This is a genomic window from Kitasatospora sp. NPDC088783, assembly GCF_044750705.1.
GTDB classification, from domain to species: Bacteria; Actinomycetota; Actinomycetes; order Streptomycetales; family Streptomycetaceae; genus Kitasatospora; species Kitasatospora fiedleri.
The window spans coordinates 1-115343 of sequence record NZ_JBIVKJ010000002.1 but is presented as its reverse complement, the minus strand read 5'-3'; the positions used below and the strand labels follow the sequence as shown (position 1 = coordinate 115343).

The 115343-nt window shown below is 74.1% G+C and carries 94 protein-coding genes, 5 tRNA genes, 1 rRNA gene and 2 pseudogenes (1 of these 102 running past the window's edge); 51 read left to right on the top strand and 51 right to left on the bottom strand.

Going from position 1 to position 115343, the window contains the following annotated elements:
- On the top strand, positions 1-611 hold the final stretch of the coding sequence (locus tag ACIP60_RS04995; protein WP_400680152.1) for a glycosyl hydrolase family 18 protein. Its footprint begins 1732 nt before the window's first position; 611 of the gene's 2343 nt are visible here — the last part of the coding sequence; its start codon lies off the left edge, out of view; its stop codon occupies positions 609-611.
- 290 nt (positions 612-901) lie between these two features.
- Positions 902-3319 (top strand): chitinase C-terminal domain-containing protein, encoded by a 2418-nt coding sequence (locus ACIP60_RS04990; protein ID WP_400681518.1) that lies wholly within the window; start codon positions 902-904, stop codon positions 3317-3319.
- 80 nt (positions 3320-3399) lie between these two features.
- On the opposite strand, the gene bcp is transcribed toward ACIP60_RS04990, so the two are convergent.
- A complete protein-coding gene (bcp, locus tag ACIP60_RS04985; protein WP_400680149.1) occupies positions 3400-3873 on the bottom strand; it encodes a thioredoxin-dependent thiol peroxidase in 474 nt (157 codons plus the stop codon).
- Between the two features lie 142 nt (positions 3874-4015).
- Here bcp and ACIP60_RS04980 point away from each other — a divergent pair, with 142 nt between their 5' ends.
- The 10 genes from ACIP60_RS04980 (at position 4016) to ACIP60_RS04935 (ending at position 15641) form a co-directional block, all read left to right on the top strand.
- A complete protein-coding gene (locus tag ACIP60_RS04980) occupies positions 4016-4366 on the top strand; it encodes a DUF3618 domain-containing protein (RefSeq protein ID WP_370447587.1) in 351 nt (116 codons plus the stop codon).
- A 174-nt stretch (positions 4367-4540) separates the two neighbouring features.
- Positions 4541-4843, top strand: a complete 303-nt coding sequence (locus ACIP60_RS04975) for a co-chaperone GroES (RefSeq protein WP_051732111.1) — start codon at positions 4541-4543, stop codon at positions 4841-4843.
- 109 nt (positions 4844-4952) lie between these two features.
- The gene (locus ACIP60_RS04970; RefSeq protein WP_400680146.1) at positions 4953-5759 is read left to right on the top strand and encodes an ABC transporter permease; all 807 of its coding nucleotides are present in this window, start codon (positions 4953-4955) and stop codon (positions 5757-5759) included.
- Entirely contained in the window at positions 5752-6585 is an 834-nt protein-coding gene (locus ACIP60_RS04965; protein WP_400680143.1) for an ABC transporter permease, read from the top strand. The genes ACIP60_RS04970 and ACIP60_RS04965 overlap by 8 nt, the downstream gene beginning before the upstream one ends.
- Before the next feature lie 19 nt (positions 6586-6604).
- Complete coding sequence (locus ACIP60_RS04960) at positions 6605-7567, top strand: ATP-binding cassette domain-containing protein (protein ID WP_400680142.1); 963 nt, start codon at positions 6605-6607, stop codon at positions 7565-7567.
- A gap of 62 nt (positions 7568-7629) precedes the next feature.
- Entirely contained in the window at positions 7630-8847 is a 1218-nt protein-coding gene (locus ACIP60_RS04955; protein ID WP_400680139.1) for a glycosyltransferase family 2 protein, read from the top strand.
- 143 nt (positions 8848-8990) lie between these two features.
- Positions 8991-10280: a nucleotide sugar dehydrogenase gene (locus ACIP60_RS04950; protein WP_400681515.1), complete on the top strand. Its 1290-nt coding sequence runs from the start codon at positions 8991-8993 to the stop codon at positions 10278-10280.
- 63 nt (positions 10281-10343) lie between these two features.
- A complete protein-coding gene (locus ACIP60_RS04945; protein ID WP_400680137.1) occupies positions 10344-11648 on the top strand; it encodes a DUF445 domain-containing protein in 1305 nt (434 codons plus the stop codon).
- 74 nt (positions 11649-11722) lie between these two features.
- Positions 11723-12763, top strand: a complete 1041-nt coding sequence (locus tag ACIP60_RS04940; RefSeq protein WP_400680134.1) for an adenosine deaminase — start codon at positions 11723-11725, stop codon at positions 12761-12763.
- 94 nt (positions 12764-12857) lie between these two features.
- Positions 12858-15641, top strand: a complete 2784-nt coding sequence (locus ACIP60_RS04935) for a right-handed parallel beta-helix repeat-containing protein (RefSeq protein ID WP_400680132.1) — start codon at positions 12858-12860, stop codon at positions 15639-15641.
- 69 nt (positions 15642-15710) lie between these two features.
- On the opposite strand, the gene yidC is transcribed toward ACIP60_RS04935, so the two are convergent.
- The 5 genes from yidC to ACIP60_RS04910 form a co-directional block, all read right to left on the bottom strand.
- Entirely contained in the window at positions 15711-16349 is a 639-nt protein-coding gene (gene yidC, locus ACIP60_RS04930) for a membrane protein insertase YidC (RefSeq protein WP_400680130.1), read from the bottom strand.
- A 199-nt stretch (positions 16350-16548) separates the two neighbouring features.
- A complete protein-coding gene (locus tag ACIP60_RS04925; RefSeq protein WP_400680127.1) occupies positions 16549-16836 on the bottom strand; it encodes a DUF6412 domain-containing protein in 288 nt (95 codons plus the stop codon).
- Between the two features lie 112 nt (positions 16837-16948).
- A complete protein-coding gene (locus ACIP60_RS04920) occupies positions 16949-18022 on the bottom strand; it encodes a Gfo/Idh/MocA family oxidoreductase (protein WP_400680125.1) in 1074 nt (357 codons plus the stop codon).
- Between the two features lie 75 nt (positions 18023-18097).
- A complete protein-coding gene (locus ACIP60_RS04915) occupies positions 18098-18316 on the bottom strand; it encodes a hypothetical protein (RefSeq protein WP_400680122.1) in 219 nt (72 codons plus the stop codon).
- A 219-nt stretch (positions 18317-18535) separates the two neighbouring features.
- A complete protein-coding gene (locus ACIP60_RS04910; protein ID WP_400680121.1) occupies positions 18536-19315 on the bottom strand; it encodes an HAD-IIA family hydrolase in 780 nt (259 codons plus the stop codon).
- A 315-nt stretch (positions 19316-19630) separates the two neighbouring features.
- Here ACIP60_RS04910 and ACIP60_RS04905 point away from each other — a divergent pair, with 315 nt between their 5' ends.
- Entirely contained in the window at positions 19631-20341 is a 711-nt protein-coding gene (locus ACIP60_RS04905) for a uracil-DNA glycosylase (RefSeq protein ID WP_400680119.1), read from the top strand.
- A gap of 59 nt (positions 20342-20400) precedes the next feature.
- On the opposite strand, the gene ACIP60_RS04900 is transcribed toward ACIP60_RS04905, so the two are convergent.
- Complete coding sequence (locus ACIP60_RS04900) at positions 20401-21045, bottom strand: 3-oxoacid CoA-transferase subunit B (protein WP_400680117.1); 645 nt, start codon at positions 21043-21045, stop codon at positions 20401-20403.
- A complete protein-coding gene (locus ACIP60_RS04895) occupies positions 21042-21815 on the bottom strand; it encodes a CoA transferase subunit A (protein ID WP_100838134.1) in 774 nt (257 codons plus the stop codon). The genes ACIP60_RS04900 and ACIP60_RS04895 overlap by 4 nt, the downstream gene beginning before the upstream one ends.
- Positions 21816-22116: 301 nt before the next feature.
- Between ACIP60_RS04895 and ACIP60_RS04890 the strand changes: the two genes are divergently transcribed.
- Genes ACIP60_RS04890 through ACIP60_RS04865 form a run of 6 tightly spaced genes read left to right on the top strand, consistent with a single transcriptional unit; the run spans position 22117 to position 27628 of the window.
- Positions 22117-23358: a substrate-binding domain-containing protein gene (locus tag ACIP60_RS04890; protein WP_400680115.1), complete on the top strand. Its 1242-nt coding sequence runs from the start codon at positions 22117-22119 to the stop codon at positions 23356-23358.
- A 5-nt stretch (positions 23359-23363) separates the two neighbouring features.
- Positions 23364-24122, top strand: a complete 759-nt coding sequence (locus tag ACIP60_RS04885; protein ID WP_111553388.1) for an ABC transporter ATP-binding protein — start codon at positions 23364-23366, stop codon at positions 24120-24122.
- On the top strand, positions 24119-24847 hold the full coding sequence (locus ACIP60_RS04880; protein WP_400680112.1) for an ABC transporter ATP-binding protein: 729 nt from the start codon (positions 24119-24121) through the stop codon (positions 24845-24847). The genes ACIP60_RS04885 and ACIP60_RS04880 overlap by 4 nt, the downstream gene beginning before the upstream one ends.
- Positions 24844-25710, top strand: a complete 867-nt coding sequence (locus tag ACIP60_RS04875; protein WP_400680109.1) for a branched-chain amino acid ABC transporter permease — start codon at positions 24844-24846, stop codon at positions 25708-25710. Before ACIP60_RS04880 ends, ACIP60_RS04875 begins: the two co-directional genes overlap by 4 nt.
- Positions 25707-26777, top strand: coding sequence for a branched-chain amino acid ABC transporter permease (locus ACIP60_RS04870; RefSeq protein WP_400680107.1), 1071 nt, complete (start codon positions 25707-25709; stop codon positions 26775-26777). Before ACIP60_RS04875 ends, ACIP60_RS04870 begins: the two co-directional genes overlap by 4 nt.
- The gene (locus tag ACIP60_RS04865) at positions 26774-27628 is read left to right on the top strand and encodes an alpha/beta fold hydrolase (RefSeq protein ID WP_400680105.1); all 855 of its coding nucleotides are present in this window, start codon (positions 26774-26776) and stop codon (positions 27626-27628) included. The genes ACIP60_RS04870 and ACIP60_RS04865 overlap by 4 nt, the downstream gene beginning before the upstream one ends.
- A gap of 69 nt (positions 27629-27697) precedes the next feature.
- Here the strand turns inward: ACIP60_RS04865 and ACIP60_RS04860 are convergent, their stop codons facing one another.
- Complete coding sequence (locus tag ACIP60_RS04860) at positions 27698-28957, bottom strand: hypothetical protein (protein WP_400680102.1); 1260 nt, start codon at positions 28955-28957, stop codon at positions 27698-27700.
- A gap of 266 nt (positions 28958-29223) precedes the next feature.
- Positions 29224-29835: a hypothetical protein gene (locus ACIP60_RS04855; protein WP_100838141.1), complete on the bottom strand. Its 612-nt coding sequence runs from the start codon at positions 29833-29835 to the stop codon at positions 29224-29226.
- A gap of 505 nt (positions 29836-30340) precedes the next feature.
- Here ACIP60_RS04855 and ACIP60_RS04850 point away from each other — a divergent pair.
- The gene (locus ACIP60_RS04850) at positions 30341-31471 is read left to right on the top strand and encodes an LLM class flavin-dependent oxidoreductase (RefSeq protein ID WP_400680099.1); all 1131 of its coding nucleotides are present in this window, start codon (positions 30341-30343) and stop codon (positions 31469-31471) included.
- 79 nt (positions 31472-31550) lie between these two features.
- On the opposite strand, the gene ACIP60_RS04845 is transcribed toward ACIP60_RS04850, so the two are convergent.
- Entirely contained in the window at positions 31551-33407 is a 1857-nt protein-coding gene (locus ACIP60_RS04845) for a putative bifunctional diguanylate cyclase/phosphodiesterase (RefSeq protein ID WP_400680096.1), read from the bottom strand.
- Between the two features lie 364 nt (positions 33408-33771).
- On the bottom strand, positions 33772-34197 hold the full coding sequence (locus tag ACIP60_RS04840; RefSeq protein ID WP_400680094.1) for an OsmC family protein: 426 nt from the start codon (positions 34195-34197) through the stop codon (positions 33772-33774).
- 298 nt (positions 34198-34495) lie between these two features.
- Between ACIP60_RS04840 and ACIP60_RS04835 the strand changes: the two genes are divergently transcribed.
- From ACIP60_RS04835 to ACIP60_RS04825, 3 genes are all read left to right on the top strand, one after another.
- Positions 34496-34822, top strand: a complete 327-nt coding sequence (locus tag ACIP60_RS04835; protein ID WP_400680092.1) for a chorismate mutase — start codon at positions 34496-34498, stop codon at positions 34820-34822.
- Between the two features lie 104 nt (positions 34823-34926).
- The gene (gene lepB / locus ACIP60_RS04830) at positions 34927-35613 is read left to right on the top strand and encodes a signal peptidase I (RefSeq protein ID WP_400680089.1); all 687 of its coding nucleotides are present in this window, start codon (positions 34927-34929) and stop codon (positions 35611-35613) included.
- 107 nt (positions 35614-35720) lie between these two features.
- On the top strand, positions 35721-36020 hold the full coding sequence (locus ACIP60_RS04825; protein ID WP_100838147.1) for a YciI family protein: 300 nt from the start codon (positions 35721-35723) through the stop codon (positions 36018-36020).
- Positions 36021-36070: 50 nt separating this feature from the next.
- Here the strand turns inward: ACIP60_RS04825 and ACIP60_RS04820 are convergent, their stop codons facing one another.
- The 6 genes from ACIP60_RS04820 to ACIP60_RS04795 form a co-directional block, all read right to left on the bottom strand.
- Positions 36071-36979 carry an EamA family transporter gene (locus ACIP60_RS04820; protein ID WP_400681513.1) on the bottom strand — a complete coding sequence of 303 codons (909 nt, stop codon included), beginning with the start codon at positions 36977-36979 and terminating at the stop codon, positions 36071-36073.
- Between the two features lie 127 nt (positions 36980-37106).
- Positions 37107-39389, bottom strand: coding sequence for a transglycosylase domain-containing protein (locus ACIP60_RS04815; protein ID WP_400680085.1), 2283 nt, complete (start codon positions 39387-39389; stop codon positions 37107-37109).
- Between the two features lie 255 nt (positions 39390-39644).
- Positions 39645-39718, bottom strand: a tRNA-Lys gene (locus ACIP60_RS04810).
- A gap of 151 nt (positions 39719-39869) precedes the next feature.
- Positions 39870-39943: transfer RNA gene (locus ACIP60_RS04805), tRNA-Lys, on the bottom strand.
- A gap of 73 nt (positions 39944-40016) precedes the next feature.
- Positions 40017-40775: a hypothetical protein gene (locus ACIP60_RS04800; RefSeq protein WP_400680082.1), complete on the bottom strand. Its 759-nt coding sequence runs from the start codon at positions 40773-40775 to the stop codon at positions 40017-40019.
- Positions 40776-40922: 147 nt separating this feature from the next.
- Complete coding sequence (locus ACIP60_RS04795) at positions 40923-41279, bottom strand: nitrite reductase (NAD(P)H) small subunit (RefSeq protein WP_400680079.1); 357 nt, start codon at positions 41277-41279, stop codon at positions 40923-40925.
- 529 nt (positions 41280-41808) lie between these two features.
- Between ACIP60_RS04795 and ACIP60_RS04790 the strand changes: the two genes are divergently transcribed.
- From ACIP60_RS04790 to ACIP60_RS04780, 3 genes are all read left to right on the top strand, one after another.
- On the top strand, positions 41809-42975 hold the full coding sequence (locus ACIP60_RS04790; RefSeq protein WP_400681510.1) for a low temperature requirement protein A: 1167 nt from the start codon (positions 41809-41811) through the stop codon (positions 42973-42975).
- 3 nt (positions 42976-42978) lie between these two features.
- On the top strand, positions 42979-43614 hold the full coding sequence (locus ACIP60_RS04785; protein ID WP_400680077.1) for a pentapeptide repeat-containing protein: 636 nt from the start codon (positions 42979-42981) through the stop codon (positions 43612-43614).
- A gap of 178 nt (positions 43615-43792) precedes the next feature.
- Positions 43793-45844, top strand: a complete 2052-nt coding sequence (locus tag ACIP60_RS04780; RefSeq protein ID WP_400680075.1) for a phosphocholine-specific phospholipase C — start codon at positions 43793-43795, stop codon at positions 45842-45844.
- A 49-nt stretch (positions 45845-45893) separates the two neighbouring features.
- Here the strand turns inward: ACIP60_RS04780 and pflA are convergent, their stop codons facing one another.
- From pflA to adhE, 3 genes are all read right to left on the bottom strand, one after another.
- Positions 45894-46664: a pyruvate formate-lyase-activating protein gene (gene pflA, locus ACIP60_RS04775; protein WP_400680073.1), complete on the bottom strand. Its 771-nt coding sequence runs from the start codon at positions 46662-46664 to the stop codon at positions 45894-45896.
- 35 nt (positions 46665-46699) lie between these two features.
- Positions 46700-48967, bottom strand: coding sequence for a formate C-acetyltransferase (pflB, locus tag ACIP60_RS04770; RefSeq protein ID WP_400680070.1), 2268 nt, complete (start codon positions 48965-48967; stop codon positions 46700-46702).
- Between the two features lie 107 nt (positions 48968-49074).
- A complete protein-coding gene (gene adhE / locus ACIP60_RS04765) occupies positions 49075-51771 on the bottom strand; it encodes a bifunctional acetaldehyde-CoA/alcohol dehydrogenase (RefSeq protein ID WP_400680069.1) in 2697 nt (898 codons plus the stop codon).
- Between the two features lie 294 nt (positions 51772-52065).
- On the opposite strand from adhE, the gene ACIP60_RS04760 reads away from it, so the two are divergent.
- From ACIP60_RS04760 to ACIP60_RS04750, 3 genes are all read left to right on the top strand, one after another.
- Positions 52066-52254 carry a hypothetical protein gene (locus tag ACIP60_RS04760; protein WP_111553407.1) on the top strand — a complete coding sequence of 63 codons (189 nt, stop codon included), beginning with the start codon at positions 52066-52068 and terminating at the stop codon, positions 52252-52254.
- An 86-nt stretch (positions 52255-52340) separates the two neighbouring features.
- On the top strand, positions 52341-52553 hold the full coding sequence (locus ACIP60_RS04755) for a hypothetical protein (RefSeq protein ID WP_100838156.1): 213 nt from the start codon (positions 52341-52343) through the stop codon (positions 52551-52553).
- Between the two features lie 209 nt (positions 52554-52762).
- Entirely contained in the window at positions 52763-53668 is a 906-nt protein-coding gene (locus ACIP60_RS04750; protein ID WP_400680066.1) for an LPXTG cell wall anchor domain-containing protein, read from the top strand.
- A gap of 31 nt (positions 53669-53699) precedes the next feature.
- On the opposite strand, the gene ACIP60_RS04745 is transcribed toward ACIP60_RS04750, so the two are convergent.
- Both ACIP60_RS04745 and ACIP60_RS04740 read right to left on the bottom strand, forming a co-directional pair.
- Positions 53700-54140, bottom strand: a complete 441-nt coding sequence (locus tag ACIP60_RS04745) for a nucleoside deaminase (protein ID WP_400680064.1) — start codon at positions 54138-54140, stop codon at positions 53700-53702.
- Complete coding sequence (locus ACIP60_RS04740) at positions 54137-54961, bottom strand: LLM class flavin-dependent oxidoreductase (RefSeq protein ID WP_400680062.1); 825 nt, start codon at positions 54959-54961, stop codon at positions 54137-54139. Before ACIP60_RS04740 ends, ACIP60_RS04745 begins: the two co-directional genes overlap by 4 nt.
- Before the next feature lie 93 nt (positions 54962-55054).
- Here ACIP60_RS04740 and ACIP60_RS04735 point away from each other — a divergent pair, with 93 nt between their 5' ends.
- Positions 55055-55501: an Lrp/AsnC family transcriptional regulator gene (locus ACIP60_RS04735; RefSeq protein WP_400680060.1), complete on the top strand. Its 447-nt coding sequence runs from the start codon at positions 55055-55057 to the stop codon at positions 55499-55501.
- 37 nt (positions 55502-55538) lie between these two features.
- Here the strand turns inward: ACIP60_RS04735 and ACIP60_RS04730 are convergent, their stop codons facing one another.
- Positions 55539-58760, bottom strand: a complete 3222-nt coding sequence (locus tag ACIP60_RS04730) for a S41 family peptidase (protein WP_400680057.1) — start codon at positions 58758-58760, stop codon at positions 55539-55541.
- 271 nt (positions 58761-59031) lie between these two features.
- Between ACIP60_RS04730 and ACIP60_RS04725 the strand changes: the two genes are divergently transcribed.
- Positions 59032-60702: a chitinase gene (locus ACIP60_RS04725; protein ID WP_400680055.1), complete on the top strand. Its 1671-nt coding sequence runs from the start codon at positions 59032-59034 to the stop codon at positions 60700-60702.
- Between the two features lie 505 nt (positions 60703-61207).
- Complete coding sequence (locus tag ACIP60_RS04720) at positions 61208-61588, top strand: VOC family protein (protein WP_400680053.1); 381 nt, start codon at positions 61208-61210, stop codon at positions 61586-61588.
- Positions 61589-61641: 53 nt separating this feature from the next.
- Here ACIP60_RS04720 and ACIP60_RS04715 read toward each other — a convergent pair.
- Positions 61642-61715: transfer RNA gene (locus tag ACIP60_RS04715), tRNA-Lys, on the bottom strand.
- A 113-nt stretch (positions 61716-61828) separates the two neighbouring features.
- On the opposite strand from ACIP60_RS04715, the gene ACIP60_RS04710 reads away from it, so the two are divergent.
- Positions 61829-63409 (top strand): Na+/H+ antiporter, encoded by a 1581-nt coding sequence (locus tag ACIP60_RS04710; RefSeq protein WP_400680052.1) that lies wholly within the window; start codon positions 61829-61831, stop codon positions 63407-63409.
- A 167-nt stretch (positions 63410-63576) separates the two neighbouring features.
- Positions 63577-65241, top strand: a complete 1665-nt coding sequence (pgi, locus tag ACIP60_RS04705) for a glucose-6-phosphate isomerase (protein WP_400680049.1) — start codon at positions 63577-63579, stop codon at positions 65239-65241.
- A 144-nt stretch (positions 65242-65385) separates the two neighbouring features.
- Here the strand turns inward: pgi and ACIP60_RS04700 are convergent, their stop codons facing one another.
- Complete coding sequence (locus ACIP60_RS04700; protein ID WP_400680046.1) at positions 65386-66024, bottom strand: GntR family transcriptional regulator; 639 nt, start codon at positions 66022-66024, stop codon at positions 65386-65388.
- Positions 66025-66081: 57 nt separating this feature from the next.
- Here ACIP60_RS04700 and ACIP60_RS04695 point away from each other — a divergent pair, with 57 nt between their 5' ends.
- From ACIP60_RS04695 to ACIP60_RS04685, 3 genes are read left to right on the top strand one after another with little or no spacing between them, the layout of a single operon-like run.
- Complete coding sequence (locus ACIP60_RS04695; protein WP_400680043.1) at positions 66082-66870, top strand: (Fe-S)-binding protein; 789 nt, start codon at positions 66082-66084, stop codon at positions 66868-66870.
- Positions 66867-68435 carry a LutB/LldF family L-lactate oxidation iron-sulfur protein gene (locus ACIP60_RS04690; RefSeq protein WP_400680040.1) on the top strand — a complete coding sequence of 523 codons (1569 nt, stop codon included), beginning with the start codon at positions 66867-66869 and terminating at the stop codon, positions 68433-68435. The genes ACIP60_RS04695 and ACIP60_RS04690 overlap by 4 nt, the downstream gene beginning before the upstream one ends.
- Complete coding sequence (locus tag ACIP60_RS04685) at positions 68432-69106, top strand: lactate utilization protein C (RefSeq protein ID WP_400680037.1); 675 nt, start codon at positions 68432-68434, stop codon at positions 69104-69106. The genes ACIP60_RS04690 and ACIP60_RS04685 overlap by 4 nt, the downstream gene beginning before the upstream one ends.
- A 15-nt stretch (positions 69107-69121) precedes the next feature.
- Here ACIP60_RS04685 and ACIP60_RS04680 read toward each other — a convergent pair whose 3' ends face one another.
- The 7 genes and pseudogenes from ACIP60_RS04680 to ACIP60_RS04650 all read right to left on the bottom strand — a co-directional run bounded on the left by ACIP60_RS04680 (position 69122) and on the right by ACIP60_RS04650 (position 75060).
- A complete protein-coding gene (locus ACIP60_RS04680) occupies positions 69122-69364 on the bottom strand; it encodes a hypothetical protein (RefSeq protein ID WP_400680034.1) in 243 nt (80 codons plus the stop codon).
- 90 nt (positions 69365-69454) lie between these two features.
- A tRNA-Lys gene (locus ACIP60_RS04675) sits at positions 69455-69528 on the bottom strand.
- Positions 69529-69603: 75 nt separating this feature from the next.
- Positions 69604-70167: pseudogene (locus ACIP60_RS04670) on the bottom strand (bifunctional DNA primase/polymerase); the annotation flags it as partial.
- 116 nt (positions 70168-70283) lie between these two features.
- Positions 70284-70682 (bottom strand): hypothetical protein, encoded by a 399-nt coding sequence (locus ACIP60_RS04665; protein ID WP_400680031.1) that lies wholly within the window; start codon positions 70680-70682, stop codon positions 70284-70286.
- Positions 70683-70842: 160 nt separating this feature from the next.
- The gene (locus ACIP60_RS04660; protein WP_400680028.1) at positions 70843-72237 is read right to left on the bottom strand and encodes an AAA family ATPase; all 1395 of its coding nucleotides are present in this window, start codon (positions 72235-72237) and stop codon (positions 70843-70845) included.
- A 7-nt stretch (positions 72238-72244) separates the two neighbouring features.
- On the bottom strand, positions 72245-73843 hold the full coding sequence (locus ACIP60_RS04655) for a hypothetical protein (RefSeq protein ID WP_400680026.1): 1599 nt from the start codon (positions 73841-73843) through the stop codon (positions 72245-72247).
- Positions 73840-75060 carry a hypothetical protein gene (locus tag ACIP60_RS04650; protein ID WP_400680023.1) on the bottom strand — a complete coding sequence of 407 codons (1221 nt, stop codon included), beginning with the start codon at positions 75058-75060 and terminating at the stop codon, positions 73840-73842. Before ACIP60_RS04650 ends, ACIP60_RS04655 begins: the two co-directional genes overlap by 4 nt.
- Before the next feature lie 138 nt (positions 75061-75198).
- On the opposite strand from ACIP60_RS04650, the gene ACIP60_RS04645 reads away from it, so the two are divergent.
- Positions 75199-75849: a histidine phosphatase family protein gene (locus ACIP60_RS04645; RefSeq protein WP_400680021.1), complete on the top strand. Its 651-nt coding sequence runs from the start codon at positions 75199-75201 to the stop codon at positions 75847-75849.
- Positions 75850-75982: 133 nt separating this feature from the next.
- Here the strand turns inward: ACIP60_RS04645 and ACIP60_RS04640 are convergent, their stop codons facing one another.
- Entirely contained in the window at positions 75983-77365 is a 1383-nt protein-coding gene (locus ACIP60_RS04640) for a tetratricopeptide repeat protein (RefSeq protein ID WP_400680018.1), read from the bottom strand.
- 336 nt (positions 77366-77701) lie between these two features.
- Here ACIP60_RS04640 and ACIP60_RS04635 point away from each other — a divergent pair, with 336 nt between their 5' ends.
- Both ACIP60_RS04635 and ACIP60_RS04630 read left to right on the top strand, forming a co-directional pair.
- The gene (locus tag ACIP60_RS04635; protein ID WP_400680015.1) at positions 77702-78133 is read left to right on the top strand and encodes a hypothetical protein; all 432 of its coding nucleotides are present in this window, start codon (positions 77702-77704) and stop codon (positions 78131-78133) included.
- A gap of 226 nt (positions 78134-78359) precedes the next feature.
- On the top strand, positions 78360-79238 hold the full coding sequence (locus ACIP60_RS04630) for a spermidine synthase (protein WP_400680012.1): 879 nt from the start codon (positions 78360-78362) through the stop codon (positions 79236-79238).
- A gap of 20 nt (positions 79239-79258) precedes the next feature.
- Here ACIP60_RS04630 and ACIP60_RS04625 read toward each other — a convergent pair whose 3' ends face one another.
- The 6 genes from ACIP60_RS04625 to ACIP60_RS04600 form a co-directional block, all read right to left on the bottom strand.
- Positions 79259-79822, bottom strand: coding sequence for a Uma2 family endonuclease (locus tag ACIP60_RS04625; RefSeq protein WP_400680009.1), 564 nt, complete (start codon positions 79820-79822; stop codon positions 79259-79261).
- An 89-nt stretch (positions 79823-79911) separates the two neighbouring features.
- Entirely contained in the window at positions 79912-80709 is a 798-nt protein-coding gene (locus ACIP60_RS04620) for a hypothetical protein (protein WP_400680006.1), read from the bottom strand.
- A gap of 166 nt (positions 80710-80875) precedes the next feature.
- Entirely contained in the window at positions 80876-82333 is a 1458-nt protein-coding gene (locus ACIP60_RS04615) for a glycoside hydrolase family 1 protein (protein WP_400680004.1), read from the bottom strand.
- Between the two features lie 59 nt (positions 82334-82392).
- Positions 82393-83307 (bottom strand): carbohydrate ABC transporter permease, encoded by a 915-nt coding sequence (locus ACIP60_RS04610; RefSeq protein WP_400680002.1) that lies wholly within the window; start codon positions 83305-83307, stop codon positions 82393-82395.
- A 1-nt stretch (position 83308) separates the two neighbouring features.
- Positions 83309-84265: a carbohydrate ABC transporter permease gene (locus tag ACIP60_RS04605; RefSeq protein ID WP_400680000.1), complete on the bottom strand. Its 957-nt coding sequence runs from the start codon at positions 84263-84265 to the stop codon at positions 83309-83311.
- A gap of 109 nt (positions 84266-84374) precedes the next feature.
- Positions 84375-85691 (bottom strand): ABC transporter substrate-binding protein, encoded by a 1317-nt coding sequence (locus tag ACIP60_RS04600; protein ID WP_400679997.1) that lies wholly within the window; start codon positions 85689-85691, stop codon positions 84375-84377.
- 401 nt (positions 85692-86092) lie between these two features.
- Here ACIP60_RS04600 and ACIP60_RS04595 point away from each other — a divergent pair, with 401 nt between their 5' ends.
- Complete coding sequence (locus ACIP60_RS04595) at positions 86093-87157, top strand: LacI family DNA-binding transcriptional regulator (RefSeq protein ID WP_100838181.1); 1065 nt, start codon at positions 86093-86095, stop codon at positions 87155-87157.
- Positions 87158-87265: 108 nt separating this feature from the next.
- On the opposite strand, the gene ACIP60_RS04590 is transcribed toward ACIP60_RS04595, so the two are convergent.
- From ACIP60_RS04590 to ACIP60_RS04570, 5 genes and pseudogenes are all read right to left on the bottom strand, one after another.
- The gene (locus ACIP60_RS04590) at positions 87266-87712 is read right to left on the bottom strand and encodes a DUF4442 domain-containing protein (RefSeq protein ID WP_111553431.1); all 447 of its coding nucleotides are present in this window, start codon (positions 87710-87712) and stop codon (positions 87266-87268) included.
- 238 nt (positions 87713-87950) lie between these two features.
- A tRNA-His gene (locus ACIP60_RS04585) sits at positions 87951-88026 on the bottom strand.
- A 114-nt stretch (positions 88027-88140) separates the two neighbouring features.
- A complete protein-coding gene (gene orn, locus ACIP60_RS04580) occupies positions 88141-88743 on the bottom strand; it encodes an oligoribonuclease (protein WP_100838183.1) in 603 nt (200 codons plus the stop codon).
- A gap of 759 nt (positions 88744-89502) precedes the next feature.
- Positions 89503-90520: pseudogene (locus tag ACIP60_RS04575) on the bottom strand (helix-turn-helix domain-containing protein); the annotation flags it as partial.
- A gap of 1366 nt (positions 90521-91886) precedes the next feature.
- Complete coding sequence (locus ACIP60_RS04570) at positions 91887-92876, bottom strand: HAD family hydrolase (protein WP_400679994.1); 990 nt, start codon at positions 92874-92876, stop codon at positions 91887-91889.
- Between the two features lie 1177 nt (positions 92877-94053).
- Between ACIP60_RS04570 and ACIP60_RS04565 the strand changes: the two genes are divergently transcribed.
- From ACIP60_RS04565 to ACIP60_RS04555, 3 genes are all read left to right on the top strand, one after another.
- A complete protein-coding gene (locus ACIP60_RS04565; protein WP_400679991.1) occupies positions 94054-94563 on the top strand; it encodes a universal stress protein in 510 nt (169 codons plus the stop codon).
- Positions 94564-94938: 375 nt separating this feature from the next.
- A complete protein-coding gene (locus ACIP60_RS04560) occupies positions 94939-96765 on the top strand; it encodes a hypothetical protein (protein ID WP_400679989.1) in 1827 nt (608 codons plus the stop codon).
- 172 nt (positions 96766-96937) lie between these two features.
- On the top strand, positions 96938-97732 hold the full coding sequence (locus ACIP60_RS04555; protein ID WP_400679987.1) for a hypothetical protein: 795 nt from the start codon (positions 96938-96940) through the stop codon (positions 97730-97732).
- A gap of 10 nt (positions 97733-97742) precedes the next feature.
- Here ACIP60_RS04555 and ACIP60_RS04550 read toward each other — a convergent pair whose 3' ends face one another.
- The 4 genes from ACIP60_RS04550 to ACIP60_RS04535 all read right to left on the bottom strand — a co-directional run bounded on the left by ACIP60_RS04550 (position 97743) and on the right by ACIP60_RS04535 (position 104123).
- Positions 97743-98933 (bottom strand): acyl-CoA dehydrogenase family protein, encoded by a 1191-nt coding sequence (locus tag ACIP60_RS04550; RefSeq protein WP_400679986.1) that lies wholly within the window; start codon positions 98931-98933, stop codon positions 97743-97745.
- A gap of 67 nt (positions 98934-99000) precedes the next feature.
- Positions 99001-100041, bottom strand: a complete 1041-nt coding sequence (locus ACIP60_RS04545; protein ID WP_400679983.1) for a hydroxymethylglutaryl-CoA lyase — start codon at positions 100039-100041, stop codon at positions 99001-99003.
- Positions 100038-102218 carry a biotin carboxylase N-terminal domain-containing protein gene (locus ACIP60_RS04540; protein ID WP_400679980.1) on the bottom strand — a complete coding sequence of 727 codons (2181 nt, stop codon included), beginning with the start codon at positions 102216-102218 and terminating at the stop codon, positions 100038-100040. Before ACIP60_RS04540 ends, ACIP60_RS04545 begins: the two co-directional genes overlap by 4 nt.
- 198 nt (positions 102219-102416) lie before the next feature.
- On the bottom strand, positions 102417-104123 hold the full coding sequence (locus tag ACIP60_RS04535; protein ID WP_400679979.1) for a carboxyl transferase domain-containing protein: 1707 nt from the start codon (positions 104121-104123) through the stop codon (positions 102417-102419).
- A 130-nt stretch (positions 104124-104253) separates the two neighbouring features.
- Here ACIP60_RS04535 and ACIP60_RS04530 point away from each other — a divergent pair, with 130 nt between their 5' ends.
- Positions 104254-104934: a TetR/AcrR family transcriptional regulator gene (locus ACIP60_RS04530; RefSeq protein WP_400679976.1), complete on the top strand. Its 681-nt coding sequence runs from the start codon at positions 104254-104256 to the stop codon at positions 104932-104934.
- A gap of 225 nt (positions 104935-105159) precedes the next feature.
- Entirely contained in the window at positions 105160-108924 is a 3765-nt protein-coding gene (locus ACIP60_RS04525; RefSeq protein WP_400679974.1) for an ABC transporter ATP-binding protein, read from the top strand.
- Between the two features lie 272 nt (positions 108925-109196).
- Here ACIP60_RS04525 and ACIP60_RS04520 read toward each other — a convergent pair whose 3' ends face one another.
- Entirely contained in the window at positions 109197-110093 is an 897-nt protein-coding gene (locus tag ACIP60_RS04520) for an ATP-grasp domain-containing protein (RefSeq protein WP_400679972.1), read from the bottom strand.
- 116 nt (positions 110094-110209) lie between these two features.
- Here ACIP60_RS04520 and ACIP60_RS04515 point away from each other — a divergent pair, with 116 nt between their 5' ends.
- Complete coding sequence (locus ACIP60_RS04515; protein WP_400679969.1) at positions 110210-110749, top strand: NUDIX hydrolase; 540 nt, start codon at positions 110210-110212, stop codon at positions 110747-110749.
- Positions 110750-110801: 52 nt separating this feature from the next.
- Here the strand turns inward: ACIP60_RS04515 and ACIP60_RS04510 are convergent, their stop codons facing one another.
- Positions 110802-111062, bottom strand: a complete 261-nt coding sequence (locus ACIP60_RS04510; RefSeq protein WP_400679967.1) for a hypothetical protein — start codon at positions 111060-111062, stop codon at positions 110802-110804.
- Positions 111063-111865: 803 nt separating this feature from the next.
- Between ACIP60_RS04510 and trpS the strand changes: the two genes are divergently transcribed.
- The 4 genes from trpS to ACIP60_RS04490 all read left to right on the top strand — a co-directional run.
- Positions 111866-112924, top strand: coding sequence for a tryptophan--tRNA ligase (gene trpS, locus ACIP60_RS04505; RefSeq protein ID WP_400679964.1), 1059 nt, complete (start codon positions 111866-111868; stop codon positions 112922-112924).
- A gap of 177 nt (positions 112925-113101) precedes the next feature.
- Positions 113102-114031, top strand: a complete 930-nt coding sequence (locus ACIP60_RS04500) for an LD-carboxypeptidase (RefSeq protein WP_400679961.1) — start codon at positions 113102-113104, stop codon at positions 114029-114031.
- Positions 114032-114041: 10 nt separating this feature from the next.
- Positions 114042-114767, top strand: coding sequence for a nucleoside/nucleotide kinase family protein (locus ACIP60_RS04495; RefSeq protein WP_400679959.1), 726 nt, complete (start codon positions 114042-114044; stop codon positions 114765-114767).
- A 506-nt stretch (positions 114768-115273) separates the two neighbouring features.
- Positions 115274-115343, top strand: a 16S ribosomal RNA gene (locus ACIP60_RS04490); the annotation flags it as partial.

Here is a 115343-nt window from a genome sequence, read left to right as displayed (position 1 = left end):
TGCAGACCGACCAGATCGGGAAGTACCTGGACTACGGCAACGTGATGTCCTACGACATGCACGGCGGCTGGGACGCGACCGGCCCGACCAACCTCCAGGACCCGCTGTACGACAGCCCGAACGACCCGAGCAACCCGGTCGCCCCGGGCACCCAGAAGTACACCGTGGACAACGCGGTGAACGCCTACCTGAACGGCGCCCCGGCGTACGGCATCAAGGGCGGCTTCCCGGCGAAGAGGCTGGTGCTGGGCGTGCCGTTCTACTTCCGCGGCTGGACCGGCGTCCAGGCCGGCTCGAACTACGGCCTGTACCAGGGCGCGACCGGCCCGTCGGCGGCGCAGGGCACCAGCCAGACCGCGGGCGTGGCGTTCTGGAAGGAGCTGGCGGCGGCCGGCAAGACCGGCGGTTCGGCGGTGCACTGGGACCCGACCACGCAGAGCTCGTGGATCTACGACGGCACCAGCCTGTGGACCGGTGACACCCCGCAGGCGATCGCGGCGCGCGGCTCGTACGCCGCGTCCAAGGGCCTCGGCGGCATCTTCGCCTACTCGCTGGAGGCCGACGACAGCGCCGGAACCCTCGTCAACGCGATGACCGGAAGCATGAAGTAGCGTCAGTTCCCCCTGGTGAGGGCCGGATCGTCCGAGTGCGGACGGTCCGGCCCTTCATATCAAGTTGGTACAGACCTGTTGACGGGGATGGTCCAGACCTTTTAGGTTCGGCGGAACTTCCCCCACAGGTGTGCGGCTTCCCTCGGCCGCGCGCACGACACTCTCTCCAGGAGGACCGAGTGTTGATCCGAAACAAGGTGGAGCAGCGTCCCACCGCTGCCGGCCGCCACTCCAAGGGCCGCAGGACGGCCTTCGCCACCACCGCGGCCGCCGGCCTGGCGGGCCTGCTGATGAGCACGCTCGGCGTGGCCCCGTCCGCCGCCGCCGTCGACAACCAGGCGTGTCGTCCCGACGGCATGTACACCACGCCCGGTGTCGACGTCCCCTACTGCAACGTCTACGACACCAGCGGGCGCGAGCAGATGGGCGCCGACCACCAGCGCCGCGTCATCGGCTACTTCACCAGCTGGCGCACCGGCAAGGACGGCACGCCCGCCTACCTGGTGAACAACATCCCCTGGGACAAGGTCACCCACCTCAACTACGCGTTCGCGCACGTGGCGTCCGACAACACGCTGTCGGTCGGCACGGACAACGCGAACAACGCCTCCACCGGGATCACCTTCCCCGGCGTGGCGGGCGCGGAGATGGACCCGGCGTACGCGTACAAGGGCCACTTCAACCTGCTCAGCAAGTTCAAGAAGCAGTACCCGAACGTCAAGACCATGATCTCGGTGGGCGGTTGGGCCGAGACCGGCGGCTACTTCGACGACTCGGGCCAGCGGGTCAACTCCGGCGGCTTCTACTCGATGACCACCAACGCGGACGGGTCGGTCAACCAGGCCGGCATCAACACCTTCGCGGACTCGGCCGTCAGCTTCATCAAGAAGTACGGCTTCAACGGCGTCGACCTCGACTACGAGTACCCGACCTCGATGAAGGACGCGGGCAACCCGCTCGACTACTCGCTCTCCAACGCCAAGCGCGCCTCCCTGATGAAGGGCTACGCGGCGCTGCTGAAGACCGTGCGCGAGAAGCTCGACCGGGCCTCCGCCGCCGACGGCAAGTACTACCTGCTGTCGGTCGCCGCCCCGTCCTCGGGCTACCTGCTGCGCGGCATGGAGACCTTCCAGGTCACCCAGTACCTGGACTACGTCAACATCATGTCGTACGACCTGCACGGCGCCTGGAACAAGTACGTCGGCCCGAACGCCGCGCTGTACGACGACGGCAAGGACGCCGAGCTGGCGGCCGCCAACGTGTACGGCACCTCGCAGTACGGCGGCATCGGCTACCTGAACACCGACTGGGCCGTGCACTACTTCCGCGGCGCGATGCCGGCCGGCCGGATCAACCTCGGCGTGCCGTACTACACCCGCGGCTTCCAGAACGTGCAGGGCGGCACCAACGGCCTGTGGGGCACCTCCTCCACCACCACCTGCCCGGCCGGCTCCGGCCTGACCACCTGCGGTGACGGCGCCGTCGGCGTCGACAACATCTGGCACGACCTGGACGACAACGGCAAGGAGTCGCCCGCCGGCTCCAACCCGATGTGGCACGCCAAGAACCTGGAGGCCGGCGTCCTGCCGGACTACCTCGCCAAGTACGGCGTGAGCGACACCTCGCTCAAGGGCACCTACGCCCGCAACTACAGCTCGTCGCTGGTCGCCCCCTGGCTGTGGAACGCCGACAAGAAGGTCTTCCTCTCCACCGAGGACGACCAGTCGATCGGCGCCAAGGCCGACTACGTGGTCAACCAGGGCGTCGGCGGCGCGATGATCTGGGAGCTGGCCGGCGACTACAAGTGGGACGCCACCGCCAACGGCGGCAAGGGCGAGTACGTCCAGGGCAGCACCATGACCTCGCTGCTGTACGACAAGTTCAAGTCGGCCTCGGCGTACGGCGCGACCCGCTCCACCATCGCGCTGCCGCAGCAGACCCTGCCGATCGACGTGTCCTTCACCGACTTCGCGCTGGGCGACAACAACTACCCGATCAACCCGAAGATCCACATCGTCAACAACTCGACCACCACCCTGCCGGGCGGCACCGAGTTCCAGTTCGACTACTCGGTCTCCGCGCCCGCCAACGCCGCCGACCAGTCCGGCTTCGGCTCCAAGGTGATCCGGGCCGACCACACCGGCAGCAACGTCGGCGGCCTGAAGGGCACCTACAACCGGGTCTCGCTGAAGCTGCCGACCTGGCAGACCCTGGCGCCCGGCGCCTCGGTGGACGTCGCCTTCGTCTACTACCTGCCGGTCTCCACCCCCGCCAACTGGACCGTGAACGTCGGCGGCACGCTGTACGGCATCACCGGCGACTTCACCCGCGGCACCACCGCGGGCACCGCCTCGCCGTCCCCGTCCACCTCCGCGTCCGCGTCGCCCTCGAAGTCGGCCTCGCCGTCCGCGTCGGCCAGCGCCTCGCAGTCGGCGTCCCCGTCGGCCAGCGCCTCGCAGTCGGCGTCCCCGTCGGCCAGCGCCTCCGCCTCGCCCTCCAAGTCGGCCTCGCCGTCGGCCAGCGCCTCCGCGTCGGCCAGCACCGGGACCTGCTCGGGCGCGCCGAGCTGGAGCGCGGGCGCCGTCTACGCCACCGTCACCAAGGTGTCGTGGAAGGGCCACTACTACCAGAACAAGTGGTGGACCACGAACGAGGACCCCTCGCTGAGCGGCGCCTGGGGCGCCTGGACGGACCTCGGGGCCTGCTGAGCCCGGCCCCGGGCCCATGAACGGCGGTGGCGGTCGACCCGGTCGGGGGGTCGGCCGCCACCGCTGCGCCGTTCAGGAGCTCACCGGCCGACCTTCAGGTCCTTGAGCAGCTTGGCGACGTGGCCGGCGGCCCGGACGTTGTACAGCGCCCGCTCCACCCTGCCCTCCTCGTCCACCACGACCGTGGAGCGGATCACGCCCTGGTAGGTGCGGCCGTAGTTCACCTTCTCGCCGTACGCGCCGTACGCCTCCAGCACCCGGTGCTCCGGGTCGGACAGCAGGGTCACCTTCAGCTGCTCGGTCTCGCGGAACTTCCCGAGCTTCTCCGGCCTGTCCGGCGAGACGCCGATCACGTCGTAGCCGGCCCCCGCGAACACCTCCAGGTTGTCGGTGAAGTCGCAGGCCTGCTTGGTGCACCCCGGGGTAAGCGCCTGGGGGTAGAAGTAGACGATCACCTTCCGGCCCAGGTGGTCGGCCAGCGACACCTCCTTCCCGTCGGCGTCGGGCAGGGTGAAGGCGGGGGCGGTGTCGCCGGGCTGCAGGCGCTCGCTCACGATCGGGGCTCTCCTCGGGAGTGGACGGGTGGTCGTGCTGCGGGATCAACCTACTCCCGTTGGTGGGTGGCGCTGCGCGCGTGCGGCGGTGAGCTGACAGACTGTCGACGGAGAAGAAGTGCCTAGCGGTAACAGAGATGGGGTGGCCCCAGTGGCAGCGAGCGGCAAGGACACGTCGGCACCGCGTACGACGGCCCAGATCGAGGCGGACATCGCCGGGACGAGGGACCGGCTCGCCGTGACCCTCGACGAACTCGCCATGCGCGTCCACCCGGCCACCGTCGCCGCGCAGGCCAAGGCCAAGGTCCGGGCCTCGGTCGAGCAGAAGGCCGGGCAGGCGTACGTGGCCGCGAGCGGCGCCGTCGAGCAGGTGAAGTCGAAGTTCGTCGACGAGGACGGGCGGCTGCGGACGGAGCGGGTGGTGCCGGCCGCGCTGGTCGGCGTCGGCGTGGTGCTGCTGATCGCCTCGGCGCGGCGGCGGCGCAAGGGCTGACCGCAGCCCGCCGCGGGGCCCCGGGCCGGTGCCCGGGGCCCCGCCGTTTCCCCGGTCCGGTACGGTCGGGGCGTGAGCGAGAACGACACGCAGAACACGGCCGCGGCCGACCGGGACGAACCGCACGACCGGCACGGGCGGCACGACCGGCTCGGCGAGAAGCTGCCGATCCGGATGCTGCACGACCGGGTGCTGGTGCGGACCGAGACCGGCGAGGGCGAGCGCCGCTCCACCGGCGGCATCCTGATCCCGGCGACCGCCGAGCTGTCGCGCCGCTGCGCGTGGGCCGAGGCGGTGGCCGTCGGCCAGAGCGTCCGGTCCGTCGAGCCCGGCGACCGGGTGCTGTACGACCCGGAGGACAAGCTGGAGGTCGAGGTCCGCGGGGCGACGTACGTGCTGCTGCGCGAGCGCGACCTGCACGCGGTGGCGGCCGGGCGGTTCGGCGACCTGGAGGGCTCGACCGGGCTGTACCTGTAGCAGCCGTGCCGACAGGGCCGGACCCGGAACAAACGGGGTGCGGGACGGCCGGTGCCGGGCGTAGCGTGGTGGGCCGTCCGGGTACCGGAATAGTCGGCGAGGGGGCATCGTGGTCGGCGCGCTCTACTGGTCGGTGGCCCGGGGCGCGTTCCGGCGCTACTCCACGTACCGGGCGGCGACGGTCGCGGGGACGGTCACCAACAGCGTGTTCGGGATCATCCTGGCGTACACCATGCTCGCGCTCTGGCGGGCCCGGCCCGGGCTGGGCGGCTACGACGCCGCGCAGGCGGTCACCTACATCTGGATCAGCCAGGCCCTGCTGGCGACGGTCGCGGTCTGGGGCGGCGGCTTCCAGGACGACCTCCAGGCGCGCTTCCGCAGCGGCGACATCGCGGTGGACCTCTACCGGCCGGTGGACTTCCAGGGCTGGTGGCTGGCCACCGACCTGGGGCGGGCCGCGTTCCAACTGGTCACCAGGGGCGCGCTGCCGGTGCTGGTGGGCGCCGCGCTGTTCGACCTGGCGCTGCCGCGCAGCCCGCTGGTGTGGGCCGAGTTCCTGCTGGCGGTGGCGCTGGCGGTGCTGGTCAGCTTCGGGCTGCGCTTCCTGGCCTCGCTGACCGGGTTCTGGCTGCACGAGTCCGAGGGGGTGCGGGCCGCGATGACCGTGGTGTCGATGTTCTTCTCCGGGATGCTGCTCCCGCTGGCCCTCTTCCCGGGCCTGCTGGGCGAGTTGGCCCGGGCGCTGCCGTTCTCGGCGATGGTGCAGCTGCCCGCCGACGTGCTGCTGCGGCGGCGCACCGGCACCGGCCTGCTGAGCCTGTACGGGTTCCAACTGGCCTGGGCCGCCGCGCTGCTGGCCCTCGGCCGGGCCGGGCAGGCGCTGGCGGTGCGCCGGGTGGTGGTGCAGGGTGGTTGAGCCGGAGGGCCTGGCGGCCCGGGCCGGCTGGGCGGTGCGCTCCTGGTGGCTGATCGCCGGGATGTGGATCCGCTCCACCATGGCCTACCGGGCCTCGTTCGTGCTCAGCCTGGTCGCCAACACCCTGATCACCTTCCTGGACTTCACCGTCCTGCTGCTGATGTTCGGCCACACCCGGCAGCTGGCCGGGTGGACGCTGCCGGAGACCGCCTTCCTGTACGCCACCTCCTCGATCGCGCTCGGCGCGGCCAACGTCCTGGTCGGCTCGGTCAGCGGGCTGGGCGAGCGGGTGCGGGCCGGCAGCCTGGACACCATGCTGATCCGGCCCGCCCCCGCGCTGGCCCAGCTCGCCGCCGAGCGCTTCTCGCTGCGCCGCCTGGGCCGGCTGCTCCAGGCCCTCGCCGTGCTCGGCTGGTCGCTCGCCGCGCTGGACGTGCACTGGACCTGGGACCGGGTGCTGATGGTGCCCGCGCTGCTGCTCTGCGGCACGCTGATCTTCTGCGCGCTGTTCGTCGGCTGCTCCTGCGTGCAGTTCTGGTGGGGCGAGGCCGCCGAACTGCAGAACTCGGTGACGTACGGCGGGGCCACCCTGCTCCAGTACCCGCCCACCGTGTTCGCCCGGGAGGTCGTCGCGGGCACCGTGTTCGGCGTCCCGCTGGCCTTCGTCAACTGGCTGCCCGCCCTGCACGTCCTGGGCCGGCCCGACCCGCTCGGCCTGCCGGTCGGCTTCCGGTTCGCCGCGCCGCTGGCCGCCGCGCTCTGCCTGCTGGCGGCCGGCCTGGCCTGGCGGGCCGGGCTGCGCGCCTACCGCTCCACCGGAAGCTGACGGAAGGGGAACCACGGCGATGATCGAGGTCGAGGACGTCCGGCGGAGCTTCACCGTCCGCACCGGCGAAGGGCGCTGGCGCCGCGGCAGGCGCGAGGTGCGGGCCGTCGACGGGCTGACGTTCAGCGTCGCCGAGGGCGAGTGCGTCGGCTACATCGGCCCGAACGGCGCCGGGAAGTCCACCACCGTCAAGATGCTCACCGGCATCCTGGTGCCCACCGGCGGACGGCTGCGGGTGGCCGGCGTCGACCCGGCCGCCCGCCGCTCCGAACTCGCCCGCCGGATCGGCGTGGTGTTCGGCCAGCGCACCACCCTGTGGTGGGACCTGCCGCTGCGCGACAGCTACGAACTGGCCCGGCGGATCTACCGGATCCCCGACGCCAGGTACCGGGCCAACCTCGACCGCTGCGTCGAACTGCTCGACCTGGCCGCCCTGCTGGACACCCCCGTCCGGCAGCTCTCGCTCGGCCAGCGGATGCGCGGCGACCTCGCCGCCGCCCTGCTGCACGACCCCGGCGTGCTCTACCTCGACGAGCCCACCATCGGGCTCGACGTGGTCAGCAAGGCCAAGGTCCGCGAGTTCCTGCGCGAGACCAACCGGGAGCGGCGCACCACCGTGCTGCTCACCACCCACGACCTGACCGACATCGAGCAGCTGTGCGGCCGGGTGATGGTGATCGACCACGGCCGCCTCGTCCTGGACGGCCCGCTGGAGCGGCTGCACGAGATCGGCGGCAGCGAACGCACCCTGGTGGTCGACCTGGCCGGGGCGCACCCGCCGATCGAGCTGCCCGGCGTCCGGGTGGTCAAGACCGAGGGCCCGCGCCAGTGGCTGGCCTTCCCGGCCCGGCAGAGCGCCGCGCCGATCGTCGCCGCCGTCGCCGAGCGCTACCCGCTGGTCGACCTGTCGCTGCGGGAGCCCGCGATCGAGGACGTGATCGCCCGGATCTACGCCGGGAGCGCCGCCGCGCCGGTGGCCTGAGCCCCCCTCACCCGTTCGGGTGGCGAAGGTGACCAGTCGGCCGGTACGGGAGTTGACACCTCGTGACCGAGCAAGGACCGGACGTCAGCGTGGTGATCGCCGTCCACGACACCATGCCCTACCTGACCGCCTGCCTGGACTCGCTGGTGGGCCAGAGCATCGAGCCGCACCGGATGGAGGTGGTCGCCGTCGACGACGGCTCCGGCGACGGCAGCACCGAGGAGCTCGCCCGCTACGCGGCCGCCCACCCCGGACTGTTCCGCACCGTCCGGCAGCCCGCCTCCGGCGGCCCCGCCGGACCCACCAACCGCGGCACCGAACTCGCCCGCGGCCGCTACCTGCTGTACCTCGGCGCCGACGACTGGCTCGGCCCCGAGGCGCTGGAGCGGATGGTCGAGGCCGCCGACCGCTGGCAGTCCGACGTGCTGATCCCCAAGCAGGTCGGCGAACACGGCCGGGTCGTCCCGCAGGGCATCTTCGACCGCACCGCCGAACAGGTCGGCTTCACCGACTCCGCGCTCGCCTGGGCGCTCGGCGACACCAAGCTGTTCCGCCGCGAACTCGTCACCGCCCACGGACTGCGCCGCCGCGAGGACCTGGTCATCCACTCCGACCAGCCCTTCACCCTCGGCGCGCTGCTGCACGCCCGCAAGGTCTCCGTCCTCGCCGACTACGACTACTACCACCTGGTGCTGCGCCGGGACCGCTCCAACGTCACCCACCGGGCCGGGCCGATGGACCGGCTGCGCGGCTTCGCCGCCGCCCACGAGGTGCTCGACCGCAGCGCCCTGCCCGGGCCCGACCGGGACGCCGTGCGGGCCCGCTACTTCAGCTGGGACGTCCCGCAGCTGCTCCAGGCGCCGTTCCTGGCCGAACCGCCCGCCGTGCAGCGCCGGATCGTCCAGGAGATCGGCCGGTTCACCGACCGGCACTGCTCGCCCGCCGTGTTCCGCACCCTGCCCGTCCCCGCCCGGCTCCGGCTGGCCCTGGCCCGGCGCGGCGAACTGCTCGCCCTGTGCGACCTGATCACCTGGGAGCAGGACCACGGCGAGCCGCCCGCCGTCCGGCGCGGCTCCCGGCTCTACGCCGACCACCCGATGTTCCGCGACAAGCGCCTCGGCCTGCCCGACGCCCTGTTCGAACTCGGCCGCGCCCCCGGGCCGGCCGGCTGGCGCCGCCTCGTCCCCGCGCCGCTGCGCCGCGCCCGGTGGGCGGTCAAGCGCGTGCTGCGCAGGGCCCGCCGGGACGGCCTGACCGGGCTGCTGCGGGGTGCCCGGTGAACGGGGTGCCGGAGCGGGACGCGGTGCACGGCACTCCGGTGCGGGACGCGCTCCTGGAGCAGGACGCGGGGCCCGCCGGGGACCCGGCGGGCCAGGCCCCGGAGCCGGGCGCGGCGGGCGCGGCCCCGCAGCAGAACGCGGTGCTGGACGTCTGCGTGGTCGGCCTGGGCAAGATCGGCCTGCCGCTGGCCGTCCAGTACGCCGGCAAGGGCCACCTGGTGACCGGCGCCGACATCGCCCCCGAGGTGGTCGCCGCCGTCACCGCCGGCCGCCCCCCCTTCCCGCGCGAGGCGCACCTCGACGAGCGGCTCGCCGAGGCCGTCGCGGCCGGCCGGCTGCGCGCCACCACCGACACCGCCGCCGCCACCGCCGGGGCCGACGCCGTGGTGATCGTCGTCCCGCTGGTCACCGACCCCGACGGCAACCCCGACTTCGCGCTGCTGGACGCCGCCACCGACGCCGTCGCCGCCGGACTGCGCCCCGGCACCCTGGTCAGCTACGAGACCACCCTGCCGGTGGGCACCGTCCGCGGCCGCTTCGCCCGGCGGCTGGAGGCCGGCTCCGGGCTGGCCGCCGGACGGGACTTCGCGCTGGTGTTCAGCCCCGAACGGGTCCGCACCGGGCGGGTCTTCGCCGACCTGCGGCGCTACCCCAAACTGGTCGGCGGCATCGACGCGGAGTCCACCCGGCGCGGCGTCGCCTTCTACCGGGCGGTGCTCGACTTCGACCCGCGCCCCGACCTGCCGCGCGGCAACGGCGTCTGGGCGCTGTCCGGAACGGAGGCCGCCGAGTTCGCCAAGCTCGCCGAGACCACCTACCGGGACGTCAACATCGCGCTGGTCAACCAGTTCGCCCGGTACGCGGACCGGGTCGGCGTCGACCTCGCCGAGGTCATCGACGCCTGCAACTCGCAGCCCTACAGCCACCTGCACCGCCCCGGCATCGCGGTCGGCGGCCACTGCATCCCGGTCTACCCCCGGCTGTACCTGTGGAACGACCCGGGGGCCGGCGTGGTGCGGGCCGCCCGCGAGGCCAACGAGCAGGTCCCGGCGTACGCGGTCGGCCTGCTGGAGGGCGCGATCGGCCCGCTGGCGGGCGTCGCGGTGACGGTGCTCGGCGCGTCCTACCGGGGCGGGGTCAAGGAGACCGCGTACTCCGGGGTCTTCCCGCTGGTCGCCGCGCTCCGGGCGGCCGGGGCGGAGGTCGGCGTCAGCGACCCGCTCTACCAGCCGGAGGAGCTGGCCGCGCTCGGCCTGCCGCCCGACCAGGGCAAGCCCGCCGCCGCGCTGGTCGTGCAGGCCGACCACCCCGAGTACCGGGACCTCGGCGCGATCGACTTCCCGGGCGTGCGGGTGCTGCTCGACGGCCGCCGGGTCACCGACCCCGAACGGTGGGAGGGCGTGCGGCGGATCGTGCTCGGCGGGGGCGGCTGAGGACGCCGCCGCCGCGGCACCGGGCAGGCGGATTTGCGGGGCGGCTGCCGTTTCGGGCGCGCGGTGTGCCAGGCTGGCGGGGTGAGCACGGACCAGACGGCCCCAGGAGTCAGCTTCACCGCCGCCGACGAGGAGAAGCGGCGCGGTGTGCGGAAGATGAAGACCGTCGCGACCGGGCTGCTCGCCCTGGCCACGCTGGTGTTCGCCCTCGCCACCTGGGCGAAGGCGTCCGGCGCGGGCACCTGGGCCGGGTACGTCGCGGCCGCCGCCGAGGCGGGCATGGTCGGTGCGCTCGCCGACTGGTTCGCCGTCACCGCGCTGTTCCGCCGGCCGTTCGGGCTGCCGATCCCGCACACCGCGATCATCCCGACCAAGAAGGACGCCTTCGGGCGCTCGCTCGGCGACTTCGTCGGCGACAACTTCCTCTCCGGGCCGGTGGTCCGGGCCCGGCTCGGCCGGATCGGGGTGTCCCGGCTGCTCGGCGAGTGGCTCCGCGCGCCCGGCAACCCGGAGCGCGTCACCCACGAGGCGGCCGCCGCGCTGCGCGGCCTGCTGGAAGTGCTCCGCGACGAGGACGTGCAGGCCGTGGTCGCCGAGGCGGTCACCCGGCGGGCCGCCGCCACCTCGGTCGCCGAACCCGCCGGGCGGCTGCTCGGCCGGATCGTCGCCGACGACGGCCACAAGGGCGTGGTCGACCTGGTGGTGGCGCGCGCCCACGACTGGCTGGTCGCGCACCACGGCGAGGTGGTCGCCCGGGTCACCGCCAAGACCCCGGGCTGGACGCCGAAGTTCCTCGACCAGCAGGTGGGGGAGCGGGTCTACAAGGAACTGCTGCGCTTCGTCGGCGACGTCCGCGACGACCCGGTCCACCCCGCGCGCGGCGCGCTCGACAACTTCCTCGCCGACTTCGCGCGCGAGCTCCAGCACGACCCCGCCACCATCGAGCGGGTGGAACGCGCCAAGTCCGACCTGCTGGCCCGCCCCGAGGTGCAGGACCTGATCGCCTCCTCGTGGGCGGCCGTCCGCGCCCTGGTGCTGAACGCCGCCGAGGACGAGGACAGCGAGCTGCGCCGCCGCCTCACCGAGGCGCTGCGCACGCTGGGCCGCCGGCTGGCCACCGACGGCCGGCTCCAGGCGAAGACCGACAGCTGGCTGCTGAACGCCGTCGACTACGTGGTCACCAACTACCGGGAGCAGATCACTTCGTTGATCTCCGAGACGGTGGCCGGCTGGGACGCCGCCGACGCCTCCCGCAAGATCGAGGCCAACGTCGGCCGCGACCTCCAGTTCATCCGGATCAACGGCACCGTGGTCGGCGCGCTGGCCGGCCTGCTCATCCACACCGTCAGCACCGCCCTGGGGGGCTGACGGTGCGGCGGGCCGCCGCGGGTTAGCATGCGAGGTCTGTCCGGGTCCGGGTGAGAGCAGAACGGGAGCGTGCCGTGGCCGAGGGTGTCCAGGGGATCGAGGCGTTCATCGCCGGAATGCCGAAGGCGGAGCTGCACGTCCACCACGTGGGCTCGGCCTCGCCGCGGGTGGTGGCCGAGCTGGCCGCCCGGCACGCCGGACGCAGCCGGGTGCCGGCCGACCCGCAGGCGCTCGCCGAGTACTTCACCTTCACCGACTTCGCGCACTTCATCGAGGTGTACCTGAGCGTCGTCGACCTGATCCGGGACGCCGAGGACGTCCGGGCGCTGACGTACGGCGTCGCCCAGGACATGGCCCGGCAGAACATCCGGTACGCCGAACTGACCGTCACCCCCTACTCGTCGGTCAACCGCGGCATCCCCGACACCGCCTTCATGGAGGCGATCGAGGACGCCCGGCGGTCCGCCGAGAAGGACCTCGGCATCGTGCTGCGCTGGTGCTTCGACATCCCCGGCGAGGCCGGGCTGGCCTCCGCCGAGGAGACCGCCCGCCTCGCCCTCGACCTGGCCCCCGACGGGCTGGTCTCGTTCGGGCTCGGCGGCCCCGAGATCGGCGTGCCGCGCCCGCAGTTCAAGCCGTACTTCGACCGGGCCCGGGCGGCCGGCCTGCACAGCGTGCCGCACGCGGGCGAGTCGACCGGCCCCGAGACGGTGTGGGACGCGATCCGGCTGCTCGGCGCGGAGCGGATCGGGCACGGCACCCAGTCGGTGAAGGACCCGGCGCTGGTCGACTACCTGGGCGAGCACCGCATCCCGCTGGAGGTCTGCCCGACCTCCAACCTGGCGACCCGGGTGGTCGAGCGGATCGAGGACCACCCCGTCCGGCAGATGGTCGACGCCGGCCTGCTGGTCACCATCAACAGCGACGACCCGCCGATGTTCGGCACCGACCTGAACACCGAGTACGCGGTCGCCGCGAAGCTCCTCGGCCTGGACGAGTCCGGCGTCGCGGCGCTCGCCCGCAACGCGGTCGAGGCGTCCTTCCTCGACCAGGCCGCGAAGCGCCGGCTGACCGGCGAGATCGACACCTACCTGGCGGCCTGGCCCACCGCCTGAGCGTTCCGGAAAGGGAGTTGTTCGGCCTCGTACGGGTCGGTAGTCTGGCGCCGCCATCAGGCGATCTTCAGACTTTTCCAGACCTGGGGGGTCGGTGCTCCACCGCCGTCTCATCGCGTCCGCCGCGGCTCTCGCTGCCTCGGTCGCCTTCCTGCCGGGAGCGGCGCACGCCGCCGACCCGGCCCCGAACGCCGGCCAGGCCGCCACCCCCCGGGGGTGGGAGCCGGAGCCGGCCGGCGCCAAGACGTTCACCAGCCCGGCCGACAAGTCGTTCCGGCTCCAGGAGGAGTCACCCGGTACCGCCACCGCGAAGCCGGCCGCCGCGGGCGCCCGGGCCGCCGCCGTGCCGTCCACCGGCCGGACCGTCTACGTCCTCACCCGGGCCGGCTGCACCACGGACCGGGGCACGGGCACCCAGGCCGCGCCGTTCTGCACCGTACAGCGGGCGGTGGACGCCGCCGTGCCCGGCGACGCGATCCGGGTCGACGGCAAGGACGAGGGGGCGCTCCCGCCCAGCGACACGGAGACCGTGGTCGTCCGCACCTCCGGCCTGACCATCACCGGCGGCACCAACGCCCCGCGGATCATGGCGCAGGACTACACGGTCGGAAAGCCCGGCCTGACCCTGGACGGGGTCAGCGACGTGACGGTCAGCGGCCTCACCTTCTTCGGCGGCGGCGGACCGGGCGTGGCCGTCAAGGGCTCCGCACGGGTCACCCTCGACTCCCTCCACCTCTACGGGGGCGCCGCCGGCGCCTTGACCGTCGACGGCGCGTCCAGCGCGGTCACCGTGGCCAGGACGTACACCACGATGTCCGGCACGGCCCCCGGCACCGCGGCGATCGCGGTGGCCGAGGGGGCGAAGGACGTCACCCTGGCCGGCAACCTGGTCAACGCCGTCGCCCTCGACAATTCCTGGAACTACCAGCCGTCCGTCGGCATCTCCGCCACCGGCGTGCAGGGGCTGAACGTCACCAACAACACCGTCCAGCGCGGCTGCCTGCCCGCCGTCGCCGTGGACGGCGCCTCGACCGCCGTGTCGGTCCAGAACAACCTGGTGGTCGAGACGGCCGCCGCGGCCGCCTGCGACTCCGGCCAGCCCGCCGTGGCGGTCGCGGCCGAGTCGGCCCCGGCGACCACCGCCGACTACAACGACTTCTACGCCGAGACGTCCACCGGCGCCGGACCTTACCGCTGGGCCGGCACCGGGTACCCGACCGTCGCCGCCTTCCGGGCCGCCGTGCCCGCCCAGGGCGCGCACGACACCGTCGAGACGGTCGCGCCGCAGTACGTCAACACCGGCTGGGAGGGCGGCGTCGCCTACGCCCTGCAGACCGGCTCCGCCGCGATCGGCACCGCCAACCCGTCCGCGCCCGGCGTCCCGGCCACCGACTACTTCGGCCACGGCCCGCTGGCCGACCGCGGCGCGGTCAGGTACCAGAGCAACAACCCCGGCTTCGCGATGGCGCTCGACGCGAGGAGCACCAGCGCGTTCGGCATCACGATGGACATCGACGTGACCACCCTGCCGGTCGCCCAGGACATCTACCTGCAGTGGGGCGACGGCACCACCGACGTCCTCAACTTCTACGGCAACAAGCCGGTGAAGACCACGGCGCAGCACATCTACCAGAAGCTCGGCGACTACACCGTCACCGTCACCGACTACGAGAAGACCGGCAACACCATCCGCAACACGGTGAAGGTCTCCACGCTCGGCTCGCAGTACACCGCGTACGGCCCGAAGCGGCTGCTCGACAGCCGGGACGGCACCGGTGTCCCGGCCAAGGGCCGGATCGCCCCGTACGGGACGGTCAGGCTCAAGGTCGGCGGCGCGAACGGCATCCCGGCGGACGCGACCGCCGCGGTGCTGAACGTGACGGTGACCAACCCGGCCGCCGACGGCCACGTCACGGCGTACCCGGAGGGCGGCCAGCGGCCGAACACCTCGAACGTCAACTACCGGACCGGGCAGAGCGTGCCGAACCTGGTGATGGTGCCGATCGGCGTCGACGGCTACGTCGACCTGTACAACGGCGGCTGGGGCGCGACCGACCTGGTCGCCGACATCACCGGCTACTTCACCCCGTCCCCGGCCGCCGGCTACGCGGCCGTCGGCCCGACCCGCCTGGTCGACACCCGGGACGGCACCGGTGCTCCGCGCGCCCAGATCGCCGGACGCAACTCCGTCCCGGTGCAGGTCGCCGGTGCGGCCCCGGGCCTGCCCGGCGGCGGCATCACCGCCGTCGCGCTGAACGTCACCGTCACCAACCCGCGCGAGGACGGCCACCTGATCGTCTACCCGAGCGGGCAGGCCGTGCCCACCGCGTCGAACCTCAACTTCACCGCCGGACAGACCGTCGCCAACTCGGTGGTCGTGCCGGTCGGCGCGGACGGCAGGATCCGGGTGTTCAACGGCGCCTGGGCCGGCACCGACGTGATCGTCGACGTGGTCGGCTACTACGGCGCCAACGAGAAGGGCGCGTTCATGCCGGTCGACCCGGAGCGGCTGCTCGACACCCGCGACCCCGCGCTGTGGAAGGGCGCGCTGCCGCTGCACGGCCGCTACTACGCCTACCTGCCGATGACCACGCGCAGCGACATCCCGGCGTTCGTCTTCAACGCCACCGTCACCGACACCCGGGACAACGGCCACCTGTCCGTCGCCTCGGACCCGAACACCCTGGACAACTACAAGAACAACAACACCTCCCCGGTCTACCCGCCGACCACTTCCTCGCTGAACTGGAAGCGGGGCGACACCGTGCCGAACCTGGTGCAGGTCGCGTCGGGAGGGGGCGTCATCGACTTCTTCAACGAGAGCGACGGCGACATCAACCTGATCGTCGACATCTTCGGCTACTACCAGAACGCCTGACACCCGCTCGGCCCACGCCGCGTCCCCGGAGCGCCCGCCGCCCCGGGGACGCGGCGTTCCCGGCCGCGCTCAGCGGTGCAGGTACCGGCGCTCGGCCGTCGTCCAGGCGGTGCTGGTCAGTAGGTAGAGCGCGCCCGCCGCGGGCAGCAGCAGGGCGAACAGCGGGGTGCCGAAGGCCAGCCAGCGGGTCGGGCCGGCCGTCGTGGGGGAGTGCGCGGCGCGGCGGGCGCTGTACCAGGCCAGGGCGAGCAGGGCCGCCTCCAGGGCGGCGAACAGCGCGAACTGGGCCGGGGTGTGGGCGGTCGTGGGGCGGGTGCCGAGCGGGACGCCCGCGAGTGTCGCGTCCAGCAGGTGGCCCGGGGCGGTGGTGAACAGGCGGTACATCACCGAGAAGAACGGGGCCTGCAGCAGTGCCGGGAGCAGGCCCGCGAGCGGGCCGGTGCCCTCGGCGCGGTGCAGGGCGAGCAGTTCGCGGTTCAGCCGGGCGGGGTCCTTGGCGTGCCGTTCGCGCAGCCGGGCGACCCGGGGCGCGATCCGGGTGCGGGCCCGTTCGGCGCGGGCCGCGGAACGGGCCAGCGGGTGCAGGGCGGCGCGGACCGCCAGGGTGAACAGGACGATCGCGGCCGCGGTGGGGACGGCGGTGGCGAGGGCCGCGACGGCGGCGTGGGCGAGGTGGACGGCGGGGTCGAGGACGCTCAGGACGGACACGGTGGCTCTCCGGGAGTCGGCGGGACTGGCGACGGTGCTCGGAGGGCGGACGCGCGGAGGGGACCGACGGCGCCGGGCGCGCGGGCGCGCGCGGCGGGGGTCGGGGAGGGTGCGTGGTCGTTCGCGCGCGTCCCCGGGTGCACTCCCGGCCCCGGTGGGGTGCGGGAGTTGGGGGAGGCGCGGAGGAGGAACGGGCCCCTCAGGCGGCCGCGGGCGGCCGTCCCGGGGCGCGGGGGCGGGCGCGGCCCGGGGCGTCCGGATCGCGCGGGGCGAGGTAGGCGGTGCGGTAGGCCCGGCGGCGCAGGGCGCCCGCGTGGACGGCGGCCGGGGTGCGGGCGCCGGGGACGCGGGCCGCGGCGAGGGCGGTGCCGGTGGCGACGGCGGCGAGCAGGAGCAGCGCGGCGGCCGCGGTCAGCGCGCCCGGACCGGTGGGCAGGTCGCCGGTGAGGACCCGGAGCAGCGCGAGCAGCAGCGGCGTGGCCGACACGGTGCGCACCTCCTGGGGCCGGGGCCGGGGCCGGGGCCCGGGTTCGGGTCCGACGGTACGTCAACGGCGGGGTGGTGGTCCGTGGTTCCCGCCCCCGCCGTCGACGCGGGGGTCAGGGCAGGCGGACCACCGAGGCCGTCGCGGCGGAGGCGCGGGCGGCCTCCAGGACGGCGAGGGTGGCGACGGCGTCGCGCGGGTCGACGGGCGGCGGGGTGCGGTCGGCGAGCGAGGCGGCGATGCCCGCGTAGTACGCCGGGTAGTCGCCGGGGTCGGTGGTGACGGACTCGGCGTCGCCGTCGCTGCCGAGCAGGCCGTACGCGGCCGGGTCGTCCTCGCCCCAGGGCCCGTCCGGCGCGCCCGGGCGGCGGCCGGCCCGCAGGGCGGCCTCCTGCGGGTCCATGCCGAACTTGACGTAGCCGGCGCTGTCGCCGAGGACGCGCAGCCGGGGCCCGGCGAGCGGGGCGAGGGCGCTGGTCCACAGCTGGGAGCGGACGCCGCCGGTGTGGGTGAGGGCCAGGAAGGCGTCGTCGTCGACCACCGCGCCGTCGCGGCGCACGTCGATCTCCGCGTACACCGTCTCGACCGGACCGAACAGGGTGAGCGCCTGGTCGACCAGGTGGCTGCCCAGGTCGTACAGGGTGCCGCCGACCTCGGCCGGGTCGGCCAGCTCGCGCCAGCCCGCCTTGGGCTTGGGACGGAAGCGCTCGAAGCGGGACTCGAAGCGGTGCACCCGGCCGAGGCGCCCCTCCGCGATCAGGCGGGCCGCGGTCAGGAAGTCGCCGTCCCAGCGGCGGTTCTGGAACACCGACAGCAGCAGGCCGGACTTCTCGGCGAACTCGCACAGGTCGCGGGCCTGGTCGCTGGTCGCGGCCAGCGGCTTGTCGACCACGGTGGCCAGGCCCGCGAGCAGGGCGGTGCGGGCGAGCGGGACGTGGGTGCGGTTGGGGGAGGCGATCACCACCAGGTCGAACCGGTCGGCGTCCTCGAACAGCTGCTCGGGGGTGTCGAGGGCGCGGGCGTCCGGGTGGTCGCGGTGCAGCCGGGCGCGGCGGTCGGGGTCGGCGGTGACCACCGCGTCCAGCCGGAGTCCGGGGGTGCTGGCGATCAGCGGGGCGTGGAAGGCGGAACCGGCCAGGCCGTAGCCGATCAGGCCGACGCGGAACGGGGCGGAGGGCGTGCTGCTCATGGCCTCAACTCAACCACCCCGGCCCGCCGCGGCGGCGGAGGCCGCCCGGTCCGGCCCGCCCCGCCGGGGAACCGGTCAGCGCTCGGACGGGGGGCGGCACCGGTGCCGCACGGCGAACGCGGCGCCGGTCAGCAGCAGCACCGAGCCCACCGACAGCAGCACGCCGTTGAGCACCGCGGCGCCCTCCCCGGACCCGGCGAGCCGCACGGCCGGCCCGGCCAGCAGGGCAGCGACGGCCAGCAGTACGGCGGCGCGGGCGGTGGCGGCGCGGGCGGTGCGGTGGACGGAGGCCATCGGGGGCTCCCTTGCGTCGGGCGGAGCGGGCGTGTCCGGGACGCTAACCGTTCTCAGTACGGTAACTGACGGTACGTCAGGGTAGTTACGGGCGGCTTAAGGCGGTGTTGAGACGCCCCGCACCGGGGTCGACGGTCCGGGGCCGGCCGGTCACCCGCCGTTCCCGGACCGGGCCCCCGGCCGTGCGCCGGGGCCCGGTCCGAGCGGGGCGCGGGGGCGTCAGATCAGCTCGACCAGGTCGGCGATCGACTGGACCACCTCGGTCGGCCGGTACGGGAAGCGCTCGACCTCGGACGCCTGGGTCAGGCCGGTGAGGACCAGGAAGGTCGACATGCCCGCCTCCATGCCGGAGACGATGTCGGTGTCCATCCGGTCGCCGATCATCGCGCTGTGCTCCGAGTGCGCGCCGATCGCGTTCAGGCCGGCCCGCATCATCAGCGGGTTCGGCTTGCCGACGAAGTACGGCTCCACGCCGGTCGCCTTGGTGATCAGCGCGGCCACCGCGCCGGTCGCGGGCAGCGCGCCCTCGGCGGACGGGCCGGTCTCGTCCGGGTTGGTGGCGATGAACCGGGCGCCGTCGTTGATCAGCCGGACGGCCTTGGTCATCGCCTCGAAGGAGTACGTCCGGGTCTCGCCCAGCACGACGAAGTCCGGGGCGGTGTCGGTCAGCACGTAGCCGATGTCGTGCAGCGCGGTGGTCAGGCCCGCCTCGCCGATCACGTACGCGGTGCCGCCCGGGCGCTGGTCGTCCAGGAACTTGGCGGTGGCCAGGGCGGAGGTCCAGATGTGCTCGGCGGGCACGTCCAGGCCCATCCGGGCGAGCCGGGCGTGCAGGTCGCGCTGGGTGTAGATCGAGTTGTTGGTGAGCACCAGGAAGGGCTTTCCGGACTCACGCAGCCGCTGGAGGAAGGCGTCGGCCCCCGGGATCGGCACGCCCTCGTGGATGAGGACTCCGTCCATGTCGGTCAGCCAGGTCTCGATGGGCTTGCGGTCTGCCACGTGGGTGTCTCCTTGGTCTTGCACAGGTCGAACGATCTTCGTGATCGCTCCGACCGGACTCCACTGGCCGGTCGGGCGCCACAGGCTGCCCCAACGCCGGTCAGCCTAGTCGTCCCGGTCGGCCGGCCACAGGGGCGTCCGCGCCCGCCGACGTCCGCCGACGTCCGCGAGAACACCCCCGGCCCCCGGGCCGCGGCGGGCGCAGCGGGCTGTCGGCGCGACTGTGTAGCGTTCACCGCGGCGGGTCCGGGACGGGCCCGCGGAACGCACGAGTGAGAGCGGCCGCCGTGCGGCGCGGCCGGTGGGAGGTACAACGTGACGGAGCTGGCCCAGACGTCCGCGAACGGCGCGCCGGAACTGCCCGAGTCCTGGCGGGGGGTGCTCGCCGAGGAGACCGGCAAGCCCTACTACGCGCAGCTGACCGAGTTCCTGGCCGCCGAGCGCGCCGAGCACGAGGTGTTCCCGCCCGCCGGGCAGGAGTTCTCGGCGCTCGCCGCGACCGCGTACCAGGACGTCCGGGTGCTGATCCTCGGTCAGGACCCTTACCACGACAACGGCCAGGCGCACGGCATGAGCTTCTCCGTGCTGCCGGGCGTCCGGACCCCGCCGTCGCTGCGCAACATCTACAAGGAGCTGCACACCGACCTCGGCCTGGCGGTGCCCGACAACGGGTACCTGATGCCGTGGGCCGAGCAGGGCGTGCTGCTGCTCAACGCGGTGCTCACCGTGCGGGCGCACGAGGCCAACTCGCACAAGAACAAGGGCTGGGAGAAGTTCACCGACGCGGTGATCAAGGCGGTCAGCGCCCGCGAGGAGCCCTGCGTGTTCGTGCTCTGGGGCGGCTACGCGAAGAAGAAGCTCCCGCTGATCGACACCAGCCGCCACGTGGTCGTCCAGGGCGCGCACCCGTCGCCGCTGTCCGCGAAGCTGTTCCTCGGCAGCAAGCCGTTCTCGCAGATCAACGAGGCACTGGAGGGCTTCGGCCAGAAGCCGGTCGACTGGCAGATCCCGAACCTGAACCAGTAGCGGCACGAGCGGGGGCGGGGCCCGGGGGAGCGCCTCCCCGGGCCCCGGCCCCGCTCGCCTCAGGCGAGGACCGGCGGTTCGGTGGCGTCGCGCAGCCGGTCGAGGGTGACGCCGTCCGCGAGTTCGACCAGCCGCAGCCCCTCGGGGGTGACGTCGAGGGTGGCCAGGTCGGTGACGATCCGGTGGACGACGGCGCGGCCGGTGGCGGGCAGGGAGAGCTCGTCCACGATCTTGGGGGTGCCGTCCTTCGCGGTGTGCTCCGTCACCACGATCAGCCGGCGGGCCCCGTGCACCAGGTCCATCGCGCCGCCCATGCCCTTGACCATCCGGCCGGGGATCATCCAGTTGGCGAGGTCGCCGCGCGCGGAGACCTGCATCGCGCCGAGCACCGAGACGTCGATCCGCCCGGCGCGCACCATGCCGAAGGAGAACGCCGAATCGAAGTACGCCGCACCGGGGTTGACGGTGACCGTCTCCTTGCCGGCGTTGATCAGGTCGGGGTGGACGTCGGCGTCCGCCGGGTAGGGGCCGGTGCCGAGGATGCCGTTCTCGGAGTGCAGGACGACGTGCACGCCCGGCGGCAGGTGGTCCGGGATCAGCGTGGGCAGACCGATGCCGAGGTTGACGTACTGGCCGTCGCGCAGTTCGCGGGCGGCCCGGGCGGCGAGCGCCGCGCGCGGGTCCGAGGGGGCGGCGGTGGTCATCGGGACTCCTCCGGGGCGGCGGGGCGGCGGACGGTGCGCCGCTCGACGCGGCGGTCGGCGGGGTCGGCGGCGACGATCCGGTCGACGTACACGCCGGGCAGGTGGACGGCGTCCGGCGGGATCTCGCCGGGCTCGACGATCCGGTCGGCCTCGACCACGGTGACCCGGCCGGCGGTGGCGCACAGCGGGTTGAAGTTGCGGGCGGCGGCGTGGAAGACGCAGTTGCCGTGCCGGTCGGCGACCTCGGCGCGCACCAGCGCGAAGTCGGCGTGGATCGCCTCCTCCAGCAGGTGGCGGCGGCCGCCGAACTCGCGGACCTCCTTGGGCGGGGAGGCCAGCGCGACCGCGCCGCCGCCGGGGGCGTAGCGCCAGGGCAGGCCGCCCTCCTCGACCTGGGTGCCGGCCCCGGCCGGGGTGTAGAAGGCGGGGATGCCCGCGCCGCCGGCCCGCAGGCGCTCGGCCAGGGTGCCCTGCGGGGTGAGCTCGACCTCCAGCTCGCCGTTCAGGTACCGGCGGGCGAACTCCTTGTTCTCGCCGACGTAGGAGGAGGTCATCCGGGCGATCCGGCCGGCCCGCAGCAGCAGGCCCAGGCCCCAGTCGTCCACCCCGCAGTTGTTGGAGACGACCCGCAGGCCGGTGGTGCCGGCGTCGACCAGGGCGCCGATCAGGGTGGACGGGATGCCGCACAGGCCGAAGCCGCCGACCGCGAGCAGGGCGCCGTCGGGAATGTCCCCGACCGCGCGGGCCGGGGAGTCCAGGACCTTGTCCAAGGGGGGCCGCCTTTACCAGGAGAGGGCAGGAGAGGGCAGGGGGTGCAGGGGAGTGCAGGGGAGGGACCGACTGGCGCACCACCCTCCCCGCAGGCCCCGGGGCTTTCCATGGCGGACGGCGCCACGGCGCGGGCGCCCGCCATGTGCCCGCCGCACACCTCCGGCCGCCCGCCGCCGCGACATGGCGGCGGGCCACGCAGTGCGGGCGGCTGATGTGTGGGTCCGTCACATGTCGTCCCACCGGGCGCGCCCCTACGGTTCCGGCATCCCACCAGCACCGGTACGTCAGGAGCCCCCCACCATGCCAGTCACGGACGCCACCCACAGACGCCCCGTCCGGAAGCTCGCCGCACTGGCCGCCTGCGTGCTGCTCGCCGCGGGCTGCGCGAAGGCCGGCACCGCGGGCACCTCGACCGGGGCCGGGAGCGGCGGGGGCGACAGGAGCCCGGTCAAGGTCGGCCTGGTGTACTCGAAGACCGGCCCGCTGGCCGCCTACGGCAAGCAGTACCTGGAGGGCTTCAAGGCGGGCCTGGCGTACGCCACCAAGGGCACCGGCGCCGTGGACGGCCACCCGGTGGAGGTCGCCGAGCAGGACGACGCGGGCGACCCGGCGAAGGCGGTCTCCGCCGCCAAGGACCTGATCGGCAAGAACTACAAGATCCTGGCGGGCTCCACCGCCTCCGGCGTGGCGCTCCAGGTCGGCCCGATCGCCGCGCAGAACAAGGTGCTGTTCATCTCCGGCCCGGCCGCCGCCGACAAGGTCACCGGCCTGAACAAGTACACCTTCCGCTCCGGCCGGCAGTCGTACCAGGACACCCGGGCCGCCGCCTCGTTCATCGGCGACGCCAAGGGGAAGAAGGTCACCGTGCTGGCCCAGGACAACGCCTTCGGCCAGGCCAACGTGGCCGCCGTCAAGGACGTCCTGGGCGCCGGGGGGGCCGTTGTGGACGCCGTGCTGGCCCCGCCGTCCGCCACCGACCTGACCCCGTTCGCCACCCAGGCCAAGGACGCCAGGCCCGACCTGCTGTACGTCGCCTGGGCCGGCGACACCGCGTCCGCGCTGTGGACCTCGCTCAACCAGCAGGACGTGTTCTCCGCGACCAAGGTCGTCACCGGCCTCGACGTGGCCGCCTCGTACCCGCTGTTCGGCCCGGCCGCCGAGAAGATCGACTTCCTGAACCACTACTTCGGCGGCGCCGCCGGCACCGAGGCCGAGAAGGCGATGACCGACGCGGTCACCAAGGCCGGCTCCAAGCCCGACCTGTTCACCCCCGACGGCTTCACCGCCGCCCAGATGGTGGTGCACGCGCTGGAGGCCGCCCAGGGCTCCGACGCCGACACCGACGCGCTGGTCAAGGCGCTGGAGGGCTGGAGCTTCGACGGCGTCAAGGGCAGGCTGACCGTCCGGGCCGAGGACCACGCGCTGCTCCAGCCGATGTTCCAGGTCAAGCTGGTCGGCAGCGGCGCCGACGCCAGGCCCACCGCCGTCAAGACCCTGGACGCCGACCAGGTCGCCCCGCCGGTCGCTCCGACGGCGGGCTGAGCCCGATGAGCACCCCCGCCCCGGTCCTGCGGCTGGACGGACTCGGCTGGTCCGTGCGCGGCGTCCCGATCGTGCAGGACGTCAGCCTCGACGTCGCCGAGGGCGAGTTCGTCGCCTTCATCGGCCCGAACGGGGCGGGCAAGACCTCCCTGTTCAACCTGATCACCGGCATCCACCCCGCCACCCGCGGCACCCTCCACCTGGACGGCGCCGACATCACCGCCCTGCCGGTGCCCGCCCGGGCCCGGCGGGGCCTGGGCCGGACCTTCCAGACCTCCTCGCTCTGGCCCGGCCTCACCGTCGCCGAGCACCTGCGCCTCGCCGCCCAGGCCGCCGCCGGGCCCGCCGCCTCCTACCGGATCTGGCGGCGGGCCGGACGCCACCGGCAGCAGGTCGAGGAGACCCTGGAGCGCACCGGCCTGGCCGACCGCGCCGACGACCCGGCCGGCTCGCTCTCGCACGGCGGCAAGCGCAAGCTCGAACTCGCGGTGCTGCTGGTCGGCGAGCCGCGGCTGATCCTGCTGGACGAGCCGATGGCCGGCGTCAGCGCCGAGGAGGTGCCCGCGCTGGTCGAGCTGATCCGCTCCGTCCACCAGGAGCAGGGCCGCACCGTCCTGATGGTCGAGCACCACATGGACGTGCTGCTGGGCCTGGCCGACCGGCTCGCCGTGATGCACCACGGCACCCTGCTCGCGCTCGACACCCCCGACGCCGTGATGGCCGACGCCACCGTCCAGGGGGCCTACCTCGGGGAGGCGCTGTGAGCCTGCTGACGGTCCGCGACCTGAGAGTGGTGATCGACGGCCTGCACATCCTGCACGGGGTGGACCTGGACGTCGCCGCCACCGGCGTCACCGCCCTGCTCGGGCGCAACGGCGCCGGCAAGACCACCACCGTCAAGGCGGTCATGGGCCTCGTCCCGCGCACCGGCGCCCTCACCTTCGACGGCGCCGACATCGGCCGGCTCCCCACCCACCTGGTGGTCCGCCGCGGCATCGGCTACGCCCCCGAGGACCGCGGGATCTTCGCCGGCCTCAGCGTCGCCGAGAACCTCCGGCTCGCCGAACGCGACACCGCCCCCGCCTACGACCTGGTCTTCGAGCTGTTCCCCGAGCTCAAGCAGCGCCACCGGCAGCCCGCCGGGACGCTCTCCGGCGGGCAGCAGCAGATGGTCGCCATCGCCCGCACCCTGCTGGGCGGCAACCGGCTGATCATCGCCGACGAGCCCACCAAGGGACTCGCCCCGAAGATCGTCACCGAGGTCGCCGACGTGCTCGCCCGGGTCGCCGAGACCGTCCCCGTCCTGCTGGTCGAACAGAACCTCGCCCTGGTCCGCCGGGTGGCCGGCCACTGCGCCGTCCTCGCCGACGGCCGCACCGCCCACCAGGGCGACGCCCGCGCCCTGCTCGCCGACGAGGACGCCGCCCGCCGCCTGCTCGGCGTCGGCGGCCACCGCCCCGCCCCCGCACCCGAGGTGACGCCCCGATGAACACCGTCGTCCTGCTCGCCTGCACCGGCCTCGGGCTCGGCGCGCTGTACTTCCTGGTCGCCTCCGGCCTCTCGCTGATCTTCGGCCTGATGGACGTGCTCAACTTCGCCCACGGCGCGCTGCTCTCGGTCGGCGCCTACGCCGCCTGGTGGGCCGCCACCGACGGCGGGATGGGCTTCTGGCTGGCTGTCCCGTTCGGCACCCTGGTCGGCACCGCCGCCTCGGTGCTGCTCGAACTCGCCCTGATCCGCCCGCTGTACACCCGCCCCCGGGACCAGATCCTGGCCACCGTCGGCGTCGGACTCGCCCTGCCCGCCCTGCTGATGGGCGTCTGGGGCCCGGACGCCCGGCCCTTCCCGCAGCCCGCCGCGCTCTCCGGCACGGTCGGCCTGCTCGGCGCGACCGTCCCGGTCAACCGCTTCGTGCTGATGGCCGCCGCGCTGGTGGTGCTGCTCCTGCTCCGGCTGTTCCTGGCCCGGACCCGCTACGGGCTGATCGTCCGGGCCGGCGTCGAGGACCGCGCGATGGTCACCGCCCTGGGCATCGACGTCCGCAAGGCGTTCACCCTGGTCTTCGCGATCGGCGGCGCCGCCGCCTCGCTCGGCGGGGCGCTGGCCGGCCTCTACTTCGGCTCGATCAACCCCGCCCAGGGCACCGGGCTGCTGATCTTCGCCTTCGTCGTGGTGGTGATGGGCGGCACGGGCTCGGTCACCGGCGCCGCCGTCGCCTCGGTCGGCGTCGGCCTCGTCCAGCAGTTCGCCAACTACTACACCGCGGCGGGCCTCGGCGACCTCTCGGTGGTCGTCCTGCTCGCCGTCCTCCTGCTCGTCAAGCCCCGCGGACTCACCGGGAGACTCGCGTGACCACCCACCTCAAGCGCTGGTGGCCGCTGGCCCTGCTGCTCGTCCTGTTCGCCGCGCCCTACAGCACCCTGCCGCTGCCCGGCCTGCTCGACGGGCCGCTCGGCAGCCCCGGCAGCCTGCAACTGATCGCGCTCTGCCTGCTGTACGGGGGCCTGGCCACCGGCTACGACCTGCTGCTGGGCCGGACCGGGCTGCTCTCCTTCGGGCACGCGCTGTACTTCGCCACCGGCCTGTACGCCACCGACCTGGCCATGCTCGAACTCGGCCTCGGCTTCTGGCCCGCCGCGCTCTTCGGCGTGGCCTGCTCGGTGGCCCTCGCGCTGGCGCTCGGCGCGGTCTCGCTCCGGGCCACCGGCATCGGCTTCTCCATGGTCACCCTGGCCTTCGCCCAGGCCGGCTCGATCCTGGTGCAGCGCAACCCCGGCGGCCTCACCGGCGGCGAGGAGGGCCGCTCCGTGCCCGCCGCGCACCTGCCCGACGCGCTGATCGGCATCCAGAACACCGCCAACCTGTACTGGATCGCGCTGGCCTACCTGGTCGTCACGCTCGCCGTCGTGCACCGGACGGTCTCCTCGCCCACCGGCCGGGTCTGGTCCGGCATCCGGGAGAACGAGCGCCGGGTCGAGGTGCTGGGCCTGCGCCCGTACGGCTTCAAGCTGGTCGCGTTCACCGTCTCCGGCGCGCTGGCCGGCGCGGGCGGCGTGGTCTACCTGCTGCTCACCGGCGGCGCCACCCCGCAGGCGGCCGGCTCGGACGCCACGCTCGCGCTGCTGGTGATGGTGGTGCTGGGCGGCTCCGGCACCCGCTGGGGCCCGCTGCTCGGCGGCGTCCTCTACACCTGGGCCGCGCACCGGCTCGGCGACCTGGCCAACTCCGACTCGGTCGCCGAACTGCCGTCCGTGCTGCGGGTTCCGCTCTCCCAGCCGCTGTTCCTGCTCGGTACGCTCTTCGTCGCCGTGGTCTACCTGCTGCCGGGCGGCCTCGCCAAGCTCCCCGCCCGGCTGCGCGGCGGCCGTACCGCCGGGGCCGCGGCCCCCGTCACCGCCGTCCCGGAAGGCGCCGCATGACCAGCCCCCAGCCCGTCGCCCTGACCGTCCCCGTCGAGGGCGGCGACCTCGCCGTCCTGCACTGGCCCGCGACCGTCCCCGGCGCGCCCGTGGTGGTCGCCGTCCACGGCATCACCGCCAACGCGCTGGCCTGGGCCCCGCTGGCCCGGCTGCTCGACGGCCGGGCCGCGCTGTACGCCCCGGACCTGCGCGGCCGGGCCGCCAGCCGCGACCTGCCCGGCCCCTGGGGCCTGGCCCGGCACGCCGAGGACGTCGCCGCGCTGGTCACCGCCCTGGACGCGGGCCCGGTCCGGCTGGTCGGCCACTCGATGGGCGCCTGGGTCTCGGCCCTCACCGCGACCCGGCACCCGGAGCTGGTCGCCGAACTCACCCTGGTGGACGGCGCGGTGACCTTCCCGCTGCCGCCCGGCGTCAGCGAGCGGGACGCCCTCGCCGCGGTCCTCGGCCCGGCGCTGGCCCGGCTCTCGATGACCTTCCCCGACCGCGCGGCCTACCGGGCGTTCTGGCAGGCCCACCCCGCGTTCGACCCGTGGACCGAGGAGCTCGACGCCTACACCCAGCGCGACCTGGTCGGCGAGGCCCCCGAGCTGGTCTCCTCCTGCGTCCACGAGGCGGTCACCACCGACGGCGCCCAGGTCCTGCTCGACCCGGAGGCCGCCGGGGCGATCCACCGCCTGACCGTCCCCGCCCGCCTGCTCTACGCCGAACGCGGCCTGATGGACGAGCCCCGGGCGCTCTACGACCCCGCCCGGCTGGAGGCCGCGAAGGTCACCGTCCCGACCGAGCCGGTCGCGGACACCAACCACTACTCGATCATCCGCTCCGCGCGCCTGGTGGAGCTGCTGGTCTGACGGCGGCACGGCGGCACGGCCGGGGCCCGGGGAGCGGTGCTGCTCCCCGGGCCCCCGCCGTCCCGTCCACTACGCGCCCAGGAAGGTCTGCCAGCCGCCGGTCGGGGCCTGGCCGACGTTGAGGGTGCGCAGCTTGCGGAGGGTGGACTGGTCCTGGACCTCCAGCCAGTCGACGAGCTGCTTGAAGGAGACCAGGCGGACGTCGGGCTTGCCGGCGATCTGCCGGAGGGCCTCCTCGACCGCGTCCATGTAGATGCCGCCGTTCCACTGCTCGAAGTGGTTGCCGACGAAGAACGGGGCCCGGTTGGTGGTGTAGGCGCGCTCGAAGCCCGCCAGGTACGCGTCGCGGGCCTGGTCGCGCCACTGGCCGTACTTCGCCGGGTCGCCCTTGGTGGAGCCGCCGGACTGGTTGGCCAGGATGTTGTAGTCCATGGACAGCACCTGGAAGCTGTGGCCGGGGAACGGGATGCCCTGGAGCGGGAAGTCCCAGATCTTGCCGTCCTGGACCTTCTGCGGCCAGATCTGCAGGCCGCCGGGGGAGCTGGCGTCGTACTTCCAGCCGAGCTTGGCGGCGGTCGGCAGCAGCGCCTTCTGGCCCTCCAGGCAGGGGGTGCGGCCGCCGATCAGCTCCTTCTTGTAGTCGAAGGGGAACGGGTCGACGTCGGTGAAGCCGGTGTTGGTCCGCCACTGGGTGACGAAGGACACCGCCTGCTGGATCTCGCTCTCCCAGTCCTCCGGGGTCCACTTGTTGACGCCGTTGTGGTCGGAGCGGGTGGAGCAGAAGTGCCCGTTGAAGTGGGTGCCGATCTCGTGGCCGGCCTGCCAGGCCTGGGTGATCAGCTTGATGGTGTTGCGGACGGCGTTGTCGGACAGGAACGGGATGTCGGAGGCGCCGACGGGGTGCTGCGGCGGGTGGTAGAGCGAGGACTTCTCCTTCGGCAGGGTGTAGATGCCGGAGAGGAAGAAGGTCATCGCCGCCTTGTGCTCCTCGGCGAGCTTGAGGAAGCGGGCGAACTGGCCGTCGTCGGTGGCCCCGGCGCCGTCCCAGGAGAAGACCACGAACTGCGGCGGCGTCTCGCCGGGCTTCAGCTTCTCGGGCGTGGGCTGGCGGGGCTGGGTGCCGGTGTCGGCGGTGGAGCCGTCGCCGAGCGGGGTGCCCTTGACGGCGGACGGGCTGGTGCCGGCGGTGGCACTGCCGGTGCCGCCGGGGCCGGCGTCGGAGCCGGGGCGGTTCGCCGTGCCGCCTCCGCTGGAACAGGCCGCGACGGCGCCGAGGGCCGCCGTGGCCGCTGTGGCGGTCAGCACTGTCCTGCGCGAGATGCTGCTCATGGTCTCCCCTGCCACGGTGGGCCCGGCCGGAACGAAGACCCGGGCGCCGACACGCGGCTCCCGGGGTCAACTTCTGGCAAAATCGGACAATTTGACGGTATTGCCACCCAAGGATGGCATGCCCGGGACGGACGGTCCAATGCCGCCCACCCTCACCAGGTCATCACGCGAAGTGGTTCCGCCCGGCTCCCGGACCGGCCGCCTTGTTGCCGTCCTGAGACACGGAACGCGAGGTCGCGGGCCCGCCCGGGCCCCGCGGCAGCGGCCTACTCGCTCTCGACCAGGGCGGCCAGCCGGCGCCGCCGCCGGACGAGTTGCACCACCGCCGAGCTGATCGCGGTGGCCGCCGCGCAGGAGATCACGAAGCTCAGCCAGGCGGTGTCGAACCAGTGCAGGTTCAACCAGCCGAGGCTGACGATGTACGCCGCCCACACCACCGCGGCCACCGCCGACCAGCGCAGGAAGGTCCAGGGCCGGTTCGCGGAGTGGCCCACCGCGAGGTCCAGCACGGTCCGCCCGGCCGGGACGAAGCGCGCGACGATCACGATGGCGGCCGCGGCCCGGCTGGTGGTGCGGCCGGTCAGCGCCAGCTGCACCCGCTCCACGCTCGCGGCCAGCCGGGGCCGGCGGGCCAGCCGGCGGTGCACCGCGGGCGCGCCGCGCCGGGCCAGGTTGAGCAGCAGCAGGTCGCCGAGGAAGGAGGCGAGCGCCACGCCCGCGCCCAGCAGCAGCGGCGAACCGTCCACGTGCGCGGTCTTCAGCACCGCGAGGATCACCAGCGTCCCGCTGGGCAGGAACGGCAGGAAGGCGTCACCGAGGACGGCGGCCAGCGCCAGTGCGCAGTACCAGGCGGGGCCGATGACGGCGTTCGGGTCCACGGTGTCTCTCCCTCCAGCACGCCCGGGGGGAGCAGCTGCAACGGGGGACAACGCTAGCGCGGGCAAACTTCATGGCATGAAGCACCCCCGTGTGGCATACCGCACACGGGCCCGGGAACGGCGAGAGCCCCCGGGCGGGGTGCCGCTCCGGGGGCTCGTGGGATCGAACGACGCTGGTCGAGCCCGTCGATCTGTCGCTGGCGCGCGGAACCGGTACGTGATCCGCGCCGATCTCCAGACTGCCCCATCCGCGGCCCCGACCGGGCCGCCGGACCTGGCGACTTCTCGCTGTGGCGTGAAGTCGCCACGCAGCGTGGCCTCCTGTCGGGGCGTCAGGCGGGGCGTCAGGCGGGGCGGCGGGCGGAGCGGTGGGAGGGGGCCGGGAGCGGCGGTGGGAGCGGCGGCCGGAAGGCCGGCGCCGGGGCGGGAACAGCCCGGACGCCGGGCGGGTTGTGCTCCGACGAACGCCCGGGCACCCGGCCGGGGCACCAGGAGGACGCACCGCATGAGCACCGCACCGGAGCCGACCGCCCCCGGGGCCGCCACCGCCCCCGACCGGGCCGCCGCCGCAGGCCCCGTCACCGCCGCCGACCGGATCCGCGGCCGGGCCGCGGGCCGCGCGCCCGCCCCGCTCTCCATCCTGGACCTGGCCACCGTCGGCTCCGGCCACACCGCGGGCGAGGCGCTCGCCGCGACCACCGAGCTGGCCCGGGCCGCCGAGGGCTGGGGCTACCACCGGTTCTGGGTGGCCGAGCACCACGGCATGCCCGGCGTGGCCTCCTCGGTGCCCGCCGTGCTGCTCGCCCACCTCGGCGCGCACACCGGCACGCTGCGCCTGGGCTCCGGCGGCGTGATGCTCCCCAACCACGCCCCGCTGGCGATCGCCGAGCAGTTCGGCCTGCTGGAGGCCCTGCACCCGGGCCGGATCGACCTGGGCCTGGGCCGCGCCCCCGGCACCGACCAGGGCACCGCCCGGGCACTGCGCCGGGGCCTGGCCGACGGCGCGGAGGACTTCCCGCGCCAGCTCGCCGAGCTGACCCACTTCCTGGACGGCGACTTCCCGGCCGGTCACCCGTACGCCCGGCTGGAGGCGGTGCCGCGCTCGGCGTCCCGGCCGCCGATCTGGCTGCTCGGCTCCTCCGGGTTCAGCGCCCAGCTCTCCGCCCGGCTCGGCTACCCGTTCGCGTTCGCGCACCACTTCAGCGCGGCCAACACCGTCCCCGCGCTCGACCTGTACCGGGAGGGCTTCACCCCGTCCGAGGTGCTGGAGGAGCCGTACGCGCTGATCGGGGTGAGCGCGGTGGCCGCGGAGAGCCGGGAGCGGGCGCTGTGGCTGGCCCGCTCGGCCGGGCTGGGCATGCTGCGGCTGCGGCAGGGGCGGCCGGGGCCGATCCCGACGCCGGAGGAGGCCGCCGCGCACCCCTACACCCTCGCCGAGGAGGACTTCCTGGAGTCCTGGCTGGCGAACGTGGTGCTCGGCACCCCGGCGGAGGTCGCCGAGGGACTGGAGGCGCTGCGACGGCGCACCGGGGCCGACGAGCTGATGGTCACCTCGCACATCCACGGCCACGAGAACCGGCTGGCCTCCTACGGCCTGATCGCCGAGGCGTACGGGCTCACCGCCGCCGCGGGCTGAGCCCGTCCGGCGCCGCGTCCGCACGTCCCGCCGCCCCGGTCCCCTCCGCGGTCCCCTCCGCGCCGGGAGGCCGCGGTCGCTACCGCGGCCGATCCCGGAGTATCGCGGCGACCACCTCGGGGCCGCCGGGGCGGGCGTAGTACCAGCCCTGGGCGGTGTCGCAGCCGGTCTCGCGCAGCCGCTCGGCCTGGGCGGCGTGCTCGATGCCCTCGGCGGTGACGGTCAGGCCCAGGGCGTGCGCGAGCTGCACCATCGCGCCGACGATCTGCTCGTCGGCGGCCCGGCGGCGGCCGTCCGCGCCGGGCGCGGACTCGCGGAACGCCTCGATGAAGGTGGCGTCCAGCTTGAGGGCGTGCACCGGCAGCCGGGACAGGTAGGCGAGGTTGGAGTAGCCGGTTCCGAAGTCGTCGATGGCGATCCGCACGCCCATGTCGGCCAGCGCCTGCAACGCCTGCAACGGCCGGCCGCCCGGGCCCAGCAGCGCGCTCTCGGTGATCTCCAGCTGGAGCAGGCGGGCGGGCAGCCCGGTGCGCTCCAGCACGTCGGCGACGTCCGCGACCACGTCGGAGTCCCAGATCTGGCGGGGCGCCAGGTTGACGCTGACCAGCACCGGCTGCCCGGGGAACTCCTCCAGCCAGCGGCGGGCCTGCCGGCAGGACTCCTCCAGCACCCACTTGCCCAGCGCCACGATCGCCCCGGACTCCTCGGCGAGCGGGATGAACCGGTCCGGCGACAGCAGCCCGTACCGCGGGTGGTTCCAGCGCACCAGCGCCTCGGCGCCGTGCACCGCGCCGTCGGCCAGGCCCACCAGCGGCTGGTAGACGACGGTGAACTCGCCGCGCTCCACGGCCGGGCGCAGCTCGGTCGCCAGCAGGTGCCGGGTGAGCTGGTCGGCGCCCCGGTCGCGGTCGTACAGCGTCCAGCGGGCGCGGCCGTCGGACTTCGACCAGTACAGGGTGGAGTCGGCGTCCCGGACCAGGTCGGCGGGCGTGGAGCCGCGCACCGGGCGCTCCACCACGCCGATCGACGCGGTGACGGTCAGCCGGTGCCCGGCCACCTCGAAGGGCCGCTCCAGGGTCTCCATCAGGTCGGCGGCCAGCCGGGTCAGCTGCTGGTGGCCGGCGCTGCCGGTGACCAGCACGGCGAACTCGTCGCCGCCCAGCCGGGCCACCAACTGCCGTCCGTCCCGGGCGAAGCCGTGCTCCAGCCGGGCGGCGACGGCCACCAGCAGCTGGTCGCCGACGTGGTGGCCGAGCGTCTCGTTGATCGTCGCGAAGCCGTCCAGGTCGACGTAGCAGAGCCCGATCCGGGCCTCGCCGGTGCCCGGACCGTCCCGGCCGTCCGGCTTGAACGCGCTCTCCAGCCGCTCGTAGAACAGCGTCCGGTTGGGCAGCCTGGTCAGCGGGTCGTGCAGCGCCTGGTAGGCGAGCCGGTCGCCGAGCTGGCGGCGCTCGGTGACGTCCTCGACCATCACCATCGTGTAGTACGGCTCGCCCGCGCCGTCCCGGATCAGCGAGACGGTGACCCGGCCCCAGACCTCCCGCCCGCCGCGGTGCTTGAGCCGCTTCTCGGCGCGCATCCGGTCGCGCTCGCCGCGCACCAGCTCGCGGTAGCGGCTGCGGGACGGCTCCTCCGGCTCGATGATCTGGTGGATGTGCATGCCGGGCAGCTCGGCCACCTCGCGGCCCAGCATCGCCGCGAACACCGGGTTGCCCTCGATCACCAGGTCCTCGGAGTCGATCAGCGCCATGCCGATCCCGGCGTCGGCGAACGCGGCCCGGAACCGCGACTCGCTGGCCCGCAGGGCGGCCGCCAGCCGCTCGGCCTCGGTGTCCGGCGGGGTGCCGCAGGCGGCGCAGGGCCCGGTTCCCGGGCGCGGCGTCTCGGGCCGCCCACCCCGATGGTGTGCGTCGGTCCCGACGTTCCGGCCCGGCACGGCACGCTCCCGTCCGCTGCTGCCACTGGTCGCGCCGGCTGCTCCTCGCGGACGGCCACCGGCCGGGCGGCCCGTGCCCGCTCGCGGACCCCGGCCGGTGACCGGGGAGCAGTCGGCGGCCTCGGGCCACGTCCGCCGATCATAGGCCGCAGGGGTAACTGTCCGCGACCGCCGCCAGGGTGATTGGTGACGGTTGTCCGCACATGCCCGTTACATTCTGTACGAGCCACCCGGGCTCCCGCCGGAGCGCGCCGGGCCCGGCACCGCTGCGGCGAGGACGGACTCCGGGGAGTGCGCCCGCGCTCACGCGCCGTGTGCGGGGCGCGAGCACGGGCGGGGGCGGGCCGGCGGGCCCGCCCCGGGGTCAGCCCAGGCTCGCGGAGAGCGTGATGGTGGTGCCGGACAGGGCCTGGCTCACCGGGCAGTTGGCCTTCGCGTCCTCGGCGGCCTTCACGAAGCCCGCCTCGTCCAGACCCGGGACGAGGCCCACCACGGTCAGGTGGATGCCGGTGATGCCGGTGCCCGGCTGGAAGGTCACCTCCGCCTTGGTCTCCAGCTTGGTGGGCGGGGTGCCGGCGCCGGTCAGGCCGTGCGAGAGCGCCATCGAGAAGCACGCCGAGTGCGCGGCCGCGATCAGCTCCTCCGGGCTGGTCTTGCCGTTCGGGGTCTCGGCCCGGGCCGGCCAGGACACCGGGAACTCGCCGACGCCGGAGGAGTCGAAGGTCACCAGGCCCTTGCCGTCGAGCAGGTTGCCCTCCCACTCGGTGTGCGCGGTGCGGGTCGTCGCCACGATCAGGTACCTCCCATGAGATCAGGACAGCGGTCGAACTGCTGTGCCCGCGACCGGACTTCCGGCCGGGGCCCGCCCAGCCTACGGCCCGCACCGCCCCTCGGCGGGCGAACGCCGCGCGGAGCCGGCCACCCGGTCCGGCACCGCCCCGCCGGGCGTCCCGCACGCCGTCCCACATGCCGTCCCACATGCCGGAACGCGCGGGACATCCGGGCGGACCGGCCCGGTCCGCCCTGTTAGATTGGCCGTTCGCCGCGCCCGAGCGCCCACCCGTAATCCCGCATCGGAGCCACCCCACATGACGGACCAGCCCACCCCCTCCCCGGCGGGGATCGACGACGCCGTGCGGGCCGAGCTGACCCGCCTGCGCGAGTCCATCGACAACATCGACGCCGCCGTCGTCCACATGCTGGCCGAGCGCTTCAAGGCCACCCAGCAGGTCGGCCGCCTCAAGGCCGAGCACCAGCTGCCGCCCGCCGACCCGGCCCGCGAGCGCCGCCAGATCAAGCGGCTGCGCGAACTCGCCCTCAGCGCCAACCTCGACCCGGTGTTCGCCGAGAAGTTCCTCAACTTCATCATCGCCGAGGTGATCCGCCACCACGAGGCCATCGCCAACGAGTCCTGAGCGGCCGCTCCGCCGGGGCGGGGTGTCGGCGCGGGGTAAGGGCCGGATTTCGCCCTGCCCCCGGCTCGGGTTAGCGTGCTGTCCTTGCCAAGGAGGCGGTGTCGGTGTCGGTGGCGGTGACCGAGGGGCCCACCCAGGAGCGGAGTCCGCGCAGGCGGCGTCCCTGGTACGTGGAACTGCCCGTGATGATCGTGATCGGCCTGGTCGTCGCCGTGCTGATCAAGACCTGCCTGTTCCAGATGTTCTCCATCCCGTCCGGCTCGATGGAGAACACCCTCCAGGTCGGCGACCGGGTCGCCGTCAACAAGTTCGCCACCCTGACCGGGTGGAAGCCCGAGCCCGGCGAGCCCGTGGTGTTCAAGGACCCGGGCGGCTGGCTGCCGCCCGCCCCCGCGAGCGGCAACGCCTTCACCCGCGCCGTGCACTCCGGCCTCAGCACCGTCGGCCTGCTCCCGCCCGGCGACGACTACCTGGTCAAGCGGGTCATCGCCACCGGCGGCCAGACCGTCTCCTGTCAGGGCAGCACCCTCACCGTCGACGGGAGGACCGTCACCGAGCCCTACCTGCACCCCGGCGACGACTCCTGCTCCGGCCTCGACTTCGGCCCGGTGACCGTCCCCGCCGACCACGTCTGGGTCGAGGGCGACCACCGCAGCGACTCCGCCGACTCCCGCTACCACCGCGACGGACCGGACGGCGGCGCCGTCCCCGTCGCGGACCTGGTCGGCCCCACCAGCGCGGTGGTCTGGCCGCTCGGCCACTTCACCTGGTTCGGCTGGACCGGCCGCTGAGCCCGGCCGCCGAGTCCGGGCCCGAGGCCGAGGGCCGCCGGGCCCGACTGCGCGCCGACGCCCGCGCATCCGGCCCGGCCCGCCCGGGCCCGGCGTACGATGATCACGTGTTCATCCTCGAACTGACCTACACCGCCCCGCTGGAGCGCGTCGACGCCCTGCTGCCCGCCCACGTCGCCTGGCTGGAGCGGCACTACGCGGACGGCGCCTTCCTCGCCTCCGGCCGCAAGGTCCCGCGCGACGGCGGCGTCATCCTGGCCGTCGCCCCCGACCGCGCCGCCGTCGAGGCGATCGCCGCCACCGACCCGTTCGTCCCCGCGGGGGTCGCCGAGTACCGGATCACCGAGTTCCTCGCCACCACCACCGCCCCCGCCCTGGCCGCCCACCGCCAGACCCTGCCGGCCTGACGCCTTCCGGCCCCCGGCCCGACGCGTGACGCCCGACGCCTGACGCCGCCTCAGCCCCGGCTCGCCGACTGCGCGGCGAACGCGCCCGCCAGGACGAGCGCGCCGCCCGCGAGCTGCGGGGCGCCGAGGTGCTCGCCGAGCAGCACCCAGGCCAGCACGGTGGCCACCACCGCCTCCAGGTTGGCCACCACGCCCGCGACCGGCGGGGAGAGGTGCTGCACGGAGACCACCCCGGTCAGGTACGCCAGGACGGTGGCCACCAGCACCATCCACAGGGCCGGGACGAGCGCGGGCAGCCGGTGCCCGTTCATGGCCACCGAGTGGCCCAGCAGCGACCAGTCCGCCTCCCAGGGCCGGGTGAGGGCGGTCAGCAGCACGGCGCCGATCAGCAGCCCGTGCGCCGAGACCGCCAGCGGGTCGATCGGGCGCTCCCCGCGCCGTCCGGCGTCGGCGAGCACGAAGTAGCCGACCTGGCAGCAGGCCGCGCCGAGCGCGAACAGCACGCCCAGCGGGTCGAAGGACAGGCCGTTCCACACCTCCACCACGCAGGCCAGCCCCGCCACCGCGACGCCCGCCCCGGCCGTCGCCCGCCGCGAGACCGGCCGCCGCTGCACCAGCCGGACGTAGGCGATCAGCAGCGGCGGCCCCAGGTACTCGATCAGCAGCGCCACGCCCACCGGGATCCGCGAGATCGCCGCGAAGTAGCACGCCTGCACCCCCGCGACGGCCAGCAGCCCGAACCCGAGCAGCACCCCGGGCCGCCGCAGCACCGCCTCCCGGTGCCGCCAGGCCACCGGCAGCAGCACCAGCGCCGCCCCGGCCACCCGCAGCCAGACGGTGTGCGCGGGGGAGAGCCCGGCCTCGATCAGCGGCTTGGCCGCCGTCCCCGACCCGCCGAACGCGAACGCCGACACCAGTGCGAGCCCCAGCCCCAGCGAAGCCGCCCGCCGCGCCGACACCGGGGCCGGCGCCGGGGCCGCCGGGGTCGGGGCGGGGGCCGCCGGGGTGTCGACGGGAACGGCGGAGGGGTCCGAGCTGCTGCGCATCGCCGCATTCTGCCAGCCCGGACCCCTCCGCCGTAAGGCGTTACTCCGCCGGTTGGTCCTGATCGCCGAGCAGGCCCCCGGCCCCGCCGAGCCCCGGCGCGGTGCTCGCGGACGGGCTCCGGTCGGCCCCGCCGCTGGGCCGGGCGGACGGGGAGCGGGTCGGCCGCCCGCCCTCCCCGCCGGTGCCCGCGCCGGTGCTGGCGCTGCCGCTGGGGCGGGCGGACGGGGAGCGGGTCGGCTGGTCGTCCCCGGCGGACGGCGAGGGCGTGCCGCCGGCGCCCTCCTCCGGCGCGGCCGGGCTCTGGCTGGGGGAGGCCGAGCCGGTCGGGCCGGCGGTGGGGGCGCTCGCGGCCGGGGAGCGGGTCGGCCCGGCGAAGTCGCCGACCGGCTGGCCGGCCAGCGCCGCCTTCATGTACGCCGTCCAGACCTGCGCCGGGTACTTGCCGCCCGCCGCGCTGCCGGTGCCGCCGACGCCGTCCAGGCTGACCTGCTTGCCGGTGCCCGGCTCCTGCCCGAACAGGCCGACCACGGTGACCAGCTCCGGGGTGTACCCGGCGAACCAGACCGACTTCGAGTCGTCGGTGGTGCCGGTCTTGCCGGCCGCCGGGCGGTTCAGCGCGGCGGCCCGGTAGCCGGTGCCGCCCTGGTCCTCGATGACGCCCCGGAGGATCGCGGTGGTGGCCCGGGCGGCGTCCTTGGAGATCGCCCGGGTGGCGTCGTGCGCGGGCAGCGCGACCTGCCCGCCGCCCAGCTCCAGGCCCTTCACCAGCCACGGGGTGATCTGCTGCCCGTCGTTGTCCAGGGCGGCGTACACCCCGGCCAGCTCCAGCACGCTCGGGGTGGCCGCGCCCAGCGGGATCGACGGGACGGCCTTGAGGCCCGGCGTGTCGGCGGGCAGGCCGAGCGCCACCGCGGTGGCGCGGACCTTCTCCAGCCCGGTGTCCTGCGCGAGCTGCGCGAACACCGAGTTCACCGACCAGTCGGTGGCCTGCTGGAGCGAGATCTGCCCGTACGAGTGCTCGCCCTCGTTCGGCGGCGCGTACGGGGTGCCCTTGGCGCCGCGCACCGCCCGCCGGTTGGTGCCGTCGTACACGGTGTCGGCGGTGATCCGCTCGCCGGACTGGGTGCGCGCCCCGGAGTCCAGGGCGGCGGCCAGCGCGATCGCCTTGAAGGTCGAGCCCGCCTGGTAGTCGGTGCGGGTGGCGTTGTCGATCCAGTGCTTGGTGGCGTCCGCGCCGCCGTACAGCGCCAGCACCTGGCCGGTCGCCGGGTCGACCGAGACCGCGCCCGCCTGGGCCGCCGCGTCCACCTTGCGGCTGTCCGGCTTGAGGTTGTCGGTCAGCTGGCTCTGCACCGAGTCCTGCAGCTGCTGCTGCTTCTTCGGGTCGACGGTCAGCGTGATGGTGTACCCGCCCTGGGCGAGCTGCGCGTCCGAGACGATGCCGCGGTCGGTGAGGTACGAGGTGGCGGCGGCCACCAGGTAGCCCGCCTGCCCGGACAGGCCCGGCGCCGACTTGGGGGCCAGCACCTCCGGGAACGCGGTGTGCTGCCGCTCCTCGGCGCCCAGCCACTTCTTCGCCACCATGCCGTCCAGCACGTAGTTCCAGCGCGCCATGGCCTTCTCCTTGCCGGCCTCGCTGGCCGAGGAGACGTCGAAGGCGCTCGGAGCGTTCAGCAGCGTCGCCAGGTAGGCGCCCTGCGCGGCGGTCAGCCGGCTCGCGTCCACTCCGAAGTACGCCTGCGCGGCGGCCTGGACGCCGTACGCGCCGCGCCCGTAGTACGAGGTGTTCAGGTAGGAGGAGAGGATCTCGTCCTTGCTCTGGGTGGCGTCCACCTTGATCGCGATGAACACCTCCTTCACCTTGCGGCTGACGGTCTGCTTCTGGTTCAGGTAGGCGTTCTTCACGTACTGCTGGGTGATCGTCGAGCCGCCCTGGGTGGCGCCGCCGGAGGCGGTGTTGAACGCGGCCCGGGCCATGCCCTTGAAGTTGACCGCGCCCTCCGAGTAGAAGTTGCGGTCCTCGGCGGCCAGCGCGGCGTGCTGCGCCTCGGGGGAGACCTTGTCCAGCGAGACGTTCTGCCGGTTGGTCTGGCCGGTGCGGGTCAGCACCGAGCCGTCCGCGTACAGCCAGGTGTTGGACTGGGCGGTGGCGGCCGCGTGCGCGTCCGGCACCTTCACCAGGGCGATGCCCAGGGCGAACAGCCCGACCCCCAGCAGCACGGACGCGGCCAGACCGAGCAGGGTGATCCGCCAGGTGGGTATCAGGCGGCGCCAGCCGGTGCGCTTCTTCCGCTCATTGCGCTCACGGGGCTTTCGAGGCAACGGAGACCTTCCCGCAGGCCCCGGACGGGCTGCTCGCTCGGGCGACGGCGTGAACCTCGCCAGCCTGACTGATCGACTTGTCAGATGTTAGGGACCTATGTCCCATTTCTCCTAAGACGATCTTTAAATACCCCTTAGCTTCCTCTTCTCCCCCTTCTCAACGAGCGCACCGGGCCGGGGACATGGGACGCGGCGGGGGCGGCCGGAAAAACGCCGAAGGCCCCTCGCTCTCGCGAGGGGCCTTCGGACCGTCTGTGCGCCGCCAGGGACTCGAACCCCGGACCCGCTGATTAAGAGTCAGCTGCTCTAACCAACTGAGCTAGCGGCGCGTGCTGACGTGGAGAACACTACACGCTCCCCGACCTGCGGCGAAAACCGGCTTCCCGGGCCGGGCCGGCAAGGCCGGTCGGACCGGCCGGACCCCGGAAGCGGGCCCCGGAACGCCGAGAGCCTCCCCGGAGGGAGGCTCTCGACCGTCTGTGCGCCGCCAGGGACTCGAACCCCGGACCCGCTGATTAAGAGTCAGCTGCTCTAACCAACTGAGCTAGCGGCGCCTGCTGACCCCGAGAACATTACACGCCCCGGGCCGCCCGCCGAAATCGTGACGGCGCGGTCACCCGGCGTGGCTCAGCGCGGCGGTGGCAGCCGGTTCAGGAACACCTGGAAGGCGGTCGGCTTCACCGCGTTCGCCCCGTCGAACGGGTAGTTCATCTCCTTGATCGCCACCAGCGACAGCGCGATCAGCCCGGCCAGGCTGAGCACCATCACCAGGTGCGCCCAGGTGTTGGAGAGGCCGAACAGGAAGGTGAAGGCGATGGTGACCACCGCGCCCGCGATCAGCGCCGCCCACAGCAGCGGCGGCACGCAGTCCGCGATCAGGTTCAGCCGGGCCCGGCGCTTGCTGGCCAGGCCGTCCACGTGCTGCACCAGGTTCTCGTAGATCACCGTCTGCTGGTCGCCGTTCGGCTCGAAGGACAGCGCGGTGTCGCGGATCCGGTACATCAGCGCGGTCGCCGCCGGGTCGCTGTGGTGCTCGTTCATCTCGCGCCACTCGGTGTCCACCACCGCGTGCGCGTAGCTGAGCGTCAGGCCCTCCAGCACCGCGCCCTCGGGCAGCGGCATCTGCCGGGACATCCAGTACACCCCGGCCAGCTCGTCCGCCTCGTCGAAGGTGGTCGCCTTCGCGGTCGAGGCGTTCTCCCACACCACGATCACCACGAACGCCACCAGCACCGCGTAGAACGCCCCGACCGCGGCGAAGATGAACCCCGCCACGTCGTTGCAGCTCTCCCGCGCCGGAACGGGCGCGTACCTCTGCACCAGCAGCATCCCCGCCGCCGTCCCCACCAGCGTGCCGACCATGATCACCACATCGACCCAGTTCACGACGCCCCCCGCTGCCCTCGGTGCCCGACTGTGCGCATGCGGTCATCACACCGCGCCCACCCGCCCCCGGGCCAGCGGAGCTAGTCCCAATGCCGCGCGACCGTTACCCCCTCCCGGACCGCCGGGGCGCCGGGTCCGGTCGGGTGGTCAGGTGGTCGGGCGGAGGCGGGCCGGCCAGACGGGGAGGGCGTGGGAGGGGTCGTCCAGGCAGATGCCGGTGCGCAGGTCGAACAGGCGTTGGTGGAGGGGGGCGGAGACGGTGGGGGTGCCGTCGACGCTGCCGGTGATGCCGTCGGCGATGGACCAGGAGTCGGCGAACGGGTCGCGGTTGCCGACCGCCAGCAGTTCGCCGGCCGGGGTGCGGAAGACGGTGGCCTGGTCGCCGCCGGGCAGCAGGACGGCGGTGCCGGAGTCGGGCTCCAGTTCGCGGGCGTCGCAGACGGCGATCCAGTCGCCGTCCGGCGTGGCCAGTTCGACGGCGCGGGGCGGGTCGGTGCGGTGCATGGCGGCGCTCCCCTCGGCGCGGGCGGGTGGGGTCTCCTCCTCGAACGCTACGTCGGGGGCGGGCCGGGGGCAGGAGGGGAAGGGCCCGGTCCGGCGGGACGTTGGTCCCGCGGTCCAGTGCGGGGCGGTGCGGCGCGGCGGGCGGCGCTGTCGGGCAGCGCGGTGATCACGAGGAGTTCGGGTCCTGCGGAGCGCGGGAGCCGGTCCCGCGTTCCACCCTCGTCCTTGACCTTCCGCGTTGCCCGCGAAGCGCCCTCGTCGTCCGTCCATCCGCAGGGGAATCTATCGGTCCAATTCGGACAGAAGGGGCAATCGACGCAACACGCGCCGAAATGGGCCAAGCTGTCACTCGGATCGCGCACTGCGGCGTCAACTCCGCGTGACGACTCGTCGGATCGGATGGAATCCCGACAATCCGCGTGCCGCGCGCGGTGCGTGCGCCGCCCGGCCCGGGCTGCCAGGATCGCCGGTGTCCAACTCCCCTGCCGCGCCCGCCCCCTGCCGCGCGGCCCACCGCGAAGGCAGCGCCATGAGCTCCGCCCCCGACCCCTACCGCCCGGTCCGCCGGATGCTGGCCCGCGACCGGGACGAGTCCCACCGGGCCTCCACCCCGCTCGAGTTGTTCTTCGACCTGTGCTTCGTGGTCGCCATCGCCCAGGCCGGCCGCGAACTCGCCCACGCCCTGGCCGGGGGCCACCTCGGCACCGCACTCACCGGGTTCACCATGTCCTTCTTCGCGGTCTGGTGGGCCTGGATGAACTTCACCTGGTTCGCCTCCGCGTACGACGTCGACGACGTGCCCTACCGGCTCACCACCCTGGTGCAGATCACCGGCGTGCTGGTGCTCGCGGCCGGCGTCCCGCGGATCTTCGAGGACCGGGACCTGACCCTCGGCGTGGCCGGGTACGTGCTGATGCGGCTGGCCATGGTCACCCAGTGGCTGCGCGCCGCCCGCGGCGAGAGCGGACCGGCCCGCACCTGCGCACTGCGCTACGCGGCCGGGATCACCCTCGTCCAGGTGTTCTGGGTGGTGCTGCTGTTCCTGCCGCACGGCGTCCAGGGCCCGCTGTTCCCGCTCGGCGTGCTGGTCGAACTCGCCGTCCCGGTCTGGGCCGAGAAGGACCGGCAGACGCCCTGGCACCGGCACCACATCGTGGAGCGCTACGGCCTGTTCACCATCATCGTGCTCGGCGAGACGGTCGCCGCCGCCACCGTCGCCATCCAGACCGCCCTGGACGAGCACGAGGCGATCGCCGAACTGCTGCCGATCGCGGCCGGCGGCCTGCTGATCTGCTTCGGCGCCTGGTGGATCTACTTCGCCGACGACAGCCACGACCACCTGCGCGACAACCGGCAGGCGCTGCCCTGGGGCTACGGCCACTACCTGATCTTCGCCTCGGCCGCCGCGGTCGGCGCGGGCCTGGAGGTCGCGGTCGAGCACGCGGTGGGCGCCGCGCACGTCTCGGAGCGGGCCGCGACCGCCGCCGTGACCGTCCCCACCGCGCTGTTCCTGTTCACCGTCTGGGCGCTGCACGCCCGCCACCACAAGCGGGGCGCCGCCCAGGCGGTCCTGCCGGTGGCCGCGCTGTCGGTGCTGGCTGCGACGCTGGCGGGGGAGTCCGGCGTGCTGGTGGCCGGGCTCCTGGTGGCGCTCGCCGTCGCCGTCGGCCTCACCCTGTCCGCGAAACGGAGCTGACCCGTGCGCCTCGAAGACCTCCCGTACGCCCACCTGCTGCGCCGCCACACCGGCCCGCTGCGCCCCGACGCGCGGTACGACACCGCGCACTTCGACGGCCTCGCGCTGACCGGGCAGTTCGGCGGCGCGCACTTCCTGGAGTGCGCCTTCACCGGGGTGCGGATCGAGGAGTCGAGGCTGCGCCGGGCCGGGTTCAACGAGGTGTGGGTGCACGGCGGGCGGCTGGTGGGCGTCGACCTCGCGGAGAGCGAGTGGCAGGACGCCGAGGTCGAGTCCACCGTGCTGGCGGGCGTCTCCGCGTACAGCTCGGCGGTGCGGCGCACGGTGTTCCGCCAGTGCAAGCTGGAGGCGGTCAACCTGCGCGGCGCGGTGCTGCGCGACGTGGTGTTCGAGGACTGCCTGCTGCGGGACGTCGACCTCGCCGACGCCAAGCTCACCGACGTCTCCTTCCCCGGCAGCACGCTGGAGGAGGTGCGGCTGCGCGGCGCGGCGCTGAAGAACACCGACCTGCGCACCGCCGTCCGCCTCGGCCTGCCCGACGGCCACCTGGGCCTGCGCGGCGCCGTCATCTCGACCACCCAACTCCTGGACCTCGCGCCGCAGTTCGCCCAGGCCCTGGGCATCACGGTGAAGGACTGACGGCGGCCCTCCCCCGGTCGTTCACCTCCCGGCCGCTGTTGCGGCCGGTGGTGAACAATCCGTCAAACCTTCCTCCGGCCCCATGGCCCGGCGGCCCGTCCTGGACGAGGATGCTCGGCGTTCGACACGAAGGTGTCTGGACAACACCACCAGCAGCGGACGGGACGGGCGGGGCACCATGGCAGAGCTGAGCCGTAGGAAGTTCATGGCGTTGTCGGCGAGCGCGGCGGCCGGGGCGGCGGTCGCCGGCACCGCGGCCGGGGCCGGGGCGGCACCCGCCGCGGCCGCCGCGGCGGGGGCCACCGGCACCCTCGCGGACGCCAGGCACATCGTGATCCTGATGCAGGAGAACCGCAGCTTCGACCACTACTTCGGCATGCTGAAGGGCGTCCGCGGCTTCGCGGACCGGGCGACGATCCAACTGTCCGGCGGCTACGGCGTCTTCAACCAGCCGAACCTGCTGGGCCGCCAGTACCCGTGGCAGTTCTCCGCCACCAAGCCGGCCGGCGGCGCCGACCCGGAGCGCCTGGCCCAGTGCAACGGCGACCTCGCGCACGGCTGGAGCGACCAGCACAAGGCGTGGAACAGCGGCAGGATGGACGCCTGGGTGGCCGCCAAGGGCAACGTCCGGACGCTGGGCTACCTGACCCGGGCCGACATCCCGTTCCACTACGCGCTGGCCGACAACTGGACGGTCAACGACGCCTACCACTGCTCGGTGCTCTCGGCGACCGGCCCCAACCGCACCTACCACTGGTCCGGCCAGATCGACCCGGCGGGCACGGCGGGCGGCCCGGCGTACGACGGCGGCGACGAGTCCGGCCTGAAGTGGCAGACCTACGCGGAGGCGCTGGAGAACGCGGGCGTCAGCTGGAAGGTCTACCAGAACGCCGCCGACAACTACGGCGACAACGCACTCGCGTACTTCACCAAGTTCTCCGGCGCCCCGGCGGGCAGCGCGCTCGCGGTCAAGGGCATGGGCTCGGTCCCGAAGGCCACCGGGAGGACCCCGGACGACATCGTCGCCGCGATCCGGGCCGACGTGCTGGGCGGCACCCTGCCGCAGGTGTCCTGGATCGTGCCGGACCAGGCGTCCTCCGAGCACCCGTACGCGACCCCGGCCGACGGCGCGCACTTCGTGCACAACGTGCTGGACGCGCTGAACGCCGACCCGGCCGTGTTCGACTCCACGATCCTGTTCCTCAACTACGACGAGAACGACGGCTTCTTCGACCACGTCCCGCCGCCGGCCGCCCCGGCCGGCACGGCCGGCGAGTTCTACAACGGCGTCAACATCGGCCTGGGCTTCCGCGTCCCGATGATCGCGGTCTCGCCGTGGAGCCGCGGCGGCTGGGTCTCCTCGGAGACCTCCGACCACACCTCGGTGCTGCGCTTCCTGGAGAAGTGGACGGCCGCCCTCGGCAAGCCCGCGACCTGCCCGAACATCTCGGCCTGGCGGCGCAAGGTCACCGGCGACCTGACCGGCATGTTCGACTTCGCCCACCCGGTGTACGGGATGCCCGCGCTGCCCGACACCTCGCAGACCATCGGCCTGGCCGCCTGCGGCCCGCTGCCCAACCCGGCGCCGGTCGACAACCGGCTGCCGGTGCAGGAGGCGGGCACCCGCCCGGCCCGCGCGCTGCCGTACCAGCCGGTGGCCAACCTGGACCACCTGGAGTTCGGCTCCGGCGGGGTGACGAAGGTGTGGATCGCGATGGCCAACCAGGGCACCGCGAGCAGCCACTTCGCCGCGTACGCCAACGCCTACCGCTCCGGCGGCCCCTGGCAGTACACCGTCGACCCGGCCGGGTCGACCAGCGACTTCTTCAACTGCGGCACCGGCTACGGCGCGGGCAAGTACGACCTGACGGTGGTCGGCCCCAACCGCTTCCTGCGCCGCTTCACCGGCGACGCCACCGCCGCCGGCAAGAACGCGGCCGTCACCGCCACGTACGCGCCCGCGCCGGACACCGGCAAGCTCGCGCTCTGGTTCGAGCTGGCCAACACCGGCACCGCCGCGGTGACCTTCACCGTCACCTCGAACGCCTACCGCTCGGACGGCCCGTGGACGTACACCGTCGCGGCCGGGGCGCGCACCAGCGACCACTTCAACGCGGTCGCCTACACCAACGGCTGGTACGACTTCACGGTGACGGTCAGCGGCGACGCGAGCTGGTCGCAGCGGTTCACCGGCCACCTGGAGACCGGCGCGCCCTCGATCTCCGGCTGAACCGGCTGAACCGGCTGAGCGGCCCGGACGCACCGCCCGGGCGGGCGACTCAGACGGCGTGCAGGCCGTGCGCGGCGAACACCCCGCGCGCGGCCCGCACCTGCCCGGCGCTGGGCACGGGCGTGTCCGCGAGGGTGAACTCCCGGCCCAGCGCCGCCCACTTGGCCCGGCCGAGCTGGTGGAAGGGCAGCACGTCGACCCGGGAGACGTTGCCCAGCGAGGCGGCGAAGGCGGCCACCCCGGCGACGTTCTCCGCCGGGTCGGTCAGGCCGGGCACCAGCACGAAGCGCACCCACACCTCCTTGCCGAGGTCGGCCAGCCGGCGGGCGAAGTCCAGCGTCGGCTCCAGCGGCTGCCCGGTCACCCGCCGGTACAGCTCCCGGTCCCAGGACTTGACGTCCAGCAGGACCAGGTCGACGTCGGCGAGCAGGGCGTCGTCCGCCCGGGCGCCGAGGAAGCCGGAGGTGTCCAGCGCGGTGTGCAGGCCCAGTCCGTGCTTGAAGCGGTGGAACAGCTCGCCGGTGAAGCGGGGCTGGAGCAGCGGTTCGCCGCCGCTGACGGTGGCGCCGCCGCCCGCCGCCCGGATGAACGCGGTGTACTTGGCGGCCTCCGCGACCACCTCGTCCGCGCCGGTGCGCCGCCCGTCGGCCATCCGCAGGGTGTCGGGGTTGTGGCAGTACAGGCAGTTCAGCGGGCACCCGGCCAGGAAGACCGTGAACCGGGTGCCGGGGCCGTCGACGCCGGTCGACACGTCCCAGGAGTGCACCGACCCGTCGGCGGCCGGGCCCACCGGCGGGGCGGCGGGGAGCGGGACGGTCATGGCGGTGCCTCCTGGGGGCGGTCGGCGGGGCGGGCTCAGAGCGAGCCGTGGAAGGTGCGGTTCAGGACGTCGAGCTGCTGCTCCCTGGTCAGCCGGACGAAGTTGACCGCGTAGCCGCTGACCCGGATGGTCAGCTGCGGGTACTTCTCGGGGTGCTCCATCGCGTCGAGCAGGGTCTCCCGGTCCAGCACGTTGACGTTCATGTGGAACCCGCCGACGGCCGTGTACCCGTCCAGCACGCCGGCCAGGTTGCGGACCCGCTCCTCGGGGGTGCGGCCCAGCGCGTCGGGCGTGACGGTGTTGGTCAGCGAGATGCCGTCCTCGGCCGCGTCGTACGGGAGTTTCGCCACCGACAGCGAGCTGGCCACGTAGCCGTGGGTGTCGCGCCCGTTCATCGGGTTGGCGCCGGGCGAGAACGGCTCGCCGGCCCGCCGGCCGTCCGGGGTGGCGCCGGTCTTCCTGCCGTACACCACGTTGGAGGTGATGGTCAGCACCGACTGGGTGTGCTCGGCGCCCCGGTAGGTGGGGTGCTTGCGCACCTTGCGCATGAACTCCTCGACCAGCCGCACCGCGAGCTCGTCGGCCCGGTCGTCGTTGTTGCCGTACGCCGGGTAGTCGCCCTCGACCAGGTAGTCGACCGCGAGGCCGCTCCCGTCGCGCACCGGGCGCACCCGGGCGTACCGGATCGCGGAGAGCGAGTCCGCGGCCACCGACAGCCCGGCGATGCCGCAGGCCATGGTGCGGCGCACCGCCCGGTCGTGCAGGGCCATCTCCAGGCGCTCGTAGGCGTACTTGTCGTGCATGTAGTGGATGACGTTCAGCGCGTGCACGTACGTCTCGGCCAGCCACTCCAGCTGCCGGTCGAAGCGCTCCAGCACCTCGTCGTAGTCCAGCACCTCGGACTCGATCGCCCCGGTGGCCGGGCCGACCTGGGCGCCGGACTTCTCGTCCCGGCCGCCGTTGATCGCGTACAGCAGCGTCTTGGCGAGGTTGACCCGGGCGCCGAAGAACTGCATCTGCTTGCCGACCTCCATCGCGGAGACGCAGCAGGCGATCGCGGTGTCGTCGCCGGAGCGCGGGCGCATCAGCTCGTCCGACTCGTACTGCACGCTGGAGGTGTCGATCGAGACCCGGGCGCAGAACTCCTTGAAGCCCCGCGGGAGTTTCGGCGACCAGAGGACCGTCATGTTCGGCTCCGGCGCCGGGCCCAGGTTGTACAGGGTCTGCAGGTAGCGGAACGAGGTGCGGGTGACCAGCGGGCGACCGTCGGCGCCGATCCCGCCGATCGACTCGGTGACCCAGGTCGGGTCGCCGGAGAACAGCTCGTCGTACTCGGGGGTGCGCAGGAAGCGGACGATCCGCAGCTTGACGATGAAGTCGTCGACCAGCTCCTGGGCCCGCTCCTCGGTCAGCCGGCCCGCGGCGAGGTCCCGTTCGAGGTAGACGTCCAGGAAGGTGGAGGTGCGGCCGAGCGACATGGCCGCGCCGTTCTGCTCCTTCACCGCCGCCAGGTAGGCGAAGTACAGCCACTGGATCGCCTGCCGGGCGTCGGCCGCCGGGCCGGAGACGTCGTGGCCGTAGCTCGCGGCCATCGCCTTGAGCTCCGCCAGGGCGCGGATCTGCTCGGCCAGCTCCTCGCGCTCCCGGATGGTCTCCTCCAGCGCCCGCGGGTCGCGGGGCGCGGCGTCCAGCGACGCCTTCTCCTCGTGCTTGGCGGCGATCAGCCGGTCCACGCCGTACAGCGCGACCCGCCGGTAGTCGCCGATGATCCGGCCGCGCCCGTAGGCGTCCGGCAGGCCGGTGACGACGCCCGCCTTGCGGGCGGCCCGGATCTCGGGGGTGTAGGCGTCGAAGACGCCCGCGTTGTGGGTCTTGCGGTACCGGGTGAAGACCTTCTCCAGCTCCGGGTCGACCGGGTAGCCGTAGGTCTCCAGCGCCCCCGCGACCATCCGCCAGCCGCCGTTGGGCATGATCGCCCGCTTCAGCGGGGCGTCGGTCTGCAGGCCGACGATCAGCTCCTCGTCCCGGTCGACGTACCCGGGCGCGTGCGCCGTGATGGTCGAGGGCGTGTCGTACGAGACGTCCAGGACGCCCTTGGCGCGCTCCTCGGGGAACAGCGCGGTGATCCGCTCCCAGATCCGGGTGGTCCGCCCGGTCGGGCCGGCCAGGAAGGCGCCGTCGCCCTCGTAGGGGGTGTAGTTCTGCTGGATGAAGTCCCGGACGTCGACGGCGTCCCGCCACAGGCCGCCCTTGAAGCCGTCCCACGCACCGCTCAGGGTGTGTTCCGCGTGCTGAGTGCTCATTGCTCCCGCTCCCGCCGTCTTCGCCTACGAGCACCATCGTGAATGTTTTCACGAAGTCGCACGGGCTCGGAAGGTCCTCGATCCGGGGGACCTTGGTCCCCCTTCCGTCACACCGCCCGCTCGCCGTAGTACGCCTGGGTCATCAGCCGCCGCATGTCCCGCAGCATCGGCATCCGCGGGTTGGCCGGCGCGCACTGGTCCTCGTAGGCGTTCATCGCCTGCTGCGGCAGCGCCGCCAGGAAGGCCGCCTCGTCCACCCCGGCCTCCTTGAACGACCGCGGGATGCCCACCCGTTCGCGCAGCTCCTCCACCGCCGCCGCCAGCGACTTCACGCCCTGCTCCGGGGTGTCCGCCGGCAGACCCAGCGTCCGGGCGATCTGCCGGTAGCGCTCCGGCGCCGCGTAGCTGCGGTACTTCGGCCAGCCGGTCACCTTCGACGGGGCCGACCCGTTCCAGCGGATCACGTGCGGCAGCAGCAGCGCGTTGGCGCGCCCGTGCGCCACGTGGAAGGTCGCGCCCAGGGTGTGCGCCATCGCGTGCACCGCGCCCAGGAAGGACGAGCCGAACGCCATGCCCGCGATCGTCCCCGCGTTGTGCATCCGCTCCCGCGCCACCGGGTCGTTCGGGCCGTCCTCGACCGCCGCCCGCAGGTTCTCGAACACCAGCCGGACGCCCTGCAGCGCCAGCCCGTCGGTGAAGTCGTTGGCGTACACCGACACGTACGTCTCGATGCAGTGCGTCAGCGCGTCGAAGCCGGAGTCCGCGGTCACCGCCGGCGGCAGGTCCGTGGTCAGCGCCGGGTCGACGATCGCCACCGTCGGGGTCAGCGCGTAGTCCGCCAGCGGGTACTTCTGGCCGGTCTCCGGATCGGTGATCACCGCGAACGGGGTGACCTCGCTGCCGGTGCCCGAGGTGGTCGGGATACACACCAGCCTGGCCCGCTCGCCCAGGTCCGGGAAGGCGAAGGCGCGCTTGCGGATGTCGAAGAACTTCTCCTTCAGGTCCGCGAACTCGACCTCCGGGTGCTCGTACAGCAGCCACATCACCTTCGCCGCGTCCATCGGCGAACCGCCGCCCAGCGCCACGATGGTGTCCGGCCGGAAGTCCCGCATCAGCTCCGCGCCCCGCTCCACGGTCGCGATGCTCGGCTCGGGCTCCACGAAGTCCACCACCCGCACCTCCACCGGCTCGGTGCGCCGCCCCAGCACGTCCCGGACCCGGTCCAGGTGCCCGATCTCCACCATCGTCCGGTCCGTCACCACCACGACCCGGCGGGCCCCGCGCATGTCGGCCAGGTACTTGACCGAGTGGCGCTCGAAGAAGATCTTCGGCGGCACCTTGAACCACTGCATGTTGGTGTTGCGCCGCCCGATCCGCTTGACGTTGAGCAGGTTCAGCGCCGAGACGTTGCCCGCCACCGAGTTGTGGCCGTAACTGCCGCAGCCCAGGGTCAGCGAGGGCAGGAACGCGTTGTACACGTCGCCGATGCCGCCCTGCGAACTCGGCGCGTTCCAGATGATCCGGCACGCCTTCACCGCGGCGCCGAACTCCTCGACGAACGCCGCGTCCTCGGTGTGCACCGCCGCCGAGTGCCCCAGCCCGTTGAACTCCACCATCCGCGCCGCCAGCTTCAGCCCCTGCACCCGGCCCTCCGCCCGCAGCACCGCCAGCACCGGGCACAGCTTCTCCCTGGTCAGCGGCTCCGCCTCGCCGACCTCGCCGACCTCCACCAGGATCACCGAGGTCTCCTCCGGCACCTCGAAGCCCGCCGCCGCGGCGATCTCCGGCGCCGACCGCCCCACCACCGCCGCGTTCAGCCTCGCGCCCGCGCGGTCCGCGCCCGCGCCGACCCCGAACACGTACTCCTCCAGCAGCGCCTTCTGCTCCGGCGTCGCCAGGTGCGCCTTCAGCCGGCCGAACTCCGCCAGCGCCGCGTCGTACACCTCCGCGTCCAGGATCACCGCCTGCTCGGAGGCGCAGACCATCCCGTTGTCGAAGGACTTCGACAGCACGATGTCGTTCACCGCGCGCGCCAGGTCCGCGCTCCTCTCCACGTACGCCGGCACGTTGCCCGCGCCCACGCCCAGCGCCGGCTTCCCGCACGAGTACGCCGCCCGCACCATCGAGTTGCCGCCGGTGGCCAGGATCGTCGCCACGTCCTCGTGCCGCATCAGCGCGCCGGTCGCCGCCGTCGACGGCCGCTCGATCCACTGCACGCAGTGCGCCGGGGCGCCCGCCGCGACCGCCGCGTCCCGGACGATCCGGGCCGCCTCCGCCGAACAGCGCTGCGCCGCCGGGTGGAAGCCGAAGACGATCGGGTTGCGGGTCTTCAGCGCGATCAGCGCCTTGAAGATGGTGGTCGAGGTCGGGTTGGTCACCGGCGTGACGCCCGCGACCACGCCCACCGGCTCGGCGATCTCGATGATCCCGTCGATCTCGTCCCGGGAGATCACGCCGACGGTCTTCATCCCCGCCATCGAGTGCGCCACGTTCTCGCAGGCGAAGACGTTCTTCACCGCCTTGTCCTCGAACACCCCGCGCCCGGTCTCCTCGACCGCCAGCGCCGCCAGCCGGGTGTGCGCGGCCAGCGCGGCCAGCGACGCCTTCTTCACGATCCGGTCCACCTTCTCCTGGGTGAGACCGGAGTACTCCTGCAGGGCCCTGCGGCCGTTGCGCACCAGTACGTCGACGGCGGCGGCCGCCTCGGCGGCGTTCCCGGCGGTGTTCCCGTCGGTGGTCTCGGGGGCGTTCTCGGCGGTGTTCTCGTCGGTGGTCTCGGCAGCGGGGGACTGGTCGCTGGACATGGCGCGCTCACCTCTTGGGGGGTGCGGCTGCGGGATCGCCCCGGCGGCGCTGCCGGGACTCGGCCTGACGCCCCCACCCTCTGTCGGCGCGGTGTCGCACCGCTACGGCCGTTGGCCGCCGCCCACCCGGGACCAACGGCCTTCTCCGGTGCCCGGCACGGCAGTTCGCCCCGGACCCCGGGCGGGAGCGGTCCTGCGCCGGACGGGTGAGCGCGGGGTCCTCCGGGTGCGACCGCCCGGAGCCGGTGGCAGGGTGGACCCAGCCCGTTGTCCGCGACACCCCCAGGAGGAGACATGGGCCTGAGTGACCAGTTCAAGGACAAGGCCAAGGACCTCGCCGACCAGGCGAAGTCGGCGCTCGGCGACCACGGCTCCAAGGCCGAGGAGGCCGAGCAGAAGGCCCGCGAACAGGCCGAGGGCGTGATGCCGGGCGGCCAGGAGTCCGCGGACGACCAGCAGCACCAGGAGGGCGAGTCCTCCTGACCGTCCGCACGCACGAGGGACGGGCCCGCCGGGCCCGTCCCTCCGGCGTACGGTGGCAAGGGGGAGCGCCCACCCGAGGAGGAGACATGGGCATCTTCGACAGGTCCCGACCGCAGGAGGCCGACCCGCCGGCCACCGAACCGCCCGAACGCGCCGCCCTCGCCCGCGACGAGGCCGCCGACGCCTTCGCCGACCCGGTCGAACGGGCCCGCGACGACGCGGAGCGCCGGATCCGGCAGGAGCGCGAGGACCGCGCCGCCGCCGAGCGGATGATCTCCGAGGGCGACCCCTGGGGCTGATCCGCACCCACCCCGGGCCGGGGCCGGACACGGGCCCCGGCCCCGGCCCGGCACCCCGCCGGACGCTGTGACACGGCGGTGACAGTAGGTGTACGTCGCAGGGACGTCGAGCTGGAATTGTTTTCCCTGCGCGACCGAGCGGGAACCCGGCCGCCGGGACGCGCCTCCCGCATCCAGCCGCACCACCCGTATCCCTTGGGGGGAACACCATGAACACCCGCCGGACCGCGCCGCCCACCGCTTCCGTGACGAAGGCCGCCGCCGTCGCCGCGCTGATGCTCGCCGCCACCACCGCGGCCGGTGGCACCGCGTGGGCGGACGACAGGCCGGTCGTCCCGTGCGCCGACGGAGCGGTGAAGCTGCCGGGCGAGACGCCGGTCGAGAACGGCCCCGCCCACCAGGGGACGGTGGCGCTCCACCTGAGCGGCGACGCGAAGCCGACCGTCCACGGCGACCGGGCGACCTACCGGGTGCGGATCACCGAGACCAACCGGACCGGGGCCGCGTACCGGAACGTCTCGGTGGTGCCGGTGCTGTTCACCCAGCTCGGCGTCATGAACACCGGCAACACCACGGTGACCCGGGTGCACGGCGGCAGCCGGGTCGAGCTGCCCACCCGGATGGGCTGCGACCCGTCGATCTGGGTCGCCACCGACACCCTGAACCTCCCGCTGGCGGACGGCGCGACCACCACCGTGGACCTGGAGATCACCACCTCCGCCGCGGTGGCGCGGCAGATCAAGTCGCTCTCGGTGTCGGCCCTCGGCGCGGCGGACGGCGACCGCGGCCTGAGCAGCAACCTCCTCGACCTGCCCGCCGCGGCCCCGGCCGTCGAGCCCACCAAGGAGCCGACGAAGGAGCCCACCAAGGCCCCCACCACGTCGGCCACCCCGACTCCGGCCACCCCGGCCACCCCGGCCGCCGCCACCCCGACCGTCCCGGCCACGGCCGCCACCACCGCCCCGGCGCCGGTCGCCGCCGCCGCGTCCGCCCGGCTGGCCTCCACCGGCGGCGGCACCGGCACCGGCGTCCTGGCCGCCGCCGCGGCCGTCCTGCTCGCCGCGGGCGGCGCGGTCCTGTACGTCCTGCGCCGCCGCGCCCGGCACACCGGCTGACCCGCCGCCGCCGGGACCGCGCGGGCGGTGGCTACGCGGTCGGACGGTGGTAGGACTCGATCGGGGCGCGGGCCTCGTCGAAGAGCGCGGGCCCGTCCTCGACCAGGGCGGGACGGTCGCCGGAGGCCGGGTCGAGCGCCACCAACTGCTCGGTGGCCAGCGCGAACACCACCCGGCCCAGGCCGGAGCGGACCAGGGCGCCCGCGCACATCCCGCACGGCTGGCAGCTGGTGTACAGGGTGGTGCGGGCGGCCTCGGCCGGGTCGAGTTCGCGGGCCGCCCAGCGGGCCAGTTTCAGCTCCGGGTGGGCCGTGATGTCGGCGTCCCGCCGCACGGTGTTGTGCGCCTCGGCGAGGACGGTGCCGTCGGGCGCGGCCAGCAGCGAGCCGTACGGGGCGTCCCCCGACGCGACGGCCCGGGCGGCCAGGGCGATGGCGCGGCGCAGCAGTGGTTCGTCGGCGGGGGTGATCACGCGGTGTCCTTCCGGTGGGCGGCCACGGCGGCCAGGTCCCGCCAGGCCGCTTCCGGCCGGCGGGTCCGCCCGGGGTCGCCGTGGTAGGGGTCGAGGACCACGGCCTGCGCGCCCAGGGCGCGCAACTGCCGCAGGTCGTCCAGTACTTGCTCCAGGGTGCCGGTCCCGGCGGGCCGGTCGGCGCCGGTGACCGGGTCCGGGGTCAGCCGGAACGCGATCCGCGGGGCGAAGCCCGGCAGCGGGTGCGCGGCGAGCACGGCCCGCATCGCGGGCAGGGTCAGGCGCAGCGGGTGCCAGGCGTCGCCGAACCGGGCGGCCCGGCGCAGCGCCGCCGGACCGTGCCCGCCGACCCAGACCGGTATCCGCTCGGCGCCGGGGGGCGCGCCGGACCCGGCGGGCCCGTTCCCGCGCAGCACCTCCAGGCAGGCGTCGGTCAGCCGCCCGCGGTCGGCGAACGGCACCCCGAGCGCCGCGAACTCCTGCCGGGCCCAGCCGGTGCCCACGCCGAGCACCAGCCGGCCGCCGCTCAGCCGGTCGAGGCCCACGGCCATCCGGGCGGTCAGCAGCGGGTCCCGGTACGGCAGGATCAGCACCGTGGTGCCCAGCCGCACCCGGGTGGTCAGGCCGGCCAGCCAGGACAGCGTGGTGAACGGCTCGTGGAAGGGCTCCGGGTAGCGCTCGGCCACGTCCGGGGTGATCGCCACGTGGTCGGAGACCATGAGCAGGTCGTACCCCAGCTCCTCGACGGTGCGCGCCCATCCGCGCAGCACGCCGGGATCGGCGCCGGGGCCGAAGTTCGGTACGTTGACGCCCAGTTGCATGGGGCGAGGCTATCCCGGCGAAGGTCGGCCGGTGAATGGCCGATCCCCGGTGTTCGGCCCGTTCCGCCGGGGATTGCCCGGTAGGATCGCCGGATGACCGGGGATCTCGACGACATCGACTGGGCGATCATCGGGCAGCTCCAGGCGGACGCCCGCCTGTCGCTCAGCGAGCTGGGGCGCCGGGTGAACCTCGGCCCGTCGGCCACCGCCGAGCGGGTGCGCGCCCTGGAGGCCAGGGGCGTGGTCACCGGCTACCACGCCGCGGTCGACCTCGGCCGGGTCGGCTACCCGGTGCTCGCCGTGGTCCGGCTGAAGTACGCCGGCAGCCGCCACCAGCCCCTGCACCGGCTGCTCGCCGAGCGGCGGGAGATCCTGGAGTGCCTGCGCACCACCGGGGACGACTGCTACACGCTCAAGCTCGCCGCCACCTCCATGGCGCACCTGGAGACCCTGGTCGACGAGCTCTGCGCCTTCGGCTCCACCACCACCAGCGTGGTCTACCGCCAGACCCTGCCCTACCGCGGCCCGGCCCGGCCCTGACGGGCGGGGCCCGGCCCCCGGCGTCCGGGCGCGGGTCTCAGGGCCGGGGCGGCAGCGGCGGGCGGCGCAGGTCGGGGCGCGGGGTGCCGGCGGGCGGGGGCGCGGCGGCGGGGGTCGCGGCGAGCAGGGTGAGGGCGAGGTCGACGGCGGCGGACAGGTCGGTGTGCGCGCCGCGGGCCCAGTCGCGCGGGGTGCGGACCACCTCGACGTCCGGGTCGACGCCCCGGTTCTCGACCGAGAAGCCGATCCCGCCGGTGAACCAGCTGGCGTTCTTCGGCACCGAGATCTGGGTGCCGTCGCCCAGCGTGTGCCGCCCGGTCATGCCGACCACCCCGCCCCAGGTGCGGGTGCCGACCACCGGGCCCAGGGCGAGCGCCTTGATCGCGGTGATGATGACGTCGCCGTCGGAGCTGGTGGCGTGGTCGGCGAGCGCGACCACCGGGCCGCGCGGCGCGTCCCGGGGCCACCGGACGGGCTGCCGGCCGCGGGTGAAGTCCCAGGCCAGGACCCGGCGGTGGAGCTTCTCCAGGACCAGCTCGGAGACGTTGCCGCCGGCGTTGCCCCGGACGTCCAGCACCAGCGCGGGGCGGGCCAGCTCGGAGCGCAGGTCCCGGTTGAACTGGGCCCAGCCGGAGCCGCCGAGGTCGGGGATGTGCAGGTAGCCGCAGAGGCCGTCGCTGAACTCCCGGACCAGGTGCCGCCGTCTGACCACCCAGTCCTGGTAGCGGATCGGGCGCTCGTCGGTGAGCGGGGTGACCGCGATCCGCCGGACCCGCCCGTCGTGCCGGAGGGTGAGCTCGACGGTGCTGCCGCCCGTCCCGGCCAGCAGCGGGGTCGGGCCGCGCACCGGGTCGGGCGGGCGGCCGTCCACCGCGAGCAGTTCGTCGCCGTCGTGCAGGCCGTGGCCGGCCAGCGGGGCGCGGGCCTTCGGGTCGGAGGACTCGCCGGGCAGGATCCGGTCGACCAGCCAGCGGCCGTCCGGGGCGCGGTGCGCGTTGGCGCCGAGCAGGCCGAGCGGCTGCTGGGCGATGGCCGGGCCCTCGCCGCGCCGGGCCGGGGTGACGTAGGCGTGCGAGGTGCCGAGCTCGCCGAGCAGCTCGCGCAGCAGGTCGGCGAAGTCGTCGGGGGAGGCGATCCGCTCCAGCAGCGGGGCGTACTGCTCGGTGAGCGCGGGCCAGTCCAGGCCGCACATGCCCGCGTCCCAGAACTGGTCGGCGACGATCCGGGCCGCCTCGAAGTACGACTGCCGCCACTCGGCGGCCGGGTGCACGGTGTGGGTGATCCGGCGCAGGTCGACCGGGACGGGGGCGGTCGGCGCGGCCAGCGGGTAGAGCTTGAGCGCGCCGGCCGAGAACACCGAGAGGGCCGAGCCGTCCGCCGAGACCGCGAAGCCGTCCAACTGCTCGACCAGGGTGGTGCGGCGGCCCCGGGCCAGGTCGAAGTACTCCAGGGCGGGGCGGCCCGAGGTGTCCTCCGGGTGGGCGAAGGTCTGGCCGAGCGCGCCGGAGATCGGCCAGCGCAGCCACACCACGCCGCCGCGCACCGCGGCCGTCGCCGAGTACTTGGAGGCGATCACCGGGAACGGCACCAGCCGCTTGCTCAGCCCCTCCCGGTCGACGTGCACGGTGCCGTCGCCGGTGGCCTCCTCCGGGTCCAGGCCGACCGGCGGGCGGCCCTCGGCGGGCGAGGCGAACGGCGACGGGGTGCCGGCCGCCAGCGGCACCAGGTACGGGCGGCAGCCGAGCGGGAAGGACAGGTCGCCGGTGTGCACGTCGTGCACCGGGTCGAAGCCGCGCCAGGACAGGAACACCAGGAAGCGGCCGTCCCGGGTGAACACCGGGTGCTCGTCCTCGAACCGGCCGCCGGTGACGTGCACCCGTTCCTCGGGCCGGTCGGTGCGGGCCAGCCGGATCGCCCGCAGCGAGCGGCCCGCGACCGGCTCGGACCAGGCCAGCCAGCGCGAGTCCGGGGAGAACGAGGGGCTGGAGACCGGGCCGAACCGGGACGCGGCGACCTCGGTGACCGCGCCGTCCGCGGTGTCCACCAGCAGCAGCCGCCCGTCCGAGCAGGCCACCGCCAGCCGCCCGCCGTCCGGGGCGGCGGCCAGCTCCTGCACCCGGCCGATCCGGCCGCCCGCGATCCGCCGGTCCGCGGGGCGCTCGTCCGCCGCGCCGTCCCGGCCCGGCAGGGCGGCGATCTCGATCGCGTCCGCGCCGTCCGCGTCCGTCACCCAGGCGGCCTGGTTGCCGTAGCCGAGCACCAGCGGCAGCCGGCAGCGCACGCCCGGGGTGTCGGCCAGCACCCGGGCCGGGCCGTCGCGGTGGGTCAGCCAGTACAGCGCGCCGCGCACGTTCAGCACCCCGGCCCGGCCGGTCGCGTCGCAGGCCAGGTCCTTGACGTTGTTGGCCGCGCTCACCTGGTACGGCCGCCGCCCGGCCCGGGCGCCGCCCAGCGGCACCTCCAGGCGGCGCGGCGCCGGGGCGTCCAGCGAGTCGAGCAGCCAGACGTCCCCGGCGTGCTGGTAGACCACCCGGACGCCGTCGGTGGCGGCCTCCCGGGCGTAGTACGAGGCGTGGTCGGTGTGCCGGCGCAGGCCGGTGCCGTCCGGGCGGACCGAGTACAGGTTGCCGACGCCCTCGTGGTCGGAGAGGAACGCGATCCGGGTGCCCCCGGCGCAGGCCACCGGCATCGGCGAGGCCAGGTGCCCGGGCAGGCCGGGCAGCAGCAGGTCGTGGTCCACCCAGAGCCGGCCGGTCGCGCCGCCCCGGTAGCGCTTCCAGAACGCGGGCTCGTGCGGCGCCGCGTCGGTCAGCAGCACCGTGTGCCCCTCGCCGACCTGCGCGTCCGCGACCGGCCCCCACGGCATCCGCCGCCCCGGCGCGCCGTCCGGCGGCAGCTCCCACGCCCAGGCGTAGTGCGCGAACGGCTCGTGGTACGAGGTCACCGCCAGCACCTCGCCGTTCGGCAGCCAGCCGCGCACCCGGGTGTCCTGGCTGCCCCAGTACGTCAGCCGCACCGCCGGACCGCCGCCCACCGGCGCCGTGAACACCTCCGGCGTCAGCGCGAACCAGCTGGTCCACGCCAGCACCTCCCCGTCCGGCGACAGCCGCGGGTGGCTCACCCTGGTCCGGTCCGCGCTCACCCGCCAGGCCCGCCCCACCCCGCCGTCCGCGGCGAGCGGCGCGACCCAGACGTCGTCCTCGGCGGTGAAGGCGAGCAGACCGCCGCGTACATGGGGGTACCGCAGGTATCCGGACACCCTTCCATGGTTCGATCGGCGGCCGGGGCCCGCAAACGCGGCCGGGCCGGGCGGGCGGCCGGGCGGGTGGGCGTACGGAGTCCGGAGCGGCTGACGGCGGGTCAGTGAACCGTGTTCTCCCGTCCATTGACAGGGAGGAGTCACAGCCGGTTCAGTGGTCTAGTCCAACTCCCTGGGTGGGTGCCGGTGCGGCGGCACGACCCGGCCGGGAACCCCACAGCCTGGCGGACGGAGGAGGGCGTCCCCCACACAGAGGCAGGAGCATCCCCACATGCGTACTCCCCGAAGGAAGCGGCTGCTCGCCGCCGGAACCGCCTGGGCGGTGGCCGCCGCCGGCGCCGTCGCGCTCAGCTTCGGCCTGGCCGGGTCGGCATCGGCCGGAGAATTCCTGGTCAACGGCGGTTTCGAGACCAACGCACTGAACCCCTGGACCTGTACCGGCTCGACCGGCTCCGTGGTCACCGGCCACGCCCGCACCGGCAGCTACGCGCTCGCGGGCGCCGCGTCCGCGTCCGACACCGCCCAGTGCGCCCAGACCGTCGCGGTCGCCCCCAACACCACGTACACGCTCAGCGCGTACGTCAACGGCGCCTACGTCTACCTCGGCGTCAACGGCGGCGCCTCGACCTGGACGCCGAGCACCGGCGGCGGCTACCAGAAGCTCTCGGTCAGCTTCACCACCACCGCCACCCAGACCTCCGCCACCGTCTTCACCCACGGCTGGTACGGCCAGGGCACCTACTACGCGGACGACGTCTCGCTGGACGGCCCCGGCGCGCCCGCCTCGCCCTCCGCCAGCGCGAGCCCCTCCAAGTCGGCCTCGCCCTCGCCCTCCGCCTCCGCCTCGCCGTCCGGCAGCCCCTCCACCTCGGCGTCGCCCTCCAGCAGCCCGTCCACCTCCAGCTCGCCGACCACCCCGCCGCCGCCCGGCGGCCACGCCCTGGTCGGCTACCTGCACGCCAGCTTCGCCAACGGCGCCGGCTACCTGAAGATGGCCGACGTCCCCGACAGCTGGGACATCATCGACCTGGCCTTCGGCGAGCCGGACTCCATCACCGGCGGCACCATCCACTTCAACCGCTGCCCGGCCACCGAGTGCCCCGGCGTCGAGTCCGACGCCGACTTCAAGGCGGCCATCGCCGCCAAGCAGGCCAAGGGCAAGAAGGTCCTGCTGTCGATCGGCGGCCAGAACGGCGAGGTGCAGCTCACCACCACCGCCGCCCGCGACAACTTCGTCAACTCGGTCTCCGCGATCATCGACAAGTGGGGCCTGGACGGCCTCGACATCGACTTCGAGGGCCACTCGCTGTCGCTCAACACCGGCGACACCGACTTCAAGAACCCGACCACCCCGGTGATCACCAACCTGATCTCCGCGGTCAAGACGCTCAAGGCCAAGTACGGCGCGAAGTTCCAGCTCACCATGGCGCCGGAGACCTTCTTCGTCCAGCTCGGCTACCAGTACTACGGCTCGGGCCCCTGGGGCGGCCAGGACCCGCGGGCCGGCGCCTTCCTGCCGGTCATCTACGGCCTGCGCGACGACCTCACGCTGCTGCACGTCCAGGACTACAACTCGGGCTCGATCATGGGCCTCGACAACCAGTACCACAACATGGGCAGCGCGGACTTCCACATCGCGATGACCGACATGCTGCTCACCGGCTTCCCGGTGGCCGGCAACACCAACAACGTGTTCCCGGCGCTCAAGCCCTCGCAGGTCGCGATCGGCATGCCCGCCAACAGCTACGCCGGCAACGGCTACGTCGCCCCGGCCGTGGTCAACCAGGCGCTGGACTGCCTCACCAAGGGCACCAGCTGCGGCTCCTACACCCCGCGGGCCGGCAAGCAGCCGAACCTGCGCGGGCTGATGACCTGGTCGATCAACTGGGACAACTACAACGGGAACGAGTTCTCGAAGAACTTCCACAGCTACTTCGGCTGAGCCCGGTCGGCAGTGGTGGAACGCGGAGCCGGTCGCCCCTGGCGGGGGTGGCCGGCTTCGGCTGTTGTGGGGGAGGCGGGGCGGGCGGGTGGCTGGCGCCGGGCTGTGGGGGAGGGGGGTCTGAGCCCGGTCGGCAGTGGTGGGGCGTGGAACCGGTCGCCCCTGGCGGGGGTGGCCGGTTCCGGCTGTTGTGGGGGAGGTGGGGCGGGTGGCTGGTGCCGGGCTGTGGGGGAGGGGGGTCTGAGCCCGGTCGGCAGTGGTGGAACGCGGAGCCGGTCGCCCCTCGCGGGGGTGGCCGGCTCCGGCTGTTGTGGGGGAGTCGGGGCGGGCGGCTGGCGCCGGGATGCGGGGGAGGGAGGGGGCTGAGTCCGGTGGGTAGTAGTGGGGCGTGGAGCCGGTCGCCCCTGGCGGGGGCGGGCGGCTCCGGTCGTCCTCCGGGCCGGGCCGCCGCTGGTCGACCGGCCGGGGTGGCGCGCCTAGCCTGGAGGGGAAGGAGGTGGTGGCGATGCTGGCAGACGCGCCCCTGCTCGCGGTGATCCCGGTGACCGACCTCGAACGGGCCAAGCGGTACTACCGCGACACGCTCGGGCTCACCCTGTCCCGGGAGGGCACCGGAGAGGTGGCCTTCCGCAGCGGAAGCACCGAGTTCGGAATGTACGAGACGCCGTACGGCGGACGGGCCGGCCACACCCTGGCCAGCTGGAAGGTCGCCGACCTGGACACCGAGATGGCCGAACTGCGCGGCCGAGGCGTGGTGTTCGAGGAGTACGACCAGCCGGGGCTGAAGACCCTCGACGGGGTGGCCGAGGCCGACGGGATGCGGGCCGCCTGGTTCAAGGACCCGGACGGCAACGTGCTGTGCGTCAACGAACTGCCCGCGGAGTGAGACGGGCCGGAAACGCCGAAGACCTCCCCGGAGGGAGGTCTTCGCGCTGTCGGTGCGCCGCCAGGGACTCGAACCCCGGACCCGCTGATTAAGAGTCAGCTGCTCTAACCAACTGAGCTAGCGGCGCGTGCTGACGGGGAGAACATTACCTGGTCAGCGCCCGAAACACACAATCGGCCCGGCCGGGGCACCGACGTATGCTGAGGTCGGCGCACCCCGCACCTGCCGAGAGGAACCACCGTGGGCCAGCTGACCCTGCTCTTCCTGGTGCTGCTCGCCTCGGTGGTGACGATGCCGCTGGCGCGCCGGACCAGGATTCCGCAGCCGGTGCTGATGACGCTGGTCGGCCTGGCCTTCGCGCTGATCCCGCAGATCCCCAACATCCAGATCAACCCCGAGTTCATCCTGCCGCTGGTGCTGCCGCCGCTGATCTTCGCGGTGGCCCGACGCTCCTCGGTGCGGTACTTCAAGGCGAACATCCGCTCGATCCTGCTGCTGGCCGTCGCCCTGGTGGTGGTGACCACCACCGCGGTGGCCGGGGTGTTCAGCTGGCTGGTGCCCGCCGCGCCGCTGGCCGCCGCGGTCGCGCTGGGCGCGCTGGTCTCGCCGCCCGACCCGGTCGCGGCCGTCGCGGTGGCCGGCGAGGTCGGGCTGCCGCGCCGGCTGACGGCGGTGCTGGAGAGCGAGGGCCTGTTCAACGACGTCACCGCGATCGTGATCTACTCGCTGGCCGTCGAGGCCGTGGTCGACGGCGACCTGTCGGTGGGCCGGGCCGCGGAGCGCTTCCTGCTGTCCGCCGTGGTCGCGGTGGCCGTCGGCATCGGGCTCGGCTGGCTGAACGCCAAGATCGCCGGGTTCCTGGAGGACCCGACCCAGCAGGTCGCGCTCAACCTGCTCGTCCCGTTCGCCGCGTACACCCTGGCCGAGGAGGCGCACGGCTCCGGCGTGCTGGCCGTGGTGGTCTGCGCGCTCTACCTCGCCGACCGGGCCTCCGACGCCGACGAGGTCTCCTACCGGCTGGTCGGCAACGCGTTCTGGGAGATCGTCGAGACCCTGATCACCGGCGTCGCGTTCGGCCTGATCGGCCTGGAGCTGTCCACCGTCCTGCAGGACGTCCGGGACACCTGGCACACCATGATCGGCGACACCGCGACCGTCATCGCCGTCGTCGTGGTGCTGCGCCTGCTCTGGCTGCTGCCCGCCGCCTGGCTCTCCCGCCGGGTCACCCACGGCGAGGAGGACACCCCGATCAGCTGGCGGGAGACCGTCGTCCTGTGGTGGTCCGGCATGCGCGGGGTGGCCACCGTCGCCCTCGCCCTCGGCATCCCGCTCACCCTGCACAACGGGCTGGACTTCCCGGCCCGCAGCGAGATCGTCTTCATCGCGTTCAGCGTCGTCCTGTTCACCCTGGTGGTGCAGGGCCTCACCCTGCCGTACGTGGTCAAGCTGCTGCGCATCGACGACACCGGCGACGAGCACGAGCGGGCCGTCCGGGAGCTGTGGTGGCGCGCCGCCAGGGCCGGACTGCACCGGCTCGCCGAGCTGGAGGAGGAGGACCAGCTCCCGCCCGAGATCACCGAGCGCCTGCGCGAGCGCCAGCACGACCGCCTCGCCCGGCTCTGCCCGGAGAAGTACGAGGAGGAGGAGGCGCTGGAGGCCAAGCGCCGCGGCAAGCAGTGGCGGCAGGCGTTCGCGATCGAGCAGGAGATGATCGCCGCCTCCCGCCGCGAGGTGCTGGTCGCCCGCGGCGAGGCCGGCGCCGACCCCGAGGTCGCCGACCGGGTGCTGCGCGCGCTCGACCTCCAGTCGGCCCGGAAGTGACGTCCCGTCGACCACTCGCGGTGCAGCACTGCCCGGCCGCATCCAGGGCATAGGGTTGGAGGCGGGCGAGGCCGTCGACGGCGCCGGCACCCGTACCCGCCGGGCCCGGCGCCACCCTCCCGCCGGAACCAGCCGGTATCTGCACCCGACGACGCTAGGAGCAACCGATGTCGGACACCCCCGCCAACGGCCGGACCCCGTTGGACCGCACCCCGCAGTGGGCCGCGCTGGGGAAGCACCGGGCAGAGCTGGGCGAACAGCACCTGCGCGAGCTGTTCGCCGCCGACCCCGACCGCGGCACGCGCTACACCCTGCAGGTCGGCGACCTCTTCGTCGACTACTCGAAGCACCTGGTCACCGACCGCACCCTGGACCTGCTGCGCGAACTGGCCGCCGCCACCGGCGTCGCCGAGCTGCGCGACGCGATGTTCCGCGGCGAGAAGATCAACAACACCGAGCACCGCGCCGTCCTGCACACCGCGCTGCGCGCCCCGCGCGGCGCCGTCGTCGAGGTCGACGGCGAGAACGTGGTGCCCGCCGTGCACGCCGTCCTCGACAAGATGGCGGCCTTCTCCGACCGGGTGCGCTCCGGCGAGTGGACCGGCCACACCGGCAAGCGGATCCGCAACGTCGTCAACATCGGCATCGGCGGCTCCGACCTCGGCCCCGCGATGGCCTACGAGGTGCTGCGCTCCTACACCGACCGCGACCTGACGGTCCGTTTCGTCTCCAACGTCGACGGCGCCGACCTGCACGAGGCGGTCCGCGACCTGGACGCCGCCGAGACGCTGTTCGTCGTCGCCTCCAAGACCTTCACCACCATCGAGACGGTCACCAACGCGGTCGCCGCCCGCGACTGGCTGCTGGAGCGGCTCGGCGCCGGCGAGGAGGCCGTCGCCAAGCACTTCGTGGCGCTCTCCACCAACGCCCAGGGCGTCGCCGACTTCGGCATCGACACCGCCAACATGTTCGAGTTCTGGGACTGGGTGGGCGGCCGCTACTCCTTCGACTCCGCGATCGGCCTCTCGTTGATGATCGCCATCGGCGCGGAGCGGTTCGGCGAGATGCTGGCCGGCTTCCACCTGGTCGACGAGCACTTCCGCACCGCCCCCGCGGAGGAGAACGTCCCGCTGCTGCTGGGCCTGCTCGGCGTCTGGTACGGCGCGTTCTTCGACGCCCAGTCGCACGCCGTGCTCCCGTACTCGCACTACCTGTCGAAGTTCACCGCGTACCTCCAGCAGCTCGACATGGAGTCCAACGGCAAGTCCGTGGACCGCGAGGGCAACCCGGTCTCCTGGCAGACCGGCCCGGTGGTCTGGGGCACCCCCGGCACCAACGGCCAGCACGCGTACTACCAGCTGCTGCACCAGGGCACCAAGGTCATCCCCGCCGACTTCCTCGGCTTCGCCCGGCCCGTCGCCGACCTCCAGCCCGGTCTGGTCGCCCAGCACGACCTGCTGATGGCCAACTTCTTCGCCCAGACCCAGGCGCTGGCCTTCGGCAAGACCGCCGAGGAGGTCGCCGCGGAGGGCGTGCCCGCCGAACTCGTGCCGCACAAGACCTTCCGCGGCAACCACCCGACCACCACCATCCTGGCCCCCGAGCTGACCCCGCACGTCCTCGGCCAGCTGATCGCCCTCTACGAGCACAAGGTGTTCGTCCAGGGCGCGGTGTGGGACATCGACTCCTTCGACCAGTGGGGCGTCGAACTCGGCAAGGTGCTCGCCAAGAAGATCGAGCCCGTGCTGCTCACCGGCGAGGGCACCGAGGCGCTGGACGCCTCCACCGCCCACCTGGTCGGCCGGTACCGCGAGCTGCGCGGCCGGGAGTAGGCCCCTTCGGGCCCGGCGGGGGAGCGGGGGACGGTCGGGAGTTCCGGCCGTCCCCTTCGCGTGTCCGGGCTTCGCGTGCTCCGGGCTTGGCGTGCCCTGTGCTGGGGGTGCCTCGGGCTTCGGGCGCCTCGGGCTTCGGGTGCCTCAGGTGACCCGGGCCAGCAGGGAGTCGGCGTGCGCGGTGACCAGCTCGCGGGCCAGCGCCGGGTCGGGGACGGCCAGGGCGCGGGCCAGCGCCAGGTGCTCGGCGTGGTCCCGCTCCGCGTGCGCGGGGGAGGCCGTCGCGGTGGCGGAGATCCGCACCTGCCGGTCCCAGAGCGTCTCGTAGAGGGAGGTCAGGACGGGGTTCCCGGCGGCGCGCAGCAGGGCGAGGTGGAAGTGCCGGCCGGCCTCGACGGGGTGCGGGTCGCGGTGCTCGCAGGCGGCCAGCAGCTCCGCGGCGGCGGCCGCCAGCGCGGCGGGGCCGCGGGCCGCCAGGGTGTCGACGGCGGCGTGCTCGAACAGGACCCGGGCGGCGAGGACGTCGCGGGCCTCGCCCGGGGCGATCGGGACGACCTGGGCGCCGCGCTTGGGGTACAGGCGCAGGAAGCCCTCGGACTGCAGGCGCAGGAACGCCTCGCGGACGGGGGTGCGGGAGAGTCCGAGCTCGGTGGCGACGACGCCCTCGGAGAGCAGCGTGCCGCCGGGCCAGCTGCCGTCCAGCAGGCGGGTGCGGACGTGCCGGTAGGCCCGGTCGGCGGTGGGGAGGGCGGGGTCGGCGGTGGGCCGGGCGGGGTCGCTCACGCCGTCATTCTGCCACGCCCGCTAGCTTGCATCTAAGCTTGCATCTATGATGCGGGCATGCCTCCGAACGCCCCCCGCTCCCGGACCGCCCTGTTCGTGACCTGCCTGAACGACACCCTCTTCCCCGGCACCGGCCGCGCCGCCGTCACCCTGCTGCGCCGGCTGGGCGTGGAGCCGGACTTCCCGCCGGGCCAGAGCTGCTGCGGACAGATGCACTTCAACACCGGCTACCGCCGGGAGACCGCCCGGCTCGCCCGGCACTTCGTGGACACCTTCGGCGGCTACGAGGAGATCGTCGTCCCCTCCGCCTCCTGCGCCGGGATGCCCGCCGAGGCGTACCCCCTGGCCGCCGTCGGCGACCCCGGGCTGGCCCGGGAGGTGGCCGAACTCGCGCCCAGGGTGGTCGAGTTGACCGAGTACCTGACCGACCGGCTGGGCGTCGAGGACGTCGGCGCGCACTTCCCGCACCGGGTCACCTACCACCCCACCTGCCACAGCCTGCGGGCCGCCCGGCTGGGCGACCGGCCCTACCGGCTGCTGCGCGCCGTCGACGGCATCGACCTCGTCGAACTGCCCGCGCAGGAGGAGTGCTGCGGCTTCGGCGGCACCTTCTCGGTGAAGAACCCGGCGGTCTCCGGCGCGATGAACGGCGACAAGGCCCGGCACGTCCTGGAGACCGGGGCGCCCGTGCTGGCCGCCGTCGACAACTCCTGCCTGATGAACATCGGCGGCCGGCTCACCAGGGACGGCCACCGGGTGCGCACCCTGCACCTGGTGGAGATCCTGGCCCGCACCGCCCAGGACGGGCCGCTGCCCGGCGTCCCGGTGGCGGAGGCCGTGCGATGACGAGGTCGTTCCTGGGCTGGCCCGCGTTCCCCGAGGCCGCCGAACGCGAGGTCGGCAACCGGCAGTTGCGGGAGAACGTCCGCCGCGCCACCCGCACCATCCGGGGCAAGCGGGCCGTCCTGGCCGCCGAACGCCCCGACTGGGAGCAGCTGCGCGACAGCGCCGCCGCGATCAAGGACCGGGTGCTGGCCGACCTGGAGCGGTACCTGCTCCAGGTCGAGGAGAAGGTCACCGCGGCCGGCGGCACCGTGCACTGGGCCCGCGACGCCGCCGAGGCCAACCGGATCGTCACCGACCTGGTCAGGGCCACCGGCGAGCGCGAGATCGTCAAGGTCAAGTCGATGCTGACCGAGGAGATCGGCCTCGACGCCGCCCTGGAGGCCGCCGGGATCAACGCCCGGGAGACCGACCTCGCCGCCGCCATCGTCCAGCTCGGCGACGACCTGCCCTCGCACGTGGTCGTCCCCGCGCTGCACCGCAACCGCAGCGAGATCCGCGACATCTTCGCCCGCGAGATGGGCCGGCACGGCCGCCCCGCCCCCGACGGGCTCACCGACGACCCCGCCGAACTCGCCGAAGCCGCCCGGCTGCACCTGCGGGAGAAGTTCCTCGGCGCCAAGGTCGCCGTCTCCGGCGCCAACTTCGTGGTCGCCGAGACCGGCACCCTGGTGGTCGTCGAGTCCGAGGGCAACGGCCGGATGTGCCTCACCCTCGCCGACACCCTGATCTCCGTCGTCGGCCTGGAGAAGACCGTCCCCGGCTGGCAGGACCTCGAAGTCTTCCTGCAACTGCTGGCCCGCAACGCCACCGGCGAGCGGATGGCCCCCTACACCAGCACCTGGACCGGCACCACGGACGGCGACGGACCGCGCGACGTCCACCTCGTCCTGGTCGACAACGGCCGCACCCGCGCCCTCGCCGACCCGGTCGGCCGGCAGGCCCTGCGCTGCATCCGCTGCGGCGCCTGCATGAACGCCTGCCCCGTCTACGAGCGCACCGGCGGCCACGCCTACGGCTCCGTCTACCCCGGGCCGATCGGCGCGATCCTCAACCCGCTGCTCAAGGGCCTCGACGACGCGCAGACCGCCTCCCTGCCGTACGCCTCCACGCTGTGCGGCGCCTGCAACGAGGTCTGCCCGGTGCGGATCCGGTTCACCGACGTGCTGCTCGACCTGCGCGCCCAGGTCGCCGACGGCGGACGGCACCCGGTGGAACGGGCCGCGCTGAACACCGTCGGCGCGGTGATGGCCCGCCCCGCGCTGTGGAAGGCCGCCGTGAAGGGCGCCGGACTGGTCGGACCGCTGCTGCCCCGGCGCACCGCGCTGCCCGGCCCGCTCGGCGGCTGGACCGACAACCGGGCGCTGCCCGAGATCCCCGGCGAGTCCTTCCGCAGCTGGTGGAAGCGGAACGAGCGCGCCGGCCGGAACGGGCCCGACGGACGGGGCGGGGGCGGCAGTCGGGACGAGCCCGGTGCCCGGGACGAGCGCGGCAGCCGGGGCGGACCCGGCGGGCGGGGCGGGCCCGACGGACGGCAGGCCGCACGGAACCGAGGAGAACACGCATGACCGGCACCGCCCGGGACGAGATCCTGCGCCGCATCCGCGCCGCCGCCGTCCCGCCCGCCCCCGAACCGCCCCGCGACTACCTCCGGCACGCCCCCGGCCTCGACCCCGACGACCGGACCGCCGTGCTCGCGCTGTTCGCCGCACGGCTCGCCGAGTACGGCGCCACCGTGCTGCGCGCCGAGGACCCCGGCCCCGCCGTCGCCCGGGCGCTCGCGGACGAGGGCGCCCGCAGCCTCGTCGTCCCGGACGGGCTGCCCGCCGGGTGGCTGCCCGCCGGGTGGGACGGCGAGGTGCGCACCGACCGGCCGCCGCTCGGGAAGGCCGAACTCGACGCCACCGACGCCGTCCTGACGGCCTGCGCGGTCGCCGTCGCCGACTCCGGCACCCTGGTCCTCGACGGCGGACCCGCCCAGGGGCGCCGCGCCGCCACCCTGCTGCCCGACCTGCACGTGTGCGTGGTCCGGGCCGAACAGGTGCGCTCCGCGCTGCCCGGCGCGCTCGCCCGGCTCGACCCGGCCCGGCCGCTCACCTTCGTCAGCGGGCCGTCCGCCACCGCCGACATCGAGATGATCCGGGTCAAGGGCGTCCACGGGCCCCGCCGGCTGGTGGTCGTCCTGCTGGACCGGGCGGACGCGGCCGACGGGGCGGACCGGCCGACCGGGTCGGGCTAGCCCGCCGGACAGGGCCTAGCCGGCCGGGCTGGGCGAGGCGGAGACCGCCGGGCGCGGGGCCGGGCCGTGCTGCGCCGTGTACACCAGCCCGAAGCCGAGGCCGGCCGCCAGCGTCACCGCGCCCGTCCAGGCCAGCGCGCGGCCCAGACCCCGTCTGCGCCGCTCCCGCCGGTGCGCGCGCAGGGCGGCCGCCTCGGCCTCGGCGAGCTCCGCGTCGAGCCAGGCGGCCCAGTCGGAGTGAAGATCGTCGGACGCCATGACCCGGACATTAGCAGCCCTTTACACACCCTCCGGGCGTGCGGCGCAACGCGAAAGGCCCCCCGGTGAAGGGGGGCCTTTCGCTGTCGGTGCGCCGCCAGGGACTCGAACCCCGGACCCGCTGATTAAGAGTCAGCTGCTCTAACCAACTGAGCTAGCGGCGCCTGCTGACGTGGAAGACTCTAGCAGCGGCCGGGGCCGGGGCTCAAATCGATTCCGGCCCGGACGGCACCCCCCGTTCAGCGCGCGTTCGACCCCGGGTCGCCCGCCTCCCGGGTGCGGCCGCGCGCCGCCCGGACGCACGCCCACAGCACCACCGAGGCCCCCGGCAGCCAGGGCTCGCCGGTGTCCGGCGCGACGATCCACCGGCTGGACGAGGACTCCGGCTCGTCGATCGCCCGCTGCACCGGCGGCACCGTGATCGCGTCCCCGGGGCCGTGGCACAGCAGCGGCGGGACGTCCCGGGCCCACTCCTCCCAGGCCAGCAGGGTCCGCAGCCGGGCCGCCGTCCCCGGCTGCACGAACAGCAGCGTCCGGCCCCGGTACGTCGCCACCGGGCCGCAGCCCGGGCCCGAGGTCCACAGCTCGTCCAGCACCCGGCGGCCGAACACCGCCGGCAGGCTGATCACGTCGAAGACCCGGCCGCACGGCAGGACCGCGGGCGCCCACGGGCGGGCCTCCCACAGCGCGCGCATGCTGCTCGGGTACTCGCTGGCGGAGGCGAGCCACGCCTCCCCGGCGACGCTGACGTACTCCACCGATTGATAGGTCCAGATGTCCACCCGGCCAGGGTGGCCCGGCGGCGCGGCCGGGCGCGCCGAAAACGGCGTTCGCCGGACAGCGGCGGGGGTCCGGGCGTATCATCGCCCGCCGCATATGCCAGTGGCCTGGCGGAGCCGACGGCGGCTGAGGACGGGCCCTACTCCTCCGGGCCGCGGCGCTGCAGCGACCGGCCGTACTCGACCATCTTCACCGCGTAGTCCGGCGTCCAGTCCGCCCGCTCGGCGATCTGCTCCGCGGAGAGCGCGTCGAACCGGCGCGGATCGGCGAGCTGGGCGGCGGCCATCGCCTGGAAGTCCGTCGCCCGCTCCGCCGCGGCCCGGAACGCCAGGGCCAACTCGGTGGAACGCGAAAGCAGTTCGGACGGGTCGTCGATCGACTCCAGGTCGAAGAACCGTTCCGGCTCGGGCGCCGCGCCCTCCGGCTCGAAGATCAGCTGAGCCGGACGGATCCGTCGGGCCGGCCCCGGCACCGGCGGGACGACCGCCGGAGTCGGCGAACCGCCCTGGTCGGACGCCTGCGGATGCGAGTCGGGCATGACGGGGGCACCTCCGGGGGTGAAAGGGGAAAGACGGCCGCCGTCCATTGTCGCGCGCGGACCGCCAGAACCGGAACGGTGCGGCCACGGGCGCTATTCCCCGCCGGGGGCGTACGGGTGGCTCCGCGCGCCCCCGGCGGCACTCGGCGGCACCCGGCGGCTAGAGCCGGACGCGGTGGTGGGCGAGGTGGGCGAGGACCGCGTGGTTGGCCTCCCAGCCGTCGGGGAACTTGACGGCCACGCCGAGCTGGACCGGCTCGGTGGCCGGGTGGTCGTCGAGCAGTTCGGGGATGCCGGCCCGGGCGACCACGATGCAGGCGTGCCGGTGGCGGGAGGCCAGGACGCAGAGCCGGCCGGTCTCCAGGTGGAACGCGGTGGCGTCGGGGCGGCCGGAGAGCGGGTGCAGCACGACCGTGACGTCGTACTCGCGGCCCTGCAGCCGGTTCGCCGTGTCGACCGTCACCGCCTCGCCCGCCGCCGGGTCGACCGGGACGCCGAGCCGGGCCAGTTCGGCGCGCACCGCGGCGGCCTGGTCCCGGTGCGCGGTGCCCACCGCGACCCGGCCCGCGGTGAGCGGGGCGCTGCCCTGCTCGGAGTGCGCGGTCAGCTCGCGCTCCAGCAGCCGGCGGACGGTGGCCGCGACGGCGGCGACCGCCTGGGCGTCGGTGCGGACGGTGTGCCGGGCGGGCAGCTCCAGCAGCGCCCAGCCGCTGCTCGCCGCCTCGTCGATCGCCGCGTCCACCGCCGAACCGTCCCCGCGCCGCCCCGGCCGCAGGGTGCGGTCACCCGGGCCGGTGCCGGAGCGGAACGGCGTGTACGGGTAGAACGCGGCGGACACCAGCGGCGCCGCCGAGGCGGGCAGCCGCCAGGAGACCGGCAGGCGGTGCGGCTGGATCGCCGGGTTGTGGGCCAGCAGGGTGACCACCGCGGAGGAGGACGGGTCGTAGGACAGGCCCGCCCACTGGTCGGTGCCGACCACGGTGAACGGGTCGAGCTGGCCCGGGTCGCCGACGAACAGCGCCCGTTCGAAGAGCCGGGCGACGGCCAGCAGCGCGTCCGAACGCATCTGGTACGCCTCGTCCACGATGGCCTGCCGCCAGGGCTGCTCGGTCCGCACCCACTGCCACTTCGCGGCGGTGGAGATCACCACGTCCTGCTCCAGCAGGTCGGCGACCTTGTCCCTCGCGGTGACGTTCGGGTGCCGCAGCGCCTCCGGCGCGGGCCGCGCGTCGCTCGCGTGCAGCCGGCCGACGGTGATCCCGGGGGCCTTGGACGCCAGCCGGTCGACCAGGTCGTCGACCTGGCTGTTGGTCTGGGCGACGATCATCAGCCGCTCGCCCGCGCCGACCAGTTCGCGGGCCGCCCGCACCACCAGCGTCGACTTGCCCGCGCCCGGCGGGGAGTCCACCACCACGCCGCGCGGCGCGCCCGGCACCGGGCGCACCACGGCGTCCAGGATGCCCGCGACGGCCCGGTCGGCGGCCTCGCCCGGGGCCGGCCCGGCGGCGGGGGAGGAGGTCTGACGGTCGGTCACCGGCGCTCCGGAAAGGTCCATGCGCTGATCATTCCCACTCGTCCGCACCGGCCGACACCTCCTCGACGGCCACCGGGGGGCCGCCGTGCGTCCACGGCGTGTCCGCCGGGTCCGGCAGCGGCGCGGACTGCCGGGGCGCCAACTCGAACAGGGTGAACACCACGGCCGTGCCCGGCTCCGGCACGCTGCCCGGCTCCGGCTCCCGGCGGCGCCCCATCCCGGACAGCAGCCGCACCACCACCTCGCCCGGCGCGGCCGAGACCACCTCGGCCCGCTGGGCGGGCTCCGCGTGCGCCCGGTGCACCTCGCGGCCCGGATCGGCGTGCGGACGGTCGTCGGTGCGCACCACCAGCAGCGGGCGCGGCTTGGGGGAGCGGCCCGCCGACCACTCCGGGACGACGTCCACCACCTCGCCGGCGAACGCCTCGCCGGACAGCCGGCGCTCCGCCATCGCCAGCGGGTCGTCCAGCGACTCCTGGATCTCCAACCTGGCCTGCTCGCGCTCGCGCTGGGCCAGCTTGCGGGCCGCCGTCACCGCGTCGTCCCGGCGCGGCTGCGGGGGCTCGCCCGCCGCCACCCGGTCCCGGTGCATGGTGAACGACCAGCGGTCGCCCTCCCAGCGCTCCGGCAGGTGCCCGGCCGCCGGCAGCGCCCGCAGCAGGTCGAGGCCGCGCCAGACGTCGTGCCAGGTCGGCAGCGTCGCCGCGCGCAGCACCCGGGCCAGCTCGGCCCGCGCCTGCTCGACCAGGGCCGCCGCCCGGCGGGACTCCGCGCCGTCCCGGGCGGCCTCGGCCCGCTCGCGCACCGCGACCGCCGCGTCGTGCCGCAGGATCGCCGGGGCCAGCACCCGCTCGTCGAACTTCGGATCGGTGGTCGGACCGGCCGGCGGGTGCAGCAGCAGGCCGTCGCCGTCCCGCGCCGACTCCACCCACTCGGCCGCCGCCGCCCCGGTCGCGGCCGGCTCCAGCCCGGACGGCGGCAGGTGCCAGGCCAGCCGGGCCGCCAGGTGCTGGTCCTCCAGGTTGCTCTGCCCGGTCGCCCAGTGCCGCGCCAGCAGACCGGTCACGGTCAGCAGCATCGAGGAGCCCGGCACCTGCGCCCGGTCCGTCAGGTGCGTCAACCAGCGCCCCAGCAGCGGGACTTCGGTCGGCGCCGGGTACTCGCCCGGATCCGGGTCCTGCGCCGTGCGGCGGAACCGGGTGGAGCGGCCCAGCAGCGCCAGGTGCGCCACGCCCCCCGCGTTCGGCACGACCAGCTGCGGCGCGTCCGCGCACAACTCCCGCACCACCGGCACCTTCTCGCCGCTCACCGGGTCCTTCTCGGAGCCCTCCAGCAGCTCCACCTCGTCCCCGAACGACTCCAGGTACGGCACCACGTCCCGGGCCACCGCGGCCAGGAACTCCGAACGCTGGGTGCGGTTCAGCGGCTGCGGCACGAAGTGCAGCCGGGGCGCCTCCCGGTCGGTGCCCAGCAGCACCGCCAGCGGGGCCCCCGCCTCGCCCGCGGCCGCCAACGGCACCAGCACCATCGGACGCTCCGACAGGTGCCGGTGCCGCACCGTCGCCAACGGCTGAGCCCGCTGCGCCCGCACCGCCTCCAACCGGGCCAGCGTGGACAGCAGGCTCACCGCGCGCCCCCCGCCGCCGCCAGCGCCTCGGCCCGCAGCCGGGCCGCGTACGCCAGCCGCTCGGACGCCTCGTCCAGCCCCAACTCGGCCGCCAGCTCCGGCTCCAGGCCCGCCGCGGCCCCGGACTCCGCCGCCGCCAGCGCCTCCTCGACGGTGCGCAGCGCACCCAGCTCGCCGCGCACCCCGCGGCCCAACTGCTCCACCGCGCCCGCGCAGCGCGCCTGCGCCCGGCAGTGGAAGCCCAGCTCGCAGGTGGAGATGCACTCCGGGGCGTACGCGGCGGGCACCGCGTCGACCGCCTCCGTCAGCTCCCCGACCGGCCGGGTCGGCGCGCCCGTGTCGTCCCGGGCCAGGTCGAAGGTCACCCCCTCGGGCAGCGCCGCGAGCAGCTGCTCGACCCTGGTCATCCGGGACAACTGCCGCCGGGTGGTCGCCAGTTCGCGCCGCACGTCGACCGGGACGGCGACCGGCTGCGCGGAGAAGTCCTTCGGGCAGACCAGCAGCACCGTCAACTCCGGCGCCCCCGGCAGCTCCTGGACGGCGTACGGATCGGCGGACAGCGGGCGGCCGGCCAGCCGGGCCGCCGCCTCCTGCAGCGCCAGCACGTACACCGCGGCCTGCCGGGCCGCCGCGCCGACGTTCGCCGGATCGGCCGAACCGTCCAGCACCGGGAAGGACTTGATCTCCACCACGGTGCACCGCCCGGCGTGCACCACCAGCGCGTCCGGCTCCAGGTAGGCCGGGCTGCCCGCCACGTCCAGCCGCAGCATCGGGTGGTCCAGCAGCGTCCAGGCCGCCGGATCGGCCGCGGCCTCGGCGAGCGCCGCCAGCGTCCGCTCCGCGCGGACCGCCGGGGCCGCCGCGGGCAGCAGGTCCGGCACGGCGGGCGAGGACGCCTCGTCCGCCGCCACGCCCAGCCGGCGGCGCAGCGGATCGAGCAGCACCGCGTAGCCGTCCCGCTTCAGCCGGGACTCGAACTGCAGGCCGCGGCGGATCGCGAACGGCGACTGGCCGAACGGCGCGGGACGCCCCAACTGCCGGGCGAGCGCGGTCTTGTCGACGCCGGCGGCGTCCAGCAGGGCGCGGCGGCGGCACCCCGGATTGGCGGCGAGGGCGGCGAGGGCCCGGGCGTCGAGGCTGCGCTGCGGCGCCGGGCCGCGCAGCTCGGAGAGCCGCCGCAGCGGCGGGGTGGCCTGCCCCAGGTGCGAGACGTTCATGGTGCGGCCCAGTCTCGCATCTGCAGCCGACAACGCGGAGCCCGGAGGTCGGTCCGGTGGGTCGGGTGGGGGATCATGGGGCGGTGGCCCTCGACGGCGGGGCCAGTGAACCGCACCCTTCCGAACGAGGTACCCCGCATGCCCGCCCGCATCGTGCTGGTCCGCCACGGCGAGACCTCCTGGTCGGCCACCGGCCGCCACACCGGCCGCACCGACGTCCCGCTCACCGACGAGGGCCGCGACATGGCCCGCGCCCTCGGCGAACGCCTCGCCCGCGCCCCGTGGAACGGCCTGCCCGACGCGACCGTCTACACCAGCCCGCTCTCCCGGGCCCGGGAGACCGCCGAACTCGCCGGCTTCGGCGACCGCGCCACCGTCCGCCCCGAACTCCTGGAGTGGGACTACGGGCAGTACGAGGGCCGCACCGGCGCCGAGATCCGCGAGACCGACCGGCCCGGCTGGCTGATCTGGCGCGACGGCGTGCCCGGCGGCGAGACGCTGGCCCAGGTCTCCGGCCGGGTCGACGGCTTCCTCGCCGAACTCAACGCGGAGCACGGCACGCCCGACCCCGACACCACCACGATGCACTGCGCGGACCGCGACGTCGTCCTGTTCGCCCACGGCCACCTGCTGCGCATCCTGGCCGCCCGCTGGCTCGGCCTGCCCGCCGAGTACGCCCAGCGCCTCAAGCTCGGCACCGCCGCGCTCTGCGTGCTGTCCTGGGAGTACGGGCTGCCCGCCGTCGAGATCTGGAACGACCACAGCCACCTGGAGCGGCTGGGGCACTGACGTCCGGCCGGGCGTTCGCGTCCGCGCGGACGCTGACGCCCACCCGCGCGCTGACGTCCGCCCGGGTGTTCGCGTCCGCCCGAGCGTCGACGTCCGCCCGGGCGCTGACGCCTGCCCGGGCGCTGACGCCCGCTCAGGCCGCCGCCGCGTCGTAGCCGTCCAGGAAGTCCCGGACCTCCGGCACGGCGGCGTGGTCGCGCAGCCGGTCCGCGGTCCGCGCCAGCATGCCGCGGATCCGCGCGGACCGGACCCGGTCGAGCAGCGCCACCGCCGCCGCGCCGTGCTCGGCCGCGCCCGCCAGGTCGCCCCGGCCCAGCCGATCGTGCGCCAACTCGGCGGTGTACAGCACCCGGTTGCGCACGAAGTGCGGCTCCTGGAGGCCGATCGCCCGCTCGGCCCGGCCACTGGCCCGGTCCCACTCGCCCAGCGCCGACCAGCACTGGGCCTCCTGCCCGGCCAGTTCGGCCTCGCCGAAGAAGGACATCCACTCCGGGTCGTCCGGCCGCTCGCCCCGGTCGAACAGCGCGTACGCCCGGGCCAGCGCCCGCTCGCAGGCCGACCGGTCGCCGAGCAGCGCCCAGCCGCCCGCCTCGCGCAGCGCCAGCAGTGACAGCAGCCGGTCCGAGCCCAGCCCGTCCGCCGCGGCCTGCCCGGCCTGGGCGGCCCGCAGCGCCTCCCGGGGGCGCCCGGCGTCCCGGGCCAGGAAGGCGCTGTTGCTGAACACGTGCGCCTCCAGGTGCGGGTCGCGGGCCATCCGGGCGGTGGCCAGCGCCTCCGAGTAGAACGACCTGGCGTCCGTCAGCCGGTTCGAGTCGTGGGCCAACCAGCCCACCGAGACCGCGAGTTCGCCCGCCCCGCCCTGCAACCGGCGCTCGGTCGCGGCGTTGTACTCGCCGTCGTTGAGCAGCACGTAGGCGCTGCGCAGCGACTGCCCGGCCAGCTCGAACAGGGCGTCCGCGCCGTGCGCGTCGTCCAGCAGCCGGATGTCGCGGACCGCCTGCTCGACGCCCTCCACCTCGGCCGCGCCGACCCGGCGGCGCTCCGGCCGGGGCGGGGCCGCGGGCAGCGGGGCGGCGGCGGAGGGTGGGGCCTGGTCCAGGCCGAGCACGGCCGCCAGGGCGGTGGGACCGCCGTTCAGGAACGTACGGCGAAGCACGTCGTCGTTCTCCTCGTCAGACCGGAGCGGGGCGTCCGGCGGGTGCGCCGGGACGGACGGTTCGGTGGCCGGCGCCCGGCGGCGGACCGCCGTGCGCGGGGCGAACCCAAGCTCCGCCAGCGACTTCTCCGGCCACATGTGCCGGAACACCCGCTCGTACGCGTAGTTGGGGCAGCGGATCTCGCCGGACTCGACCCGTCCGACGTAGCGCGCGTCGCAGGACACGTGCTCGCCGATCTCCCGGGCGGCCCGGCGGACCAGGGTGGCGAACTCCCCCGGCGAGAGGGCGCCGCGCAGCTCGCGCATCGCCTGGTTGGGGACGGGCGCCGGACGGGGCCCGCCGGTTCGCGTGGCTGCCATGCTGCACTCCGAGGTCGTGCCGGGGTGGTCGCGCCGACCCCTGGGGGGAGGGCCGCCGCGTCGCCACGACAGTACCGGCAGTCACCGTGCGAACACAGCGAGTTGCGAGGAGTAGGTGGGTCAATTGCGGACAATACGGACCTAGTTGCCGCGTTGTGCCATGAAATGCCATGGCTTGCTGTATCGGAGGCCGTGGCCTGGACGCCCGGTCCCGCGTTGTCCTGGTACATGGACACCGGCGGTGCGGGCCCCCTCCCGCACCGGGCCCCCGTCGCACGACCGGGTGACGGAGCACCATCCGGTTTCCGCGCGACCCGAGGCGACAGGAGGTCCCCCATGGCCACCGGAGTTCCCCAGTACCGACGGCCGGCCGCCCCCGCCGCGCCGCCGAGCCCCGCGCCGCCGGCCCCCGCGCCCGTGAGCTCGGCCGCCCGCGTGGTCCAGTACGACACCGTCACCGTCCAGGTCCGGCACGGCCTGGAGGCGGTCGACATCCTCCGGCTGCGGCGCGCCTGCGGGGCCGTCCAGCAGACCGCCTCCGGCAGCGCGATCGCCTTCCTGGTCCCGGCCGGCACCGCGCTGCGCTGGCACCTGTCCGGCTCCGCCTGTACCCCGGGGGCCGAGCTGCTCCCGCCCACCGACCCGCGCTGGATCATCCCGCCCTCCGGCTCCCAGCCGTACCCGCGCCCCACCGACGCCTGGGTGCTGCGCTCCGCGCTCTGCGAAGCCGCCACCACCCTCACCGCGGGCGGTCTCGGCCCGCTCTGAGCGCATCCGGGCGCTGTCTGACGCCTCATCAGAGAACCTGCCCGAAACGGCAGTTGGCATGCAACCGTCGTCTCAGCGGGCGGAACGCCCGACCCCGCAGCGGGCAGCGCCCGTCACCCACCGTCGCACCCCCTCGCCGGTGGGCCCTCCGCCGTTCCGCCCGCGGCGCGACGGGGCGCGACCCCGACCGGCGGCCGCTCCGGGGCGGTCACCGGATAATGGGGCCATGGGCCGTCCACGTACCACCCCCGCCGTCCCCGGCCGCGCGCACAGCCAGGGTCCGCTCACCGCGGCCGTCGCCTCCGGCACCGCCGAGCTCCGCCCCGACCGCGACCGGCCGCACGCCTGGCAGCTGCTCCTCGACGGCGCGCCGCAGTCCCTGGTCGACCTCGCCGACCCCGGCCACCTCGGCTTCGCCTACCAGCGCCGGATCGGCCACCTGATCGACCTCGCCGCCCCCGCCCGGCAGCCGCTCACCGCCCTGCACCTCGGCGGCGGCGCGCTCACCCTGGCCCGCTATACCGCCGCCACCCGGCCGCGCTCCCGCCAGCAGGTCGCCGAGATCGACACCGGGCTCACCGAGCTGGTCCGCGCCGAACTGCCGCTCGACCGCGGCTGGCAGATCAAGGTCCGCGGCGGCGACGCCCGCGCCGTCCTGGAACGCACCCCCGACGACTCCACCGACCTGGTCATCGCCGACGTCTTCGCCGGCGCCCGGGTCCCCGCGCACTGCGCCACCGTCGAGTTCGCCCGCCACGCCGCCCGCGCCCTCACCGGCGGCGGCCACTACGCCGCCAACATCACCGACGGCGGCCCGCTCGCCTTCGCCCGCGCCCAGGCCGCCGCCCTGGCGGCCGTCTTCCCCGAACTCTGCCTGATCGCCGACCCCGCCGTCCTGCGCGGCAAGCGCTTCGGCAACCTCGTCCTGCTGGCCGCCCACACCCCCCTCCCGCTCGCCGAACTCACCCGCCGCCTGGCCACCGACCCCGCCCAGGCCCGCCTGCTGCACGGCCGCGACCTCACCGACTTCACGGCCGGCACCGCCCCGGCCACCGACGGCACCGCCGTCCCGTCCCCGGCCCCGCCGCCGAGGGCCTTCGACTGACGGCCCCCGCCGGTCAGCGGTCAGCGGCGCAGCACGGCCGGATCGAGGTCGAGCGGGAACGGGTCGGTGAGGGCGGTGGATTCGCCGGGCCGGACGGTGCGGTCGAGGTAGCCGCCGTCCCGGTCGAGCCGGCCGAGGTGGAGGCCGGGCAGCGGGTCGAGGTCGAGCCGCCAGTAGTGCGGGATGCCGGCGGCGGCGTACAGGCCGGGCTTGGTGCGGCGGTCGATGACCCTGGTGGACGGCGAGGCGATCTCGACGACGACCACCACGTCGTCGGCGTGCAGGGTGGCCCCCGCCCCGGCGGCGGCGGACGCGTCGGCGATCACCAGGTCGGGGATCAGCAGGCCGTCGGGGACGAGCACGTTGACGGCCTCCAGCACCTCGAACGGGGCGCCCGAGGTGTGGATTGCGGCATCGAGGAGTGCCCACAGCCGCGAGCTGATCCGCTGGTGCGGAACTCCGGGATTGGGGCTCGTCAGCAGGGCCCCCCCGACCAGTTCGATGCGATGGCGGGTGTCTTCGGGCAGGGCGAGGACGTCTTCGACCGTCCACGGCCCAGGGTGATCGGAAACGGCGACACTCACGATCCTTCCCACCTTCCTTCGACGCCGTGGAGCGGAATGCCTCCATTGTCCCCACAGGCGCCGTTCGGCGATACCAGGGGGAGACCGGGTCAGTGGCCGCCGCCCGGGAGGCCGCGGTGCTTGTACATGGCGGCGGCGGTGAGCAGCAGGCCGGCCGCGATGGGGAGGAGGACGGCGACGGTGCCCTCGCCGGCCGGGCGGGTGGGCGCGGCGGTGAGGGCGACGCGGTCGGGGGTGGTGGGCGCGGGGCGCGGGGCCGGGGTGCCGAGCGGCGGGGCTGGGCGGGGGACCGGGGTGCGGGGCTCGGCGGGGGCGGCGGCGGCCGGGGCCGCGGCGGTGGTGGTGGCGGGGGTATCGGCGGAGGTGCGCTGGGCCGGGACGGTGGGCGCGGGGGCGCCGGGGGCGGTGCTCCCGTCGGGGTCGCGGCCGTTCGCGGGGCCGGAGCGGGAGGCGCGGGGGCCGTTCTCGGGGCGGAGCTGCGGGGGGACGCCGGAGAGCAGGCCGGCGGCGAGCGAGAAGGCGTCGGCGTGGTGGCCGGGGAGCGGGAGTTCGCCGGTGCCGAGGTGGTGGCCGAGGGTGGCGCCGAGGCCCTGCACCGGCCGGTCGCCGACCGCGCCGAGGGGGAGCGCGCCGCCCGCGCCGCCCGAGGTGCCGGCCGGGTCGAGGGCGTCCACGGCACCGGCCGCACCGGCCGCACCGGCCGTGCCGACGGCGCCGACCGTACCGGCCGCCTCGCCGACCGGCCCGTCGAGCGGGTCGCCGTCGTCCGAGCCGGGGCGGACGACGGTGCCGAGGGCGCGGCCGGGGTGGTGCGGCGGGTGCCCGGTGTCGGCGGCGCGGGCGTCGGCCGCCCCGAGGCCGAGGCCCAGCACCTGGGCGGCGAGCATGCCGCCCGCCGCCAGTGCCCCGGGCCGTCCCCACCGCTGCCGGGTGGTGTCCGAACGTCGCGGTCGCTTCGCGTGGTTGGTCCGCACACCAGGGGAGAACGAGCGGGACTCCCCGCGGTCACGCCCGTCGCTCACACTCCGTCACACCGTGCGGGCGCACGGGAGTTCAGGCGAGCCCCCCGCGCCGGATCACCTCCGCGTACCAGCGGGCGCTGGTCTTGGGGGTGCGCCGCTGGGTCTCGTAGTCGACGTGGACGATGCCGAAGCGCTTGCTGTAGCCGTACGCCCATTCGAAGTTGTCCAGGAGCGACCAGAGGTAGTAGCCCCGGACGTCGGCGCCCGCCGCGATCGCCTCGGCCACGGCCGCCAGGTGCAGCTCGACGTAGCGGACCCGCTCCGGGTCGTGGACCTCGCCGTCCGGGCCGACCGCGTCGTCGAAGGCGGCACCGTTCTCGGTGACCATCAGGGGCAGGCCGAAGTCGCGGTGCATGCCGATCAGCGAGTCGGTCAGGCCGGAGGCGTCGATCGGCCAGCCCATCGCGGTGACGTCGTCGTTGGCGAGGTGGAAGACCACGTCCTCGGAGCCCGGCCAGCAGCTGAACTCGCTGTCGCCGTGGCCGTCGTTGCGGGCGGCCTCGGCGCTCCCCGCGGCGTCGGCGCGCGGGGCCGAGACGACGGTCGGGTTGTAGTAGTTGAGGCAGAGCAGGTCGATCGGACGGCCGATCTCCGCCTCGTCGCCGGGGCGCACCAGCTCGTCCCAGTCGACCAGGTGGGCGGTGTCGGCCTTGAGGTCCTCGGGGTAGCCGCCCTTGAACATCGGGCCGGTCCAGACCCGGTTGCCGACCGCCTCGATCCGGCGGGCCGCCTCGCGGTCCTCCGGGGTGTCGGTGAGCGGGCGGACCAGGTGCAGGTTGAGCGAGACCGAGACCTTCGCCGAGGCGGGCAGCACCTCGCGCAGCGCGCCGACGGCCAGGCCGTGGCCGAGGTTGAGGTGGTGGGCGGCCTTGAGCGCGTCCGCCGGGTTGGTGCGGCCGGGGGCGTGGACGCCGGAGCCGTAGCCGAGGAAGGCGCTGCACCAGGGCTCGTTGAGGGTGGTCCAGACCGGGACGCGGTCGCCGAGCGCGCCGGCGGCCAGCGCCGCGTACTCGGCGAAGCGGTGGGCGGTCTCCCGGACCGGCCAGCCGCCGGCCTCCTCCAGGTCCTGCGGGAGGTCCCAGTGGTAGAGCGTGGCCACCGGGGAGATGCCGTGTTCGAGCAGGGTGTCGACCAGGGCCCGGTAGAAGTCGAGGCCGCGCTCGACGGCCGGGCCGCGGCCGGTCGGCTGGATCCGCGGCCAGGACAGCGAGAAGCGGTACGAGGTGAGGCCGAGGTCGGCCATCAGGCGGACGTCCTCGCGGAAGCGGTGGTAGTGGTCCACCGCGACGTCGCCGGTGTCGCCGTTCAGCACCTTGCCGGGGGTCCTGGCGAAGGCGTCCCAGATGGAGGGGGTGCGGCCGTCCTCGGCGGCGGCGCCCTCGATCTGGTAGGCGGCGGTGGCGGCGCCCCAGGCGAAGCCGGGCGGGAAGGCCACCCGGGGGGCCGCCACGGAGGCGTGGGCGGCTGTGGTCGGATCGGTCATGGTCATACGGGAGCGCTCCCATGGTTCGAGGGTGGACAGGGCGGTGTATCCGGTCTTCCGGCGGATCAGCTCTTGACGGCACCGGAGGTGATGCCGCCCACGATGTGCTTCCCCAGAACGGCGAAGATCAACAGCAGCGGCAGGGTGCCGACGAGCGCACCGGTCATGATCACGGCCTGGTTGATGTCGTGGCCGGAGCCGCCGCCGATCGCGGAGAGCGCGACCTGCACGGTCGGGTTCTGCTGGGTGAGCACCACGAACGGCCAGAAGAAGTCGTTCCAGGACTGCACGAACACCAGCATGCCGAGCACCGCCATCGCGGGCCGGGCGATCGGGAACACCACGTGCCAGATGATCCGCAGGCTGTTCGCGCCGTCCACCCGGGCCGCCTCGATCAGCTCGAACGGCAGCGCCTCGGTCAGGAACTGGCGCATGAAGAACACGCCGAACGCGGCCACCAGCGAGGGCAGGATCACCGACTGCAGGTGGTTGCCCCAGTCCAGCTTCGTGACGATCCGGTACAGCGGGATGACGCTGAGCTGCGGCGGGATGGTCATGGTGGCGACCACCAGGGTCAGCAGCGCGTTGCGGCCCCGGAAGCGCAGCTTGGCGAAGGCGAAGCCGGCCAGCGTGGAGAACAGCACCGTGGACAGCGACACGCAGCCCGCCACGACGGTGGAGTTCAGCAGCGCGGTGCCCATGTCCGCCTGGTCCCAGGCGGTGGTGATGTTCGTCCACAGCTCGCCGCCGGGCACCATCGGCGGCGGCGACTGGGCGACCCGCTCGCCGGTGCTGGAGGCCGCGACGAAGGTCCAGTAGAGCGGGAACAGCGAGATCAGGGCGGCGATCCCGAGCAGCAGGTAGGCGACCGGGCCCGCCTTGTCGTGGTCGCCCGCCCCGCGGCGGAACAGGCCGCGCGGGCGGTCCTGCTCGGCGGGCACCGCCCCGCGGGTGGAAGGAGTGGACAGGGTGGCGGCCATGTCAGCCTCCCAGCTCGTGGCGCTTGCGGTAACGGGTGATCAGGTACTGCGCCAGGCCGAGCAGCAGCAGGAGCAGCAGCATCGTCCAGGCCACCGCCGAGGCGCGGCCCAGCTGGCGCGACGGCCAGCCCAGCTCGTACAGGTAGAGGCTGAGCGTCTGGAACTGGTGCGCGGAGCCGCCGGACACGCCGACGCCGCCGCCGAACAGCATCGGCTCGCCGAACAGCTGGGTGGCGCCGATGGTGGAGACGATGATGGTGAACATGATCGTCGGGCGGATCGACGGGACGGTGATCCGGGTGAACTGCTGCCAGCGGTTGGCCCCGTCCAGGCTGGCCGCCTCGTACAGGTCCTTCGGCACCGCCTGCATCGCGGCCAGGTAGATCAGCGCGTTGTAGCCGGTCCAGCGCCAGGTCACGATGGTGGAGATGGCGATCTGCGAGGGCCAAGTCTCGGAGTACCAGTTGGGGTGGATCCCGACCGTGCCCAGCATCCAGTTGACGAACCCGTAGTCCGGGTTGAACAGCTGGACGAACACCAGGGTCGCGGCGGCGATCGAGGTGGCGTACGGGGCGAGGATCGCGACCCGGAAGAAGCCCCGGCCGCGCATCCGGTAGTTGAGCAGGTGGGCCAGCCCGAGCGCCGTCAGCAGCTGCGGGACGGTCGAGATGACGCCGATGGTGAAGGTGTTGCGCAGCGCCGTCCAGAACTGGTCGTTCGACCACAGGCGGGTGTAGTTGTCGAAGCCCCGCCACTCCATCACGTCCGGCTTGAGCAGGTCGACGTAGTGCAGCGACAGCCAGCCCGTCCAGATCAGCGGGAAGAGGCCGAAGGCGGCGAAGCAGAGGAAGAACGGGGCGATGAAGGCGTACGGGGAGGCCTTCAGGTCGAACCGGTACAGGCGGGAGCGCCAGGCGGGGCGCGCGGGCGGGGCCTCGGCGCGGACGTGGGTGGCCACTTGGGGTTTCCTTCCCGGAGGTGGCGAGGGGCGGCGGAACGGCGCCCGGCCGGGTGGGCGGACCCGGCCGGGCAGTAGGGACCGGCTACCGGCGCGCGGCCGGCCCGGATCAGTTGCTGGTCTTGTCGTCGATCAGCTTGGACACGTTCGCCCAGGCCTTGGCCGGGTCGGTGCCGTGCTCCTCGATGTCGAGGATGCCGTTGTCGGTGATGATCGTCTTCACGTTGCCGTCCTGCTCGCCGATCGGCGCCGGCTTGATGGACTGCGCGGCGGCGGCGAAGATCTGGCCGGTCGGCGCGTTGTTGAAGTACTCCTGCTTGGCGCCCTGGACGGCGGGCTGCTGCAGGCCGCCGACGGTCGAGGGCAGGTTGCCGACCTTGGTGAAGACCTTGGCCTGCTGCTCCGGCGCGGTCAGCCAGGCGGCGAGCGCCGCGGCCTCCTTGGTGTGCTTGCCGGCCTTCGGGACGGTCAGGAAGGCGCCGCCCCAGTTGGAGGCGACCGGCGGGGCCGCGACGTCCCACTTGCCCTTGCCGGAGTCGCCGGAGTACTTGCTGATGATGCCGGTCATCCAGGACGGGCAGACCACGGTGGCGAACTTGGCGTTGGCGAACGCGGCGTTCCACGGGTCCTGGAACTGGCGCAGTCCGGCGCTGATCTTCGCCTGCGAGGCGGCGACCGCGAGGTCCCAGGCGGTCTTCACGCCGGCGCTGGTCTTGTAGACGAGCTTGCCGGAGGCGTCCGAGTACTGCTCGGGCTGGGCCGACAGCGCGGCGTTGAACAGGCCCGAGGCGGAGTCGGTGAAGAAGGTGCCGGCCGGGGCCTTGGCCTGGTAGGCCTTGCCCGCCTCGACGAACTTGGACCAGTCGCCCGCCCACAGCTTCGCGACCTCCGCGCGGTCGGTCGGCAGGCCGGCCTGCTGGAACAGGTCGGTGCGGTAGCAGATCGCCATCGGGCCGATGTCGGTGCCCAGACCGATCAGCGAACCGGACGCGGTGGTGGCCTGCTTCGACTTCCAGTCCAGCCAGTTGGCCGGGTTGACGCCCTCGGCCTTGCCGAGGTCGACGAACTTGTCGCCCAGCGTGTTGGTGGCCTGCGCGATGTAGCCGACCTCGACCGCCTGGATGTCGGCCAGGCCGCTGCCCGAGGCCAGGTGGGTGGTCAGCGCGTCCCAGTACTTCTGGCCGTCCTGGACCGTGTCGTACTTGATGGTGATGTTCGGGTGCGCGGCCATGTACTCGTCGTACAGGCCGGCCTCCACGTAGCCGAAGGTGCCGAAGTCGCCGACGTTGAGGGTGATCTTCCCGTTGGCGTCGGTGGAGCCGCCCTTGTCCGAGCTCGACGAGCAGGCCGTGAGCAGCAGGGTGGACGCGGCGAGGACCGCGGTGGCGGCGACGGCTGCTCTGCGGGGGCGGGAGGTGGTGCGCATGGGGGCGAACTCCTTTGTCCGGGTGTCTTCCGTGGGTGTGGCGTGGTCGTGCCGGGCGGGAAACGAGAGCTTCGTGGGTGTTCTTGGTGCGCTGAATCTTGGCTACAGTGTGGGAGCGCTCCCACAGCTGGCATGCCGGAAGGTTGCTGTGTCGCGGGGGTGAGTGTCAAGACGTGGTGACATAAACGTTGCCGGAGCGTTTCCACCTCCGTCACCGCCGCCGCCGACGCTCCCGGGCTCCCGCCCGGGTCGGCCCCGGACCGCTCCGGACCGCCCCGGATGGTCGGAAACGCGGCGGGACCGGCCACAATGAACAGTCCGTACGGGCCCGGGCGGGTCCACCGGATCCATCCCGTCCGCCCCGTCCGTCCCGTCCGTCCCAGAGACCGAGAGGTGTAGCGATGAGCCCGACCGCACAGCGCCCCGACGCGCTCCACCCGGGCGCCGGCGGCAGAGCCACCGCGCGCCCCACCCTGGAGGAGGTGGCCGCGCTGGCCGGCGTCGGCCGCGGCACCGTCTCCCGAGTGATCAACGGCTCCCCCCGGGTCAGCGCCAAGGCCCGCGAAGCCGTCCAGACCGCCATCGCCGAACTCGGCTACGTGCCCAACCGGGCCGCCCGCACCCTGGTCACCTCGCGCACCGACTCGATCGCGCTGGTCGTGCCCGAGGCCGAGACCAGGCTGTTCTCCGAGCCGTACTTCTCCGACATCATCAGCGGCGTCTCGGCCGAACTCGCCGAGACGGACATGCAGCTGCTGCTGATCCTGGTCCGCAACCAGCGCGAGCGGGACCGGCTCTCGGCCTACCTGACCGCCCAGCGCGTCGACGGCGTCCTGGTCGTCTCGGTGCACCGCGACGACCCGCTGCCCGGGCTGCTGGAGAGCCTGGAGATCCCCTCCGTGCTGGCCGGCCGCCGCAGCGACCTCGAACCGCTCAGCTACGTCCACGCCGACAACGCCGGCGGCGCCCGGATGGCCGTGCGCCACCTGCTCCGGCGCGGCTGCACCCGGGTGGCCACCCTCACCGGCCCGCTCGACATGGAGGTCGCCCAGGCCCGCCTCGGCGGCTACCGCCGGGCCCTGGAGGAGGCCGGCCACGCCTACGACGAGGAACTGGTCGGCCTGGCCGACTTCACCGAGGAGGGCGGCCGGGTCGCGATGCGCGAACTCCTGGACCGCAGGCCCGAGTTGGACGGCGTGTTCTGCGCCTCCGACGTGATGGCGGCCGGCGCGATGCAGGTGCTGCGGGCCGCCGGGCGGCGGATCCCCGACGACGTCGCGGTGATCGGCTTCGACGACTCGATCGTGGCCCGGCACACCGACCCGCCGATGACCAGCGTCCGCCAGCCGATCGAGGAGATGGGCCGCACCATGGCCCGCCTGCTGCTCGACGAGATCCACGAACGCGGCCGGGCCCGGCGGCAGGTGGTGCTGGCGACCGAGCTGATCGTCCGCGACTCCGCCTGACGGCGGGGCGGGCGCGTGGGGCGGGCGTGGGGGCGTGGGGCGCCGTCTCCCGCGTGCCGCCCGGGTCGGGGTGTGCGGTCGCCCCGGCCCGGTCGGCCCGCCGGGTGCTCAGGAGTTGGGGCGCAGGGTCCAGACGATCTCCAGCACGCCGGTGACGGCGCCGTCCTCGCGGGTGATCTCCACGGTGATCGGGAACTCGGGGCGCTGGCCCTCGTCCAACTCGGCGATCACCTCGGCGACCGGCCGGCCGAGCGTCGCGGTGGCGGTCACCACGCCGCGGGCGAGCTTCTTGAACGAGATTTCGCCGACCGTCGGCAGCGGCACCGCGCGCCCCAACTGGTCGCCGAACGCCGCCAGCACGATCGCCCCGCTGGCGGACTCGGCCAGCGTGAACATCGCCCCCGCGTGCGGCCCGCCCACGTGGTTGCGGTACTCCGGCAGGTCGGGCAGCCGCAGCACGGCCCGCTCCGGGGTGGTCTCCAGGTACTCCAGCTGCAGGGTCTTCACCATCGGGACGGTGGACGTGAGCAGCTCGCCGATCGCAGTAGTGGTCATGCCGCGATGTTACTAGCGGGTAGCTTGGCCGTCCATGCCCGGTCGGCGGCCCCCTCCCGCCGCGCGGGGCCGACCGCTCCAACCGGTGCGCCCCCGTCCCGAATCGCCGCTGCCGCTGCCGCAGCCGCAGCCGTTTCGGCGTACTGGTGTACCGGCGGTCCGGCGTATTGGCGTATTGGCGTTCCGGGCGGGAACGACGAAGGCCCCGGTCGATTCCTCGACCGGGGCCTTCGTGCGATGGGGTGAGTGACGGGACTCGAACCCGCGGCCACCTGGACCACAACCAGGTGCTCTACCAACTGAGCTACACCCACCATCTGTCAGGTGCTTTCCCGCTCTCGCGTTCCCGCTCCGACAGGAAGAACTCTACAGGATGCGGAGGGATGCTCGCGCCAGGGTTTCCCCGACCGATCGGACCGGTCCGCTGGTCAGGTGGTGGGCACCTGGTGGCGGGCGGCGATCTCCCGCGCGGTGTCGCTGTCCGGGCCGGGCTGCGGGACGAACACCGCCTCGCGGTAGTAGCGCAGTTCGGCGATCGACTCGCGGATGTCGGCCAGCGCGCGGTGGCTGCCGCCCTTCTGCGGGCTGTTGTAGTAGGCGCGCGGGTACCAGCGGCGGGCCAGCTCCTTGATCGAGGAGACGTCCACGATCCGATAGTGCAGGTGCCCTTCCAACTCGGGCATGTCCCGGGCCAGGAAGCCGCGGTCGGTGGCCACCGAGTTCCCGCACAGCGGGGTCTTGCCGGCCTCCGGGACGTGCGCGCGGACGTACGCCAGCACCTGCTCCTGGGCCTCGGCCATGGTCAGGCCGTCCGCGAGCTCGTCGAGCAGGCCCGAGGAGGTGTGCATCTGCCGCACCACCTCGGGCATGCTCGCCAACGCCTCGGCGGGCGGGCGGATGATCACATCCACGCCTTCGCCGAGCACGTTCAGCTCGGAGTCGGTCACCAGGGCGGCGACCTCGATCAGGGCGTCCCGATCGAGGTCGAGGCCGGTCATCTCACAGTCGATCCATACCAGACGGTCATTCACGCCTTCACCCTACGGCGCGATCGCGCGCCCCCGACACCGCACGCGCCCCGTCCGGGGCGAAGTCCGCCGTGTCGCGCGCCCCGCGCTCCGGCTCGGCCTCCGGGCGGTGCGCCGCCTGCCGGCCCCGGGCGCTCGGCTGCTCGCCGGTCGCGTCCTCCGCGATGGCGTGCTCCACCGGACGGTCCGGACGCTCCGCCGGACCCGACCCGCGCCCGCCCGGGTACGCCGCGCTCGGCCGCACCGGCTGCCCGGGAGAGGGCTGCGCGTGCGCGTGCGCGGGCGACGACCCCTGCTGGGCACCCGGGTACGGGCCCCCGGCCTGGCCGGGCTGGCCGCCGCCGTGGCCCGCCTGACCGCTGTGACCGGACTGACCGCCGTAACCCGACTGACCGGACTGACCGCCGTGCGCCGCCGGGCCGGTGCCGCGACCCGCGTACCGGGGGTCGCCCGGACGCTCCGCCGAGCGCGCACCGAAGGCGCTCGGCGGCGGACCGGCCTGCGGCGGCACCAGCGGACGCGGACGCTGCTGCCCCGCCGCACCCCCGCCCGGACCGGTCGGCCGGCCCAGCGGACCGCCCGCCGATCCGGCACCGGCCGGAGTCGGCTGACCGTGCGTCACCGGCCCGTGCGCCGAAGCACCGTGGGCGCCGTGGGCGCCGTGGACGGCGGGCCCGTGGGACGCCGGGGCGTGCCCGTTCTGGCCCGGGCCGCGCTCGGCCAGGGCGTTGTTCGGGACCACCGGGGCCACCTGACCGCCGGCGGCCGGGCGGCGGGCCCGGAAGGTGGTCCGGTACGCGGCCGGGGAGACCCCGAGCTGCCGCCGGAAGTGCCCGCGCAGCGCCACCGGCGAGCGGAAGCCGCAGCGGCGGGCGACGTCGTCCACCGACAGGTCCGAGGTCTCCAGCAGCCGCTGCGCCTGCAGCACCCGCTGGGTGATCAGCCACTGCAGCGGCGCGCTGCCGGTCAGGGTGCGGAAGCGGCGGTCGAAGGTGCGCCGCGACATGTACGCGCGGGCCGCCAGCACCTCGACGTCGAACTGCTGGTTGAGGTTCTCCAACGCCCAGGTGACCACCTCGGCCAGCGGGTCGTTGCCGATCTCCTCAGGTAAAGACTGATCGATGTACTGGGCCTGACCTCCACCGCCGCGGCGGTTCGGCACCACCAGCCGGCGGGCCAGCGCGTTGGCGGCCTCGGCGCCGTGGTCGCTGCGGACCACGTGCAGACAGAGGTCGATGCCGGCCGCGGTGCCCGCGGAGGTGAGGACGTCGCCGTCGTCCACGAACAGCTCGCGCGGGTCGACGTGGACCCGCGGGTAGCGCTTCGCCAGCGTCGGCGCGTACATCCAGTGGGTGGTCGCCGGGCGGCCGTCCAGCAGCCCGGCGGCGGCCAGCACGAAGGCACCGGTGCACAGGCCGATGATGCGGGCGCCCTCGTGGTGGGCCTTGCGCAGCGCGGCGATCGCCTCGACCGGCGGCGGCTGCGAGATCGACCGCCAGGCCGGAACCACGATGGTGCCCGCCCGGGACAGTGCCTCCAGCCCGTACGGGGCGGTCAGCGTCAGGCCGCCGGTGGTGGTCAGCGGGCCCTCCTCGCCGGCGCACACCAGCAGGCGGTAGCGGGGGACGCCGGCGTCCTGCCGGTCCACGCCGAAGACCGACAGCGGGATCGAGCTCTCGAAGATCGGCGCCCCGCTGAACAGCAGCACCGCCACCGTTTCGCGCCGCCGCCGTCCGGCCAGCTTGCGCGGGGAGGAGAGCAGACCGGGACCGGCGAGCACGTCCGGCGCACCGCCCGCGCCCGCGCCACCCGCCGTCGCGGTGGCCGCACCGCCGTGACCGCCGTGGGAGTTGTGGGCGGCGTGGCCGCCCGGGGTGAGACCGCCGTGGCCGGGGGCCGCCTGCGCGGGGGACTGGGCCGCGGCGTACTGAGCGCCCGTCACCGCTCCCGGACCACCTTGGAGCTGGCCGCTGTTCGGGCCGCCGCCGGTACCGATGCCGCTGCCGGTTCCAGGGCCGGTTCCGGAGCCGTGGCCACCGCCGGGGTTGCCACCCAGCGAACCGGCCGACGCGCCACCGAACTTGCCGAGTCTCGCCGTGCCACCGGGATGGGACGACGGCTGGCGGCCGCTTTCAGGACCCGCGTCGCTCCTGCTCACCCTGCTCAAGGCGCTCCAGCCCCCTCGGTGGTGTGGTGGTCTCGGCTGCCGCTCTGCGAGCCAAGATCGAATCTACTTGGTGGACCGTTGCCGTTGTGACAAGTTCACCATCCGACGCTATGTCGACATGGCAATTTGGCGTGAAGCATTCGATCACGAAGCGTGGCACCCGTCGACCCCGCTGTGAAGGGGGCGCGAACAACCGTGGCCGGTTGTCGCACGACCTGTCGGCGATTCACCCGTCGACGGTGCACCCACCGCCCGCTGTGTGCTGCGGATTTGCCCGAACGGCAGGGCAGCGAGGCAAGTTGGCCGAAAACGTACGGTTCAAATCGGGGGCGTGAAACCGCCTTCCACGCGCCACAGCGCACACCTGAGCCATGATCCCCGCGCCCCGTCAGCCCCCCGGCCCAACCCGAACCGGCCACTCCTGAACGCCTCTCACCTCACGCTCCGTCACTTGAGCCCCTCCGTTCCGCTTCCGTCCCACTGGCACCACGACCCCCACCCATCCCGGCTGCCTCGTCGCTTCGTCGCCGCCCCGAACCTCCCGGCCCGCCGCCCCGAGCGCCGCACATTCGTCCGAATCCAATCCCTCCCGAGGCGGCCACACGCGCCACGCAGCCACGCCCCGGCGGCATCCCACCACCACCTCGCCCAGCCCCCGCCGCCGCCGAGCCGCCCCTTCGCGCCGCTCGCCGGACTCCCGCGCCCGCAGACCGGCCGATGTTGCCCCGGCCCGCCCCGAAGCCCCCGGGCCGTCGAACCGGAGCACCGACTCCACCCGGCCCCATTCGGGCCGGCGGGTCGGGAGGGTGCGGGGTGGCGCGAGGAGCGCGCAACGGCGGGACACCTCTTCGTCGGAGCACCTTTTCAGTGACGCTCCGTCAAATTCTTTTATCAGAAGCGGTTTTGGGCGCAAACATCCAACCGGATGCGTGCGTGGCGGCAGCGGCAGCGTCGTCCGCGTCCCGCGTCTGATGTCCGGTCAGCTCGCTGCGGTCGCGGTGTCGCTCCAGCGGACCTGGGCGACGGTGGCCGAGGCCGGAACCGGAGCGGACTCGATCGGCATGAGCGGTACGGACTTCGTCCGCAGGACCGGCTGGGCGAGCGGTGCGCCCGAGGCTGCCGGAGCGAGTGGAGTGACCGGGATGAGCGGCGACTTCGACGCGACCGGAGCGTTCGGGACACTCGGAATGTTCGGAGCACTCGGACCGTGCGGCGTCAACCGGGATGCCGGGATGGCGAGTTGACCGCGCGACCGTTGGGGTCGGGTGGTCGTGGCCGCGGCGAATCCCCGTCCGGCGAGGGGGTGTTCACCTGCGGTGAGGATCACCCGCACCGCCTCCGGCAGGCTCGGCGCGCTGACCGTCGGACGGTAGGCCCGCTCCGCCCACGGCCGACCGTGGTGCAGCCACGCGCTGCGCAGCCCCGTCGCCTCCGCCCCCGCGATGTCGGCCGGACCGTAGTCGCCGACCATCCAGGTCTGCGCCTTCCAGTCCCCGGCCGGCCGGAAGCCGCACCGCCGCGCCGCAACCTCGAAGATCAACGGGTCCGGCTTCAGGCAGCGGGCCTCCTCCGAGATCACCCACCCGTCCACCAGAGAGGCGAGCCCGGTCAGCCGGATCTTCTCCAGCTGGGGCAGCGTCCCGCCGTTGCTGACGATCCCCAGCGTCCATCCCGCCTCGCGCGCCTCCCGGAGTGCCGCGACGTGTGAATCCGGGCACTGGATGTGGGAGTTGATGCCACTCCGGTAGTGCGCGAGCAACGAGTCGACCGACCGGTCGATGCCGTAGCGGCGCTTCGCCGCACCCAGTACGGTGCTGCGCGGCACGTAGCCGCTGCCGTCGAGCATGACCAGCCAGTCGAGGTCCCCGGCGGGCAGGCCGTTCTCGGCGAGGAAGCCCTCCGCCCACGCTCTGAACGCGGCGTCCCTGGGCAGCAGGGTGTTGTCGAGGTCGAGCAGGAGCAGCGGCATGTCGAGCATGCTGCCAGCGGCCAGCACGTATGCACGTGGCAATTGCCAAAGGCGGTTCGAATTTCCGCGAATTGGCCGAATCCGGTTGGTACGCGTGCAACCCGGACCATGATCCCAAAAGGAACCCCGCGCGGACCGAATCCCCGGCCGAATCGCCGCACCCGCTCCGGCACCCGGCCGGACGGCCCCGACCGGGACGGCCCCGACCGGGACGGCCGGGCACCGGAGGACGCTGGGTGGGGCGCGGCCGATGGGCAACTACCGTGCGCCGCCCATCGGCAGGAGCGATGACAGTCGGGTCACGTTGTGTCGTCGCACTGTTGCGCGCATCGCGTCCCGTCGGTCAAGCTCCTGGGAACCCGCCGCGAGGGGGCGCACGCCAGAGCGCGTGTTTCCCCCACACGCGGGAACCTCATCGCACGAGGGTGCCGTCGCTGGGCGGGGCCCGTTCCGAGCCGTACTCTGAAAGGCAGAGGTCGCCAACGGTGCCAGTCGTTCCCGGACGCATCGCCACCGCTGCCGTTCCTGCCACCGGGGCCTGGCGGTCCCCCGCCGCGTCCCCCTGCGTAGGCCCGTTTCAGTTGAAGAGTTTTGAGCCATGGCCGGTGAAGAGCCTTCCGCTTCTGCCCACGGCAGCCCGCACGACAGCAGGTCCGCTGTCGAGAATCCCGGCGTCCCGCCGCTCGCCGATCAGCCGCGCCACCCCGACGCCCGGCCTGCCGGCCCCGACCCCGCCCCCGCCTCTGACCCCGACCCTGCAACTGGACCCGGCCTCGGCGTCGGCTCTGGCCACGAGTCACCCCGTCCCGACCCGGACCACGAGGACAGCCCGCACTTCCCTGACGCCGCCCCCGCAGCCCCTGCGGACGCGCTCGCCCCGCCTCCGCCGCCCGTCCGTCTCCCCGTGCCTGCCGCCCGCTCCGGCCGGGCGAGTCGGGCGGGTTGGGCCGGACTGTTCGGCCGCGCCGCCCACCGCCGCAACACCGACCCCGACCCCGGCCCTGCCCCGGGACCAGAACGTGCCGTCGAGCCCGCCCCCGACCCGGACCCTGCTCCTGGTCGGTCGCGGCGCGGCGCGGCGCGTGGCACCCCTGAACGTGACACCCCAGGAAACGACACCCCCGGACCCGCGGCGGACGCCGTCGTCGGACCACGACCCGGTACTGCGGAGGACGCGATGACCGACCGATCCCGTCCCGCCGTCGGCCGCCGCGACGGCGAAGGCGAACCCCAGCTCCAGGAACACGGTTCGCGCGCCTGCGACCCGCAGTTCCAGCACGGCGTGGTGGTCGGCTTCGACGGCTCGCTCTCCAGCGAGCGCGCCCTGGCCTACGCCGTCGGCATGGCCCGACGCTCCCGCTGCGGCCTGGTGATCGTCCACGTCGCCAACCGGCTCCCCACCACCGTCTGGGCCGGCTGCGAACCGCCCGTCTTCGTGGACCTCCCGGACCAGCGCACCGAGATCCTCGGCCTCGAACTCGCCTGCGCCGACTTCCTCTCCGGCGTCCCCTGGATCCTGATCGAACGCGGCGGGGACATCTGCCACGAGATCGAGGAAGTCGGCCGCGAGTACGCCGCGGACGCCATCGTGGTCGGCAGCACCCACGGCCTGCTCGGCAAGCTCTTCGGCTCCGTCTCCGGCCGACTCGCCCGCCGCGCCAACCGCCCGGTGATCGTCATCCCCTGACCGCCCCGCACCGACCCGCCCGGGCTCGCACCGCCCCGCACTGACCTGTGGCCGCAGTACAGCCGACCGCGCCCTCCTGCGGGAGCGCGCGGCCAGGCGGTCGGCGGGCAGGCGAGCGAGCCATACACAACCGTTCCTACCCCCGCGCCCGCCTCCGCCCCGTCCCGCCCTCCGGTAGTCCCACCGCCAGGACGAGGGCTGCCACCGCGTGACCTGGTGGTATCGGCCGATCGAGTCGTTCCCCACCACACCGGTGCGCCGCGTCAAGGGACGATCGCCCTCTTGGCCGATCATGCCGAAGTGACCAATCGTCATATCGACGTACTGACTGCTCGATGGCGCCTCGCCGCAGCCGCAGCCGCACCACGCCGCCCCGTGCCCACCGTGCTCGGGATCGCGCTGCTGGCCCCTGCCGTCCTCGGCACCTGGACGTCGGAGGCGGGCACCACCCGCGGTGGCGAGGTGCACAACGAGTTGAGGCTGAGCGTCAGCACCAACGCCGGCACCGACCCCGGTGTGCGGCTCCGGGCGGGGGAGCCCGCCACCCGCACGTACCACCTGAGCAACCACGCCGAGTACCCGCTCGGCAGCGTGGTGCTGAGCGACCCCCAACTCCCCGGCGGGCGGCTCTCGTGCGGCGCCGACCGGAGCATCCCGCCCGGCGACACCCTCGACTGCACCGCCACCTTCACCGTCGCGGCCGGTCCGCAGACCGCGCAGGTCGCGGCAGTCGCCGATGCGCCCGATCACCTGCCGCAGGCGCACGCCGAAGCACCCACCGGCTACCTGGGCATCGCCGCAGGCATCCGGCTCACCCGGGTGGGCACGCCCGGCGGCACGGGCCTGTCCCGCCGGTCCGCACCTCGAACGCCCCCGAGCGACCTCCGCGGATCCATCCTCGAATCCACTCGCGCATCCGCCCCGGGATCCGCGATCGAATCCGCGACCGGAACCGCCTCCGGGCCCACGGCCGGTGCGGCCACCCGACCTGCGACCAGGGCGGTGGCCGGTGTCGGCGGCACCGTTGAACTCCAGTACCGCCTGGAGGCGTTCGGTGACGTCCCGATCACCGCGGCCTCGGTCACCGAGGGACTACCCGGCCTGAGCACGGTGGACTGTGCGGGCCCGGACGGTGGGCACACCCTTTCCCCCGGGCAGGCCGTCGACTGCCGGGCAACGGGGACCGCCCGCCCGGGACGCCAGACCGGTACGGCCCGGGCGGTCGGCCTGGCGGACGACGCGACCGTCGGCCCGGACGGCAACCGCCAAGCACCCCGCCAGGTCTCCGCCGTGGCGGACGGGGCCTACGACGGACTGCGACCGACCCCGTCCCGCCCGGAGCCGACCGAGCCCGCCCCCGTCGGCCAGGGGGTCGGTTCCGGCCCGGGGGCTGGCGGGGGTTCCGGTGAGGGCTCCGGAACCGGGACCGGGCCGGGCACCACCCCCGGCTCGGGTCCCGTCACCGGACCGGGAGCAGGCGCGGGAGCGGGAGCGGGAGCGGGCCAGGGGCAGGGCGGCGGTGCGGCTGCCGGTGCCGGGCCTGCCGCTCCCGGCACGACGGGCACCGGCGGCACCGCAGCTACGGGCACGGCTCCGGCGCTCTCGAACGACGCGGTCCCGCCCGGGCTGTTCCCGGTCTCCGTCCCGCCCGGTACCCGACCGGAGGCTGCCGCGGTCGGGCAGCAGCCCGGCGTCGCAGGGCAGGCGCAGCCCGCGGCGGGAGCCCCGGCCCTGGCAGGGCAGTTGCTCGTACCGTTCCTCCCCGGCCAGGCGCCGGTGCTGCTGCCGGGCGGGACCGCCTTCGCCCGGCCCGCCTCACCCTTCGCCGCGCCGGGACGGTCCGGTGCGGCGAACCCCTTCTCCGGAAACCCGGCGGCGAGCACGACGGACAGCCGGATCGCCTCCGCCCTCGCATCTTCCTCCGTCCTGGCCTCCACCCCCGCCTCCGGCCCGAGCCGGGAGACCGACCGGGCCTCCGGCACCGCGGTGGGCCGGCAGCCGTCGGCGCCCGCCACGGGCCGGTCCCCGGGCATGCAGGCGCAGAGCCAGTTCGCGGAGGAGGACTGGCCCCGGGGAGACGAGGACGACACCTGGGACGGCGCCGAGGTGATGATGCTCCTGCTGGCGATCCTCCTGCCGGTGCTGTGCGTGCTGGCGGCGGCCTTCACCGCACGGAACCGCGGTCGGCGAGGACGGCCGTGACCACGGTGACAGCGACGGCGCGGGCAGCGGTGGCGGCGACACCGCGGCGGAGCACACGGCGTCTCCGCCCCAGCAGCCCTGTTGGCATTCTTGTCGAGTCAAGGGACGGTTCGGAGCACGCTCCTGAGGCCGGCGGCAGGGCAGGCGCAGCCGCCGACACGGTCGGGCCGCGATGCTGACCGTCGCCCTCGCCGCGGTGTCGGGCGCGGCGCTGGCGCTGGTGATCGGCCTGCTGCTGGGGCGGACCAAGCGGGCGCGGGAAGGGGCGACGACACCGCAGGCGATGTCCTTTGCCGGGGCGGCGATCCTCGGCTTCTTCGCGCTCTTCCTGGGGTTCAGCATCGCGGGCACCTGGCAGCAGCTGAACTCGGCGCGTCAGCACACCTATGAGGAGTCGCGGGCCCTCACGGAGGCTTACTGGACCGCCGGCGGCCTGCCCGAGGCCGACCGCCCCGCCGTGCGGGACAGGCTGCGGACCTACACCAGGGTGGTGATCGACGACGAGTGGGCCACCATGCGGCACGGCACCGGGAGTCAGGCCGCCTGGCAGGCGGTCGACCAGGTGCGGGCCGCCGTCGACCGGGCCGCCGTGCACAGCCAGGCCGAGGCGAGTGCCCGGACCGATGTGCTGCGGAGCCTGTCCGACGTCAACGCCAAGCGGAACGCGCGGCTGGGTGATCTCCGTGCGTCCGTGCCCGCGCTGGCGATCGGCGGTCTGCTGGTGGGGGCGGTGTTCGTGCTGGCCACCCCCTCGGTGATCGGGCTGACCTCCAACCCGCGGAACCTGGTGCTGATGTGTTTCGTGGGCGCCTCCGTGGCGTTCGGGGTGAGCATGGTGGCGGTGATGAGCGGGCCGTTCTCCGGCGCGGCGCGCGTCCAGTCGACGGCGTTCCAACTGGCGTTGGAGCGCTACGACCAGATCGACCGCAACGCCGGCGCCTCGGCCCTGCCCCCGTTCCCGTCCTGACCGGTGCGGTTCAGGACGTCATGCCGAGTTCACGGGCGATGAGCATCCGCTGGACCTCCGAAGTTCCCTCGCCGATCTCCAGGATCTTGCAGTCGCGCCACATGCGGGCGACCGGGTACTCGTTCATGAAGCCGTAGCCGCCGTGGATCTGGGTCGCTTCGCGGGCGTTGTCGACCGCGGCCTCGGACGCGTACAGCTTGGCGATGGCTGCCTCCTTCTTGAAGGGCTCGGAGTGCAGCAGCCGGGAGGCGGCGTCCCGCCAGGCCAGGCGGGAGGTGTGTGCGCGCGTCTCCATGTCGGCGAGCTTGAACTGGATGACCTGGTTGGCGCCGATCGGCCGGCCGAAGGCGCGGCGGGCGGCGGCGTACGAGAGGGACTGGTCGACGCACCCCTGGGCCAGGCCGGTGGCCAGGGCCGCGATGGCGATGCGGCCCTCGTCGAGGATGCGCAGGAACTGGGCGTAACCGCGGCCTCGGCGTCCGAGCAGGTTGGCGGCGGGTACGCGACAGTCGGTGAAGGACAGTTCGCGGGTGTCCGAGGCGTTCCACCCGACCTTCGAGTACTTCTTCGACACCTGGAACCCGGGAGTCCCAGTGGGAACGATGATGGAGGAGATTTCCCTGGTGGGCGAGTGATTTGACGATCCATCACTCGAATGTGTGATCGGTTCGGTCAGTGCGGTGACGGTGACGAGCCCGGTGACGTCGGTGCCGGAGTTGGTGATGAAGCACTTGCTGCCGTTGATCACCCACTCGTCGGTGGCCTCGTCGTAGCGCGCGGTGGTCCGGGTCGCCCCGGCGTCCGTGCCGCCCTCGGGCTCGGTCAGGCCGAAGGCGCCGAGCATCTCGCCGGAGGTCAGCTTCGGCAGCCACTCGCGCTTCTGCTTCTCGGTGCCGAAGAGGTGGATCGGCATCGCGCCGAGCGAGACCGCGGCCTCCAGGGTGATCGCCACCGAGGAGTCGACCCGGGCCAGCTCCTCCAGGACCAGGCAGAGCGCGAAGTAGTCGCCGCCCATGCCGCCGTACTCCTCGGGGAACGGCAGTCCGAACAGGCCCATCCGCCCCATTTCCCGGACGATTTCGTACGGGAATTCATTCTGCTCGTAGTATTCGCCGATCTTCGGCGCAATCACATCGTTGGCGAACTCCTCGACGGTGCGGCGGAGTTCCTCGTACTCACTGCTCAGGCGGTGGTCGAGCACGGCTGATCCTCCCGGGATCGCGGCCTGGTGGGCCTGGTGAGGGTGGGGAGTCGGAGGGTGTCGGGGATCAGGACGTCGGCCCGAGTAGGGCGCGGACCGTCCTCGACGGGCTGGGGCGGCCGAGGTGACGGGCCATCCAACCGCTGGTCGCGGCGAGTGCCGCGAGGTCCACGCCGGTCTCGATGCCCAGGCCGTGCAGCATCCAGACGAGGTCCTCGGTGGCGAGGTTGCCGGTCGCGCTCTTGGCGTACGGGCAGCCGCCGAGGCCGCCGGCCGACGCGTCCACCACGGTCACGCCGGAGCGCAGCGCCGCCAGCGTGTTGGCGAGCGCCTGCCCGTAGGTGTCGTGGAAGTGCACGGCCAGCCGTTCGACCGGTACGCCGGAACGGGTGAACGCGTCGAGCAGCGCATTGACGTGGCCGGGGGTGGCGACGCCGATGGTGTCGCCGAGGCTCAGCTCGGCGCAGCCCATCTCCAGCAGCGCCAGGCCGTGGCGGACCACCTGTTCGACCGGCACCGGGCCCTCCCAGGGGTCGCCGAAGCACATCGACAGGTAGCCGCGCACCGGGATCCCGGCGTCCGCGGCGCGCCCGACCACCGGACGGAACATCGCCATCGCCTCGTCCGCCGAGCGGTTGAGGTTGCGCCGGGCGAAGGTCTCGGTGGCGCTGGCGAACACCGCGACCTCGGCGGCGTGGTGCGCCAGCGCCCGGTCCAGCCCGCGCTCGTTGGGCACCAGCACGGGCAGCCGCAGGCCCGGGTACCGCGCGGGCAGGTCGGCCAGCCAGGGCATCAGCTCCTCGGCGTCCGCCAGCTGCGGCACCCATTTGGGGTGGACGAAGCTGGTCGCCTCGACGGTGCGCAGCCCGGCGGCGGCGAGCCGGGCGATGAACTCGGCCTTCACCTCGACGGGGACGCGGGCCGCCTCGTTCTGCAGCCCGTCGCGCGCGCCGACCTCGTGGATGCGGACCCGGGCGGGCAGCCCGGGATCGCGCACCGGCTGCGGGAGGCCGAGCTCCAGCACGGTCGGTCCGGCTGCGGCGGAGGGCGTGGTCGTGGATGTGGGTGTGGACGCGGGGGCGGTCGGCCCGGACGGCGTGGTGGTCATCGGGTCGCCTCCGGGAGGGGCGCGGCGGGGACGGACGGCTCCTCGGCCGCCGTGACCGTCACCAGGGGCGCGTCCATGGCCACCGTCGCGCCGGCGGCGACCCGCAGGTCCTCGACGGTGCCGTCGTGCGGCGCGGAGATGACGTGCTCCATCTTCATCGCCTCCAGGACCAGTAGGGCCTGCCCCCGGTTCACCCGCTCGCCGGGCTCGACCTTGACCACCGTGACGGTGCCGGGCATCGGCGCGGTGAGGGTGCCGTGGTGGGCGGCGCCGGCCGCGGCGCGCTCGGCGGTTACGTCGAACGGGTGAACGGGCCAGGCGTCGCCGTCGATGCCCAGCCAGTGGACGGCACCCTCCGGGGTGTGCTCCGAGGCGACCGTGAAAGTGGCCTGCAACCCGTCCACCGCAAGGCGCAGCAGGTCTCCGTCGAGACTCGCGCGGGCCCGCCGGGCCGGTGCGTCACCCAGCCGCACCTCCCACTCGGGGGTAGACGTCGCGGAAAAACCGATAGCGCTCTCGATTTCGCCGCTGGTAATCATTCGGCAGCTCACGGTGACCGGTTCGCGGCCGGGCAGCCGGAGCCGGTGCGTGGTCCACGCGGCCTCGCCACCGAGCCGCCAGCCGGAAGGGAGGGAGAAGGGGTCGGTCCAGCCGTCGGAGGCACCGACGCGGCCGAGTTCGAGCTGCCGCAGCAGTGCGGCGGCGAAGTGGAGCAGGTCGATCGACTCGGGACGGGTGTACGGGGAGCTCAGCAGCGAGGCGTCCTGCTGGGCACTGCGTTCCACCAGTCCGGTGTCGAGCCGCCCTGCCGTCACCTCGGGCTGCGCCAGCAGCCGGCGCAGGTAGCCGGTGTTGGTGGTGACGCCCAGGATGCGGGTCTCGGCGAGTGCGGCCCGCAGCCGACGGATCGCGGTCGGGCGGTCGGGCCCGTACGCGATCACCTTGGCGAGCATCGGGTCGTACAGGCTGCCGATCCGGTCACCGGGTGCGATTCCGGAGTCCACCCGGACGCCCTCCCCGGAGGGCTCGTCCAGCAGCAGTACCTCGCCGCCGGTGGGCAGGAAGTCCCGTTCCGGGTCCTCGGCGCAGATCCGGGCCTCGATCGCGTGGCCCAGGAAGGAGATGTCCGACTGGGCGAACGGCAGTGCCTCGCCCGCGGCGACGCGCAGCTGCCACTCGACCAGGTCGAGCCGTTGCGGGCCGTCGGGCCCGGCCACTGCGACGGCCAGTTCGGTGACGGGGTGTTCCACCTGGAGGCGGGTGTTCATCTCCATGAAGAAGAAGTCGAGGACGTCGTCCGCGCCCGGTCCCGCGGGATCGCCGCCGGGGACGATGAACTCGACCGTGCCGGCGCCGGTGTAGCCGCAGGCTTCGGCGGCGCGCACCGCGGCCGCGCCCATCGCGGCGCGGGTCCGAGGGTTCAACAGGACGGAAGGGGCCTCTTCGATGAGCTTCTGATGGCGGCGCTGCAGACTGCACTCGCGCTCGCCGAGGTGGACGGTCCGGCCGTGGGTGTCGGCCAGGACCTGGACCTCGATGTGCCGGGGCTGGTCGACCCAGCGCTCCAACAACAGGGTGTCGTCACCGAACGCGGTACGGGCCACCCGACGGGCCGCGGCGAGCTCGGCGGGCAGCTCGGCCGGGTCGCGGACCAGCCGCATGCCCTTGCCGCCGCCGCCGGCCGAGGGCTTGAGCAGCACCGGGTAGCCGATCCGGGTCGCCGCCTCGATCAGCTGCTCGTCGCTGGGCGAGCCGTCCTCGCTGCCGGGGACGACGGGCACTCCGGCGGTCCGGACGGCCTCCTTGGCGTTGATCTTGTCGCCCATCAGTTCCACCGCGGCCAGCGGCGGACCGATGAAGACCAGCCCGGCCCGGGTGCAGGCTTCGGCGAAAGCGGAGTTCTCGGCGAGGAACCCGTAGCCGGGGTGGACGGCCTGCGCGCCGGTCCGGCGGGCGGCGTCCAGGATCAGGTCGGCGCGCAGGTACGTCTCGGCGGCCGAGCTGTCGCTGCGGTCGGCGGGCCCGAGCCGGACCGCGAGGTCGGCGGCCCGGACGTGCGGGGCGTCGGCGTCCGCGTCGCTGTGCACGGCGACCGACCGCACGCCCAGCCTCCGCAGGGTGCGGATCACCCGCAGCGCGATCTCGCCGCGGTTGGCGACGAGCACGGTGTCGAACATGAGAGGTGTTCCTCCGTCAGGAAGGGAACGGTGGGCGAGTTGGCGAGGTGTCACTAGTGCTGGCCCCGGCGGCCGTTGCGGGCCGTCGGGCCGGTTCTGTCCCGGGCCGTTTCTGTCCCGGGCCGGTTCTGTCCGGTCCGGCCGGTGGCGGCGGTCCGGCTGGCCCGGGCGGCGCGGCGCGGTGCGGCCGGTCGGGCGTCACATGCGGAAGACCCCGAACGGGCGCGGTTCGGCGAGCGGGGCGTTGGCGCAGGCGGTGAGCGCCAGGCCGAGCACGGTACGGGTCTGCAGCGGGTCGATCACACCGTCGTCCCACAGCCGGGCGGTGGCGTAGTACGCGTTGCCCTGGCGCTCGTACTGCTCGCGGACGGGACGCTTGAACTCGTCCTCGTCCTCGGTGGACCAGTCCTCGCCGCGGGCCTCCACCTGGTCGCGGCGGACGGTGGCCAGCACCGACGCCGCCTGCTCGCCGCCCATCACGGAGATCTTCGCGTTCGGCCACATCCACAGGAAGCGGGGTGAGTAGGCCCGGCCGCACATCGAGTAGTTGCCCGCCCCGTACGAGCCGCCGATCACCACCGTCAGCTTGGGCACCCGGGTGCAGGCCACCGCGGTGACCATCTTGGCGCCGTGCTTGGCGATGCCGCCGGCCTCGTACTGGCGGCCCACCATGAATCCGGTGATGTTCTGCAGGAAGAGGAGGGGGATGCCGCGCTGGTCGCACAGCTCGATGAAGTGCGCGCCCTTGAGCGCGGACTCGGCGAACAGGACGCCGTTGTTGGCGACGATGCCGACCGGGTGGCCGTGGATCCGGGCGAACCCGGTCACCAGGGTGGTGCCGTACTCGGCCTTGAACTCGGCGAACCGGCTGCCGTCCACCAGCCGGGCGATCACCTCGCGCACGTCGTAGGGGGTGCGCGGGTCCACCGGCACCACGCCGTACAACCCGGCCGGGTCGACCGCGGGCGGCTCGACCGGGGCGAGCGGCCACGGCTTGGCGGCGCGCGGGCCGAGCCCGGCCACGATGGTGCGGACGATGGAGAGCGCGTGCGCGTCGTCCTCCGCCAGGTGGTCGGTCACGCCCGAGGTGCGGGAGTGGAGGTCGCCGCCGCCCAGTTCCTCGGCGGTCACCACCTCGCCGGTGGCGGCCTTCACCAGCGGGGGCCCGCCCAGGAAGATGGTGCCCTGGTTGCGGACGATCACCGCCTCGTCGCTCATCGCGGGCACGTACGCGCCGCCCGCGGTGCAGGAGCCCAGCACCGCCGCGATCTGCGGGATCCCGGCGGCGGACAGCCGCGCCTGGTTGTAGAAGATCCGCCCGAAGTGGTCGCGGTCCGGGAACACCTCGTCCTGCATCGGCAGGAACGCCCCGCCGGAGTCCACCAGGTAGACGCAGGGCAGCCGGTTCTCCAGCGCCACCTCCTGCGCGCGCAGGTGCTTCTTGACCGTCATCGGGTAGTACGTGCCGCCCTTGACCGTGGCGTCGTTCGCCACCACCAGGACCTCGCGTCCGGCGACCCGGCCGATCCCGGCGATCACCCCCGCTGCCGGGGCGGCCCCGTCGTACAGCCCGTCGGCGGCGAGCGGGGCCAGTTCGAGGAACGGCGAGCCGGGGTCGAGCAGGGTGTCCACCCGCTCCCGGGGCAGGAGTTTGCCGCGGGCGACGTGCTTGGCGCGCGCCTTCTCGCCGCCGCCGAGCGCCGCCGCCGCGAGCTTGCCGCGCAGCTCGGCGACCAGCTCCCGGTGCGCCTGCGCGTTGGCCAGCCCGGCCGGGGCGGACGGGTCGACCGCGCCCTCCAGCCGGGGGGCCGGGGCGTCGGCGGCGGCGAACGGTGGGGCGGCCGGCGCCGTGCCCCGCGCGGGGGCGGCGGACCACGGAAGGCTCTGTGCCGAAGAGAGGACCATCCCAAGAGCTCCCTTGCCCCTCGGATCGGATCCGGGCAGGCCGAAGGGCGAGCCGGCCAGCCCGTGTTAATGAGCGTTAACTCTGCGGCCAGGTTAACCATGGATAACCCGACTGTCTACGATGGGCAGCATGCCCAACCGCCCCGCCGCCCCCGCGCTCCCACGCCGTGACCAGATCCGGAAAGAGGCCGCCAGGCTGTTCGCCGCCCGCGGTTTCCTCGGAGTCGGCGTCGACGAGATCGGCAAGGCGGTCGGCATCAGCGGCCCCGGGCTGTACCGGCACTTCGCGGGCAAGGACGCCATGCTCGCCGACCTCCTGGTCGGCATCAGCGAGCGCCTGCTGGACGAGGGGCGGCGGCGCGAGGGCGAGGCCGCCGGGCCGCGGGCCGCGCTGGACTCCCTGATCGACGGGCACATCGACTTCGCCCTGGACGACCGGGACTTGATCACCCTCCACGACCGCGAACTGCTCCACCTCAAGGAGGACGACCGCCGCCGGGTGCGCCGGCTCCAGCGCGGCTACGTGGAACTCTGGGTCACGGTGGTGCGCGAGGCGTTCCCGCCCCTGGCCGCGCCCGAGGCGGAGCCGCTCGCCCGCGCCGCCGTGCACGCGGTGTTCGGCCTGCTCAACTCCACCCCGCACAGCGCCGCGCCGCAGCCGCCCCAGAGCACCCAGGGGGCCCAGGCCGAGCCGGGCCCCGAGCGGTCCGGGCTGGCCCGCGACAGCATGGCGGCCCTGCTGCGCGCGCTCGCCCAGGGGGCGTTCGTGGCGGCCGCCGCCGAGGTCGGACAGGACCGGCCGACCGCCTGACCTGCCGGTACCGGTACCCCGCGGTCGATGGGGGGTGGAGCTGCCTCCACCCCTCGCCTAGGACGATCGGCTGACCCAGGTCTAGCCGATCGCCTGAGGCGCACCACCGCGCACCGCGGGCAACCTGTAGACGGGAAGGAAGCTCGGCCCCAGGTCGTTCAGCCTCCCATGCGCCCCTCGAACCCGATGGACGCTCGACCGGCCGAATGGTTAGCATCACTAAATATGCCCGAGACTCATGGTTTCCCAGAGCGAACTTGGCTCCGCCGGCTCGGTGGCTACTGCTGGCGCTACCGTCGCAACCTGCTGCTGTCCTTCGGGGCTTCCCTGGTGGGCATGGCGATCACGGCGATCGTCCCGCTCATCACCAAGCTGATCATCGATGACGTGATCACCACGCACAGCCGTCCGCTCACCCCGTGGGCGGTGCTGCTGCTGGTCGCGGCGGCGGTGGTGTTCCTCTGCACCCAGATCCGGCGCTACTACGGCGGGCAGCTCGCGCTGGACGTCCAGCACGACCTGCGCGCCGACCTGTTCCGCTCGCTGACCGGGCTCGACGGCCACCGGCAGGACCGGCTGGACACCGGCCAGGTGGTCGGCCGGGCCACCTCGGACCTGCAACTGGTCAACGGCCTGCTGTCGATGATGCCGATGATGACGGGCTACGCCCTGATGTTCGGCATGTCGCTGGTGGTCATGCTCTGGCTGTCCCCGCCGCTCACCCTGATCGCCCTGGTGATGGGCCCGGTCCTGTGGTGGATGGCCACGTTCAGCCGCAAGCGCCTGTTCCCCGCCACCTGGGCCGCCCAGCAGCAGGCCGCCGAGGTCGCGGGCGTGGTGGACGCCGCGATCGGCGGCGTCCGGGTGGTCAAGGGCTTCGGGCAGGAGGCCCAGGAGCGCGGCAAGCTGGAGCGCGCCTCGCGCGAGCTGTTCGCGGCCCGGCTCCGGTCGATCAGGCTGAACGCCCGCTACACCCCGGCCATGCAGGCCGTCCCCGCGCTCGGGCAGGTCGCGGTGCTCGCCGTCGGCGGCTGGCTGGCGGTCCGGGGCAGCGTCACGCTCGGCACCTTCGTCGCCTTCTCCACCTACCTGGCGCAGATGACCGGCCCGGTCCGGATGCTCGCCATGGTGATCACCGTCGGCCAGCAGGCCCGCGCCGGAGTGGAGCGCGTCCTGCAGCTGATCGACCAGCGCCCGCTGGTCGCCGACGCCGTCGGCGCCCACCCGCTCGACCCGGCCGCCGCGCCGCCCGGCACCCCCGCGCTGGAGCTCGACCGGGTCGACTTCCACTACCGCGCCGAGGAGCACCCCGAGCCGGGCAGCGTCCCCGACGGTGCCCCGGTGCTGGAGGGACTCAGCCTGCGGCTCGCCCAGGGGGAGACGCTGGCCCTGGTCGGCGCGTCCGGATCCGGCAAGTCCACCGTCGCCCAGCTGGTGCCCCGCTTCTACGACCCCACGTCCGGCACGGTCCGGCTGTTCGGGCAGGACGTCCGGGAGCTCACCCTCGACTCGGTGCGCGCCACCATCGGCATCGTGCCCGAGGAGAGCTTCCTGTTCTCCGAGAGCGTCCGGACGAACATCTCCTACGGGCACCCCGAGGCCACCGAGGAGCAGATCGAGGCCGCCGCCCGGATCGCCCAGGCCGACGCCTTCATCCGGGAGCTCCCCGACGGCTACGACACCAAGGTCGGCGAGCAGGGCCTCACCCTCTCCGGCGGCCAGCGCCAGCGCATCGCACTCGCCCGCGCCGTCCTCACCGACCCGCGCCTCCTGCTGCTCGACGACGCCACCTCCGCGGTCGACCCGCAGATCGAAGCGGAGATCCACGACGCGCTGCACAGCGTGATGGCCGGCCGCACCACCCTGCTGATCGCCCACCGCCGCTCCACCCTCCAGCTCGCCGACCGGATCGCGGTCCTGGACGCCGGCCGGCTGATCGACCTCGGCACGCACGAGGAGCTCACCGCCCGATGTCCGCGCTACCGGTCGCTGATCACCGACCCGGACGCGCTGGCCGCCCCTGCCCCCACCCGCGGAGCCGAGCCCGAGCGGGCCACCGGGGCCGAAACCGCCGCGCCCGCAGCACGCACCGCCCCTGCCGCACCCGCAGCCGCGGCCGAGAAATCCGGCGCGGACGCCGAACTGCTCGCCAAGGTCGCCGCCCTGCCGCCCGCGACCGACGCCCCCGACATCCCGGTCGAACGGGCCGAGGCCGCCGACCCCCGGTTCGGCCTCGCCCGGCTGCTCGCCCCCTTCCGCCGCCCCCTGCTGCTCGCCCTGTTCCTGGTCGCGCTGGACACCGCCGCCGGGCTCACCCTGCCGGTCCTGATCCGGCACGGCATCGACGACGGCGTCAGCAAGGCCGCGTTCGGCGGCGTCGCGGTCGCCTCCCTGCTGGCCCTCGCCGTCGTCCTGCTCGACTGGATGGTGCAGGCCACCGAGAGCCGGATCTCCGGCCGCACCGGCGAACGCGTCCTCTACACCCTGCGGCTGAAGATCTTCGCGCACCTCAACCGGCTCGGCCTCGACTACTACGAGCGGGAACTGACCGGCCGGATCATGACGCGGATGACCACCGACGTCGACTCCATCTCCTCCTTCCTGCAGACCGGCGTGGTCACCGCCGTGGTCAGCGTCCTCACCTTCTTCGGCATCTTCGCCGCCCTGATCGTGATCGACCCCGGCCTCGCCCTGGTCGTCTTCGCGGTGCTCCCGCCGCTGGTCATCGCCACGCTGGTGTTCCGCAAGAAGTCCGCCCAGCAGTACCAGGTCTCCCGGGACTTGATCAGCACCGTCAACGCGGACCTGCAGGAGAACGTCGCCGGCATGCGGATCGTCCAGGCGTTCCGCCGCCAGGACGCCAACACCGAGCGGTTCGTCGAGCGGGGCCTCGCCTACCGCCAGGCCCGGGCCAAGGCCCAGTTCTACATCTCGCTGTACTTCCCGTTCGTGCAGTTCCTCTCCAGCGTCGCCTCCGCACTGGTGCTGATCGCCGGAGCCTCCCGGGTCGACGACGGCACCCTCACCATCGGCGCCTTGGTCGCCTACCTGCTCTACATCGACCTGTTCTTCGCGCCCGTCAACCAGCTCTCGCAGATCTTCGACGGCTACCAGCAGGCCGCCGTCGGCCTCGGCCGGATCCGCGACCTGATGCGCACCCCCACCAGCACCCCCCAGGCCGAGCACCCCGTCCCGGTCGGCGCGCTGCGCGGCGACATCGACTTCCGGAACGTCAGCTTCGCCTACAACGGCGGCGGCGAGGGCAACCCCGAGGTGCTCTCCGGCATCGACCTGCACATCCCGCCCGGCCAGACCGTCGCCCTGGTCGGCGAGACCGGCGCGGGCAAGTCCACCCTGGTCAAACTGGTCGCCCGGTTCTACGACGCCACCGGCGGCACCCTGCGGGTGGACGGCACCGACCTCACCAGCTACGACCTGGACGAGTACCGGCACCGGCTCGGCGTCGTCCCGCAGGAGGCCTACCTCTTCGCCGGGACGGTCCGCGACGCCATCGCCTACGGCCGCCCCGACGCGAGCGACGCCGAGGTCGAAGCGGCGGCCAAGGCGGTCGGCGCGCACGACATGATCACCCGGCTGGCCGGCGGCTACCACCACCAGGTCGCCCCCCGCGGCCGCAACCTCTCCGCGGGCCAGCGCCAGCTCATCGCCCTCGCCCGGGCCGAACTGGTCGACCCCGACATCCTGCTCCTCGACGAGGCCACCGCCGCACTCGACCTCGCCAGCGAAGCAGCCGTCAACCACGCCGCCGACCGGCTCAGCGGCGGACGCACCACCCTGGTCATCGCCCACCGGCTCACCACCGCCGAACGCGCCGACCGGGTCGTCGTCCTCGACCACGGCCGCGTGGTGGAGGACGGCACCCACACCGAACTGCTCGACCGCGACGGCACCTACGCCAAGCTGTGGAACGCCTTCACCGCGGAGGGGCACCCGGCACCGGCACCGGCCCCCGCCCCGGCCCTCGGCTGAGCCACGGCGCCACGCGGTCGCGGAGCCGAACCGCCGAGGCCGACGGCACCCGTGCCCGCCCTTGAAGCGGCGGGCGCGGAACGGCCGTCGACCTCGCAGGTGGTCGGGGACAGTCGGAGGCGGTCGGAGACAAGGCCATCCGGCCCCGGAGCCGTCCCGGGCGGGTCGCGACCGGGCCGCTCGGCGGTCGCGACCCGGCGGTCGCGACCCGGCCACCGCCCGGGACGGACCGCCCCGCCGGGTCCGCCAGGTCCGCCGGGTCCCTGCCCGGGCTACGCCTCCAGCAGCGCCCGGAACAGCGCCTCGACGTCCACCCCGGAGGGCAGTTCGCTGACCTGGCCGTCCCCGACCTCCACCACCCGCCACCGACCGGCCCCGTCCGCAGGCCCGGCGTCGGCGCGGCGGGCCAGGTCGGTGGTGACGAACCGGCACCCCAGTCGGCGGACCAGCGGGCGGACGGCGGACAGGTCGGGCTCCACCCGGTTCGCCGGACTGTCGGGGTGCGGTCCGACCAGCACCGGTTCGCCGTCCAGCCACCAGACCCGGGCCTCCTCCGCCCGCCCGTCCGCGGTCCGGACGAACCGCTCGAAGCGGCGCACCACCAACCCGCCCGCCAGGAAATCGCCCTGCAATTCGGCGAAGCGCGACGCCACCCGCTCCAGCGCGTCGAGGTCGGCCAGCTCGGGCACGTAGCAGGCTTCGGCCCACTCGTGCTTGCGGGACTTCACGTAGTCCTTGACCACCGCGGGCCCCCGTCCGCCCAGGGCGGCGGCGGCCACGGCCAGCGCGCTCCGGTCCCAGGCCGGGCCGGGCAGCCAGCTGCTGGCCGGGGTCAGCGACTCGAACGTCCCGTACCAGCCGGGCAGTTCATGGGCGGTCGCGTACGCGTCCGGGCCGGTCAGCAGCGGTCGGCCGAGGGCGGCCAGGGCCTCGGCGAGTTCGGCGTACCGGGCGGTAGGGATCATCCAGCCCCGGTACCAGAGCGGTCCCGGACCGGCCGGGACGCGGCGGACGGCGGCCGCGACGTCCCCGGCGAGCAGCGCGTCGTGGTCGAGCAGGAGAGGGCTGCCGCCCACCGCCCGGACCGCCCCGGCCTCCCAGGCGAAATGCGGGTCCACCCGGCGGGGGAGGAGCGGGTCTGACGGAAGGATGACGGCGGGCTCTACCATGCGGCTCAGATTAGGTCCACCGATCGGTGGAGAGTCCGGAAATCCCTTGGCCCCTCCCGCATTTCCGCCCGGAAACCCGATCGACACCCCGTTCCGCCCTCTGCCAGGGTGCTCGCATGCGATGGATCACAGGGCGCCGGAAACCCGACGGTCAGCGGGTGCCCCGGCAGGCGGCGCGGACGGTGGTGCTCTCGCCGGACGGCGAGGTGCTGCTGTTCCGGTCCGACAACTCCGAGGTCGGACTGCACTGGAACGCCCCGGGTGGCGGCCTGGAGCCGGGCGAGTCCCCGATCGAAGGCGCCCTCCGGGAGCTGCACGAGGAAACCGGCTGGACCGACCTCCGGCCCGGCGCACTCATCTGCACCTGGGAGCACGACTTCACCTGGCACGGCACCCCGGTCCGCCAGCACGAGCACATCTTCCTGACCCACGGCCCGCGGCGCGAGCCGGGAGACGTGGCAGCGGTCCACCGGATCGACGGCATCCTCGGCTGGCACTGGTGGACGCCGGCCGAACTCGCCGCGCCGGACGCCGACCCGCTCTGGCCGCCGAACCTGTCCAGCCTGCTCACCGCGGTCCGCGCCGCGGCACCCGACCCGATCGAACCCGTCCACCTCGGCTACGTGCCGAACCCCGCCCCGGAGGGGGACGACTGACAGCCGCCCGACCCCCGGACGGCCGCGCGGCCCGAGCCGCGACCGAACCGATTCAGCGGATCGGTCGCCGACCCCTCCGGCGCCCACGAGCCGCCGGGAGCTCGGCCTGCCAGTCACGCAACCCGAGCTCCCGGTCGTGCACCGCCTCCGGATTGATCACCACCGACAGCAGGGCGGAACGGAGCTCCTCCGGGCCCAGCCCGGTCGAACGCTGCAACTGCTCGGTGGGCACCGACACCGCGATGGCCGGCCGCCACTCCGGCAGCACCACCTGACAGGTGCCGGACCCGAACCGCAGCAACCGCGCCGCCACCCGGCGGTCCGGCCCCCGCCCGCCCGGCCCGGCCCCCTCGACCGGCCCCGGCGACCCACCGATCAGCACCCCCATCGGCACCCCGACCGGTTCCACCGGCGCACCCGCGGCCCCGACGGCGACGTCCTCCGCCGGATCGGGAAACCCGTCCGGCGCCGTCGGCACCGCCCGCACCTGGCTCAGCCGCCGCGAAGGCGCGGGCCGCCGCTGCGGACGCGCCCGACCCACCGGCCCACCGACGCCCCAGGCCCCCGGCGACCACCCGACCACCCCGGGAACACCCGCACCCAGCACCCGCCCCCCGTCACCCGTCCCCCCGAGCACGTCCCCGCCCCGGTCCGACACGACGCGCTCCCGCTCGGCCCGGTCCGCCGCGCCCGCCGCCCCGCGACCGTCCGGCACCGGGTCGCCCGGCACCGAACCGCCCGTCGCCGCAGGCCGGTTGGCGTCCGCGTACGGCCGGTCCGACGCGTTCTGTTCGCGCGAGGTCATGGCTGCTGCCCCTCCGGATTCTGAGCTCGCCCGATCCTGCACCACCGGCGCGCATCGGGCCAAGGGACGTACGCACACACTCGATGGTTCCGCACCGGGGGGCCAAACCCGTTGCGGGCCCGGGACGCAGCGTTATGGTGGGAGGCATGTCTCTCACGTCATGCCTGCGCTGGTGGCCGTCCTAGGACGGCCGTCCCCCACGCATGACTCCAGGGCCGTCCGCAAGGGCGGCCCCGGCGCGAGCACCTCGGACGGACCAGGGCCCACCCCGGCGGGCGGCCACCGACCGCAACCGAGGAGCACCTCCCGCCATGACCGTTGCCACCACCGGCAGCACCGCCCCCTACCCCGCCACCGCCGCCACCGCGAACCCGCTGGTCGCGCCCACCGCCGCGGGGCACCACCGCATCCTGACCGGCGACCGCCCCACCGGGCCGCTGCACCTCGGCCACTACTTCGGGACGCTCCGCAACCGGGTCGAACTCCAGGCACAGGGGCTCGAGTTGATGATCGTCATTCCCGACTACCAGGTGATCACCGACCGGGACCGCGCCGACCGCCCCGCCGAACACGCGGAGAACCTGGTCCTCGACTACCTGGCCGCCGGCGTCGACCCGGAGCGCGCCACGATCTTCACCCACAGCTCCGTTCCCGCGCTCAACCAGCTGATGCTGCCCTTCCTCAGCCTGGTCAGCGTCGCCGAACTCTCCCGCAACCCCACCGTCAAGGACGAGATCGCCCACTCCCGGCAGTCCGCCGTCAGCGGGCTGATGTTCACCTACCCCGTCCACCAGGCCGCCGACATCCTGTTCTGCAAGGCCGACCTCGTCCCCGTCGGCCAGGACCAACTGCCGCACCTGGAAGTCACCCGCACCATCGCCCGCCGCTTCAACGACCGCTACGCGCCCCTCTTCCCCCAACCGCAGGCCCTGCTCTCCCGCGCGCCCCTGCTGCTCGGCACCGACGCCGGCAAGATGAGCAAGAGCCGGGGCAACGCCATCGCCCTCGGCGCCGACGAGGACGAGACCGCCCGGCTGCTCCGCGGCGCCGTCACCGACCCCGACCGCCACATCGCCTACGACCCGGAGAACCGCCCCGGCGTCTCCAACCTCCTGCTGCTCACCGCCCTCTGCCAGGACCGGGACCCGCACGCCGTCGCCGAGGAGATCGGCAGCGGCGGAGCCGCCCTGCTCAAGCGCACCGCCACCGAGGCGGTCAACGAGTACTTCCGCCCCCTGCGGGCCCGCCGCGCCGAACTCGCCGCCGACCGCACCGTCCTGCGCGAGGTCCTGCACGCCGGAAACGCCCGCGCCAACGCGGTCGCCGACCGCACCCTCGACGAGGTGCGCACCGCGATGGGCACCTGCTGACCCCCGACCGCCCGAACCCCCGTCCCGGCAGGGCGGCAGCGGCAGCGGCACCGCCGGGATGGGCCGACACCGGACGGGGGATACCGTCAGCGGGCGGAACAACGGCCGGCCGCCTCCCGACCCCCTCGCCGCCCCGCCCCGCCACGTCCCCGTTCGCGCTCCCCGAAGGAGTACCGGATGTCCCTGCGCCCGCTCCGCCCCGGCGACCGGGTCGCCCTCGCCGCCCCCAGCGGCGCGATCGACCCCGCCCGACTCGACCTCGGCACCGACATCGTCCGCTCCTGGGGCCTGGACCCGGTCGTCCTCCCGCACCTGCACGACACCCACCCCACGCTGCCGCACCTGGCCGGAACCGACGCCCACCGCGCCGCCGACCTGCAGTCCGCCTGGCTCGACCCCGACATCGCCGCCGTCCTCTGCGTCCGCGGCGGCTTCGGGGCGCACCGGATGGTCGACCTCCTCGACTGGGACGCGATGCGGGCGGTACCGCCGAAACCCCTGGTCGGCTTCAGCGACATCACCGTCCTGCACGAAGCCGTCGCCCAGCGCCTCGGCATCCCCACCCTCTACGGCCCGATGCCCGGCACCACCGTGTTCAGCACCGACCCCGCCACCGCCGAACACCTGCGCCGCACCCTCTTCGAACCCGCCACCACCACCGTCCTCACCGGCCCCGACGCCACCGCCCTCGTCCCCGGACGCGCGCACGGCGTCCTGACGGGCGGCTGCGCCTCCCTGCTCTCCGCCGACCGCGGCACCCCCGGCGCCCGCCCGTCCTTCGCCGGCGGCCTGCTCATCCTGGAGGACATCAACGAGCAGCCCTACCAGCTCGACCGCATCCTCACCCAACTCCGCCGCAGCGGAGCCCTGGAGGGTCTGGCCGGCGTGGTCCTCGGCTCCTGGGAGGGCTGCGGCCCGCTCGACGGCGTGCGCGCCGTGATGCTCGACCACTTCGGCGACCTCGGCATCCCCGTCCTGTGGGAACTCGGCTTCGGCCACTGCCCGTCCTCGATCACCGTCCCGCTCGGCGTCCCCGCCACCCTGGACGCCGACGCCGCCACCCTCACCCTCGACGCACCCGTCCTCGGCACCCCTACCGGCGCGTAGGGTGCGATCCATGCACGTCGAAGGCACCCCCAGCACCGCCCCCGACCCCGCCGCCACCGGGGAGCCCGCCACCGCGGAGCAGGCAGTGGCCCGCGCCCTCGGCCTGCTGCGCGGCCCCGGCAGCGGCACCGGACGGACCCTCCTCGGCCTGGCCGGACCGCCCGCCGCCGGCAAGTCCGCCCTCGCCCGCCTCCTGATCGACGAGGTCAACCACCGCGAGGGCCCCGACACCGCCGCCTACCTCCCCCTGGACGGCTTCCACCTCTCCAACGCCCAGCTCGACCGCCTCGACCTGCGCCCCCGCAAGGGCGCCCCCGAGACCTTCGACGCCCGCGGCTACCTCGCCCTCCTCCAGCGCGTCGCCACCGACCGCTTCCACGAGGTCTACGCCCCCGACTTCGACCGCACCCTCGACGAACCGGTCGCCGCCCGCCACCTCATCCACCCCCACACCCGACTCGTCGTCACCGAGGGCAACTACCTCGCGGCCCCCACCACCCCGTGGACGGACGCCCGAGCCCTGCTGCGCGAACTCTGGTACGTCGACGCGGACGAGAAGACCCGCGACGCCCGTCTGCTCGCCCGCCACACCGCCGGCGGCCAGGACCGGACGGCCGCCCGCCGCCGTGTCGACGGCAACGACGGACCCAACGCCGCGTACGTGGCGACCACCCGGGCGGCCTGCGACTGGGTGGTCCGTCCGGGCGAGTTTGCATCTGTCCATCAGTCGGCGTAGTGTCGACTAGTCGCTCGGCAGGGAGCACCGGACACGTGTCTGCGTGGACGGTCCCGGGGCGGCCAATCCCTTGAGAAACCGGTTCGGCTGATCCGTGACGGGTCGCGTCTCTTTCGCGTCCCCGTTCGTATTCGTCGTGCGCTTTTCCGGAGATTGGGGCCGATTCGCTTTTCGGAGCGGGGATCGGCTAGAGTTTGAAACGTCGGAAGGGCCATCAGGTCGCGGAAGACGAAAGCGAGTCGGGAAAGAGCACGAGCTCGGATCTGATAAGCTGGAAACACGAAAGAACGAAGCGCCCGGAGGGTCCGCAGGAATGCGGCTCGAAGGAAGCGTCCGTTCCTTGAGAACTCAACAGCGTGCCAAAAGTCAACGCCAGATATGTTGACATCCCCGGCCTCGACTCTGTTCGGGGTTGGAGATTCCTTTTGAAGTAAAACACTAGCGAGGACGCAGTGCGCGGGGCCGCCCTATTCCGGTGGTTGCCGTGCCGCTCTTTCGTGGAAGCATTCACGGAGAGTTTGATCCTGGCTCAGGACGAACGCTGGCGGCGTGCTTAACACATGCAAGTCGAACGGT

Bases quoted from the DNA above. Each gene is read 5' to 3' on its own strand.
- ACIP60_RS04990 (WP_400681518.1), top strand. From the start codon at position 902: ATGAGCACGCTCGGCGTGGCCCCGTCCGCCGCCGCCGTCGACAACCAG.
- ACIP60_RS04975 (WP_051732111.1), top strand. From the start codon at position 4,541: ATGCTGCACGACCGGGTGCTGGTGCGGACCGAGACCGGCGAGGGCGAG.
- ACIP60_RS04960 (WP_400680142.1), top strand. From the start codon at position 6,605: ATGATCGAGGTCGAGGACGTCCGGCGGAGCTTCACCGTCCGCACCGGC.
- ACIP60_RS04920 (WP_400680125.1), bottom strand. From the start codon at position 18,022: ATGAGCAGCACGCCCTCCGCCCCGTTCCGCGTCGGCCTGATCGGCTAC.
- ACIP60_RS04915 (WP_400680122.1), bottom strand. From the start codon at position 18,316: ATGGCCTCCGTCCACCGCACCGCCCGCGCCGCCACCGCCCGCGCCGCC.
- ACIP60_RS04900 (WP_400680117.1), bottom strand. From the start codon at position 21,045: ATGACCACCGCCGCCCCCTCGGACCCGCGCGCGGCGCTCGCCGCCCGG.
- ACIP60_RS04890 (WP_400680115.1), top strand. From the start codon at position 22,117: ATGCCAGTCACGGACGCCACCCACAGACGCCCCGTCCGGAAGCTCGCC.
- ACIP60_RS04885 (WP_111553388.1), top strand. From the start codon at position 23,364: ATGAGCACCCCCGCCCCGGTCCTGCGGCTGGACGGACTCGGCTGGTCC.
- ACIP60_RS04875 (WP_400680109.1), top strand. From the start codon at position 24,844: ATGAACACCGTCGTCCTGCTCGCCTGCACCGGCCTCGGGCTCGGCGCG.
- ACIP60_RS04865 (WP_400680105.1), top strand. From the start codon at position 26,774: ATGACCAGCCCCCAGCCCGTCGCCCTGACCGTCCCCGTCGAGGGCGGC.
- ACIP60_RS04860 (WP_400680102.1), bottom strand. From the start codon at position 28,957: ATGAGCAGCATCTCGCGCAGGACAGTGCTGACCGCCACAGCGGCCACG.
- ACIP60_RS04850 (WP_400680099.1), top strand. From the start codon at position 30,341: ATGAGCACCGCACCGGAGCCGACCGCCCCCGGGGCCGCCACCGCCCCC.
- ACIP60_RS04835 (WP_400680092.1), top strand. From the start codon at position 34,496: ATGACGGACCAGCCCACCCCCTCCCCGGCGGGGATCGACGACGCCGTG.
- ACIP60_RS04795 (WP_400680079.1), bottom strand. From the start codon at position 41,279: ATGCACCGCACCGACCCGCCCCGCGCCGTCGAACTGGCCACGCCGGAC.
- ACIP60_RS04790 (WP_400681510.1), top strand. From the start codon at position 41,809: ATGAGCTCCGCCCCCGACCCCTACCGCCCGGTCCGCCGGATGCTGGCC.
- ACIP60_RS04780 (WP_400680075.1), top strand. From the start codon at position 43,793: ATGGCAGAGCTGAGCCGTAGGAAGTTCATGGCGTTGTCGGCGAGCGCG.
- pflA (WP_400680073.1), bottom strand. From the start codon at position 46,664: ATGACCGTCCCGCTCCCCGCCGCCCCGCCGGTGGGCCCGGCCGCCGAC.
- pflB (WP_400680070.1), bottom strand. From the start codon at position 48,967: ATGAGCACTCAGCACGCGGAACACACCCTGAGCGGTGCGTGGGACGGC.
- adhE (WP_400680069.1), bottom strand. From the start codon at position 51,771: ATGTCCAGCGACCAGTCCCCCGCTGCCGAGACCACCGACGAGAACACC.
- ACIP60_RS04760 (WP_111553407.1), top strand. From the start codon at position 52,066: ATGGGCCTGAGTGACCAGTTCAAGGACAAGGCCAAGGACCTCGCCGAC.
- ACIP60_RS04755 (WP_100838156.1), top strand. From the start codon at position 52,341: ATGGGCATCTTCGACAGGTCCCGACCGCAGGAGGCCGACCCGCCGGCC.
- ACIP60_RS04750 (WP_400680066.1), top strand. From the start codon at position 52,763: ATGAACACCCGCCGGACCGCGCCGCCCACCGCTTCCGTGACGAAGGCC.
- ACIP60_RS04740 (WP_400680062.1), bottom strand. From the start codon at position 54,961: ATGCAACTGGGCGTCAACGTACCGAACTTCGGCCCCGGCGCCGATCCC.
- ACIP60_RS04735 (WP_400680060.1), top strand. From the start codon at position 55,055: ATGACCGGGGATCTCGACGACATCGACTGGGCGATCATCGGGCAGCTC.
- ACIP60_RS04725 (WP_400680055.1), top strand. From the start codon at position 59,032: ATGCGTACTCCCCGAAGGAAGCGGCTGCTCGCCGCCGGAACCGCCTGG.
- ACIP60_RS04720 (WP_400680053.1), top strand. From the start codon at position 61,208: ATGCTGGCAGACGCGCCCCTGCTCGCGGTGATCCCGGTGACCGACCTC.
- pgi (WP_400680049.1), top strand. From the start codon at position 63,577: ATGTCGGACACCCCCGCCAACGGCCGGACCCCGTTGGACCGCACCCCG.
- ACIP60_RS04695 (WP_400680043.1), top strand. From the start codon at position 66,082: ATGCCTCCGAACGCCCCCCGCTCCCGGACCGCCCTGTTCGTGACCTGC.
- ACIP60_RS04690 (WP_400680040.1), top strand. From the start codon at position 66,867: ATGACGAGGTCGTTCCTGGGCTGGCCCGCGTTCCCCGAGGCCGCCGAA.
- ACIP60_RS04685 (WP_400680037.1), top strand. From the start codon at position 68,432: ATGACCGGCACCGCCCGGGACGAGATCCTGCGCCGCATCCGCGCCGCC.
- ACIP60_RS04680 (WP_400680034.1), bottom strand. From the start codon at position 69,364: ATGGCGTCCGACGATCTTCACTCCGACTGGGCCGCCTGGCTCGACGCG.
- ACIP60_RS04665 (WP_400680031.1), bottom strand. From the start codon at position 70,682: ATGCCCGACTCGCATCCGCAGGCGTCCGACCAGGGCGGTTCGCCGACT.
- ACIP60_RS04660 (WP_400680028.1), bottom strand. From the start codon at position 72,237: ATGGACCTTTCCGGAGCGCCGGTGACCGACCGTCAGACCTCCTCCCCC.
- ACIP60_RS04650 (WP_400680023.1), bottom strand. From the start codon at position 75,060: ATGAACGTCTCGCACCTGGGGCAGGCCACCCCGCCGCTGCGGCGGCTC.
- ACIP60_RS04645 (WP_400680021.1), top strand. From the start codon at position 75,199: ATGCCCGCCCGCATCGTGCTGGTCCGCCACGGCGAGACCTCCTGGTCG.
- ACIP60_RS04640 (WP_400680018.1), bottom strand. From the start codon at position 77,365: ATGGCAGCCACGCGAACCGGCGGGCCCCGTCCGGCGCCCGTCCCCAAC.
- ACIP60_RS04635 (WP_400680015.1), top strand. From the start codon at position 77,702: ATGGCCACCGGAGTTCCCCAGTACCGACGGCCGGCCGCCCCCGCCGCG.
- ACIP60_RS04630 (WP_400680012.1), top strand. From the start codon at position 78,360: ATGGGCCGTCCACGTACCACCCCCGCCGTCCCCGGCCGCGCGCACAGC.
- ACIP60_RS04620 (WP_400680006.1), bottom strand. From the start codon at position 80,709: ATGCTCGCCGCCCAGGTGCTGGGCCTCGGCCTCGGGGCGGCCGACGCC.
- ACIP60_RS04615 (WP_400680004.1), bottom strand. From the start codon at position 82,333: ATGACCATGACCGATCCGACCACAGCCGCCCACGCCTCCGTGGCGGCC.
- ACIP60_RS04610 (WP_400680002.1), bottom strand. From the start codon at position 83,307: ATGGCCGCCACCCTGTCCACTCCTTCCACCCGCGGGGCGGTGCCCGCC.
- ACIP60_RS04600 (WP_400679997.1), bottom strand. From the start codon at position 85,691: ATGCGCACCACCTCCCGCCCCCGCAGAGCAGCCGTCGCCGCCACCGCG.
- ACIP60_RS04595 (WP_100838181.1), top strand. From the start codon at position 86,093: ATGAGCCCGACCGCACAGCGCCCCGACGCGCTCCACCCGGGCGCCGGC.
- ACIP60_RS04590 (WP_111553431.1), bottom strand. From the start codon at position 87,712: ATGACCACTACTGCGATCGGCGAGCTGCTCACGTCCACCGTCCCGATG.
- ACIP60_RS04570 (WP_400679994.1), bottom strand. From the start codon at position 92,876: ATGCCGCTGCTCCTGCTCGACCTCGACAACACCCTGCTGCCCAGGGAC.
- ACIP60_RS04565 (WP_400679991.1), top strand. From the start codon at position 94,054: ATGACCGACCGATCCCGTCCCGCCGTCGGCCGCCGCGACGGCGAAGGC.
- ACIP60_RS04555 (WP_400679987.1), top strand. From the start codon at position 96,938: ATGCTGACCGTCGCCCTCGCCGCGGTGTCGGGCGCGGCGCTGGCGCTG.
- ACIP60_RS04545 (WP_400679983.1), bottom strand. From the start codon at position 100,041: ATGACCACCACGCCGTCCGGGCCGACCGCCCCCGCGTCCACACCCACA.
- ACIP60_RS04540 (WP_400679980.1), bottom strand. From the start codon at position 102,218: ATGTTCGACACCGTGCTCGTCGCCAACCGCGGCGAGATCGCGCTGCGG.
- ACIP60_RS04535 (WP_400679979.1), bottom strand. From the start codon at position 104,123: ATGGTCCTCTCTTCGGCACAGAGCCTTCCGTGGTCCGCCGCCCCCGCG.
- ACIP60_RS04530 (WP_400679976.1), top strand. From the start codon at position 104,254: ATGCCCAACCGCCCCGCCGCCCCCGCGCTCCCACGCCGTGACCAGATC.
- ACIP60_RS04525 (WP_400679974.1), top strand. From the start codon at position 105,160: ATGCCCGAGACTCATGGTTTCCCAGAGCGAACTTGGCTCCGCCGGCTC.
- ACIP60_RS04520 (WP_400679972.1), bottom strand. From the start codon at position 110,093: ATGGTAGAGCCCGCCGTCATCCTTCCGTCAGACCCGCTCCTCCCCCGC.
- ACIP60_RS04515 (WP_400679969.1), top strand. From the start codon at position 110,210: ATGCGATGGATCACAGGGCGCCGGAAACCCGACGGTCAGCGGGTGCCC.
- trpS (WP_400679964.1), top strand. From the start codon at position 111,866: ATGACCGTTGCCACCACCGGCAGCACCGCCCCCTACCCCGCCACCGCC.
- ACIP60_RS04500 (WP_400679961.1), top strand. From the start codon at position 113,102: ATGTCCCTGCGCCCGCTCCGCCCCGGCGACCGGGTCGCCCTCGCCGCC.
- ACIP60_RS04495 (WP_400679959.1), top strand. From the start codon at position 114,042: ATGCACGTCGAAGGCACCCCCAGCACCGCCCCCGACCCCGCCGCCACC.